The following is a 115,343-nucleotide window of genomic DNA, read 5'->3' on the forward strand; positions in this document are numbered from 1 at the left end:
GCTTTCACCATGGCTGATATCTTCCCAGCGACCGCTGCTGTTCTCATCAAAGCGGATAAGCAGGCAGCTCCCGGTTATTGTTAATCCTTCACGGCCACATTCTCCCTGGCAATAGCCTGCCCGTCGCACGGCTTTTTCCAGTGTAGACAACATCTGCTGCAGCTCCGTTTGCAATTGCACCCGCTGTTGCAGACGGAGATTTTCCCCCAACAGCAGCGGCATAAAGCGCCCTGCGCCCACCATCAGTACCGCACTGATGGCCATCGCAATCAGCATTTCCAGCAGGCTAAATCCGGCCACTTTCATTCGCAGCCTGCTTCCTCTGAGGAGCACAGGCGAATCCGCGCCCGTGACGAGATGATCAGCCGGATTCGTCCCGCTGGATTGACCAGCTCAATGCTGCCCGCTCTGGCCACGTTGCGCCGTCCGTAAAAGCCTGGCTCACCGCGTAGCGGCTGCAAGGTCACGCCCGTGTGCGGCGCAATAAAATGCAGGCGTCGGGCGGGATCACAGCCGTTTACCGGCGCATCGCCAACACCTAAGCACCAGGGCTGCATGGTTCGCGCCCATAACACAAAGTCGCGGTTTTGCCAGTTGGCCTGCGCCCGTACGCTGAGCAAAAAAAATTGCAGCTGGCGAGCGCTGTCACGCAGTTGCTGACGCTGCTGCCAGCGCTGCCAGCCCTGCGTGGCAAACGCGCTGAGAATGCCGACAATCACCATGACAAACAGTAGCTCTGCCAGCGTAAACCCTTTTGATGTTGGTCTTTTCATGGCAACAGCGTGCGATCTGGCGGGCGGGATGGCAATGTGTAAAAGCGGGAACGGGAAGCGGCGCTGCAGACTATTTCAGCTGCATGCCGTGTTTGAAGCATCGTTTGAGATCATCGCCGCAAAGCGCCGGGCGGAAAGATAAAAAAAGCCCCGGTATGCAAAGTCATACCGGGGCTTAGTATCAGGAAACCGTCAGACGGCAACCGGGGCTTTAATCGCCGGATGCGGATCGTAACCTTCAATCTCGAAATCGTCGAAGCGATAATCGAACAACGAAGCAGGTTTGCGCTTGATGACAAGCGTCGGCAGCGGTCGCGGCTCACGTGTCAGCTGCAGACGGGCCTGCTCCAGATGGTTGCTGTAAAGGTGCGTATCGCCCCCGGTCCAGACAAAATCACCCACGTCCAGATCGCACTGCTGTGCCACCATATGCACCAGCAACGCATAGCTGGCGATATTAAACGGCAGCCCCAGGAAGATATCGCAAGAACGCTGATAAAGCTGACAGGAGAGTTTACCGTCCGCAACATAGAACTGGAAAAACGCATGGCACGGTGCCAGCGCCATCTCATCCAGCTCGCCGACGTTCCAGGCTGACACAATAATGCGGCGGGAATCCGGATCGCGTTTCAGTTGTTCAATCACCTTGGTGATTTGATCAATTTCCTGACCGCTTGCCGTGCCCCAGCTGCGCCACTGCTTGCCGTAGACTGGCCCAAGATTACCCTGCTCGTCCGCCCACTCATCCCAGATTGAGACGTTGTTTTCTTTCAGGTAACCGATATTGGTATCGCCTTGCAGAAACCACAGCAGTTCATGAATGATGGAGCGCAGGTGGCACTTTTTTGTGGTGACCAGCGGAAAACCATCCTGCAGATTAAAACGCATCTGGTGACCAAAAATTGAAAGCGTGCCTGTACCGGTACGGTCAGATTTTGGTGTGCCTTCGTTCAGCACGTAGCGCATTAAGTCCAGATACTGTTTCATTTTTCCTCGTGAAGTTGTTGCTGCGGGCGACGGCGATAAGCCCAAATCATCATAATCACACCGGCAATAATCATTGGGATCGACAGGAGTTGCCCCATGCTCAGTCCACCGGTGAGCAAACCAAGCTGTGCGTCTGGCTGACGGAAGAATTCAACAATAATGCGGAATGTGCCGTAGCCAATCAGGAACAGGCCAGAGACGCTGCCCATCGGGCGAGGTTTACGAATAAACAGGTTCAGGATAATGAACAGCACGATGCCTTCAAGAAACAGCTCGTACAGCTGTGAAGGATGACGCGGCAGTACGCCATAGGTGTTCAGTAAGGCCTGATATTGTGGGTTGTTGGCCGCCAGCGCGATATCTTCGCTGCGCGAGCCGGGGAACAGCATGGCGAAACGGAAATTGGGATCGACGCGGCCCCAGAGTTCACCATTGATAAAATTACCCAGGCGACCAGCGCCCAGGCCAAACGGAATAAGCGGCGCAATAAAATCAGAGACCTGAAAGAAATTACGTTTGGTGCGACGCGCAAATATCAGCATCACCAGGATCACGCCAATCAGCCCGCCGTGGAATGACATACCGCCATCCCAGACTTTAAACAGGTAAAGCGGATTATCGAGAAACAGCGGCAGGTTATAAAACAGCACATAACCAATTCGACCACCCAGGAAAACGCCCAGGAAGCCCGCGTAAAGCAGGTTCTCTACTTCCTCTTTTTTCCAGCCGCTGCCTGGCTTGTTGGCCCGACGCACCGCCAGCCACATGGCGAAAACAAACCCCACCAGATACATCAATCCGTACCAGTGAAGCGAAAGCGGTCCGATCGAGAAGATTACCGGATCGAACTGCGGAAATGCGATATAGCCGTTATTCATCATTCACCGTTTATTTTCAGCCCTGAAAAGGGGACGTGATGCACATAAATTAGGGCTGGGCATGATAGCACAGCCAGTTTTCTGAGTAGCCGCAGAAATGTAACCTGGGTTAACGACCGCCGCGAATCAGGCCGCCCAGGCCGCGCTCTTCCATAAACGCCGAGACCAGCTGACGCACATCTGACGCTGAATAGGCTTTGAGCGCCTGGGTGCTGAGTTTCTGGACTTCTTCGTAATCCAGATGACGCAGCAGATATTTCACGCGTGAGACATTCTTGCCGTTCATGCTGAGATGGTGATATCCCATCCCTATCAATAGCGCCACACACATCGGATCGCCCGCCATTTCACCACATAAGCATAATTCCAGATTCGCCAAATGGGCTTCAATGGAAATTGCCTGTAGCGCCCGCAGCATAGCCGGATGCAGCGAATCATACAGGTTCGCCACGCGGGTATTGTTACGATCTACCGCCAGTAAATACTGCGTCAGGTCATTGGTTCCGACAGAGACGAAATCGACGCGCGACGCCAGGTGCGGGATCATAAACAGCATAGAAGGCACTTCAATCATAATCCCGATGCGCGGCGTCGGAATGGTATAGCCGAGCATCTCTTCCACTTCTGTCCCGGCACGCTGAATGAGCCGCCTGGCTTCGTCGATCTCATCGATATGGCTGATCATCGGCAACAAAATGCTCAAATTGCCTGACGCGGCGTTAGCACGCAGCATGGCGCGCACCTGCACCATAAAAATCTCGGGTTGGTCGAGCGTGAGACGAATGCCCCGCCAGCCAAGGCAAGGATTCTCTTCACTGATTGGCATGTAAGGCAGCTGCTTATCTGCCCCGATATCCAGCGTGCGCAGCGTCACCGGCTTTTCGTGGAACAGCTGCAGCATGCCCTGATACTGAGCAACCTGCTCTTCTTCCGATGGAAAACCGCTTTGCAGCATAAAGGGAATTTCAGTGCGGTAAAGGCCAATGCCGTCAACCCAGCTGCCCAGCGTTTGCTCATGCTCCGGGCTCAGCCCCGCGTTCAGCATAACCTGTATACGTTGACCGCTACGCAGCTCGCCCGGCCTGTCCACGCCGCCTTCAGCCATTTTGCTGAGGGCATTTTCTTCACTGATTAGCCGCTGGTACTCCTGCACCAGAACCGGTTCAGGATCGATCAGCAGTTCACCGCGATAGCCATCGACAATCAGCAAACGTTTGTTTAACTGACTGGGTTGAATGTCCGCGCCCATGACGGTCGGAATGCCCATCGCCCGGGTCAAAATGGCCGCATGGGAGTTCGCCGCGCCGTCGCGTACCACAATCCCTGCCAGCCGCTCGTGCGGAATTTCCGCCAGCGTTGTGGCGGTGAGTTCGTCTGCCACCAGCACGAAACGCTCAGGCCAGGCGTTCACGCCCACCAGAGAATCATCGAGATGGAACAGCAAACGTTGACCCAACACCCGCAGATCGCCGGCGCGCTCTTTCAGATAGCTGTCCGTCAGGCTGGCAAACTGGGCGGCAAACTTTTCAATGACGGTTTTGACCGCCCACTCGGCAACGGATCCCCGCTCGATCTCCGCGAAAAGATCCTTTTTCAGGCGTGCGTCCGTTAACAGGTGCGAGTAGAGATCGAAGATCGCCGCGCTCTCTTTTTGCGCGCTGGCGGTAAAGCGTTTACTGAAGCGACGGAATTCACTGGCGGCTTCGGTCATGGCCAGTGACAAACGCTCGCGTTCACGCTGCGGATCCAGCGTTGAGGCGGCAGAAACCTGATCGAGTAAGGGCTGGGTTTCGTCTACCCAGCCCGGCGCGACGGCAACGCCTGGGGCGGCAGCAATGGCCCGAATGCGTGCCAGACGATACTGACCAAACAACTGACTCAGTTGCGATTGTGACAGTAAGGCAGCCAGCTGCGTGGCCAGGGTAACGAGAAACGACTCTTCACTTTCGTCAAACTGCCGATGTTCACGCTGCTGAACCACCAGCACGCCCATAAGCTGGCGGCGGCTGATAATAGGCACGCCAAGGAAAGAGCGATAGCGCTCTTCCTTTACTGAAGGAATGTACTTAAAGCTGGGATGGCTCTGCGCATCGGCAAGGTTAATCGGCTCAGCGAGTCGCCCCACCAGACCGACAATACCTTCATCAAACGCCAGCTTGACCGTTAGCCCACGCGGTTTTTTCAAACCGCGTGTCGCCATCAGGTAATAACAGCGACGTTCGTGATCGGCGAGGTAGACGGAACAGACTTCCGTTTCCATCGCCAGGCAGATCTCATTAACCAGAATGTCGAGTGCTTCATTCAGACGTGGCGCACTCGCCACCTTTTCAACAATTTCTCGCAACTGAGTGAGCATAAAGGGCGTGGCCTATCCTCTTTTACGTCGATGGGCAGGATGATTTCGCTGCACCGCACTCTCCTGCATGGACATCACTACGCCAGCGAATTCTTTCATCACCCGACGATAAACATCGCGCTTAAAAGAGACAACCTGACGGACCGGATACCAAAAGCTTACCCACCGCCAGCCGTCGAATTCCGGCGTGCTGCTGTGCTGCACATTAATGTCTGCGTCATTACACATCAACTGCAGAAGAAACCACTTTTGTTTCTGACCAATACAAACCGGTTTTGTGTCCCAACGCACCAAACGTTTTGGCAACTTGTAGCGCAACCAGTTACGGGTAGATGCAAGTATTCGAACATCTTTGCGGTGTAACCCGACTTCTTCGAACAGTTCGCGATACATCGCCTGTTCCGCGGTTTCACCGGGATTGATGCCTCCCTGAGGAAATTGCCAGGAGTGCTGTCCAAAGCGCCTGGCCCATAACACTTGCCCCTGCCTGTTACAAATTACGATACCAACATTCGGGCGGTAGCCATCATCATCGATCACCGGACTACCTCAAAAGCTAAAATTGAATGGTCTGATTGTTTCACACTCCTTACAGGCGGTAAACCACTGGATTTGCGGGCGCTTAGGGGCGTAATGTCGGGATAACTCACAGACTCATGCGAAGTTATAAACAAAAGTCCGTAAAAAGAGAGATCTTATTCACGTTTTCTGTGGATAGCTTTGTGCAGAACACGGGAGTTAACTGAATAACGTACCAGGATGAATCTGAAGGCACCAAAAACCAGACCACGATTTACTCTTGAAATATAAGCCTATTTTTTTACTCTGCTGCCTTTTACCCTGCCGGAAAGGGGGCGGATAATTCCTTCGTGCTGACAATTGGCTAAAGATCCACCACAATGCTTTTTATCCACAGCGATCGGCTCAAGCTTGCATCAAACGGCTTAATTTTTGTTGAAAAACAGCAAAGTCAAGGCTGTAAATGGAACCAGTAGGCAACCTGAGACGGGGTTATCCCATTTTTCTGTGGATAACTGGGCTTGAGATCCTGTTCATTGTTGATAGCAAGTTGGGATAACCTGCGACATGAGTTGGAGCCTGCCAATTTCGCTGTAAAAAAAAGTACTATGTTTCATGTTATTATGTGAGTTATACCGCGTTCTTTCCTGTGGAAAACCTGAGGCTGCTGCAGGCTGCTTAATTATTAATCATTATGAGTTATTCACATGACATTCCTTCCCGGGCCACCTGAAGATGAGTCAACACTGTTATCGCGCGCCCAGTCACTGGCAGGTTTAACGCTGCAAACCCTGGCCGACCAGGCAGGCATTCCGATACCGGCCAACCTGAAACGGGATAAAGGCTGGGTCGGGATGCTGCTGGAATGGCATCTGGGTGCCAGTGCGGGCAGTAAAGCAGAACAGGATTTCGCACACCTGGGAATTGAACTGAAAACGATCCCTGTCGATCGCTATGGCAAGCCGCTGGAAACAACATTTGTTTGCGTTGCGCCCCTCACCGGAAACAGCGGCGTCACCTGGCAAAACAGCCATGTCCGCCATAAGCTGGCGCGCGTCCTGTGGATGCCGGTAGAGGGCGAGCGTGACATCCCGTTAGGCGAACGTCGGGTTGGCGCGCCGCTGCTGTGGAGCCCCGACGCGCAGGAAGATGAGATGCTGCGCCAAGACTGGGAGGAGTTGATGGATATGATCGTACTGGGTCAGGTAGAACGCATCACCGCCCGTCACGGTGCCTGGCTGCAGATTCGCCCCAAAGCAGCAAACAGCAAAGCCTTAACGGAAGGGATCGGCGATCGCGGACAGCCCATCATGACGCTGCCACGCGGGTTTTATCTCAAGAAAAGTTTTACAGGCCCGCTTCTGGCACGCCATTTTCTGGTCTGACAGCCTTATTCTCGCGTCCCTGGCGGTATTTAAATGTGAGTTAGACAAATTTGGTGCGTATAATCTTTGTTTAATTTTCGTTTAGGATATGAGTGCAGGTATGTTCGAGTGGATTACCGATCCCAACGCCTGGCTGGCGCTGGGCACCCTGACCATTCTGGAAGTGGTTCTGGGCATTGATAACATTATCTTTCTGTCGTTAGTGGTGGCAAAACTCCCCAAACATCAGCAAGCCCGCGCACGCCGCATCGGTTTGATGGGCGCAATGCTGATGCGTCTGGGATTACTGGCCTCTATTGCCTGGGTCGCAAGACTGACTAACCCATTGTTTACCCTCATGGATCATGCTTTTTCAGCACGCGATCTCATTCTGTTGTTTGGTGGATTATTCTTGCTGTGGAAGTCCAGCATGGAGATTCATGAAACGATAGAAGGCGAAGAAGCCGAGCACAAAACCAACGTTCACTCGTTCATGGGTGCCATTGTTCAAATCATGTTGCTCGACATCATTTTTAGTCTCGACTCCGTTATTACGGCCGTGGGCCTCTCCGACCATTTGTTTATTATGATGGCGGCAGTGGTGATTGCGGTATTAATGATGATGGTCGCTGCCCGCAGTATTGGCGAGTTCGTTGATCGTCATCCATCGGTCAAAATGCTGGCTCTCTCGTTCCTGATTTTGGTGGGTTTTACCCTGATCCTGGAAAGTTTCGCGGTGCATGTACCAAAAGGTTACATTTATTTTGCCATGTTCTTCTCGATGGCCGTTGAGTGCCTTAACCTGATGCGCAGTAAGAAAAAAACGCACTAATGTTGTCAAGGGCGGCTCCGCGCCGCCCGGTTATTTTCAGATTGATACGATTAACCCAATCGGTAAAAGGATTTATTACTACACTTTTTGCAGTGGACGATTCGTGAGGATGAGCATAATGAAAGGGCTGAGTAAAATTGTATTATTGGCCGTTGCTGCGGTGACATTGGGTGGATGCAGTTCCAATTATGTTATGGCAACAAAAGATGGCCGGATGATTATGACCGAAGGGAAACCGAGCATTGATAAAGAAACGGGGCTGGTGCAATACACCGATCAGTCAGGCCATACGGTGCAGATCAACAGTGACGACGTTTCTACCATTATTGAACGTTAGATGCGAAAAGTATCGGCCTGTCGCCCCTCCCCCGCGTCGGCAGGCTATTTCTCTCTGTTATCCCCCTTTCTTAGCCGCTACGCCTCGCGCTATAGTCCCTGAAGTCATATTACTTATCCCTACAGAAAAGGAAGCCGGCAATGCACTATCACCGTATCCCCCATAGCTCGCTGGAAGTGAGCCAGCTTGGATTGGGCACCATGACGTTTGGTGAGCAAAACAGCGAAGCCGACGCCCACGCTCAACTGGATTTAGCCCTCAGTTCGGGCATCAACCTGATTGATACTGCCGAGATGTATCCTGTTCCCCCGCGTCCCGAAACTCAGGGGCTGACCGAAAAATATATTGGCAGCTGGTTAAAAAAGACCGGTAGCCGGGACAAAATCGTTCTTGCCAGTAAAGTTGCCGGCCCAACGCGCGGCAACGATGCGTCGATTCGCCCTAATATGGCGCTGGATCGCAAAAATATCCGCGAGGCGCTGGATGCCAGCCTGAAACGTTTAAACACCGACTACATCGATCTGTATCAGCTTCACTGGCCGCAGCGTCAAACCAACTTTTTTGGCAAGCTGGGCTATCAGTACAGTGAGAACAGCGTCCCTGTCACGCTGTTAGAAACGCTGGAGGCTCTGGCTGAGCAGGTGCGGGCAGGTAAGATCCGCTATATCGGCGTGTCGAATGAAACGCCGTGGGGCGTCATGCGTTATCTGCAGCTGGCAGAAAAGCATGAACTGCCGCGTATCGTCTCTATTCAAAACCCCTACAGCCTGCTAAATCGCAGTTTTGAAGTGGGCCTGGCGGAAATCAGCCAGCATGAAGGCGTGGAGCTGCTGGCCTATTCCTGCCTGGCGTTTGGCACGTTGAGCGGTAAATACCTGAATGGCGCGCAGCCCGCGGGTGCACGTAATACCCTGTTTAGCCGCTTTACCCGCTACAGCGGTGAGCAGTCTCAACTGGCGGTGGCGGAATATGTGGCGCTGGCCCAAAAACATCAGCTTGATCCTTCACAAATGGCACTGGCGTTTGTTCGTCAGCAACCTTTTGTGTCCAGCACCCTGCTGGGCGCAACCACGCTGGATCAGTTAAAGATCAATATCGACAGCGCCAACGTGACGCTCAGCAATGAGGTTCTGGAAGAACTCGAAGCGATCCATCGCCGTTACACCTATCCAGCCCCCTGACGGGGACGACCAGCCGTGCGGTGGCACGGCTGGCCTGTCCGTCATCGTCTTTCAACAGGCGCAGTAGACTCATTCCAGCGCCAGCAGATCTTCAATGCGCTGCGCGCGGCGGATTTCTCTCGGCTCGCCGTTTTCAAACAGGATCTCAGGAATCAGTGGGCGGCTGTTGTAGTTTGAGGACATCGATGCGCCGTAAGCGCCGGTGTCGTGAAACACCAGATAATCCCCGACTTTCGCGGCCGGAATAGCCCGGGTTTCCACCTTGCCACCTTCAAGCTGGGTGAAAACATCGCCCGACTCGCACAGAGGGCCAGCAACCACGCTGTCGATCGTTGCCTGTTCATCGATCGCCCGGTTATCGCCCGCCATCACAGAGATATGATGGTAGCTGCCGTACATGGAGGGGCGCATCAGATCACTGAAGCCTGCATCCACCAGCACAAAGTGGCGGCTGCCCATCTCTTTTACTGCCCGAACCTGAGAGACCAGCACGCCTGACTCCGCGACCAGGAAACGGCCGGGTTCGATTTCCAGCTTCACGGCATGGCCCAGATGGTTCGCCACGCGCTGGCGTGCCGCGTCCCACAGGCCAAAATAGTGATCGGTATCGATCGCCTCTTCCCCGTAGTGATAGGGAATGGATAAACCGCCTCCGGCAGAGATAGCCTCAAGATCCTGGCCAAATTCCACGACCAAATCCACCATGGCATCGCAGACCTGCTGCAGGTGCGCATAGTCCACGCCTGAACCGATATGCATATGAATGCCGATCAGGCGCAGTCCATATTGTTCGATAGCCGCCTGAGCAGCGGGCAAATCGCTGGGCCAGATGCCGTGCTTACTGTTTTCGCCACCGGTATTGGTTTTTTGGCTGTGCCCGTGACCAAAGCCGGGGTTAATGCGCAGCCAGACGGCATGTCCTGGCGAAACGACACCCAGTTGATGCAGCATATCCACGGATCCGGCGTTAACCGGCACCTTAAGCTCTGCAATCCTGGCAAGCGTAGGGTTATCCAGGACATCGGCAGTGAATACGATTTCGTCACTGTCAGGCTGAAAGCCGGCCACCAGCGCACGCTCAATTTCGCCCAGGGAAACCGAATCAACCTTAACGCCCGCAGAATGCATCAGGCGCAGAATGTGGGTGTTAGAACAGGCTTTTTGCGCAAAGCGCACCACATCAAATGCGTGGAGTTGAGCAATACGCTGTTGGATAACCTGCGCATCATAAGCCCAGAACGGGCCGCTGTACTGACGTGCCAGCGGCAGTAAATTATCGACGTTCAGGGCGGTTTCGGTGGTATTAAGTGGACGAGGCATGGGTTTCTCCTGTGGCAATAAAACCATTAAGCCAGAATCGTGCCATGCCGAAAAATATCTGTTTTAATAGCATCTATGCAAAAATGATATGGAATGATGCATGGCAAAAATCAACTGGCGGCATATCGAGATTTTTCATGCTGTTATGACCAGCGGAAACCTCACCCAGGCTGCGACCCTGCTGCAGACGTCCCAGCCTACCGTCAGCCGCGAGCTGGCGCGCCTGGAACGGCAGCTGAGTCTGACGCTGTTTGAGCGCGTGCGCGGCCGCTTACAGCCTACCGTACAGGGCTTACGGCTGTTCGAAGAGGTGCAGCGCTCATGGTATGGGCTGGATCGCATCATTGATGCCGCAGAGGGATTACGCCAGTTTCGCCAGGGTGAGCTCTCTATCGCCTGCCTGCCGGTTTTTTCCCAGTCACTGCTGCCGCCCGTCTGCCAGACCTTTTTGCAGCGCTACCCTGATGTCAGTCTGAACATTATTCCGCAGGAATCCCCGTTACTGGAAGAGTGGTTGTCGGCTCAGCGTTACGATCTGGGCATTACGGAAACGCAGCACGCCCCCGCCGGGACCGATCGCCAGGCTCTGCTGACCTGCGATGAAGTGTGCGTGTTACCGCAGCACCATCGCCTGGCGCAACGCGCCTTGCTGACGCCGCAGGACTTCGCCGGTGAGAACTATGTCAGCCTGTCGCGCACGGACAGCTACCGCCAGCTGCTCGACGCACTGTTTCATGAGCAAGATGTGACACGCAGGATGGTGATGGAAACCCACAGCGCGGCGTCCGTGTGCGCGATGGTGCAGGCCGGAGTGGGGATCTCAGTGGTGAATCCGCTGACGGCGCTGGATTACGCCGACAGCGGTGTGGTGATGCGCCCTTTTAGCGTCGCTGTGCCTTTTACCGTTAGCCTCGTCAGGCCGCAGCATCGGCCGGCATCCGCGCTGGTAGAGGCGTTTGTGAACCACCTGCAGCAACAGGTGGCCCGTTTTCCTGAGCAAATTGCGGACAGACTCGCTTAGGCATGCACCCGGGCCGCAGCACCGCCGGATTTGCGGAAAGTGATCAAGCAAACCATCAGTCCAACCGCCGCCAGCGCGGCGGCGGCAACAGGAACCGCGGTCAGTCCATAGCCGCGCGCAATCACCGCGCCGCCCACCCACGCGCCAAGCGCATTGCCAACGTTAAAGGCAGAAATATTCAGGGTGGAAACCAGATTAGGTGCCGCTTTACCGTGACGCACCACATTGATCTGCAGGCCGGGAACCGTGGCAAAGGTTGCCATTGCCCACAGGAACAAGGTGATCTCCGCCAGCCAGAGCGCGTGGCTGGTCCAGCTAAACAGCAGTGAGAACAGCGTAATCAGCGAAAAACTGCCTATCAGGCTCAGGGAGACTTTGCGGTCGGCCATTTTGCCCCCCAGAATATTGCCCACGGTCAGGCCCGCGCCAATCAGAAACAACGTCCAGCTCACGCCACGATCGCTGATGCCGGTAACCTGCAGCAGCAGCGGTGCTATGTAGCTAAACAGGGCAAACATGGCGGCAGCAAAACAGACCGTCATCAGTAATGACAGCCACAGTTTGCCGTTGGCCAGCGCGCTGATTTCGCTCGCCAGATCGACCGGCTTCTCATTCTTATTTCCCGGCAGGCTGGTGATTAAGGCAATGAAGGCCAGTACGCCGATAGCCGAAACGCCCCAGAATGTCGCACGCCAGCCAAACAGCTGACCAAACCAGGTTCCCAACGGCACGCCTAATACATTGGCCAGCGTCAGACCGGTAAACATCAACGCCACGGCAGAAGCCTGACGATCGGCGGAAACCAGACTGGCCGCGACCACCGATCCAATCCCAAAGAAAGCTCCGTGACAGAGGGCGGTAATCACCCGTGCCAGCATCAGCAGGTTATAGCTGTAGGCCAGAGCACACAGCAGATTGCCGATGATAAAAATTACCATCAACAGAATCAGCGTTTTTTTACGGGGCAACTTCGCCGTTAACAGCGCCATGATCGGTGCACCGATTGCTACGCCTAATGCATAGCCGCTAATTAACCAACCTGCGGACGGAATGGACACGCGCAAATCGTTTGCGACCTCCGGCAACAGGCCCATGATCACAAACTCAGTGGTTCCGATAGCGAACGCACTCAGCGCCAGTGCAAGCAATGCAACAGGCATAACACTCTCCCAAAAATGATAATTACAACGAGACGGATGACGCATGCATCCTGATAAACGAGCTATAATTTATGATCTATATCACACTACGTATTACAGCATAGCTACCTGTCATCTGATACTCACATAACAACAACAATCTATTGCGTGTATGGCAATAATTGACACACACATCAACCAGGCTTATTAAACATACAGTTAGCGAGCATGCCGCCGCGTAACGCACCGGACGATGATAAAGGTTGCCAGCGAAGTAGCCGTTTTTTTGCTAATACCGATTTTAGTTATCAATAAAGTATTAGCGTTGCCGATATAGCTCTTATGAATCGCCAGATGAAATGCAGTCCAACTGACGCGGAGAGAGAAAATGCAACGGCTTATCGTTTTGATGGTAATCAGTCTTACAGGCTGCTCAGTCGGCCACTATGAATACAGCAGAGAAGCAGAGAAGCGCGTGGATATGACCGTAACAGGCATTCCCACCGTGCTGGGGCTGGGCACGCTGGGCACGACTATTCCCCTTACCCCTGACTACAGCCTCACGGCCGCCCACGTCGCAAAATATTCGCTTTACCGCGTGAAAGCCTGGCATCCTGAGTGCGATCTCGCGGTCGTCTACCACAAGAACAGCGAAGCCAACCTGCCACCGTCCTTCCGTAACAGCCATATTGGCGACAAAGTGAATCTTTACGGCTACAGCTTCATCTCTGCAATGCCCGTGAGCTCTACCGGGAAAAACCTGGTGAACACCACGCTGGCAAATGACTGGAACAAAGCGAACTGCGTTGTCGTGGCCGCCAATGCGGGCGTGGTTAAGGGCATGTCAGGGGGCGCGGTTTATAATGCATCTGACGACACGCTGGCAGGCGTGATTGTGGGTTACAGCCAGCGCATCAACGACAACCAGAGCGGAAAAACGCTGTATAAAGATGTGGCGCTCTATGTGCCCTACTCACGCTTCCAGACCTGGCTGGATAATGCTGTGAAATCTTAAGGCTTTTCGTCCGGCAGTCCGGGATGTGTGCCCATCTGCTGTTGCGGTGGGTTAAGCCACTTGTCTTCGCGCGTGGCTTCGTAGTCGCGGTTTAGCGGATAGGTAATGCGGTTCTCCGCTTTGCTGACCTCGCCGATCACCAGAAAGCGCGCGTCGGCGTCGCTGTTATTGATAAAGGTGTGACAAATGCCGGTACCGGCCGGAAACGCCACGGCCTCTCCCGGTGACAGCGGATACAATTCGCCATTGATCCACGCGTGTGGATAACCTTCCAGCACGAAGATAAACTCCTCTTCCGCACTTTCCGCATGGGGATAAGACATGCGGCGTCCGGGCGGCAACCTTTCATGATGAATGCCCAGCCGGGTTAATCCAGACAGTTTCGCCAGTGGTGTACCAATGGACATCAGCTCATCGCTATCGGAATAATGTTCGTTGTCTTCGCCTTCCAGCGCTTGCCAGTGAAGAATACAGTCAGGACGTGGCTTCATAATGGTGGCTCCAGGTTGAGATGTTCAGCCTGGCAGAGGGGACGGGATTACTCAAGCGGACATGCCGTGGCGGGTTGCAGAGCAGAAATAAAAAAGGCCGGAATCACCCGGCCTTTAACCAGCATCTGATAATTACTTTGAGCCTGGGCGCAACGCCGGGAACAGAATTACGTCGCGGATGGTGTGGCTGTTGGTAAACAGCATGACCATGCGGTCAATACCAATGCCTAAGCCTGCCGTTGGCGGTAAACCATGTTCCAGGGCGGTGACATAATCCTCGTCATAGAACATCGCTTCATCATCGCCCGCATCTTTCGCATTCACCTGCTGCAGGAAACGCTCAGCCTGATCCTGCGCATCGTTAAGCTCAGAGAAACCGTTGCCGATTTCACGTCCGCCAATAAAGAACTCAAAGCGATCGGTGATCTCAGGATTTTCGTCGTTGCGACGGGCCAGCGGCGACACTTCAGCCGGATACTCGGTAATGAAGGTTGGCTGAATCAGATGTGCTTCAGCGGTTTCTTCAAAAATTTCGGTCACTACGCGCCCTAAGCCCCAGCTTTTCTCGACTTTGATGCCAATGGTCTGAGCAATCGCCACCGCTTTGTCGAAATCGTCAAGATCGGCCAGATCGGTTTCCGGACGGTACTTCTTGATCGCTTCACGCATGGTGAGTTTTTCAAACGGCTTACCAAAATCGAATTCCTGCTCACCGTAAGGCACAACCGTGCTGCCCAGGATATCCTGCGCCAGCGTACGGAACAGGCTTTCGGTCAGTTCAATCAGGTCTTTGTAATCCGCATAAGCCATATAGAGTTCCATCATGGTGAACTCTGGGTTGTGACGAGGCGAAATCCCCTCGTTGCGGAAGTTACGGTTGATCTCGAACACGCGATCGAAACCGCCTACCACCAGGCGTTTCAGATACAGCTCTGGCGCAATACGCAGATACATATCGATATCCAGCGCGTTGTGATGCGTGATAAACGGACGCGCTGAAGCGCCGCCCGGGATCACCTGCATCATTGGCGTTTCCACTTCCATAAAATCGCGTCCAACCATGAACTGACGAATGCCGGCCATGATCTGTGAACGGATTTTGAAGGTGTTGCGTGATTCATCGTTGGCGATCAGATCAAGATAGCGCTGACGATAGCGCGTTTCCTGATCGGCCAGACCGTGAAATTTGTCTGGCAGCGGGCGCAGGGCTTTCGTTAACAAGCGCAGCTCTGAGCAGTGAATCGACAATTCGCCGGTTTTGGTTTTGAACAGCTTACCGCGTGCGCCGAGGATATCGCCCAGGTCCCACTTTTTGAATTGCTCGTTGTAGATACCTTCAGCCAGATCGTCACGTGCCACGTACAGCTGAATGCGGCCGCCCACGTCCTGCAGGGTAATGAAAGACGCCTTGCCCATGATACGGCGCGTCATCATACGGCCAGCCACGCTGACCTCAATGCCTAAGTCTTCCAGCTCTTCGTTACTCTTCTCGTCATAGCTGGCATGCAGCCGATCGGAGGTGGTATCACGACGAAAATCGTTAGGAAACGCCACGCCGTTTTCACGCAGCACGCTCAGCTTCTCGCGACGCGTTTTCAGTTCGTTATTTAACTCAAGTGCGACGTCAGCGCTCTGCGGTTGTTGTTCAGACATGTCGGTTCCTTATAGCCCTGCTTTTAAACTTGCTTCAATGAAACGGTCCAGATCGCCATCCAGCACCGCCTGCGTGTTGCGCGTTTCCACGCCGGTACGCAGATCTTTAATACGTGAGTCGTCCAGAACATAAGAACGGATCTGGCTGCCCCAGCCAATGTCAGACTTGTTGTCTTCCAGCATCTGCTTCTCGGCATTTTTTTTCTGCATTTCAAGCTCGTACAGCTTCGCCTTCATCTGCTTCATCGCCTGATCTTTGTTTTTGTGCTGAGAGCGATCGTTTTGACACTGGGTGACCGTACCGGTTGGAACGTGGGTAATACGCACCGCCGATTCCGTACGGTTAACGTGCTGACCACCTGCACCAGAGGCGCGGTACACATCAATACGCAGGTCGGCCGGGTTGATGTCGATATCAATATCGTCATCCACTTCCGGATAGATAAAGGCTGAACTGAAGGAGGTATGGCGGCGACCACCGGAGTCAAATGGACTCTTACGTACCAGACGATGTACGCCGGTTTCGGTGCGGAGCCAGCCAAACGCGTAATCGCCAGACACGCGAATCGTCACCGACTTAATGCCCGCGACTTCACCTTCTGACTCTTCAATAATTTCTGTTTTGAACCCTTTGGCTTCTGCCCAACGCAGATACATACGCATCAGCATGCTGGCCCAGTCCTGCGCTTCTGTTCCACCCGAACCGGCCTGCAGATCGATGTAACAGTCGGCGCTGTCGTACTCGCCAGAGAACATGCGGCGGAACTCTAGCTCGCCGAGCTTGCCTTCCAGCGCGTCCAGCTCGGCGACCGCTTCGTTGAAGGTTTCTTCGTCATCGGCTTCTACCGCCAGATCAAGCAGCCCCTGCACATCTTCCAGCCCCTGGCTCATCTGATCGAACGTATCCACGATGGCTTCCAGGGAGGAGCGTTCTTTGCCCAGTGCCTGAGCGCGTTCAGGCTCGTTCCAGACGTCGGGCTGTTCCAGCTCGGCGTTTACTTCCTCAAGGCGTTCTTTCTTAGCATCGTAGTCAAAGATACCCCCGAAGAACGTCGCTGCGTTCGCTGAGGTCCTGAATACGGTATTTGACCGGGTTGATTTCAAACATGTGTTTAGCGTCTTTTTTACGTTCGATGGAATAAGAAATTTAACCTGCGAGTTTACCCGAAACCGACGGCGGTTTGTAGCGTTGAGAAAATGCGCAGAGGTTAATCTTTCGTTGAGCCAGCTGGACTGGCTCTGCCGACGCGGGCGTGGCAAGGTTAAACTGGCAACGGCGGGAATGTGAGGCCCCGCCGTCACCGCTGGCTAACTGAGCGGCCAGAGATGTTCAATGATCAGCTGGACAGAGCGATTGCCGCGATACTCATTGATATCAAGCCGATAGGCCAGTTCGACCTGGCGCACGCTGCTGTCAGGCCACAACGTGGTATCCACGTTGAACGCGATACCGTCGATCAGCGGTCCGCCTTCCAGAGGTTCAACCATGACCTTCAGGTGACGTTCACCAACGAGGCGCTGCTGCAGTAGCCTGAACCGGCCGTCGAAAGCGGGCTCAGGGAAAGACTGGCCCCATGGGCCGGCATCACGCAGCACTTCCGCCGTCTGAAGAGAAAATTCAGCGGGCTGCAGGGCACCATCCGACCAGATGACGCCCTGCAACGCTTCGCCGGCCAGCCATTCGCCCACCAGGTCCGCAAAACGCTGACGAAACTCGTCGTAGCGGGCTTCTTCCAGCGACAGTCCGGCGGCCATCGCGTGACCACCAAACTTCTGCATCATGCCAGGATGCAACGTATCAAGACGCTCCAGCGCATCGCGCAGATGCAGACCGGCAATCGATCGTCCCGATCCCTTCAGCATGCCATCACCGGCCGGTGCGAAGGCAATAACCGGGCGATGAAAACGCTCTTTCAGACGGGAAGCCAGAATCCCGACCACGCCCTGATGCCACTCAGGATGATAAAAGGCCAGCCCCAGCGGCAAATCGGTTTGCTCGTTCTCCAGCTTTTGGCATAACGCCAGTGCCTCGCTCTGCATCCCCTGCTCAATCTCTTTGCGCATCTGGTTAAGCGCATCCAGTTCGCTGGCTAACATGCGCGACTGGCTGAGATCGTCGGTCAGTAACAGCGCCACGCCGACAGACATATCGTCCAGCCGACCGGCAGCGTTAAGCCGGGGCCCCAGGGCAAAACCCAGGTCGCTGGCGGCCAGCTGTCGGGCATCGCGGTTGGCGATTTCCAGCAGGGCCTTGATGCCCGGACGGCACTTTCCGGCCCGAATACGACTCAGGCCCTGCCACACTAAAATGCGGTTGTTGGCATCCAGCGGCACCACATCTGCCACCGTGCCCAACGCCACCAGATCGAGCAGGTCGGCCAGATTGGGTTCCGACCGCGTGACGCCAAACCAGCCCTGAGTGCGCAAGTGGGCGCGCAGGGCCATCATCAGATAGAAAGCGACGCCCACGCCCGCCAGCGAACGAGAGGGGAAATGACAGTCAGGCAGGTTGGGATTAACGATAGCATCGGCGTCAGGCAGCGTTTCGCCCGGTAAGTGGTGGTCGGTCACCAACACCGCAATGCCGTGCTGATGCGCAAGCGCCACACCCGCATGGGACGAAATGCCGTTATCGACGGTCAGAATCATCTCTGCACCGCGCGCGCGGGCCTGCTCAACCACTTCCGGACTCAGGCCGTAGCCATCTTCGAAACGATTGGGCACCAGGTACTGCACGTTGCTGCATCCCATGCTGCGCAGCGCCAGCACCGTCAGGGCGGTACTGGTGGCACCGTCAGCGTCGAAATCCCCGACGACCATAATGCAGCGGCCATCCAGCAGCGCCTGATGAAGCAGGTTAACGGCCTTGTCTATGCCGCTCAGTGCACTGAAAGGGAGCAGGTTTTTCGCGCCCCTTTCGAGCTCGGCGGCGTTGGTGACGCCACGTTGCAGATAAAGCCGACGCAGGAGCGGCGGTAAATCTGCCGGTAACCCCGGCAGATCGGCTACCGCTTCACGGCGACGTAACTCGACTTCGTGCTTTACCACGCCTTAACCACCACGCTTTTGATTATCCAGTACCTGCTTGAGCTCCTGTGGACTTTGATAGCCGGGGATCATCATGCCACTATCGGTCAGAATCGCCGGCGTGCCCTGGATACCAAACAGTACGCCAAGCTGGTACTGCTTGCCGATATCAATCGTGCAGGAGGCTGGCGCATCCATCTTCGGCACATCGCCTTTCATCGCCTCATCAAAGGCTTTGTTGCGATCGGCGCTGCACCACACGGCCTTCATGGCGCTGGCAACTTTGCCGTTCATGCCTTCACGTGGGAAAGCCAGATAGCGAACGGTGATGCCCAGCGCGTTGTAGTCAGCCATTTGTTCGTGCAGTTTGTGGCAGTAGCCACAGGTGATATCCGTAAACACTGTCACCACGTGCTGCTCTTTGGGCGCTTTATACACGATCATTTCCGGAACCAGCGCCTCAACTTTTTTATCCAGTAGCGCGTTCGTCACGTTGATCGGCTGAGCACCGCTGACATCGTAAAGCGGCCCCTGGATCATGTGTTTACCATCATCGGTAACGTACAGCACGCCGCTTTCGGTGAGCACGGTTTTAAAACCCGGCAGCGGTGCAGGTTGGATCTCAGCCTGGTGCAAACCCAGTTTCTTCAGGGAAAGCTGAATGGCGCTGTCATCAGCGTGGGTCAAACCGGAAAAAGCGCTGGCCAGCAGCGCCAGCATGGCAACATGTTTGTTCATTGTTTTCCTTACTCTCCGCCAGCTATGCGCGCGGATGATGCTGTTGATGTAACAGTCGCAGACGTTCCGTGGCGACATGCGTATAAATCTGCGTCGTTGAGAGGTCGCTGTGCCCCAGTAACATCTGTACGACACGTAGGTCAGCCCCATGGTTCAGCAAATGCGTGGCGAAAGCATGGCGCAACACGTGGGGAGAAAGCTTTTCGCTATCAATGCCCGCCAGCAGGGCGTAATGCTTGATACGATGCCAGAAGGTTTGCCGCGTCATCTGCTGGGCACGGTTACTGGGAAAAAACACGTCCAGCGTCTGCCCATTGAGCAACCACGGCCGCCCGTGCTCCATATAGTATTCCAGCCAGTGAACCGCCTCTTCACCTAATGGCACCAGCCGCTCTTTATTGCCTTTACCGATCACGCGCACCACGCCCTGGCGCAGGCTGACGTCATTCAGGGTCAGTCCCACCAGTTCCGAAACCCGTAAGCCGGTGGCATATAACAATTCCAGCATGGCTTTATCGCGCAGTTCAAGCGGCACGTTGACATCGGGTGCCTGCAGCAGGCGATCCACCTGCGCCTCGCTCAGATCTTTTGGCAACCGCTGGGGCAGCTTGGGCGCGGCCAGCATCGCGCTGGGATCGTCAGTGCGCATCTTTTCGCGGTACAAATACTGAAACAGACGGCGCATGGCGCTGAGCAGGCGTGCAGAGCTGGAGGCTTTATAGCCGCCTTCCAGTCTCTCCGCGAGAAACTGTTGCAGATCGGGCGCGCTCAGGGTTGTCAGCGTTAAACCGTGATGCGCCAGCCAGCCGGTGAGAGTTTGCAGATCCTGCCGATAGGAGGACAGGGTATTTTGCGCCAGATTGCGCTCGATCCACAGCGCATCAAGAAACTGTTCTGTCAGTTCACTATCTTGCACGTTTTCCCCACCGTTCAGTATGAAATCGTGCTCATTATGCCTGATTCAACCCTGCTTCTGATACAATTACGCCAAAGTCAGGATTAACAGAGCACTATCTGCATGAAAATAGGTCTTTTTTACGGTTCCAGTACCTGTTACACCGAAATCGTAGCGGAGAAAATTCGGGATTTTATTGGCGACGAGCTGGTGACGTTGCACAACGTGAAAGATGACGATCCGCGTCTGATGGAAGACTATGATCTGTTGATTTTGGGGATTCCCACCTGGGACTTTGGCGAGCTGCAGGAGGACTGGGAGGCTATCTGGCCCCAGTTGCCGACGCTCAATTTGCGCAACAAGATCGTGGCGCTGTACGGCATGGGCGACCAGATTGGCTACGGTGAGTGGTTTCTGGATGCTTTAGGCATGCTACATGAACTGCTCCAGCCGATGGGGGTGCAGTTTGTGGGCTACTGGCCGCTGGACGGCTATGACTTTACCAGCCCCAAACCGCTGAGTGCCGACGGCAAGCAATTTGTCGGACTGGCGCTGGATGACGTCAATCAGTTTGAAGCCACGGATGAGCGCGTTGAGCAGTGGTGCGAGCAGATTCTGACGGAAACCGCCGAGCGGCTTTAAGCCGCGCGCTAAAACGCAATCCTGAAATCCTGGCAAAGGACGCGCCGTCGATACGCCTGTATTTGGAAAGCCTGACCTGGAAAAGCGTGTTCTGAAATCGGCACGCTTTCTCGTGATGCGCTGTTCAGGGCACGCTATTTAGCGTCTTGCGGTTTCGCTGAAACAGCATGACCGCAAGGCGCGCCACGCCTCTGGCTGCATGTTGTCCTGCATCAGCCAGAGCCGTAAGATCTTGCCCTTGCGGTTTCGTGCGACCAGCAACACCGCGCCAGGCAACCAGTACAACGGCTGCTGCGTTTGCCAGTCTTCTCCCTGCCAGTGCCACTCACGATTGCTGTCGCGCCGTAACCGTCCATGCCGTTGACGCAAGCGGCGATCCTGTTTCCATCCTTCCCACAGCACCACCACGACCAGCCCGGGCTTTATCATCCACTCTGCCGCAGGCAGTTCCATAATGCCAACGCCTGCTATCGTTACTGACAGCATCAGTGCGAGGATCAGGCGTGCGCGCAAAGAGGGATGAAGTTTACATTGCCACCGGACCGCGTTCACGATTACGCTGCTGAATCAGATTCACCATGCGTTTCAGCTCGGGATCGACAGGCTCACCGTGGTTCATCATCCAGTTGAAAAGATCGGGATCGTCACTTTTCAGCAGTGCGATAAACACCTGCTTATCGGTATCATTTAACGTGTCATATTCGTACTTAAAGAACGGCATAATAGCGACATCCAGTTCCAGCATGCCACGACGGCAGGCCCATTGAACGCGCGATTTATTATGAATATCCATGCATTCGTTTCCACATTTCACATCGTGGCAGCTAGTGTACCCTGGATTACTGCTGGCTGCAGGTTCACAAACCGACCCTGTGCAACGCGCCGCAGACTCAGGCTTTTTTTACACATCGGCACGCGTTTTGTGCGCCCTCTTTAGTAAACAGGTTGCATTGCCAGTGTGCTCTTTTACCATTGAAGACATTGTTTCGGATGAACCTTCAGACTCAGGATTTATCGATGCCAACATTTACGCTTCCCCCACGCCAACCTGCGGCCTCATCACGTCTGCCGCTCACGTTAATGTCTCTGGATGCCTGGGCACTGGTTGCCGTGGTCGGCCCTGACAGCACGTCCTATTTACAAGGCCAGTTGACCCTGGATGTGGCGGCACTGGATGCCTCTCATCACCTGCCTGCCGCCCACTGTGACGCCAAGGGCAAGATGTGGAGCAACCTGCGCCTGTTTCATCGCGCTGAGGGTTATGCCTATTTGGTGCGTCGTGAGTTGCGGGACACTCAGTTGCCGGAGTTAAAAAAATACGCCGTATTTTCTAAAGTTACCCTGACCGCGGATGACGATGTCGCACTGCTGGGCGTGGCGGGTTTCCAGGCCCGCGCGGCGCTGGCCAATGTTTTTGACACGCTGCCTGACAGCACCACCCCGGTGGTACAGCAGGGCGACACCACGCTGCTGTGGTTTGCCCATCCAGCAGAACGCTTTCTGCTGGTCACGTCGCCCGCCCAGGCCGATGCCCTGAAGCAGACGCTGGCAGACGATGCGCAGTTCAATGACAGCACCCAGTGGCTGGCCCTGGACATCGAAGCCGGAATTCCGGTTATTGGCGCAGCCACCAGCGCGCAGTTTATTCCCCAGGCCGCAAACATGCAGGCGCTGGACGCGATTAGCTTTAAAAAGGGCTGCTATACCGGCCAGGAGATGGTGGCCAGAGCCAAATACCGGGGCGCGAATAAACGGGCGCTCTACTGGCTGTCAGGACAAGCCAGCCACCTGCCCGCCGCCAACGATTCCCTGGAGCTGCAGATGGGCGAGCGCTGGCGTCGCACGGGCACCGTTCTTGCTGCGGTGCAACTGGACGACGGCGTCATCTGGGTGCAGGTGGTCATGAACAACGATCTGGAGCCGGACAGCGTATTACGGGTTGAAGGCGATGAAGGCGGTAAGCTGATGATTCAGCCCTTGCCTTACTCGCTGGAAGAAAGCTGAGTTCAGGGGCGGGACCACGTCCCGCCCTGTGACGTTACATAACGTAGAAGTAGATGGCGCAGAAATGGCAAACACAACCGCCTAAAACAAACGCGTGCCATATAGCATGGTTAAACGGCACCCGACGCGCGACGTAAAAAATCACGCCCAGGGAATAGATAATGCCCCCCGACGCCAGCAGCCAGATGCCCCCCGCCGACAGTTTCATCGCCAGCTGATAGACCACAATCAGCGACAACCATCCCATGCAGAGATAGGTCACCAGCGACAGTGCCTTAAAGCGTTCGGCAATCGTCAGCTTAAAAATAATGCCCAACAGTGCCAGGCCCCATATTACCGCCATCAGCCCATAGGCGAGAGGCGACTGCAGACCAACCATCAGAAACGGCGTGTAGGTGCCAGCAATTAACAGGTAGATTGCGCAGTGATCCACTTTTTTCAGTACGCGCTTCGCACGTGGGTGGCTGACGGCGTGGTAAAGCGTTGAGGCCAGAAACAGCAGAATCATACTGCCGCCATAGAGGCTGGAGCTGACAATGGCGGTCAGCCCGGCATTCATGACCGATGCCTTATCGAGCAGCAGCATTAACCCTACAATGCCGAACAGACAACCCAGTCCATGACTAATACTGTTGGCAATTTCCTCTGCCAATGGATAACCCTGCGTCGGCAAACTTTTGTGACTCATAACATTCCTGCCTGAAAGTGATAACAACTGCAGATTTATCGTCCAACAGATTACCCAGAAAAACTTTCAGTGTACAAGTGTAAGCTTAAAATAATTATTGCGGTCACCTCCCCTTCGAATTCTGTTAAAATGCGGGCCAGTTAATTGCCGGGTGAGCTTTTCCATGTTCTCGCATCACGATCTTGCTACCCTGAACGATCTTGAAATGCAGGTTTATCAGTACATTATCAAACATCGTGACAGCGTCAGTTACATGACCATTCGCGAGCTGGCTGAACAGGCTGCGGTATCGACCACGACGGTATTACGCTTCTGTCGCAAGATGCAGTGTGAAGGATGGTCAGAATTCCGTATCCGACTGCGTCTGGCCAGGGAACAAACCGCGCCTGCGCTGCCTGTCTCCGGCATCGCAGATATGCTGAGTTTTTTTAAAAGCATCAATAATGATGAGTTTGAGCAGGTCATCCATCGGGCTGTGGGGATGATTAATCAGGCTGAGCGGGTGTTTTTTATTGGTGTCGGCACATCGGGCAGCCTGGGGAAATACGGGGCACGTTTTTTTTCGAACGTAGGCAAATTCAGCCACGCGATCGACGATCCCTATTATCCGATCAGTCCGAGTTTATATGAAAATGCCCTGGCCATTATTCTTTCTGTCTCCGGTGAAACGGAAGAGGTGCTGCGCATCGCCAGTCAGTTCAACCTGAATCAGTGTAAAATCATCGCCATTACGAATAGTGAAACCTGCTCGCTGGCCAAAATGAGCGACTTTACGGTGTCCTATCATGTACCGGTGATACGCATGCCCGACCAGAGCGATATTACGACCCAGGTGCCTGTCATGTATATTATCGAGTCACTGGGTCGGCAACTGAGTAAATAAAACAAAGCGTTTTTTAGCTGTAACAAATCCCTTTTTCGCGGTGGTGTTATAGCGTGACATTATTAAGTGCTTTGCTACACTCACCCCAATTTAATCTTCAGGGGAGAGTGCATAATGAGCTTACCAAAAACGTTTCTGTGGGGCGGCGCGGTCGCGGCTCATCAGGTAGAGGGCGGCTGGGATCAGGGCGGTAAGGGCATCAGTATTGCTGATGTACTGACCGGCGGCGCTCATGGCGTGGACCGCGTCATCACCGACGGCGTCCAGCCAGGAAAATTCTATCCAAATCATCAGGCTGTTGAATTTTATTCTCATTACAAACAGGATATCGCGCTGTTTGCTGAGATGGGATTTAAATGCTTCCGTACCTCAATTGCCTGGACCCGTATTTTCCCTAACGGCGATGAACCGCAACCCAATGAAGCCGGCCTGCAATTCTATGACGACCTGTTTGATGAATTGCTTAAATACGGTATTGAGCCGGTTATTACTCTCTCCCATTTTGAAATGCCCTATCACCTGGTAAAAGAATACGGTGGCTGGCACAATCGTAAGGTTGTCGATTTCTTTGTGCGCTTTAGTGAAGTTGTGCTGAAGCGTTATAAGAATAAAGTGAAATACTGGATGACCTTTAACGAAATTAACAACCAGCGTAACTGGCAATATCCGCTGTTTGGTTACTGCTGCTCAGGCGTTATTTTCACGGAACATGAAAAACCTGAACAGGCGATGTATCAGGTCATGCATCACCAGTTTGTTGCCAGCGCCAAAGTCGTGAAGCTGGGCCACGAGATCAACCCGGAGTTTAAGATTGGCTGCATGATCGCCATGGTGCCGGTTTACCCCTTCTCCTGCCATCCGGATGACGTCATGCTCGCTCAGGAAGCGATGCATCAACGCTATGTCTTTAGCGACGTGCAGATGCGCGGTTACTACCCGGCTTACGCCCTGAAAGAGTGGGCGCGCAAAGGCTATCATATCGACATGGAGCCTGAAGACGCTGAAACCCTGCGCAATGGATGTGCCGATTATGTGGGCTTCAGTTATTACATGAGTACAGCCGTTCAGACCCGCGCCAGTGGCGTTGATGATCCTATTACCGGCTTCGAAGGCACGGTTAAAAATCCGCACGTTAAAGCCTCAGACTGGGGCTGGCAGATCGATCCTGTTGGTCTGCGGTATGTTCTTAATGATGTGTATGAACGCTATCAGAAACCCCTGTTTATTGTTGAAAACGGTTTTGGCGCCATCGATAAACCGAATGCGCAGGGCGTGATAGAGGATGATTACCGCATTGATTATCTGGCCGCGCATATTGAAGAGATGAAAAAAGCCGTCATTCATGACGGGGTGGATCTCATGGGGTACACGCCCTGGGGCTGTATCGACTGCGTGTCTTTCACTACCGGTCAGTACAACAAGCGTTACGGTTTTATTCACGTGAATAAAAACGATGACGGCAGCGGAGACTTCTCGCGCTCCAGGAAAAAGAGTTTTGCCTGGTATCAACAGGTCATCGCCAGCAATGGTGAAAAGCTGTAAGTCGTTTGCCGCAGCGCCCTGCTGCGGCATCATTCTAGCGCCCGCCGGCAGCATCGATAATGCTGCCCGTAATGTAAGAAGCGGCATCGCTGGCTAACCAGACAACGGCTTCTGCGATTTCTTCGGCATAGCCGCCACGCCCCATTGGTATGCCGCTGGCCAGCCTGTCTACCCTGCCGGGTTCTCCGCCGTCAGCATGCATCTCGGTGTAAATCATCCCCGGACGTACGCCATTGACCCGAATTCCCTGCTGGGCCACTTCCAGCGACAGGCCTTTGGTCATGGTGTCCATTGCGCCTTTCGATGCCGCATAGTCGACATATTCGTTTGGCGACCCCGTGCGGGCAGCTGCAGAGGAGACATTGACGATGCTGCCGCCCTGACCGCCATGATGCGTGCCCATGCGCCGGACGGCTTCACGACAGCAAAGAAATGTGCCAAGCACATTCGTGGCAAAAACCTGCTGAATACGTGAGGCATCCAGCTGCTCAAGGCGACATTGTTGGAACAGAATGCCGGCGTTATTCACCAGCAGCGTGAGCGGCAGATCTTCCTGATCCAGCCGTTGAAACAGCGACATCACCTGTGTTTCATCGCTGATATCGGCCTGAACGCTAAAGGCCTCACCGCCGTTACGTACAATCTCATCTACAACCTGATGGGCTTCACTGGCACGTGAACGGAAATTGACCGCCACCCGGTAGCCTCGGGATGCCAGTAAGAGGGACGTCGCGCGACCAATGCCGCGACTGCCGCCGGTAACGAGTGCGAGCTGCATACAAACCTCCATAAAAAAAGGGCCGAAAATCGGCCCTCATAACTTAACGCGTTAAGCTGACTTACGCATAATCGCTCATCGGGACACACGAACAGAACAGGTTACGATCGCCAAAGACATCGTCCAGGCGCTTCACCGTTGGCCAGTATTTATTGTGGCTGCCTGCAGGGAACACGGCCAGTTCACGGCTGTAGGAATGAGACCATTCTCCGATGACTTCCATTTGTGTATGAGGCGCGTTAACCAGCGGGTTATCCTCAAGTGACCACTCACCCGTTTCCACCCGGCCGATTTCCACGCGAATCGCCAGCATGGCATCAATAAAGCGGTCCAGTTCAATTTTGCCTTCTGATTCTGTCGGTTCGACCATGAGTGTTCCGGCGACCGGGAACGACATGGTGGGCGCATGGAAACCGTAGTCGATGAGGCGTTTCGCGATATCCAGTTCACTGATACCGGTTTGCTCTTTTAACGGACGAATATCAAGAATACATTCATGCGCTACGCGGCCGTCGCGCCCTGCATACAGGATGGGATAGGCCGATTTTAGCCGGCTGGCAATATAGTTAGCGTTAAGGATCGCGACCGAACTGGCCTGCTTCAGCCCTTCTGCCCCCATCATACGGATATACATCCAGCTGATAGGCAAAATAGACGCGCTGCCAAATGGCGCAGCGGAAACTGCGCCCTGCTGCGTCAGCATGCCGTCAATTTGTACAACGCTGTGGCCCGGCACAAACGGCGCCAGATGGGCTTTCACGCCGATCGGTCCCATTCCCGGCCCACCTCCGCCGTGCGGGATGCAGAAGGTTTTATGCAGGTTAAGGTGCGAAACGTCTGCGCCGATGTAGCCCGGCGTGGTAATGCCTACCTGCGCGTTCATGTTGGCGCCATCAAGATAAACCTGGCCGCCGAACTGATGCACAATCTGGCACACCTCGCGAATAGTTTCCTCGTAAACGCCGTGGGTGGACGGATAGGTCACCATAATGCATGACAGCTTATCGCCAGCCTGAGCCGCTTTTTCACGCAGGTCGCCCAGATCGATGTTGCCCTGCTTGTCACAGGAGACCACCACGACATCCATGCCCGCCATCTGAGCCGAAGCCGGATTAGTACCGTGCGCCGAGCTGGGGATCAGGCAGAGATGCCGTTCACCCTCACCGCGGCTTTCGTGATAACGACGAATCGCTAACAGACCGGCATATTCACCCTGCGCACCCGAGTTAGGCTGCATGCAGAGTGCATCGTAACCAGTCAGTTGAACCAGCCACTGTGAAAGCTGCCCAATCATTTGCAGGTAGCCGCCAGCCTGTTCAGCCGGGCAGAACGGGTGCAGTTCGGCAAATTCAGGCCAGGTGATGGGGATCATCTCGGCGGCGGCATTGAGTTTCATGGTGCAGGAACCCAACGGAATCATGGCCTGATTCAGCGCCAGATCTTTTTTCTCCAGGCTGTGCATATAGCGCATCATCTCAGTTTCGCTGTGATGACGGTTAAACACCGGATGCGTCAGAATCTCGCTTTCACGCTGCTGCGCGGCCGGAATGGACGGGTTGTCGGCCGTAACCAGGCTGTCGAGCCGATCGATATCCTGACCGTGCTCATCCCCCAGCAAAATAGCGAACAGCGTAGCAATGTCTTCACGGCGCGTGGTTTCATCCAGCGTGATACCGACGGCATTGAGAATGTCGCTACGCAGGTTCACACCGAAGCTCAGCGCACGGTTGAGTACGCCCGCTTTATCCGCAACCTCTACCGTTAGTGTGTCAAACCAATGGCTATGACGCAGTTTAAGCCCGCCACGCTGCAGTCCGGCAGCCAGAATATCGGTAAAGCGGTGGATACGCGACGCAATACGTTTCAGCCCGACCGGCCCGTGGAACACGGCATACAGCCCGGCGATATTGGCCAGCAGCACCTGAGAAGTACAGATATTGGAGTTCGCTTTTTCGCGACGGATATGCTGCTCACGGGTTTGCATCGCCATGCGCAAGGCGGTGTTGCCTGCGGCATCGCGGGAAACGCCGATAATGCGGCCAGGCATTGAACGCTTATGTTCGTCGCGGCTGGCGAAGAAGGCAGCATGCGGGCCTCCATAACCCATTGGCACACCAAAGCGTTGGGCCGAACCGAACACGATATCCGCGCCTTGTTTGCCCGGAGATGTCAGCAGCACCAGCGCCATAAAGTCGGCAGCGACGCTGACAACCACCTTGCGTGCTTTCAGCTCGCTAATCAGGTGGGTGTAGTCGTGTACTTCTCCCGTGGTGCCCACCTGCTGTAGCAGCACACCAAACAGGTTTTCGTGATCCAGTGCTTTGGCCGGGTTGTCGATAATCAGTTCAAAGCCAAAGGTTTCGGCACGGGTACGCACGACGTCCAGCGTTTGCGGATGAATATCGTCAGCGATAAAGAACCGGGTCGCGTTTTTCAGTTTGCTGATGCGTTTTGACATCGCCATTGCTTCTGCGGCGGCGGTCGCTTCATCCAGCAGAGAAGCGGAGGCAATGTCCATGCCGGTCAAATCGATCGTAACCTGCTGGAAGTTAAGCAGGGCTTCAAGCCGTCCCTGCGACACTTCTGGCTGATACGGCGTATACGCCGTGTACCAGCCGGGGTTCTCCAGCATATTTCGCAAAATCACCGGCGGCGTAATCACCGCGCTGTATCCCATGCCGATCCAGGATTTATAAAGCAGGTTTTGCCCGGCAATGGCCTTCAACTCAGCCAGCGCCTGTTGTTCAGTTGCGGCATCGCCCACCGCTGGCGGGCCTGGCAACTGAATATCGGCGGGAACGATAGAACCAATCAACGACGCCAGAGAGCTGGCACCGATCGCCTCCAGCATGACGGCCTGTTGTTCTGGCGACGGACCAATATGGCGCTCAATGAAGGCACCGTTGTGTTCAAGCTGGCTGAGAGTCTGAGTCATGAGCTGTAAATCCTGAATCGGGCTGGGGAACAGAGAATGCAAGTCAGATATCTGCGGCCTCAGTTTGAGGCCGCACGACGATTACTCGTCAATGGAGGCTTTATAAGCATCCGCATCCAGCAGCGAGTCGATTTCTGACTCATCGCTGGCCTTAATCTGGAATAACCAGCCGCCGTCATAAGGCTCGCTGTTAACCTGTTCAGGGGAATCGTTAAGGGCGTCGTTGACGGCAACGATTTCACCGCTGATGGGCGCGTAAATGTCTGAAGCGGCTTTGACCGATTCCGCAACTGCGCACTCTTCTCCGGCAGAGAAAGTGGCACCGACCTCAGGCAGGTCAACAAACACCATATCGCCCAGCAACTCCTGCGCATGTTCGGTGATACCAACGGTATAGGTACCGTCCGCGTTTTTGCGCAGCCATTCGTGACTGTCGCGGTACTTCAACTCCACTGGCACATTGCTCATCGCCCTTTCTCCTGTAATTATGTTTTACTGCGCAACCGGTTTTCCGGCGCGAACGAAAATTGGTTTAGTGACTTTCACAGGCATTTCACGGTTACGGATCTCAACAATCGCGTTTTCCCCAATCCCTGCCGGCACGCGGGCCAGTGCAATGCTGTAACCCAACGTCGGTGAGAAGGAACCGCTGGTGATCACCCCCTGCTGCAACTGACCCTGCTGATCGGTAAAACGCACCGGCAACCCGTTACGCAGAACGCCTTTTTCCGTGAGGATCAGCCCAACCAGTTTTTCAGTGCCCTTTTCTCGCTGGCTTTCCAGCGCTTCACGTCCGATAAAGTGGCGGTCGCCAGGTTCCCAGCTAATGGTCCAGCCCATATTGGCCGCCAGCGGCGATACGCTCTCGTCCATTTCCTGACCGTAAAGATTCATACCCGCTTCCAGACGCAAGGTGTCGCGTGCGCCCAGCCCGGCGGGTTTCACGCCCGCACTCAACAAACGCTGCCAGAATCCGACGGCATCGGCGGCAGGCAGCGCAATTTCATAGCCCGCTTCGCCGGTATAACCGGTTGTGGCAATGAACAGTTCACCGGCCTGCACGCCGAAGAACGGCTTCATGCCCTCTACAGCCTGACGCTGTGCGTCACTGAATAAGGTTTGGGCTTTTTGCTGCGCCTGCGGGCCCTGTACAGCAATGAGTGCGAGATCGTCGCGTTCTGTTAACGCGACGCCGTAACCCTGTGCATGCTCGCCGATCCAGGCCAGATCCTTTTCACGCGTCGCGGAGTTGACCACCAGACGAAAAAACGTCTCGTCCATAAAATAAACAATTAAATCGTCAATTACGCCAGCGGAAGCATTCAGCATGCCGGTATACAGGGCTTTGCCCGGCTGAGTCAGTTTGGCGACGTCGTTTGCCAGCAGGAAGCGCAAAAACTCGCGCGTGCGCTCACCTTTTAAATCCACAATGGTCATGTGCGAAACATCGAACATGCCCGCGTCGCTGCGCACGGCATGATGCTCATCCATCTGAGAGCCATAGTGCAACGGCATCATCCAACCGTGGAAATCCACCATCCGCGCGCCATTTGCCTGGTGCTGTTCAAACAAAGGTGTGTGCTGAGTCATAACTATCCTGTGCAGAAACGAGTGAGTTTGAAACCACGCGCCATGTAGCCGACGCAAACGTTCTCTTTGCCTTGACGTTACCACCGAATCAGGCGATTAACCATAAGCAAAGCGAGGTCGAAAGACGTGGCACAGCCTAACCAGGCCCCGGGTTAATCAGGATAAAAAACTATAATTTTGTGATTAACCACGCAATAAATACGCCATAGTGATTTATTAACAGCAAATTTATGCGCACAGTCCAGCAGGATGTTAAAAAAATAGCGGGTCGAAAACAGCCATGGATAAAAAAAAGTAATGCGAAACTTCACGCAAAATTAGAATAAATCAAACGATGCGCAGTCAGAGTGCAGCCCTGCATTTTTACGGTGCAGCGGAGGGTGAGCATAAAAAAAGCCAGCAATTATGCTGGCTTTTTGCGGGTGAGCGGCGTTACCGCAGCCATGCTGGCATATCGTTCAGGCCCATGGCCTGACGCAGCATTACCGGCTTCACGCCCGGCAGGTTATCAGCCAGTTTCAGGCCCAGATCGCGAAACAGCTTTTTGGCTGGATGATTGCCTGCAAACAGTTCACGAAAACCCTGCATTCCGGCAAGCATCATGGCAGCGCTGTGTTTGCGACTGCGCTCGTAGCGGCGCAGATAAAGGTGCTCGCCGATATCTTTGCCCTGCTGGTGCAGGCGGCGGATTTCGCCAATCAGCTCAGCAGCATCCATGAAACCCAGGTTGACGCCCTGTCCTGCCAGCGGATGAATGGTATGTGCCGCATCGCCCACCAGCGCCAGCCGGTGAGCGGCAAAGTTACGTGCATAGCGTGCCGTAAGCGGGAAACACTTGCGCTCGCCTTCCAGCTGGCACAGCCCCAGGCGCATATCGAACGCGACCGACAGTTGTTGATTAAACAGCGCCTCCGGCATGGTTTCGAGACGGCTGGCTTCCTGAGGAGAAAGAGACCAGACGATAGAACAGAGATGGGGATCCTGCATCGGCAGGAAAGCCAGAATGCCATCGCCGTGAAAAACCTGGCGCGCTACGCCGTCGTGTGGCAGCGCCGTGCGAATATTCCCGACCAGCGCATGATGATCGTAATCCCAGAACGTCAGGGGAATATCGGCTTTGTTACGCAACCAGGAGTTGGCCCCGTCCGCCGCCACCATTAGCCGTGCACTCATCATGCTGCCATCCTGCAGCGTAATAAAGGCTTCATTATCGCCAAAGGCCACCTGCTGCAGTTGGGAAGCAGGCAGCAGCGTAACATCACTGCACTGGCTGGCGCGCTGCCATAAGGCGCTGTGGATCACAGGGTTTTCGATGATGTGCCCAAGATGCGTCAGGCCCTGCTGCTCACCGTCAAATGCGATCGTACCGAAGCTGTCGCGATCCCAGACCTCCATTGCCTGATAAGGGCTGGCACGGAGCGACAGAATCGTTGACCAGACGTCCAGCTTCTGCAAAAGACGTTCACTGGCCGCGTTAATTGCGGATACGCGTACGGACGGCGATGCGCCTGCATCAAATTGCGGCCCGGCAGACTGCTCCAGCACGGCAATGCGTAATCCGCTCCCTTGCAGACCGCAGGCTACTGCCAGACCCACCATACCGCCACCGGCGACCACTACATCGTAAGTTTGCATCAGTGCCTCTCAGTTAACGCTTAACCCAGCCGAGCGTACGCTCGGCCAGAAGATTTCTCAGCCATGGCAGGTGATCCATTGCCAGCAGACCAAGGTTGCGCCCGACGACCAGCGGCGCATGGCGGTTGGCAAACATACGCACCAGGCCGTCAGTGATGCCCACGGTAATGGCCCGATCCTGCTGGCGACGTTGGCGGTAATGTTGCAGGACCGCATAGCTGCCGGGATCCTGCTGCTGTCGGTGCGCGGTTGCCAGGGTTTCTGCAAGCGACATCACGTCACGCAGGCCAAGATTGAACCCCTGACCGGCAATAGGATGCAGCGTCTGTGCCGCGTTACCAACCGTAACGACGCGATGGGAAACCACCGAATCGGCCTGCTGCAGCGCTAACGGATAAACGTCACGCTTACCGGTATGGATAAATTTGCCCAGTCGCCAGCCAAACGCGCGCTGAAGCTGGCTGAGAAACGCCTCGTCACTCCAGCTTTCGACCTGCGGGCGCTGATCCAGCGGATGGCACCACACCAGCGAGAGGCGATTATCTGACATTGGCAACAGCGCCAACGGGCCAAACTCGGTAAAGCGTTCAAAAGCCCGGCCCTGATGGGGAAGCTCACTGGTGACGTTGGCAATAAGCGCTAACTGCTGATAAGGCTGGGAGTGCCACTGCATGCCGCAGGCGGCCGCAACGGCTGAACGGGTGCCATCAGCGGCTACCAGCACGTCGCCTTCCAGCTGTTCATCATTATCAAGCGTGACCCGAACGCTTTCCTGGGTTCGGGCCACCTGAGTGACGCGCGCGGGACAGCGCAGTGTGACGCCGGGTGCCTGTTTTAACTGTGTGAACAGGCTTTGCCCTACGTCGAATAATTCAACCACCTGCCCCAGCGCGGGAATCGCATAATCGCTGGCGGCGAGTGACACGAAACCGGCATGGCCGCGATCGGATACGTGAATAGTGGTAATCGGTGTGGCACAGGGGGAAATCCGCTGCCAGAGATTGATATCAGCAAGCTGCTGGCAGGTTCCGGCAGACAGCGCAATCGCCCGGCCGTCATAGCCCGGATGCGCACGGCTGCCAGGCTCGCTGCTTTCAATCAGCGTCACGGGCAGTTTACCCTGTGTCAGGTGCGCGATGGCCAGCGCCAGTGTGGCGCCAGTCATTCCTCCACCGGCGATAAGAATGGTCATAACGCGCGTGCCGCCGCCATCAGCGCTTCAATTGCATCAGGATCTTTCACGACGCTGTCGGTGAGGTTCTCAATACCGGTTTCGGTAATCACAATGTCATCCTCGATGCGGATGCCGATACCGCGGTATTCCACAGGGACGTCAGCATCGGGCGCGATATACAACCCCGGTTCGACGGTGATAACCATGCCCGGCTCCAGGATACGATCGCGGCTTGGTGTGCCGTAGTGCCCCACATCGTGGACATCCAGACCCAACCAGTGGCCCAGACCATGCATAAAGAATTTACGATGGGCATCTTCAGAGATCAGCGTATCGACCTCGCCCTGCATTATCCCCAACTCAACCAGTCCAGTGACCATAATGCGCACGACGTCATCATTAACCTCGCGGATGCTAACGCCAGGGCGGAATCGGGACAGTGCCGTTTCCAGTGATTTGAGTACGATGTTGTACACCGCCCGCTGCGGCTGAGTGAATTTACCGTTAACCGGGAACGTCCGGGTAATGTCACCCGCATAGCCCTGCCATTCACATCCGGCATCGATAAGCACCAGATCACCGTCCTGCATCTCACACTCGTTTTCGGTGTAGTGCAGAATGCAGCCGTTTTCGCCGGAACCCACAATCGTGTTGTAAGACGGGAATCGCGCACCGTGGCGGTTAAATTCATGATGAATTTCCCCTTCCAGATGATATTCGTACAGTCCCGGACGGCAGGCCTGCATTGCGCGCGTATGCGCCAGCGCACTGATCTCACCCGCACGGCGCAGAATGGCAATCTCTTCCGGACTTTTGAACAGGCGCATCTCATGCACCCAGGGACGCCAGTCTGTCAGGCTGGCAGGCGCGCTGAGATTCTGGCGAAAACCCTGCCGCAGTTTATCCAGCGCACCGAACACCAGTTTATCGGCTTCAGCATATTGGCCCTGCGCATGGTAAACCTCATCCAGGCCGTTCAGCAGCAGGTGGAGTTGTTCACCAATATCGTTCCAGGGCAGGGCCCGATCCACGCCGAGCTTAGCGGGCGCCGCATCCTGTCCCAGACGGCGGCCAAACCAGATTTCTGCAGTCAGGTCGCGAACACGATTAAACAGCACACTGTGATTGTGGTTCTCATCACTTTTGATCAGCACCAGTAACGCCTGAGGCTCATTGAACCCCGTGAAGTACCAGAAGTCGCTGTTCTGACGAAACGGATATTCGCTATCATTACTGCGCGTTACTTCAGGCGCGGCAAAAATTAACGCTGCGCTGCCCGGAACCATTTTCGCCAGCAGCGCCTGACGGCGCTGCTGAAAATTTTCCAGTGAAATCATGTCTGCACTCCCTGTTAAACTCAGATAGCTGGCTTAGTGTAGCGTTGGCTTTTGTACTTCTGGCGCAGTCGGTTGCGGACGAGTGAAAGTGTCGTGGCAAAGTAGTGCTGCAACACGAACGTACTCAATCACCTCTTCCAGCGACTGCTCTAATTCTTCCTGATCTTCGTCTTCGTCGTAGCCCAACTGAGCAATCGTGCGCAGATCGTCAATGGCCTCGCCCGTTTCACCGGTGACCTTATCCAGTTTAGGCTGGGTTACGCCCAGACCGAGTAAAAAATGGTTTACCCAGCCCGCCAGTGCATCAGCGCGATCAAACACCGTAATGTCATCATCGGCGGGCAGCATCAGTTGAAAAAGGAAGCCATCGTCCTCTAGCGCAGTCGCAATGCTTTCATGCAAAGACTGCAGTGGCAGGGACAGCGTCTGCGAAAAAGCCATGCCTTCGTTCGCAAGATCGTGGACCAGCGTTTTCCAGCTGTTATCCGCGTTACCGCCACATAAGATGCCGCTGAGTAAGCCGTGCATTTCCGCAGGCGTCATGCCCACGCCATGCTGTGAGAGCGCCGCCGCCAGCGCGTTGTAATCGGGGGTTGCGTTCTGTGAAGACATCATTTTTCATCGTCGTTGGCTGTAAGAGTTCGTGGTATGCTACCACTAGCTGCCTCAAGGTTTCCAGAAAAGGGGTTGTATCTTATTTCTCAGGTCTATATAGTTGCCCGCCTCCCAGGCCATTGAAGGCTAAGGGGAATGGCGAGCCAGGTAATCAGTCAGGAAGGTGGCATGTCTGCACAACCGGTAGATTTACAAATTTTTGGTCGTTCTTTGAGAGTGAATTGTCCGCCTGAACAGCAAGATGCGCTGAACGCGGCAGCAGAAGATCTCAATCAACGGTTGCAAGATTTAAAAGTTCGCACTAGAGTCACAAATACAGAGCAACTGGTGTTCATTGCCGCGTTAAACATTTGCCATGAACTGGCACAAGAGAAAGGTAAGACGCGTGACTATGCTGCTAACATGGAACAACGAATCCGTATGTTACAGCAGACCATTGAACAGGCTTTAGTTGAGCAAGGTCGCATAACCGACCGCCAGGATGCGAAGTTCGAATAACACTTCATGGTCAGTGTGCTACACTGACGGTGAAGTCAATTTTCTCTGAGATGTTTGCAAGTGGGCCAGTCCCCTGAGCCGATATTTCATACCAACAGAATGTGACGCTCCGCAACCTGTGAGCATGCTCGGTCCGTCCGAGAAGCCTGATGGTTGCGACGGCATGTTCACCTTGAACCAAGGGTTCAAGGGTTACAGCCTACGGCGGCATCTCGGAGATCTCCTTTTTGGTCGTACTGCATTACCTCCCACCAGGCATGATATAATGCGTCGCTTAAGCGACTTTGTCTGGGGGACACCATGTCAGCACCCTCTTTAGTACTGCGTCAGGACATCCGTCAGCACGTTCGCCACCTACGTCGCGCTCTGAGCGCTGAGCAGCAACATGCGGCAGCCGAACAACTCGCCCAACATGCGATCAACTTTGCACCACTGGCCGATGCCAACAACGTGGCACTGTTTTTGTCTGTTGATGGCGAAATCAATACACGACCGCTTATCGCCAGGCTGTGGCAGCAAAACAAACGGGTTTACCTGCCGGTTCTGCACCCCTTCGCAGCGGGCCATCTGCTTTTTCTGCGCTATACGCCAGAAACACAGTTAATCCAAAATAAACTGCGCATTCCCGAACCCCCACTGGATATCCGCCATCTGATCACGCTGGATGAACTGGACGTAATGATGGTACCGCTGGTGGCGTTTGATCGCGCCGGACAGCGTTTAGGAATGGGGGGCGGCTTCTACGATCGCACCTTACAGAACTGGAAACAGCATGGGTTTTTACCGGTGGGTATCGCTCATGACTGTCAGCGGGTTGACGCGCTGCCTACAGCGGCGTGGGACATTCCTTTGCCGGCCGTGCTGACGCCATCAAAACTGTGGCTATGGGATGAATAAACCCGGGCATGCTTGTGTGCCCGGGTAGGTGACAGCGTGGGATCAATAAAGCAGGCGGGCGCGAATCGTTCCCGGAATCGCCTTCATCAGCTGCAGAGCTTTCTCTGCCAGTTCGTGCTCAGCATCAATGTCGATGACCACATAACCCATCATCGGAGAGGTTTGCAGGTACTGAGCGGCAATGTTGATGCCTTGTTCAGCGAAAATCTGGTTGATCGCGGTGAGAACGCCCGGACGGTTTTCGTGAATATGCAGCAGACGACTGGCGCTAATGCCGTGCATCGGCAATGACACTTCCGGGAAATTGACGGCGGACAGCGTTGAACCGTTATCCGAATATTTCGCCAGCTTGCCCGCGACTTCAATCCCGATATTCTCCTGCGCTTCTTCCGTCGATCCCCCGATGTGCGGCGTCAGGATAACGTTGTCGAATTCGCTCAGTGGGGAAACAAACGGATCGCTGTTGGTCGCCGGCTCTACAGGGAACACATCAATCGCAGCGCCACCAACCTGCTTGCTGGCCAGCGCTTCGCACAGTGCGGGAATATCTACCACGGTGCCGCGTGAGGCGTTTATCAGCAGGCCGCCAGGCTTCATCTGCGCCAGCTCATTGGCAGAAATCATATTTTGCGTAGAGGCGGTTTCCGGGACATGCAGGCTGACAACGTCACTCATATTTAGCAGCTGCGTCAGGCTACGAACCTGTGATGCGTTGCCCAACGGCAGCTTGTTTTCGATGTCATAGAAGTAAACGTGCATGCCCAGACTTTCTGCCAGCACGCCCAGTTGCATACCGATATGGCCATAGCCAATGATACCCAGCTTTTTACCGCGCGCTTCAAAAGAGCCTTTGGCGATTTTATTCCAGATACCACGGTGCGCTTTGGCATTCGCTTCCGGAACACCGCGCAGCATCAGCAGCATCTCGCCAATAACCAGCTCGGCCACAGAGCGCGTATTTGAGAAAGGTGCGTTAAAAACCGGGATACCGCGTTTCGCTGCGGCATTTAAATCAACCTGATTCGTTCCGATACAGAAACAGCCCACCGCTACCAGTTTTTCTGCAGCGGCAAAAATCTCTTCGGTCAGTTGGGAACGGGAACGGATACCGATAAAATGCGCATCGCGAGCGGAAGCTTTTAACGCCTCGGCATCCAGTGCGCCTTTGTGGAATTCAATATTGGTGTAACCTGCAGCACGAAGATTTTCCAGCGCGCTCTGATGGACACCTTCCACCAGCAGGAACTTAATTTTGTCTTTTTCCAGTGATACCTTTGCCATTTCCCAACCCTATTCAGAATTCAACGAGGACTGAACGCAGTCAGCCGTCTGTCAAAATATCAAAAAAATCGCCTGCGGCAATACAAACGATTGCCTGACCGCCAGCATGGCAGGGCTCAGAGGACGTACTTTGCCAGACAAAATCGTGGGTTGGCCGCATCAAGAAGAACGAACCCGCTGCCGATGACGGTTATGTGACATAAGTCACCAAATTTCAGCCTGGTGAGAAAAGTTTTTTTAAATCAAAAAAAGCGGGCGCCCTGTTGTGCGCCCGGTGCTTTATTTTTTGAGGGTTTTGACACCGTCAGGTCCGCCAATCAATGCGACATCTGCGCCACGCGTGGCGAACAGCCCCACGGTGACAACGCCAGGCAGGGCATTAATCGTTTTTTCCAGCTCGATGGGATCGAGAATACGCAGGTTGTGCACATCAAGAATGATATTACCGTTGTCGGTCACCACATTCTGACGATATTCCGGCAAACCGCCCAGCTTCACCAGTTCACGCGCGACATAGCTTCGCGCCATCGGGATAACTTCAACCGGCAACGGGAAGCGTCCAAGCACGTCCACTTCTTTGGATGCGTCGGCGATACAGATAAACTTTTTGGCGACCGCCGCGACGATTTTCTCGCGAGTTAAGGCAGCACCGCCCCCTTTGATCATCTGCATTTGTGGGTTAATTTCATCGGCACCGTCGACATAAATGGCCAGATCATCAATCTCGTTCAAATCAAACACCTGAATGCCCAGGCTTTTTAGCTTTTGCGTCGACGCTTCGGAACTGGATACGGCCCCCTCAATCTGATGTTTAATGCTGCCGAGCGCATCAATAAAGTGAGCGGCCGTAGAACCCGTACCGACGCCAACGACAGTACCGGGCTGCACATAATCCAGTGCGGCCCAACCAACAGCTTTTTTCAGTTCATCCTGGGTCATGATATGTTTAGAACCTGTGCGATAAGGAAATGCGCGTAGTATAAAGCAAGGCTTGCTGAAAATGCTCGGATGCATTGGGCGGATTTAATGCTTTGGAAGCCAGCCCACAAAAATATCGCTGACATTTCCGTTGGAATATTTGTGGCATAGTAACGTCCATCCTGAAGGAGAGAGAAAAATAATGAAACGCCCGGACTACAGAACGCTTCAGGCGCTGGACGCAGTGATACGTGAACGCGGATTTGAACGTGCTGCACAAAAACTTTGCATTACGCAGTCTGCCGTCTCGCAACGCATTAAACAGTTGGAAAATCTGTTTGGTCAGCCGTTATTAGTTCGTACAGTACCGCCTCGTCCCACTGAACAAGGGCAAAAGCTGCTCGCCCTTCTGCACCAGGTTGAGTTACTGGAGGAAGAGTGGCTGGGCGATGAGAACAGCGGCACCACGCCGCTACTGCTGTCGCTGGCGGTCAACGCCGACAGTCTGGCAACGTGGCTGTTACCGGCATTAAAAGACGTACTGGCCGATTCGCCTGTGCGCCTGAACCTTCAGGTTGAGGATGAAACCCGCACTCAAGAGCGTCTGAGACGAGGCGAAGTGGTTGGCGCAGTCAGTATTCAACCGCAGCCGCTACCCAGCTGTCTGGTGGATCAACTGGGTGCGCTGGATTATTTGTTTGTGGCGTCAAAGGATTTTGCAGAGCGCTTTTTCCCCAATGGTGTAACGCGTTCCGCCCTGCTTAAAGCGCCAGCCGTGGCATTTGATCACCTGGATGATATGCATCAGGCCTTTTTGCAGCAGAATTTTGATTTATCACCGGGTAGCGTTCCCTGCCACATCGTCAACTCGTCTGAAGCGTTTGTGCAGATGGCCCGGCAGGGCTCGACCTGCTGTATGATCCCTCATCTGCAGATTGAACGCGAACTGGCGAGTGGCGAGCTAATCGATCTCACGCCGGGGCTGTATCAACGTCGGATGCTGTACTGGCACCGCTTTGCACCTGAAAGCCGCCTGATGCGTCGGGTAACGGATGCGCTGATTGCGCATGGCCATCGGGTGCTACGTCAGGATACGGCGGAATAATCGCCCTTTGCCGCAGCAAAATTTGGGCGTTGCGTTGAGAAGGTGCACTTGTGAAAGCGGCACGGCGTTAATGGCCGTCAGGGGCATTTTTTAGAAGGCAATACGCAGCGCTGAGCAGAGGGAATCAACCAGGATTTACCCGCAAGGATGCGGGTAAAAGGCGCAGCCGGCACAGGGATGTGCCGTCTGCGCCGGTCCGTCAGGTTGATGAGCGATGTGAAGGAACCGCGTCAGCGGCGCGAGGACCGCCTGGCAAAAATTGCCCCTGATGGCTTAACCACAATACCAATAAAGGCTTACTGTGCCGTATTTGGTTTCATCTCAAAAACCACATCCACCTGGTCATCAAAGTTGATGCTTTGCTGATCGTAGGTTTCCTGTGCAGAAGTATCTGCCACAGCCGCGGCTTTAAACATGCGGTTCATTGGCATTGGCTGATAGTTTGCCACCTGATAACGAATGCTGTAGATCGGGCCCAGTTTGGCATTAAAACCTTCAGCCAGTTCAGCCGCCTGTTGGGTCGCATTTTTGATTGCGGCCTGACGTGCCTGCTGCTTGTAGCTTTCAGGATTAGCGACGCCCAGTTCAACGCTACGCACTTCATTCAGACCTGACTTCAGCGCCCCATCAAGCAGATCGTTAAGTTTGTCCAGCTGACGTACGGTGACCTGAACCTGACGCACCGCACGGTAGCCTTTGAGCTGTGACTTACCGTCTTTGGTGTAATCATATTCTGGCTGCGTCGTCAGATTCGCGGCTTCGATATCCTTTTTCTCAATACCGTTTTTTTGCAGGAAATCAAAATATTGCGCTACGCGGCTATCGACCTGCTTTTTTGCCTCTGCGGCATCTTTCGATGAGACATTCACCACAATTGACAGCGTCGCGATATCCGGGCGGGCATCTACAGTTGCCTTACCTGACGTAACAACATGGGGTCCGTTCGGCAGTTCGTCAGCCTGTACGCTCAAAGGCAATGCCCCTGCACTCATCATCGCGGCAAGCGCCAATGCTTTCAGTTTCATGAAAGTCCTCCTTGAAAAGGTCAGTTCGATGGCTCCCAGTACATGAAGCCCACAAGCGCATCATATTACGCGTTGTTTGGAGTGAAGATTATGGCAAAAGTTCGGCAGACTGGCCTCAATAACCCGTTTTCGTATAGCTTTTACTCAAAATCCCGTGATGACCTGCCGGGCAAGCTGAAACGCAATAAACCATATGACCGCACCGACCAGCAGGTTAATGATGCGTTGAGCGCGCGCCGTTTGCAGTAGAGGCGCAAGCCAGGCCGCCAGCAGCGCCAGACCGAAAAACCACAGCACCGAGGCGCTGATGGTCCCCAGCGCAAACCACTGTCGCGCAACCGTTCCGGGTAACTGCCCGCCCAGACTGCCCAGCACAACAAAGGTATCAAGATAAACATGTGGATTCAGCCAGGTCACCGCCAACATCGTCGCGATAATTCGTTTTCTGCTCTGCGTTGCGTGGCTACCCGACGCCAGTTCAATGTTACGGCTAAATGCCGTACGTAAGGCGCCCCACCCGAACCAGAGCAGAAAGGCAACCCCGGCACAAGTAATCAGCATCAGCAGTAAGGGAGACTGGTTCAGGAGCGCACTGCCGCCAAAAATGCCCGCACAGATCAATGCGATATCGCTTAACGCACAAAGCGCCGCAGTCATCAAATGATACTGGCGCTTTACCCCCTGGTTCAGCACGAAGGCGTTTTGTGGGCCTAACGGCAGGATAAGCGCCGCCCCAAGAGCAAGCCCTTGAAAGTAAATGGTTAACACTGGATGACATTCCTTACATCGGTGAGATGCAGGGATTATAAAGAGCGAGTCAGATTAGCGGAAATTGAAAAAATTAATCTGCTATTAACAAAATTAATGGGCGACCGCTGCCGCCCATTAACGTTACTGCGTTGCGGTCGTCTCGCTTTCAGGTTGTTGAACCTGGTGCAGGTGCACATCCATTTGTGGATAAGGGATGCCAATACCTTTGCTGTCCAGCGCACGTTTAAAGTTTTTCAGTAAGTCCCAGTAAACGTCCTGCAGATCGCTGCTGTTACTCCAGCAACGCACCACGAAGTTAAGCGATGACGCCCCTAATTCATTCAGGCCAATCTGGATGCCACGTTCTTTAAGTACGCGCTGATCGGCCTCAACGACGCCGCGCAACAGGGCAATCACCTCATCCACATCGGCTTCGTAGGCAACGCCGATAATGAATTCATTCCGGCGCACTGGCTCGCGCGAGAAGTTGATGATATTGCCACTGATGATTTTACCATTTGGCACCACAACGATTTTGCCATCGGCAGATTTCAGGGTGGTCGAGAAAATTTGCACATTGAGCACGGTGCCCATTACGCCGCCCAAATCGACAAACTCACCGGTGCGGAAAGGACGGAAGGTGACCAGGAGGACGCCAGCCGCCAGATTGGAGAGCGAGCCTTGCAGGGCTAAACCTACTGCCAGACCGGCGGCACCCAGCACGGCGATAACCGATGCCGTCTGCACGCCGACACGACCCAGCGCAGCAATGACCGTGAAGGCGATAACGCCATAGCGCACCAGGGCGGAAAGGAAATCGGCTACGGTGGCGTCAATATGGCGCGCGAGCAGCAGGCGATTAACCGTGTTAGAAATCACCCTGGCGATGATCATGCCGACAATGATAATGGCAATTGCCGCGACGATATTGACGGCATAACTCAGAATCAGCGCCTGGTTGTGTACCAGCCAGCCACCGGCACTGTTAATGCCATTAACAACATTCAAGTCTTCCATTTGTAAGCCCTGTCGATAGTTCCCCTGTGGGGAAAGACAAAAAACTGCCAGATGTAATCCGACACCCAATGGTTAAGGGTAATCAATTATTTAGCCAGACGCCAAACTGAGTGATACGGGAAGGCGGTTTTGCACACTTACGCATCAGCACGCCGGCCTCCGCGCACGATGTTTGTTCAGGGCACATGGCTGAGTATATTAATCAGCCTGCCAAACGGATCACGGACATAAAAACGACGCACGCCCCACGCTTCTTCTGTAAGCGCATAGTCGACCGGCAGCCTCGCAGCGACAACGCGTTGATACACCTCATCAAGATTATCAACCTCAATGGATAAATCCGGAACAGCTGTGCCGGCGCCGCCTTCCCGCGCAATACTGACCTGCGGCACCATCGTGTTATCCGCGGCCCAGGTCATGATCCATCCGTGATCCATCGCCAGTTTCAGATCGAGAATGTCACCGTAGAAGCGTTCTGCTTCTTCCATATTTCCGGCCCGAATATTCGCCACAATGCGTTTGACGGCCATACGATTGCCCTCACCTGTTAAGCCACACACAGGATACAGCGCGCGCTGCAGTGAGGTTGTGACAGCACGTCAGAATGTGTCGCCCGACAAAAAGAAATGAAACTGAGCGTGAGCAGAAAGGATAAAAAAAAGTCCCGATCGGACGATCGGGACTGAGTCGTTCGTCTGCCGTTCTCTCGAACTCAGACGCCAGCAGCGTGATGCTTACAGAACGTCAACGGCGTTGAGTTCTTTGAACGCCTGCTCCAGACGCACCACCATGGATGCCTGGGCAGAGCGCAGCCATACACGTGGGTCATAGTATTTCTTGTTAGGCTTGTCTGCGCCTTCTGGGTTACCCAGCTGCGCCTGAAGATAGCCTTCGTTCTTTTTGTAGTACTGCAGGATGCCGTCCCAGGTTGCCCATTGGGTATCGGTATCGATATTCATCTTGATCACGCCGTAGCTGATAGACTCTTCGATTTCTGCAGCAGATGAACCTGAACCACCGTGGAATACGAAATCCAGCGCGTTGTGCGGCAGACCGTGTTTTTCACAGACATATTTCTGTGAATCACGCAGAATGGTTGGGGTCAGTTTAACGTTGCCTGGCTTGTAAACGCCGTGCACGTTACCGAAAGAGGCCGCAATGGTGAAGCGCGGGCTGATCGCATTCAGTTTTTCGTACGCGTAGTTTACGTCTTCTGGCTGAGTGTAAAGCGCTGAAGCATCCATATGGCTGTTATCTACGCCATCTTCTTCACCACCGGTGCAGCCCAGCTCGATTTCCAGGGTCATGTCGATTTTCGCCATGCGCGCCAGGTATTTGCTGCTGATTTCGATGTTTTCTTCCAGTGACTCTTCGGACAAGTCGATCATGTGAGAAGAGAACAGCGGCTTACCGGTTTTCTTGAAGTGCTCTTCGCCCGCGTCCAGCAGACCGTCGATCCACGGCAGCAGTTTCTTGGCGCAGTGGTCGGTATGCAGGATAACCGGCACGCCGTACTGCTCAGCCATCAGATGCACGTGGTGTGCGCCAGAGATGGCACCGAAAATCGCTGCGCCCTGTGGCTTGTCTGTTTTAAAACCTTTACCGGCGATGAATGCAGCACCACCGTTGGAGAACTGTACGATAACCGGCGCTTTTACTTTCGCCGCGGCTTCCAGTACAGCGTTAATGGAGTCGGTGCCGACGCAGTTGACCGCAGGCAGAGCGAATTTGTTCTCTTTCGCTACTTTGAAGATCTTCTGAACGTCATCACCAGTGACAACGCCGGGTTTTACGAAATCAAAAATTTTAGACATGATTGTGTCCTGTTTCGTGACCGGTTATCCCCGATACGGGGACAGCGATTTAAACGCCCGGTTTCGGGCGAGTTTTTAGGCGATGCCGTAGGGCACCGCCCCCAAAGGATTACTGCTTCGCACGCTCTTCCAGCATGGCTACGGCAGGCAGTTTTTTGCCTTCCACGAACTCCAGGAAGGCACCGCCGCCGGTAGAGATGTAGGAGATTTTGTCTTCGATACCGAACAGGTCGATAGCCGCCAGCGTATCACCGCCGCCCGCCACTGAGAATGCTTCGCTGTCTGCAATGGCGTTAGCCACAATCTCGGTGCCTTTGCGGAAGTTCGGGAATTCAAACACGCCCACCGGGCCGTTCCACAGAATGGTTTTGGCATTCTTCAGGATGGTCGCCATGGCCTGAGCGGTTTCATCACCGAAGTCCATAATCTCTTCGTTATCTGCGACTTCCGAAACCTTTTTCACGGTTGCCGGGGCAGTTTCAGAGAATTCCGTGCCAACACGTGAATCGGTTGGAACAGGAATGCCGTACTGATCGCGCAGGCCTTTGGCCGCGTCAACGAAGTCTGGCTCATACAGCGATTTGCCCACGTTGTTGTCGATAGCGACAAAGGTGTTGGCGATGCCGCCGCCGACAATCACGGTATCGGCAATCTTCACCAGCGACTGCAGCACGTCAAATTTGGTTGAAACCTTAGAACCACCGACCACAGCCACCAGCGGGCGCTCAGGGTTCTTCATCACTTTACCCAGCGCTTCCAGCTCAGCTGACAGCAGCGGGCCAGCACAGGCGACAGGGGCAAATTTGCCCACGCCATGCGTGGATGCCTGGGCGCGGTGCGCGGTACCAAAGGCATCCATAACAAAGACGTCGCACAGCGCAGCGTATTTCTTAGACAGCGCTTCGTCGTCTTTCTTTTCGCCTTTATTGAAGCGAACGTTTTCCAGTACGACCAGTTCGCCCGCGCCGATATCGACGCCGTCGAGGTAGTCTTTCGCCAGGGTAACCTGAGTACCGTTCAGTTTCTCTTTCAGGTAGTTCACTACTGGCAGCAGTGAGAATTCTTCGTTGTATTCACCTTCGGTCGGACGACCCAGGTGAGAGGTAACCATCACTTTGGCGCCCTGTTTCAACGCCGCTTCGATAGTTGGCAGTGAAGCACGAATACGTGCATCTGACGTCACTTTCCCTTCTTTCACTGGTACGTTGAGATCGGCGCGAATTAAAACGCGTTTGCCAGCAAGATCCAGATCGGTCATCTTAATTACGGACATGGTGAACCCTCTCGTTGATTCTCATAAGTTTTGCCAGACGCAAACCGCGTCTTACCTGAAACCGCTTGCGGCCATCGCTAACGTTGTGTCGAGCATTCGGTTAGCAAAGCCCCATTCGTTGTCACACCAGACCAGGGTTTTGATCAGATGCTGACCGCTGACCCGCGTTTGTGTACCGTCCACAATGGCACTGTGCGGATCATGGTTGAAATCTACTGAGACTAACGGCAATTCTGTATAGTCAACTATACCACGAAATGCCCCTTCTGCCGCGCTTTGCAACAAGGCGTTAACCTCACAGGCCCGAACGGGCTGGCGCACGGAAACGCTGAGATCAATGGCCGTCACGTTGATCGTCGGTACGCGAACCGCGATGGCTTCGAAGCGATCGTTAAATTTCGGAAAAATACGCGCAATACCTGCCGCCAACCGGGTATCCACCGGGATGATAGACTGACTGGCCGCACGCGTACGGCGCAGATCGCTATGGTAGGCGTCAATCACCTGCTGATCGTGCATCGCCGAATGGATAGTCGTTACCGTCCCCGACTCGATACCAAAAGCGTCGTCCAGTAGCTTAATCACCGGAATAATGCAGTTAGTGGTACAGGATGCATTAGAGACAATACAGTCCGTTTGTTTCAGTTCCTGCTCGTTAACGCCATACACCACGGTTGCATCAAGATCGTTCCCCCCTGGATGGGAAAACAGCACTTTCTTCGCTCCTGCACGCAGATGGGCTTCGCCGTCATCACGGGAACCGTAAACGCCTGTGCAGTCCAGCACCACGTCAACGTTGAGCTCGCCCCAGGGCAGTTCGTCCAGTCCGGCACGATGCAGAATACGGATAATATCGTCTCCGACCCACAGCTGATCCCGCTCCTGACGCACATCCAGCGCGAAACGCCCATGACTGGTATCGTACTTTAGCAGGTGCGCCATGCCCGCAGCCTCAGCCAGTTCGTTAACTGCCACCACTGTGATCTCCGCGCGGCGCCCCGTTTCATACAGTGCACGCAACACGTTGCGCCCAATGCGACCAAAGCCGTTTATCGCTACCCGAATGGTCATCTTTCTCCTGCCAAACCAGACTGAAAAAAAGGTGCAGATAGCCTGAGCGTTTCACTGCATTTTGTACAGGAGATTCTTAGCCCGACCGCAGGCAAAGCAGCCTAAACTGAAACGGTTCAGCTAGGATAATAGAAGGAAGGAATAACGGGAATGATTGCGATCAAGCGGACTGCGTATTTTTGGATCTACATCACAAAATTACGCAAAAAATCGCTATTACTACAGGAATAATTTTGTCGATAAGGGGGCAAACTGCGCCCCCTTTCATCTGGGTTCAGACGAGCCTTCACTCGCCTGCGCCCTTCTGTCAGGCCAGCAACGCTTTTGCTTTCGCTACCACGTTGTCTACCGTGAAGCCGAATACTTCAAACAGCTTCTCAGCAGGCGCTGACTCACCAAAGGTGGTCATGCCGACGATAGCGCCGTTCAGGCCGGTATATTTGAACCAATAGTCTGCAATACCCGCTTCAATGGCAACGCGAGCGGCAACGGCCTTCGGCAGGACAGATTCACGATATTCAGCAGACTGCTTGTCGAACGCATCCGTTGATGGCATGGAAACCACGCGAACCTTACGGCCTTCATCGGTCAGTTTCTGATACGCAGCCACAGCCAGTTCAACTTCTGAACCGGTGGCGATCAGAATCAGCTCTGGCGTGCCCGCGCTGTCTTTCAGCACATAACCGCCACGGGCCACGTTTGCCAGCTGCTCTGCGGTACGATCCTGCTGCGCCAGATTCTGACGAGAGAAGATCAGTGCGCTTGGACCATCTTTACGCTCAATCGCATATTTCCACGCCACTGCTGATTCCACCTGATCACACGGACGCCACAGGCTCATGTTTGGTGTGGTACGCAGGCTCGCCATCTGCTCTACCGGCTGGTGCGTCGGGCCATCTTCGCCCAGGCCAATAGAGTCGTGGGTATAAACCATAATTTGACGGATTTTCATCAGCGCGGCCATACGGGCGGCGTTACGTGCATACTCAACAAACATCAGGAAGGTCGCGGTATAAGGCAGGAAGCCGCCATGCAGCGCCAGACCGTTGGCAATCGCGGTCATACCGAATTCACGCACGCCGTAGTGAATATAGTTGCCGGCAGCGTCTTCATTGATGGGCTTAGAGCCAGACCAGATGGTGAGGTTACTGGGTGCCAGATCAGCCGAACCGCCCAGATATTCTGGCAGGATTTTACCAAAGGCTTCGATCGCATTTTGTGAGGCTTTACGGCTGGCGATTTTCGCCGGATTAGCCTGTAACTGCTCGATAAACTTCTGCGATTCCTGCTGCCAGTTAGCCGGCAGTTCGTTGCTCATGCGGCGCGTAAATTCTGCAGCCAGCTCTGGGAAGGCACTGGCATAGGCCGCGAATTTCGTGTTCCACGCATCCTCTTTCGCCTTGCCTACTTCCTTAGCATCCCACTCAGCATAAATGTCTGAAGGAATAACGAAAGGCGGATAGTCCCAGCCTAACTGTTTGCGGGTGAGCGCAATCTCGTCATCGCCCAGCGGTGCGCCGTGTGAATCGTGGGTCCCCGCTTTATTCGGTGAACCAAAACCGATCACAGTTTTGCACATCAGCAATGACGGCTTGTCGCTCACCGCTTTCGCTTCTTCAATGGCTTTCGCGATGGCGTCGGCATCGTGACCGTCAACGCCGCGCACCACATGCCAGCCGTACGCTTCGAAGCGCTTCGCGGTGTCATCGGTGAACCAGCCGTCAACATGACCATCGATGGAGATACCATTGTCATCATAGAATGCCACCAGCTTGCCCAGCTTCAGCGTACCCGCCAGCGAGCACACTTCGTGTGAGATGCCTTCCATCATGCAGCCGTCGCCCATAAAGACCCAGGTATTATGATCTACGATCTCATGGCCCGGACGGTTGAACTGTGCTGCCAGCGTGCGCTCCGCAATGGCAAAACCTACGGCGTTAGCGATGCCCTGCCCCAGCGGACCGGTCGTGGTTTCCACGCCCACGGTATAGCCATATTCAGGGTGCCCCGGCGTTTTAGAATGCAACTGACGGAAGTTTTCCAGCTCGCTAATCGGTAAATCGTAGCCGGTAAGGTGCAGCAGGCTGTAAATCAGCATCGAACCGTGACCATTGGACAGAACAAAACGGTCGCGATCGGCCCAGTGTGGGTTGGTTGGGTTATGATTGAGATAGCCGCGCCACAAGACTTCGGCGATATCCGCCATGCCCATCGGGGCACCCGGATGTCCCGATTTAGCTTTTTGCACTGCGTCCATACTTAACGCGCGAATGGCGTTGGCAAGATCTTTACGAGAGGGCATCTTCTACTCCAGTTCGGATTAATGATTTGCGCCTTAACCTGTTGTAATTAATCAGCTATCGGGCAAAGCACGGGGAAAAGTTTCACCACAATGTACATGAAAAACGGGGCAAAAGTAATGTCGTAAAACGCTAAATGTTCCCGCTTCGTCTGGCTTTTCCAGTCATGTCTGCTAGCAAAAAGGTTTATCACCAACTATAACCTGTTGGTTAAACCACCTTGTAGGGATTCAGGTGTTTGTTTTTTATCTTGTTACTTATGGGACGACAGAATGAAAATTCATAAAACGGCACTGGCTCTGGGCCTGGTTGCGCTGCTTAGCGGCTGTGAGGGTGTAAATAGTAATGGTCTGCTGCAATCCGGCGCACAGGCATTTCAGGCTTACACGTTGAGCGATGCTCAGGTCAAGCAGCTTAGCGATCAGTCCTGCGCCCAAATGGACAAAGAAAATCAGGTCGCGCCAGCTGACAGCGAGTACCAGCAACGGCTGAATAAAATCGCTGCGGCACTGGGCGACAACATCAATGGTATCCCGGCTAACTACAAGGTTTACCAGACCAAAGACGTTAACGCCTGGGCAATGGCCAATGGCTGCATCCGCGTTTACAGCGGACTGATGGATATGATGACCGACAATGAAGTCGAGGCGGTACTGGGCCATGAAATGGGCCACGTTGCGCTGGGTCATACGCGCAAAGCGATGCAGGTCGCCTTCACCACAACGGCAGCACGCACCGCGGCGGCATCGGCTGGCGGTATTATTGGTTCGCTGTCACAGTCGCAGTTGGGTGATATGGGTGAAAAATTAGTAAATGCCCAGTTCTCGCAGACGCAGGAGACTCAGGCTGATGACTACTCATACAACCTGCTGAAAAAGCGCGGTATTGATCCGGTCGGGCTGGCAACCAGCTTTGAAAAACTGGCAAAACTGGAACAGGGCCGTCAAAGCTCAATGTTTGACTCGCATCCTGACTCCGAAGCGCGTGCGCAGCATATTCGCGATCGCATCGCCGCAGACGGCAAGTAAGTCAGAATCAGAGGGATAACCCTGAGGTTATCCCTCTGTCGCATCAGCCTTTATTCGCTGCCTGAACGTGCAACATGTCCAGCGCCAGCGTAGCGGCGGCAAGTGCAGTCAGATCGGCGTGATCGTAACCCGGCGCGACTTCCACCAGATCCATCCCCACGATATTCATGCCCTGTAAACCACGAATCAGTTTAGTGGCTTTATCTGTGGTTAAACCGCCAATGACCGGCGTACCGGTGCCCGGCGCATGCGCAGGATCCAGACAGTCGATATCAAATGTCAGATAAACCGGAAGGTCGCCGACGGTGCGCTTAATTTCCGCCAGAAGATCGTCCACACTGCGGTCGTTAACCTGAGCAGCATCCAGCACGTTAAAGCCCAGGCTTTTGTCGAATTCGGTACGAATACCGATTTGCACCGAGTGCTGAGGATCGATGAGCCCCTCTTTCGGTGCGGTAAAGAACATGGTGCCATGGTCAAACGTTGGACCATTGGAGTAGGTATCGGTATGGGCGTCAAAGTGCACCAGCGCCATTTTACCAAAGTGCTTCGCATGCGCGCGCAGCAGGGGAAGCGTGACGTAGTGATCGCCACCAAAGGTCATCATGCGTTTGCCGTTCGCCAGCAGTTTCTCTGCATGGGCCTGCAGCTTGTCAGACAGATCCTGTGAATCACCAAAGGCGTAAACCAGATCGCCGCAGTCCACCACGTTCAGGCGCTGACGCAGGTCAAACTCCCACGGCCAGCGGCAGCCTTCCCAGGCGAGATTGGTCGAAATCTGGCGGATAGCGCCAGGGCCAAGACGGCTGCCTGGACGGCCTGAGGTCGCGGCGTCAAAGGGCACCCCGGTGATCACCCACTCTGCGTCGCTGTCGTAAGGCTGGAAATTAACCGGAAAACGCATAAAACCAAAGGCGTTAGAAACCAGTGAATTGTCGTACTGATTGCCGAGGGTATTGTACATAAGTCGTCCTCTGTCTGTGCATGAGGCGGGCCTGGGGCGCGCACCATGAAGGTTGAGATAAAAAAAATCCCCTCCGCGTCGTTAGGCCCGACGAGGAAGGGATGGGTTGCTGCCGATTATCAACAATGTCCCGACCCGCTGCAAGCGCTTCGCGGGGCTTTATTCGTCTTCTAAATAGGTGTAGCCATACAGACCACTTTCGAACTCCTGCAGGAACTGCTCACGCAGTTCGTCATCCAGTTCAGAGGTCTGAATCTGCTTACGGAACAGCGTCATCAGTTCGTTCGGATCGAGCTGAACATACTGCAGCATGTCGGCCACGGTATCGCCCTCATCCGACAGTTGAACCTCCACCTCGCCATTCTGGAAGGCAAACACGTCAACCGCTTCGGTGTCACCAAACAGGTTATGCATGTTACCCAGGATTTCCTGATAGGCGCCGACCATAAAGAAGCCGAGCATCGGTGGGTTGTCCACGTCGTACTCCGGCATCGGCATGGTTGTGGCAATACCATCACCATCAACATAGTGATCGATGGTACCGTCAGAGTCACAGGTGATGTCCAGCAGCACGGCACGACGTTCCGGCTTTTTATTCAGGCCTTCCAGCGGCAGCACAGGGAACAGCTGATCGATGCCCCATGCATCCGGCATGGACTGGAACAGCGAGAAGTTAACGTAGATCTTGTCCGCCATGCGCTCCTGCAACTCGTCGATGATCGGACGGTGCGCGCGGTTGCTGGGATCAAGATGCTGCTGAATGTAGTGACAGATGCTCAGATAAAGCTGTTCTGCCCAAGCGCGCTGCTTCAGGCTGTAGGTACCGGATGAGTAGCCTGTATGGATATCAAACAGGTCCATCTGGCTGTCGTGCAGCCATTCACGCAGCGAACGACGCGTGTCCGGCTCGTGCATCTCCTGCCAGGTTTCCCACATGCTCAGGATAGGACGCGGGGCATCCTCAATCTCTGGCGCTTCTGGCTTACTGAATTCGTTACGCTCAACGCCGATGATGTTAGATACCAGCACCGTGTGGTGAGCTGTGACTGCGCGGCCGGATTCGGTAATCACCGTTGGGTGCTCAAGTCCATGCTCGTCACAGGCTGCGCCAATTCCCCAGATCACGTTATTGGCATATTCATTCAGTCCGTAATTGACCGAACAGTCGGACTGCGAACGGGTACCTTCATAGTCAACGCCCAGGCCGCCGCCAACGTCAAAGCACTTAATGTTGACGCCGAGTTTTGCCAGTTCCACATAGAAGCGCGCAGACTCACGCACCCCGGTCGCGATATCGCGAATGTTAGACATCTGCGATCCCAAATGGAAATGCAGCAGCTGCAGGCTGTCGATCCGACCCGCTTCACGCATGATTTCAACCAGCTTGAGTACCTGCGTTGCTGACAGGCCAAATTTAGATTTTTCGCCGCCGCTCGACTGCCACTTACCAGAACCCTGTGAAGCGAGACGTGCACGAATGCCCAGACGCGGCACCACATTCAGGCGCTCGGCTTCTTCCAGCACCATGCGCACTTCGGTCATCTTCTCCAGAACCAGATAAACCTTGTGCCCTATCTTCTCGCCAATCAGCGCCAGACGAATATATTCACGATCTTTGTAACCATTACATACAATAACCGAACGAGTCTGACCGGCATGAGCCAGTACCGCCATCAGTTCGGCTTTTGAACCGGCTTCCAGACCCAACGGTTCGCCAGAATTGACCAGGGATTCGATGACGCGCTTATGCTGGTTCACCTTGATGGGATACACCAGGAAGTAATCACCGGTGTAACCGTAAGACTCACGTGCGCGTTTAAAAGCAGCGTTTATTGAGCGCAGGCGATGCTGAAGAATCTGAGGGAAACAGAACAGCGCGGGCAGGCGTTGGCCCTGGGCCTCGCGTTCCTTAACCAGCTTAGCCAGATCGACACGCACATCCGGACGATCCGGATCGGGGCAGACGCTAATATGACCCAGTTCATTGACGTCATAGTAGTTATTGCCCCACCAGGCAATGTTGTAGGTCCGCAGCATCAGGCTGGCGTCCTGATCGTTCATCGCCACCTCCTGCATTGAGCGGAGTGCACCTTGTTCGCCAGCTGACGAACCCTTGATATTCTTCATGCCGTCAGACATCGCGAACCTCAATTTTCCGTTGAAAGATAATAATGTAAACCGACTTGAAGGTCGGGAGTCTGGAAATTCGTTGCCACATATTACGTCATGCTCTGTCTGCGTTGCGAACCTGCACGATGCATCACTGTAGTGTTAAGTGTAAAACACTCAGCCGCGTCAGGTACAAAAGGGCCGCGAATAATTCACGACGCTCACCGCCTGGACGATATAAACCGCTATCGCGTCAGAGGTTAACCAGCGCTTGTGTCGGGATAATTACCGAAACCAATAAAATGTCGGCAGAAGAGAAATAAGGACGGGAAACAGGATAACGCCAGCGCCGTGCCAGCACGCGAAAAGGCCGGGAGAGAGAAGATAAGGCTCATTACTCGTATCACCTCCGCACATGTCCTGGACATGTGGAAAACCACCTGGGTGAAAGCCAGACAGCTGTCTGACGGGCGCGACGCGGTAAGCGCGTCATCCTTTTTGCTGCTGAGAACGCAGCGGCGTTTTATACATTTTGCGCCTAAAAAAAGCAAAGAGATTATTTGCTTAATGCACGCGCTGTCAGCAGGATTTTCCACTGCTGCGCGTAAAGTTAACAGTGCAACATCAAAAAGGGCTGGTAATTCGCTCACCGCGTAACCTAAAATAGACGTCCAGATGGTTTTCCATCTAAACAGGTTAATATCCAGGCGGAGTTGGCCTGCGTGCTGACACTACCTGACTGCTCACGGCTTTGCCTTAAGGGGCGTTAAGTCAGCTAATACTCACTTGCGCTATGCAGTCGAATTCAAACCATTGGTAAGGTAAAGAACATAATGGCTAAACATCTTTTTACATCCGAGTCCGTATCCGAAGGACATCCTGATAAAATCGCCGACCAGATTTCTGATGCTGTGCTTGATGCGATCCTGGAACAGGATCCCAAAGCGCGCGTGGCCTGCGAAACGTACGTTAAAACCGGTATGGTTCTGGTTGGCGGTGAGATCACCACCAGCGCCTGGGTTGATATTGAAGAAATCACTCGTAATACCGTACGTGAAATCGGCTATGTTCATTCCGATATGGGCTTTGATGCCAACTCCTGCGCAGTATTAAGCGCTATTGGCAAACAGTCTCAGGATATCAACCAGGGCGTTGACCGCAGCGATCCGCTGGAACAGGGTGCGGGCGATCAGGGTTTGATGTTTGGCTATGCGACAAACGAAACCGACGTTCTGATGCCAGCCCCGGTGACCTATGCGCACCGTCTGGTTCAGCGTCAGGCCGAAGTGCGTAAGGACGGCACGCTGCCATGGCTGCGTCCGGATGCCAAAAGCCAGGTGACCTTCCAGTACGACGACGGCAAAATCGTCGGTATTGATGCGGTCGTTCTGTCAACTCAGCACAGCGAAGCGATCTCACAAAAAGATCTGCAGGAAGCGGTGATGGAAGAAATCATCAAGCCCGTCCTGCCTGCCGAGTGGCTGAGCGCATCCACCAAATATCACATCAACCCAACGGGCCGTTTTGTTATCGGTGGCCCAATGGGTGACTGTGGCCTGACCGGTCGCAAAATCATTGTTGATACCTACGGCGGTATGGCACGTCACGGCGGTGGCGCCTTCTCAGGCAAAGACCCGTCAAAAGTTGACCGTTCAGCCGCCTATGCCGCCCGCTATGTTGCAAAAAACATCGTGGCAGCGGGTCTGGCCGATCGTTGTGAGATCCAGGTTTCCTACGCCATCGGTGTTGCCGAGCCGACCTCCATCATGGTCGAGACCTTTGGCACTGAGAAAGTGTCTACTGAACAGCTGACCTTACTGGTGCGCGAGTTCTTCGATCTGCGTCCTTACGGCCTGATTCAGATGCTGGATCTGCTGCATCCGATCTATAAAGAAACCGCTGCCTATGGCCACTTTGGTCGCGAACATTTCCCTTGGGAAAAAACTGACAAAGCAGAACAGTTGCGTGAGGCTGCGGGCCTGTAAGCCTGAAAACGTCTCAAAAAGCCCTGCCTCGCGGCGGGGCTTTTTTTTTCTTTTTATTCCTCTCGGGCCTTCAGTTTCCCCCACCTGCACATTTTTTTAACTCAGCTACACTTTCTCTCAGCCTGTGCTCAGCTAATGTGTTAACGATTACAATTTGAAACGCTTTAGATATCGGCTATTTAGGAATTTATCGCCGTAGTTATTCTTCCTAAAATGCGTTATTTTCAGCGTCATCTGATAGGCGTTAAACAGGGCATTGTCAGAAACTTCGAGGGTGCTATACCTCACTGGTTACTTGACCTTTCTGGGTTATAAATGCTGGATTTCAGGGTTTCAGCAAGTGTAAGCGATTACATCAATGTGATCGGGCTCACTTTTTGCCCAGATAAGGTTTTTTAACATCGATAACAACAATGATGGATAATTTTGGAGGCAACCATGCCTGGCAATTCACATAAAAGCAGAACCTCAAATAAGGCAATGACCTTATTTGTCTGCTTTCTGGCAGCCCTTGCAGGCCTGCTGTTTGGGTTGGATATCGGCGTTATCGCCGGTGCACTGCCCTTTATCGCGAAGGACTTTAACGTTACGGCACACCAACAGGAGTGGATTGTCAGCTCAATGATGTTCGGGGCGGCCATCGGTGCTATCGGCAGCGGCTGGATGTCATCGCGTCTGGGGCGTAAAAAAAGCCTGATGGCTGGTGCGATCCTGTTTGTTATTGGCTCACTGTGGTCAGCCATGGCACCTAACCCAGAAATGCTGATCAGCGCACGCGTGCTGTTAGGCCTGGCGGTCGGTATCGCCTCTTACACTGCGCCGCTCTATCTTTCTGAGATTGCGCCTGAAAAAATCCGCGGCAGTATGATCTCGCTTTATCAGTTGATGATTACCATCGGTATTCTGGGTGCGTACCTTTCCGATACCGCGTTCAGCTTCACAGGTAACTGGCGCTGGATGCTGGGCGTGATCACCATTCCTGCCCTGCTGCTGCTGATCGGCGTGTTCTTTCTGCCAAACAGCCCACGCTGGCTGGCGGCGAAAGGAAACTTCCGTGATGCGCAACGCGTACTGGATCGCCTGCGTGATACCAGTGAGCAGGCGAAGCGCGAGCTGGATGAGATCCGTGAAAGCCTGAAGATCAAACAGTCAGGCTGGGGATTATTTACCAGTAGCAGCCACTTCCGTCGTGCGGTGTACCTGGGCATTCTGCTGCAGGTGATGCAACAGTTTACCGGCATGAACGTCATCATGTATTACGCACCGAAAATTTTTGAGATTGCGGGTTTTGCGAATACCACCCAGCAGATGTGGGGAACGGTGATTGTCGGCCTGGTTAACGTACTGGCAACCTTTATTGCTATCGGTCTGGTGGATCGCTGGGGCCGTAAGCCTACCTTGATTCTGGGCTTCCTGGTGATGGCAGCCGGTATGGGCGTTCTTGGCACCATGCTGCACATGGGCATTCATTCACAAGGTGCGCAGTACTTTGCCATTGGCATGCTGCTGATGTTTATCGTGGGCTTTGCCATGTCAGCCGGTCCGCTGATCTGGGTTCTGTGTTCTGAAATTCAGCCTCTGAAAGGACGCGATTTCGGTATCACTGTTTCAACCACGACTAACTGGATCGCCAACATGATTGTCGGCGCAACCTTCCTGACCATGCTGAATACGCTGGGCAATGCGCCGACCTTCTGGGTCTACGGCCTGCTCAACGTCTTCTTCATCGTCCTGACGGTGATGTTGATTCCCGAAACCAAAAACGTTTCGCTGGAGCACATTGAACGTAACCTGATGGCAGGTAAAAAGCTGCGCGATATCGGTCAGTAAGCCCTCCTCAGTATGTCCCCTAGAGCCAGTCAAGGTAAGCTGACTGGCTTTTTTCTTGCCGCTTTCCCCACAACTGACAACGAAAAATATCCTACCGTTTCAACGCCCAGACCTTGCCGTTACTGGCTTACACCTCCCCGCTTCGCTTTTCTTTCATTAAAGTCGAAAAAATATACGCCGATAAATTACCTGACGTTTTCATTATAAAAAGCTTTTTTCAGACTTCGCGTTGACCAGGAAATAGCATGAACAATACCAGCCCTAAAAAGACGATGAGCACCCGTGCTCAGATGCTGCTGGCAGGCGGAATGACGATCGTCGTGGGGTTTACTGCGACCATCGGATTACTCAGTTGGCAGTCCTCGAAAGAACAAAAATCTCTTGCCGCTAACTACCTGCAGCAAATTGCTGCTAGTCACGCCGGGCAAATTCAGCAGGAACTGACGCATGCATTGGATGCCGCTCAAAACCTGGGGCAAAGCCTTGCTGCCCTGCCTGCAGCAGGGATAAATGATCGTAAAGTTGCCGACAAGCTGATGGAATATGCATTGAATAAAAACCCTGACTTTGTGTCGATGACCGTAGTGTTTGAACCCGATGCCTTTGATGGCCGTGACAGTGCCTTTGTCGGGCCGCAGGGAACGCCACCGGGTGGTCGCTATGCCTGGTATGTTGACCGGGACAAAGACGGGCGCTACAAAATGAATCCGGCACTGGACTTTCTGCAGCCGGGGGCCGGTAATTACTATTTACTGCCGAAAGAAACGCAAAAGGACACCCTGATTGAGCCTTACAGCTTCGCTTATGATGGCGCAAAACCAGAGTGGTTAACCTCGGTGGCTACCCCTGTTATGGTCAATGACAAACTGAAGCTGGTTGTCAGTTCCGATATCCTGCTTTCCGCCATCCAGAAAAAAGTAAACCAGATCAAACCCTGGCACGAAACCGGCTACGCGCTGCTGCTTTCGAACAGCGGCAACGTGATTTCCTCCCCCAATGCAGGTGAAGCCGGCAAAAAATGGCAGGGAAACAGCAACAGCTACCGTACGGCAGTGACAGAACAGTACGATCCCGTACTGAAAGAAAATGCCATGTACACCTGGTACCCGATAAGCGTGGGCAACAACACGAAACCCTGGTATGTAGGGATTGTGGCACCCGTCAGCCAGGTAATGGCGGCGGCTGACAAGCAGCTTTACTGGGCTATTGCGCTGATGATTGTCAGTATCCTTTCCGTGGGGGCCGTGCTGGGTCTGTTATTCAACCGTAAAGTGATGCGTCATCTTGGCGGTGAACCCGAAGAGGCGGCGCGCATTGCGCTGGCCGTTGCTGAAGGTCAGTTAAACAATGGCATTCAGGTTGCGCCAGGCGACAGCAGCAGCCTGTTTTATGCCCTCAACACCATGCAGACACAGTTGCAGAGCATTGTGGGACAAATCAAAGACGCCAGCACCTCGGTCCAGCAGGGAGCGGGCGAAATTGCCGGTGCAAACCTCAACCTCGCCTCACGCACCGAGGAACAGGCTGCGGCACTGGAAGAAACTGCCGCGAGCATGGAGCAGATTAGTGCAGCTATCCGCATGAACGCGGATAATGCACAGCAGGCAACGAGCCTGACTGAAAATGCCACGCGCATCGCCAGCCGGGGGGAAACCCTGGTCGATCAGGTGGTCACTACCATGGCGCAGATTGATGAAAGTTCAAAGAAAATCGGTGATATCACCACGCTGATTAACAGCATCGCGTTTCAGACCAACATTCTGGCACTTAATGCTGCTGTTGAAGCTGCACGCGCAGGCGAACAGGGGCGCGGCTTTGCGGTCGTAGCCGCCGAAGTCCGGAATCTCGCGCAGCGGACAACCAGCGCCGTGAAAGATATTTCCGCCCTGATTGAGGAATCAGTTGTTCGGGTTGAAAATGGCGTTGTGCTGGTCAACGATGCAGGCAAAACCATGCATGAGATGACAAATGCCGTTTCATCAGTGCAGCGCATCATTGGTGAAATCGTTGCTGCATCCGATGAGCAAGCCCGCGGTATTGCGCAGGTGACCATCGCGGTCAATGAAATGGATGGCACGACCCAGCAAAACGCTGCGCTGGTTCAGCAGATGTCAGCGGCGTCCAGCTCACTTGAGGATCAGGCGCAGCAACTGGCTCAGACAATAAGGCAGTTCCATTAAAATAATGTCATGTCTGCCCGTCGGGTTCGGCGGGTACGACTTTTTTGCAGGACCGATATTGCTGTTGAGTTGAGTTCCACGCCGCTGCCGCTTATGCTGAGCGCCATGAAAACATCCCGTCTTCCCATTGCCCTACAACAAGCCGTTATGCGCGCCCTGCGTAGTGGGCTCGAACGGGCAAATGAAAAGCTCGAACAACATTATCCCGAACCCAGGCTGGTTTATCAGCAGCGCGGCACGGCTGCCGGAACGGCCTGGCTGGAAAAATGGGAAATCCGCCTGAATCCTGTCCTGCTGATGGAAAATCAGCAGGCCTTTATTGATGAGGTCGTTCCCCATGAGCTGGCCCATTTGCTGGTGTGGAAAACCTTCGGCCGCGTTGCACCGCATGGCAAAGAGTGGAAATGGATGATGGAGACTGTGCTGGGCGTGCCGGCGCGGCGCACCCATCAGTTTGAGGTCGAGTCGGTGCGCAGCCGCACCTTTGCTTATCGCTGCCAGTGTCAACAGCACCAGCTTACCGTGAGGCGCCATAATCGTGTCGTTCGCGGCGAAAGCGAGTACCGCTGCGTTCACTGCGGTAGCTTATTGAAAGCCGAGGTTTTTCCCCTTTCCTGAGCGGATTCTCATTCCGCCTGAGCAGGCATTCTGTTACCCTGCCGCCCTTTTAAGGACCAGGGGTAAAACTGGAACATGTCTCGCAAATTTCTCATCACGACTGCACTGTTACTCGCGTCTTTTAACAGCCAGGCCCTAAACCTCAACAACTATCATCAAAATAATTTTCAACAGGCAAAAGCCTACGCCGCAGAGATTAATGACGATGCGCCCGGCAGCTTTTACTGTGGCTGTAAAATTACCTGGCACGGCAAAAAGGGGGAGCCTGATCTGAACAGCTGTGGCTACCAGCCGCGCAAAAATGCCCACCGCGCCGCACGTATCGAGTGGGAACACGTGATGCCCGCCTGGGAGTTCGGCCATCAACGTCAGTGCTGGCAGAACGGCGGCCGCAAAAATTGCAGCAAAGATGCCGACTATCGCCGTATCGAAACCGACCTGCATAATCTGCAGCCGGCAATCGGTGAAGTGAATGGCGATCGCGGTAACTATGCCTACAGTCAGTGGAACGGTACGGATAAACAGTACGGTCAGTGCAGCATGCAGATTGATTTTAAAAACAAGCAGGCGCAGCCGCCCGAACGGGCCCGTGGCGCGATAGCCCGGACTTACTTCTATATGCGCGACCAGTATCATCTGCGTCTGTCACGTCAGCAAACGCAGTTATTTACAGCCTGGAACAAGCGCTATCCGGTCAGCAAATGGGAATGCGAGCGCGACCAGCGCATCGCTCGCGTACAGGGGAATCATAATCCTTATGTGCTTGAGGCTTGCACGCGTTAAAATCCCTGCCCTAAACTAACTGTTTCACAGCCCCGCCGCGTCAACCTCGCGGCGTTTAGCTCTCAGGGACATTATGCGCATACCTCGCATTTATCACTCACAGCCTGTTCATGTTGGCAGTGAAATCACGCTTGATGAAGACGCGTCCGGTCATGTTGGTCGCGTGCTGCGTATGACCAGCGGACAGCATGTAGAACTCTTTGATGGCAGTAATCTGACTTTCGCTGCAGAAATCACGCATGTTGATAAAAAACGTGTAAAAGTATCCATCACGGCAAGTCAGGAAGACGATCGCGAGTCGCCCCTCCATCTGCATCTCGGTCAGGTCATGTCTCGCGGCGAAAAAATGGAATTTACCATCCAGAAATCAATCGAACTGGGCGTTAATGTTATTACGCCGCTGTTTTCTGAACGCTGTGGTGTCAAACTGGATGCAGAACGCCTGGCAAAAAAAATTCAGCAGTGGCAAAAGATTGCTGTTGCCGCCTGCGAGCAGTGTGGTCGTAACCGGGTACCCGAAATCCGTCCGGCCATGGCACTCGAAGCCTGGTGCAGTGAAGCGGAAAGTGGGTTAAAACTGAACCTGCACCCGCGCGCCAGCCACAGCATCAACACTTTGCCTCAGCCGGTTGAGCGCGTTCGCCTGCTGATTGGTCCGGAAGGCGGGCTTTCAGCTGACGAAATTACCATGACGGCGCAGCACGGTTTTACCGATATTCTGCTTGGCCCACGGGTTTTACGTACCGAAACAACGGCCCTGACTGCCATTACGGCACTTCAGGTGAGGTTTGGTGACCTGGGTTAAGCGATACTTTTAGCTCCACTGGGACGCCTGTAATCAACATCGCGTTCTGACTGCTCAGCCCCTTTTTGCCCGAACGAAACGAGACGGTAACCGCCGCCTCCTTCAGGAGATAATAATGATCAAGCTTGGCATCGTGATGGACCCAATCTCATCCATCAACATTAAAAAAGACTCCAGCTTTGCAATGCTGCTGGAAGCACAGCGCCGGGGTTACGAAATCCACTACATGGAGATGAACGATCTCTCCCTGCGCGGTGGTGTGGCTTACGCCCGCACTCGCCTGCTTAGCGTGGAACAGAATGCCGAAAGTTGGTATCAGTTTGGCAGTGAGCAGCAGATTAAACTGGCCGATCTCAATGTCGTATTGATGCGTAAAGACCCGCCGTTTGACACCGAGTTTATCTACTGTACCTACATCCTGGAACGGGCTGAAGAGCAGGGCACGCTGATCGTCAACAAGCCGCAAAGCCTGCGCGACTGTAACGAAAAACTGTATACCGCCTGGTTTGCTGAATTCACGCCGGACACCCTGGTCACGCGTTCTAAGCAACAGCTGCGGGCGTTCTGGCAAGAGCATGGCGACGTCATCATGAAACCGCTGGACGGCATGGGCGGCGCCTCTATTTTCCGTGTGAAGCAGGACGATCCGAATTTCGGCGTTATCGCTGAAACCCTGACTGAACATGAAAGCCGTTACTGCATGGCGCAAAACTACCTGCCGGCTATCAAAGACGGTGATAAGCGCGTGCTGGTGGTGGATGGCGAACCGGTTCCTTATTGTCTGGCGCGTATTCCCCAGGGGGGAGAAACCCGTGGAAACCTGGCGGCTGGCGGACGCGGTGAAGCGCGCCCGCTGAGCGAAAGTGACTGGGAAATCGCCCGCCGCGTCGGTCCAACACTGAAGGCCAAAGGCCTGATTTTTGTGGGCCTCGACATTATTGGTGATAGACTGACTGAAGTTAACGTGACCAGCCCAACATGCATTCGTGAAATTGAGGCCGCCTTCCCTGTCTCCATCACCGGTATGCTGATGGACGCCATTGAGAAGCGCCTGAGCTGAGCATAACGCTGGGGCCATGCTCCGTGATCAACCCAACACCGGTGCAGCAATCACGCACCGGTTATCTTTGGTAAAGCATGTGAGAATGAATTTACAGCATCACTTTTTAATTGCCATGCCATCGTTGCAAGATCCCTTTTTTAAACGTTCTGTCGTCTACGTTTGTGAGCATAACGAAGAAGGGGCAATGGGGCTGATTATCAATAAGCCGATGGAAAACCTGACGGTTGAAGGCATTCTGAAAAAGCTCAAGATCGCCGAAGATAACCGCGATCCGGCTATCAATCTTGATAAGCCGGTGTTCAGCGGTGGTCCGCTGGCGGAAGATCGGGGCTTTATCCTGCACTCGGCACAGCGCACCTTTACTTCCAGCATTCGGGTGTCAGACAACACCGTGATTACCACCTCACGTGACGTGCTGGAAGCGATCGGTACAGCCTCACAGCCCGATCATGTGCTGGTCGCGCTGGGTTATTGTGCCTGGGAAAAAGACCAGCTTGAAAATGAGCTGATGGAGAACGCCTGGCTGACCACACCGGCTAACAGTAATATTTTGTTCCAGACGCCCATCGCCGAGCGCTGGCGTGAAGCCGCGCGCAGTATGGGCATTGATATTCACAACATGGCCAGCGATGCAGGTCACGCCTGATGAATACACAAACGTTGTTAGGTTTTGACTTCGGCACCAAAAGCATCGGCGTTGCGGTTGGTCAGCAGCTGACGGGCAGCGCCCGTCCGTTAAGCGCGATTAAGGCGCAGGACGGGACGCCAGACTGGCTGCAAATTGAAAAGCTGCTTAAAGAGTGGCAGCCCGACTTTGTTGTGGTGGGTTTGCCACTGAACATGGACGGCACCGAGCAACCTTTAACAGCCCGCGCCCGTAAGTTTGCGAATCGCCTGCATGGCCGTTTTGGTATTCGCGTTGAGCTACAGGATGAGCGCCTCAGCACCGTTGAAGCGCGCGCCGGTTTGTTTGAACGGGGTGGCTATCGTGCCCTGAATAAAGGTTCAGTCGATTCCCAGTCAGCGGCGATTATCCTGCAGGACTGGTTTGAAACCCATTAATGAATCACCCCTTCGGCCTGACGGGCTAACCGACTCTGCTCAAAGGTTTGCATTCCGGCCTGCGCGCCGGTTTGCAAAATAGCGGGAATCTGATGCATTTTGCCTTCCCGAATCAGATTGACCACCGCGCTGGTGGCAATCAGCACCTCAAACAGCCCCACGCGTGTCTCATCTGTGGCTGAAACCAGCTGCTGCGCAATAACGGCTTTCAGACTGCCCGCCAGCTGGGTGCGTATCAGCGCCTTTTCATCTGCAGGAAACACATCCACCAGCCGATCCACCGCCTGGACTGCGCCGCGCGTATGCAACGTCGCCAGCACCAGATGTCCGGTTTCTGCCGCGGTTAATGCCTGGCGAATGGTATCGCTGTCGCGTAATTCTCCCAGCATAATCACATCGGGATCTTCGCGTAAGGCCGCTTTCAGGCCCAGACTAAACGAGCGGCAATGCAGCCCCACTTCGCGCTGTTGAATCAGGGACTGCTGGCTGTGATGAATAAACTCAATGGGATCTTCCAGCGTGAGAATATGACGGGCCTGCTGCCGGTTGATGGCATCGACCATGGCGGCGAGCGTGGTGGATTTACCGCTACCGGTCGCGCCGGTAATCAAAATCAGCCCGTCCTGTTTGTTCAGCAAGGTGGGCACGACCTGCGGAAGGCGTAAATCCGCAAGCGAAGGACAGCGGCTGGCAATAATACGCAGCGCCAGAGACAGCCCGTTGCGCTGCATAAACAGGTTCGCGCGCAGGCGCTGCCCGTTAACCAGTGTTAAGGCGAAATCCAGCTGCCCTTCTCGCTTTAGCACCTGCTGCTGTTCGCTGTCCAGCCATGACGAGGTAAATCGCGCCATCCAGTCGGATGGCAGGATGGGCTGGCCGGGCAGCGTTTCAAGCCCGCCCTGATGGCGCCAGTACGGCGAATGTCCGTTACAAAGGTGCAGATCGGCGGCGTTATGCTTTACACTAAGCTCCACTAATTCATCCAAATCCATTTTGATCTCCAGACTATGACTTCAATCCAGCACAACTTACAGCAAGTCCGTCAGCGAATCGCTGCTGCTGCAACCCGTTGCGGCCGGTCGCCAGAAGAAATTACGCTACTTGCAGTGAGCAAAACAAAGCCTGCGAGCGCGGTCGAAGAAGCCGCAGCGGCGGGACAGATCGATTTTGGTGAGAATTACGTTCAGGAAGGGGTTGAAAAGATTCTGTCACTGACCTCACATCCTGCCTTGACCTGGCACTTCATTGGCCCGCTGCAGTCCAATAAAAGCCGCCTGGTCGCTGAACACTTTGCCTGGTGTCATACGGTCGATCGTCAGAAGATCGCACAGCGTCTTAACGATCAGCGGCCTGAACATCTGCCGCCGCTCAATGTCTTAATCCAGGTAAATATCAGTGATGAAAACAGCAAATCTGGCATCATGCTGGAGGCGGTTGCCGGACTGGCTCAGGATATCCTGACGATGCCGCGTTTGCGTTTGCGCGGGCTGATGGCGATTCCGGCACCCGAAGAAGATTATCAGCGACAGCTGGCGGTATGCCAGCAAATGGCGGATGCTTTTGACCAGCTCAAACAGCAGTATAGCGACGTTGATACGCTTTCCCTTGGGATGAGCGATGACATGGAGGCGGCAATTGCCGCTGGCAGTACGATGGTGCGCATTGGCACCGCCATTTTTGGCGCGCGAGATTACACACAACCTTCACAACAATAATTGAGGAACTTCATGTTAACAATGACGTTTTTAGTAAAAACGCTAATCGATCTCTACGTCATGGTGCTGCTGCTGCGCATCTGGATGCAGTGGTCACGTTGTGATTTTTATAACCCGCTTGCGCAGTTTGTCGTGAAGATTACCCAGCCGATTGTAAAACCCCTGCGTCGTATCCTTCCGGCTCTGGGTCCGATAGATACGGCCTCCCTGCTGTTGGCCTTTGTGCTGACAACGCTTAAATATCCCCTTCTGCTGCTGATTCAGGTCGGCGTGTTCTCTGTCGATCCCACGAATTTGCTGGTTGGCCTGCTGTCGCTGTTGAAATCTGCAGGTTATCTGGTGTTCTGGGTCATTATCATTCGCTCCCTGATGAGCTGGATCAGTCAGGGCCGCGGCCCGATGGACTATGTGCTGATTCAGTTGACCGAGCCGTTAATGGCGCCGATTCGTCGTATTCTTCCTGCCATGGGCGGCATCGACTTCTCAGCCATGATCGTGATTCTGGTGCTGTATGCCCTGAATTTCCTTGGCATGGATCTGTTCCCGGGTCTCTGGTATTTGCTGTAAATGAATCAAACTGGAACTGTTATGCAAAAAGTTGTTCTTGCCACCGGCAATCCCGGCAAAGTACGTGAGCTGGCGGATCTGCTCGCTGACTTTGGTCTGGATGTCGTGGCGCAAACCGAACTTGGCGTGGAATCCGCCGAGGAAACCGGCCTGACCTTTATTGAAAATGCCATCCTGAAAGCGCGCCATGCCGCGCAGGTGACCGGCCTGCCGGCTATCGCAGATGACTCTGGCCTGGCCGTGAATGCGCTGGGTGGCGCGCCCGGGATTTACTCAGCCCGCTATGCTGGTGAAGACGCCAGCGACCAGCAGAATCTGGAAAAGCTGCTTCAGGCTCTGGAAAACACGCCTGACGGACAACGTCAGGCGCAGTTTCACTGCGTGCTGGTTTATCTACGTCATGCTGCCGACCCAACGCCGCTGGTCTTCCACGGTGCCTGGGAAGGGGAAATTACCCGAACGGCAGCCGGTGAAGGTGGCTTTGGTTACGATCCGGTGTTCTGGGTTCCGGCACTGGGTAAAACTGCAGCCGAACTGACTAAGGCAGAGAAAGGAAAAGTCTCTCATCGTGGTAAAGCATTGACGCTGTTACTGGAAGCGATGCGTAATGCCTGATTTACCGCCTCTGAGTTTGTACATCCACATTCCCTGGTGTGTACAGAAATGCCCCTACTGCGATTTTAATTCTCACGCATTAAAGGATGAGGTGCCGCACGTTGAGTATGTGCAGCACCTGCTGCGCGATCTTGAACACGACCTGCCGCTGATTCAGGGTCGTGAGGTTCGCACGATCTTTATTGGCGGCGGGACGCCAAGCCTGTTAAGCAGCAGCGCCATGCAGATGTTGATGGATGGCGTACGCGAGCGGCTGACGCTAACAGCCGATGCTGAAGTCACGATGGAAGCCAATCCGGGCACGGTGGAAGCGGATCGCTTCAGCGCCTATCAACGCGCCGGTATTAACCGAATCTCGATTGGTGTCCAGAGCTTCAGCCCGCAGAAACTGGAACGTCTGGGCCGTATCCACGGACCGGAAGAAGCGAAGCGTGCCGCAGCACTGGCACAGGGTTTAGGGCTGCGCAGCTTCAACCTTGACCTGATGCACGGCCTGCCCGATCAGTCGCTGGCCGAGGCGCTGGATGATTTGCGCCAGGCGATTGCGCTCAACCCGCCGCATCTCTCCTGGTATCAGCTGACGATTGAGCCCAATACGCTGTTTGGCTCTCGCCCGCCAACCCTGCCAGATGATGATGCGCTATGGGATATTTTTGAGCAGGGCCACCAGTTGCTGACTGCGGCAGGTTATGAGCAATACGAAACCTCGGCCTATGCTAAACCGGGCTACCGCTGTGAGCACAACCTGAACTACTGGCGCTTTGGCGATTATCTGGGCATTGGTTGTGGTGCGCATGGCAAACTGACTCAGCCAGATGGCCGTATTGTCCGTACCGTAAAAGTGCGCCATCCGCGTGGCTTTATGAAGGGCAATTATCTTGATAAGCAGTACGACGTTGCAGACGAGGATAAGCCTTTTGAGTTCTTCATGAACCGTTTTCGTCTGCTGGAGGCCGCGCCGCGTGCAGACTTTAGCCGCTATACCGGGCTGCATGAAACGCTGATTCGCCCACAGCTCGACGAGGCCATTGCCGCAGGTTACATCACTGAATCGCCGGAACACTGGCAGATTACAGAGAAAGGGAAACTGTTTCTGAACTCGTTGCTGGAGCTGTTTTTAGCGGAAGCCTAGTGCATTCTGGCCCGGAAGCATCACTAAAGCGACCGGGCCGTTTGCGCGAACATCAACCGCGTTCGGTATTCTGTCTCAGTTGTAACAGCTTCGTATTAATAATGGCGATGTTGACCTCACAGGGCATGCCATCATCCAGATAGACGGTTTCGTTGATCTCCAGCGCCGCCTCATTCGCATTAAAATTCAATAGTCTGAGCTGCTCACCATCGGTAACATTGATGGCATTCAGTTGCTGATCGCGACGCTGAATTTTCTTGCCGGTGATCTGTTCAATGTACGAATATTTTGAGATCTCCAGTCGTCCAAACTCCATGCTGCTAAACAGGCTGACAGGCAGGTGGATATATTCCAGCGCAACGGGGATGTCATCAAAACACATCAGACGAACAATTTTGTAAATCTGGTCACTGTTCTTGATGCGTAAAGCCTGCGCCATATCCGGCCCGGGCACTTTAATGATGCTGGCAGTCAGCACCTTTCTGACCGCATTATGCCCTTTTTTGTGTGCCTGATAATCAAACGGGGAAAGCGCATGAAACCGGCCTGAGTGATTACTCTTGCCGATGGACCCCACGAACAGCCCGGAGCCTTTCACCCGATAAATACGCTGTTGCTCAATAAGAATGCGGGTGGCTTCCCGCACCGTCGCCCGGGTAATACCAATGTTCTTAGCAATCGCGATTTCCGTGTCCAGCTTATCGCCCGGCAGCAGTCCATCCTGCATGATCTTTGTCAGGATATAGTCGACTACCTCTTTTTGCTTCTCTGTAATGCCATCGAACATCAGCATATTCCCGAATAGTGTGCCCGTGCCTGCGGTGCCCTACAGCAAACCCTGCAGGCCCGGTTTTCGTCACGACGTGCCCGTGAGCAAAGATCCAGATGTGATCCAGCTAACGATTTTGCACTCAAACCCCACGCGCCCCGCCAGAAATGATTCTTGCATATTGTATCTGTACAGGTCGAGGTGCATCATCAAGATGACTAGACAGCTTAAACATGTCTATACGTACAAGCCGGTTTTTGCAACAGCAATTTGTCAGAACTGACGAGTGCAACTTAAATTAATATCTTGTTTTAGAGTAAGTTAATGTCATTTTCGTTTATTCCTCTGTCGTGAGTGGTTTTGTCAGATGAAATAAAAAAGACAAGGCCGCAGGGATAAACAGAGAAAGATGACTGTACAGCTTGATGAATTCTGGAAGCCAGCTGGCTGACTTTTTTGCCTAACCTTTTATCCAGGACATTGTATGCCGAATCTGACCCAATGGCTGAATGCTGAAAAAATTCAATATATTGAGCGCGTATCCGACTGGAAAGCCGCGATTCAGGTCGCGGGCGATCCTCTTCTTAATGAGGGGGAGATTTCACAGGATTACATTGACACCATCATCCGCCTCAAACAGGAAACCGGTCCCTATTTCGTTATTGCGCCGCGCATTGCCATGCCGCATGCCCGCCCTGAGCAGGGTGCCAAAAAGTTGGGATTATCCGTAGTCAAGCTGGCTAACCCGGTCACCTTTGATGCAGGAGAGAATGATCCTGTCGATATCCTTTTTATGTTCTCCGCCCCTGACAGCAACAGCCACATTGAGATGATCTCCCAGCTGGCTGAGGTGCTTACCGATGACGACGTGATGGAACGCGTTTATCAGGCACAAAGCCAACACGCACTCTGTGCCCTGTTGTTAGCAGACAGCATATCCCGTTAACTCGTTAAAATTAAAAGAGGTTTTTATGAAAATTATGGCAGTTTGTGGTTCAGGCCTGGGAAGCAGCTTCATGATGGAAATGAACATCAAAAAAGTGCTTAAAGCGATGGATATGACAGCAGACGTTGAACACGCCGATCTCGGTTCGGTCACGCCAGACGTGGCAGATGTGTTCGTGATGGCAAAAGACATCGCCTACAGCGCTAACCTGCCACCGGAAAAAGTCATCATTATCAATAACATTATCGACCTGAAGGAAGTTGAGCAGAAAATTCGCGACTACTTCAATAAATAACCCTGTCACCCACTTAAAAAAGAACACTTACCGCTGAGGTTATTATGTTTATACAAAACCTTTTACTGGTAGTTGTCGACGTGCTGAAAGTCCCCTCTATTCTGGTCGGGCTGGTCGCCATGTTCGGTCTGATAGCGCAACGTAAACCGCTGCCGGATGTGATAAAGGGTACGGTAAAAACCATACTGGGTTTTTTAGTACTGGCAGGCGGTGCCACGGTGTTAGTGGGATCGCTGACGCCGCTGGGGGATATTTTCAAACACGCGTTCAACGTCCAGGGCATTATTCCCAATAACGAGGCGATGGTTTCTATCGCCCTGGCGAAGTATGGTGCGCCCACGACGCTGATTATGGCCTTCGGCATGGTGGCCAATATTACCGTCGCCCGCTTTACGCGTCTGAAATATATCTACCTCTCTGGTCATGTCACTTTTTATATGGCCTGCATGATCGCGATTATTCTTTCGGTGGCGGGTTTCGAGGGCGTGCAGCTTATTTATACCGGCTCGCTGACGCTGGGCATGTTAATGGCCTTTTTCCCGGCACTGGCGCAGCCCTACATGCGTAAAATCATTGGGCACGATCAGGTCGCGCTGGCGCACACCGGTACGGTTGGCTATGTCCTGTCGGGCTGGATAGGTTCTTTGGTGGGCAAAGGTTCTAAATCCACCGAAGAGATGAACATGCCAAAAAACCTGAGTTTTTTGCGTGACAGCACCATCTCTATTTCCCTGACGATGATGGTCATCTATTTTATTTTGTCCATTTCGGCAGGCAGAGAATACGTGGAGAGTCAGTTCAGCCACGGGCAAAACTATCTGGTGTACTCCTTTGTGCAGGCCATTACCTTCGCTGCCGGTGTTTTTATTATCCTCCAGGGCGTGCGTTTGATTCTGGCCGAAATTGTGCCGGCGTTTACCGGGTTTTCAGAGAAGTTGGTGCCAAGCGCGCGTCCGGCACTCGACTGCCCGATTGTGTTCCCCTATGCGCCTAACGCCGTTCTGGTCGGTTTTATTTCCAGCTTTATCGGCGGCCTGGTCGGGCTGTTTATTCTGGGACAGCTGCACTGGATATTAATTCTGCCTGGCGTGGTACCGCACTTTTTCTGCGGCGCAACCGCAGGCGTTTTTGGTAATGCTACCGGCGGGAAACGCGGGGCCATGTTAGGTGCCTTTGCCCACGGTATTCTGATTACCTTCCTCCCGGTCGCCTTATTGCCTGTCCTGGGCGCCATCGGTCTGACGAATACCACCTTCTCAGACACCGACTTCGGCGTCACGGGGATTCTGTTGGGGAATATGGCCAGATTCCTTGATAAAGGGACCATTACCATGGTGATCACTGGAATTTTTGCCCTGCTGGTTATCTATAACTATGTCGCCCGTAGCAAAACGGTCGTCAAAGAGGCCAACAACGATTGACAGGCATCAGGGGCTGACTCCAGCCCCTTTTTTCAACAACGTGCTAAAGCAGAAAAACGCCAGCCCGTGGCGGCGTGACGTTCAGGATGAAAGGCAGACGACCAGGCGGCGCAGGCCGTCTGAAAAGCACTATTTCAGCGAACCGACCAGGGCTTTACGGTCATTCTCAAGCGAAATCACCCGGTTACAAACCGCTTTGCCAAACTGCTGGAAATCGGCTTCCTGATTGTTCCACTCGCTCTGAATGGCGTTTTGCAGGCCGCCAAGATTGCCCATCAAGCCCTGCAAACCGCTACCGCCACCGTTGGACATCGCCTTGCTGCCCATCTCATTGATGCTGTCCTGCAGAATACCGCCCATCGCCTGATTAACCAGCTGTTGACCATCGGCACGCACCTGATCGATCGCCTGATGATGGAAGGTTAAACCATCGCTGCGATGCTCAATAATACGGTTCATCTGGGTTTTTAACTGCGTATTCAGCGTAGCCAGTCGGCTATGTAACCGGCTGGATTCGCCAACCTGCTGAGTAATGATGTTATCCAGCGCGGCACGCCCTTTCTCCAGACGGGATGTTGCTCCGTTATCGATCCAGGGAAGATCGCGGCGTAAGGCATTTTGATAATCAATCGCCTTCTGACGATTAGCGGCGTTCAGGGCCATCTTCTGACCGTTGAACTGCACATCCCCCAGCGTCGATATCTGCAGATTGCCATTTGCGCCCACCACCTGCACGCTTTGTGGCGTAATCACAACATCATCCTGCGGTTTGACACTGCACTCCCAGGCGGCCTGGGCCTGCGTTGCCGCCAGTAAAAGGCCGACGACCAGCGCGTTACGAATCATACAATCTCCCTGTCTGGGTGTGAAAGCGACACTGCTGGTAACTTAGTCCCACCAGACGTCAAAGAGTTCGGTAACTTTCACATCCTGCAGCTTGCGGTCTTCCAGCCACTTGCGCACGAGCTCACGATGCTCATCGGTGCATTTACCGGTTTGCTGCAGGCAAATCAGCCCTTCCCACGCCAGGTAACCGCTGCCATCGTAAGCCAGACCATTAGGATCGATCGCTTCGTTGATGAACTGGTTCAGGGTTTCGTCGATGTCACTTTCAGACGTGCCTTCAGGAAAACGCCAGGCCACGGAAAAGCCCAGTTCCTGGAATTCATCGATATGTAATTTTTTACGTAAACGGCGGCTGCGTTGTGTGGCCATTATTTCACCCTCTCAAACATTAAATCCCATACGCCATGGCCTAAACGCTGCCCGCGCTGCTCAAATTTTGTCAATGGACGCGTTTCAGGACGCGGCACATAGGTGCTGTCTTCAGACAGGTTACGATAACCTGCGATGCTGCTCATGACCTCAAGCATATGTTCTGCATAAGCTTCCCAGTCGGTTGCCATATGGAATACGCCACCCAGCTTGAGCTTACGCATCACCAACTCGGCGAAAGGCACCTGCACGATACGGCGTTTATTGTGACGGGCTTTGTGCCACGGATCGGGAAAGAACAGCTGAACCATGCGCAGTGAGTTATCAGGGATCATCTTTTCCAGCACTTCAACCGCATCATGGCACATCACGCGCAGATTGCTGACGTCGGCTTCTTTCGCCGAGGCCAGGCAGGCACCTACGCCTGGCGCGTGCACTTCAATTCCCAGGAAGTTTTGGTGGGGAGTGTTTTTCGCCATGGTCACCAGCGAGGCCCCCATGCCAAAGCCGATCTCCAGCGTTACCGGGGCTTCGCGGCCAAACAGCGCGGGCAAATCTACGGGATCAGGCTGATATTCAACACCCATCTCTGGCCAGTAGTTATCCAGCGCCAACTGCTGGCCTTTGGTTAAGCGGCCCTGGCGGCGCACAAAACTGCGAATCCGACGCAACGGGCGTCCATTCTCATCAAATTCCGGGGTGATGACATCATTAATCATGTTGAAGCCTGCTGGTTTGCCTGTTCTGGGAAACGGGCATTATGCAAAGTTCAAAAGCAGAAGCAAGCCTTTGCCACGTTCTGCTTTATTCCTGCGTGCCCTGAAGCGCAATTTCCTGCCTGAGTGTAGAGTAAACCGCAAAAATTTCCTTGTTATGATGCCAGCCTGCAGGCAAAGACGGCCAACGCTATCGGAAACTTATAAAGACATTGTCTGCCGCCGCTGCTGGCTCAGCTTGCGGTACTGCTGAGGAGACATGCCAACATACCTGGCAAACGTGCTGTAAAAACGGCTGCTGGAGCGGAAACCGGCCGTCAGCGCCACATCCAGAACGGTGATATCGGTATCGCTCAGAAGCGCCCTGACATGATTGATCCGCATGGCCGTGATGTACTGTTTTAGCGTCAGCTGCATCACGCGCTGAAAAATGCCCATCGCATAATTCGCATTAAGTTTAACGTGTTCGGCCACGTCATTGATGGTTAAAGCCTGATCGTAGTTATCTGCGATAAACTCCAGCATCTGGCTGACATAAAACTGAGCATGACGCGAAACGCTGTTCTTGTGCGTACGCGACGTTTTGTTCACCAGCACCGGCTGCCATCCCGACAAACTAAAGCGCTTAAGCATCAGACCAATTTCATCAACGGCAAGCTGGCGAATCTGTTCGTCGGGACTGTTCAGCTCCTGCTGCCAGCGCTGCACTTCAAACGCGCTGAGCTGCTGCTTCGCCACAGATTTAATCACCATGCCGTGGGTAACATGATTGATTAACTCCCTGTCGAGCGGCCAGGACAAAAACAGATGCATCGGCAGGTTCAGAATAGCCATGTTCTGGCAGCGTCCGGGACGGGTGAGTTGATGTGGCGTACAGGCCCAAAACAGGGTGATGTAACCCTGCTTGATCTGAACGACCTCGTTATTAATGAGGTACTCCACGTCACCGTCAAAGGGCACATTCACCTCAACCTGACCGTGCCAGTGGCTGGTGGTCATGGCCAGCGGCGGACGCAGTTCGATATCCATGCGCTGATATTCAGAATAGAGCGACAGCGGGCTGCGGGTCTGCTTTTCATCGCTGCTGCACATATGCGGGTCGGGCGGAAGTGGTACGACAGGCTGCATAATCATCATTCCCTCTCCTGAATTATCAGAACCCTGCCATATCTGAACGGCTCAGGCCAGTCTCAGAGGCGAGAAATGCGCGGTCAGCATGACGTTTTCGCCTGTTAGCACACCAGATACTCTTCTTTCCGTGCAAATTTGTCCCGAAAACTCAGATCTGCTCGCCGCCAGCATCAGATCTGAGTTTGTGGGAATGCTCGTTCCGTAAGGCGGAAGTTTCTCGATGAATGGCGTGACATTCTGGCGTTATCCAACCTTGCAATGGAGCGTCCTGATGTCTGCACCCAAAATTACCTTTATTGGCGCGGGTTCCACTATTTTCGTCAAAAATATCCTTGGCGATGTCTTTCACCGCGATGCGCTGAAATCCGCCCATATCGCGTTGATGGATATTGATGCGACCCGGCTTGAAGAGTCCTTTACCGTGGTCAGTAAGCTGATGAGTTCGGCTGGTGCGGCCGGAAGAATCACCTGCCACACCGACCAGAAAGCGGCATTAGCGGATGCCGACTTTGTTGTGGTCGCGTTTCAGATAGGCGGCTATGAACCCTGTACCCTCACTGATTTTGCGGTGTGTAAGCGTTACGGTCTTGAGCAGACCATCGCCGACACGCTTGGCCCGGGCGGCATCATGCGTGCGCTGCGCACCATCCCGCACCTCTGGCAGATTTGTGACGACATGACGGCAGTATGTCCTGATGCCACCATGCTTAATTACGTTAACCCCATGGCGATGAACACCTGGGCGATGTACGCGCGTTATCCGCATATCAAACAGGTTGGCCTGTGCCATTCCGTTCAGGGAACGGCGGAAGAGCTGGCTTACGATCTCAATCTTAACCCGGCCGATTTACGTTACCGCTCTGCCGGCATCAACCACATGGCCTTTTACCTGGAGCTGGAGCGTAAAACTGCAGACGGGGCTTACGTGAATCTCTACCCGGAACTGCTTGCCGCTTTTGACGCCGGGCAGGTACCGAAACCCAACATGCATGGCAATACGCGCTGTCCCAACATTGTGCGCTATGAGATGTTCAAAAAACTGGGCTATTTCGTCACCGAGTCTTCAGAACATTTTGCAGAATATACGCCCTGGTTTATCAAGCCGGGACGAGAGGATCTGATTGCGCGCTACCAGATCCCGCTGGATGAGTATCCCAAACGCTGCGTCGAGCAGTTGGATAACTGGCGTACCGAGCTTGAACATTACAAGCGCGCTGAGCGTATTGAAAGCAAACCCTCGCGCGAATATGCCAGCGCCATTATGAATGCCATCTGGACAGGTGAACCGGCCGTGATTTACGGCAACGTGCGTAACGATGCATTAATCGACAACCTGCCGCAGGGATGCTGTGTTGAGGTCGCCTGCCTGGTGGACGCCAACGGGATTCAGCCTACGAAGGTGGGAACCCTGCCCTCACATCTGGCAGCCATGATGCAAACCAATATCAACGTGCAGACGCTGCTGACCGAAGCCATCCTGACCGAAAACCCTGACCGGGTTTACCACGCGGCCATGCTGGATCCCCATACGGCGGCGGTGCTGGGCATCGAGGAGATTTATGCGCTGGTGGATGAGCTGATCGCCGAACACGGGGACTGGCTGCCCGCCTGGCTGCACAAATAATGCCTGTGTCTCCGGGCGTGCTGTCCGGCTGCGGCTCTATTCCTTAACAGAAGGCGGGCGCTGGCAACAGCGTCCCGGTACCCGATGAGCATTTCAATAACGACAAAACTCAGCTATGGATTCGGCGCATTTGGGAAAGATTTTGCTATTGGCATTGTTTATATGTACCTGATGTATTACTACACCGACGTGGTAGGTTTATCGGTTAGCCTCGTCGGTACGCTGTTTTTAGTGGCCAGGATCTGGGACGCAATAAACGATCCGATCATGGGCTGGATCGTAAATGCCACGCGATCGCGCTGGGGGAAATTCAAACCCTGGATTTTTGCAGGCACGCTGGCAAACTCGCTGGTGCTGTTCCTGTTGTTTAGCGCCCATCTGTTTGAAGGCACCACGCAGGTTATTTATGTCTGTGTGACGTATATCTTGTGGGGCATGACCTACACCATTATGGATATTCCGTTCTGGTCGCTGGTGCCTACCATCACGCTGGACAAGCGCGAACGTGAACAGCTGGTTCCCTGGCCACGCTTTTTCGCCAGCCTTGCCGGGTTTGTTACCGCAGGCCTGGCCCTGCCCTTTGTCAGTTATGTTGGCGGCGACAATCGTGGCTTAGGCTTCCAGATGTTTACCCTGGTGTTAATCGCCTTTTTTATCGTCTCCATGTTAGTCACGCTGCGAAACGTGCATGAAGTCTATTCGTCCACCCGCGACGAAACCTCAGGCAGTGACCGCCTGGGGCTAAAAGCCATTGTTGCCCTCATTTACCGTAACGATCAGCTTTCCTGCCTGCTGGGAATGGCGCTGGCTTACAACATCGCGGCTAACATCATTACCGGCTTTGCCATTTACTATTTCACCTACGTCATCGGCGATGCCGGGCTGTTTCCCTACTACCTCTCTTATGCAGGCGCGGCAAACCTCGTCACGTTAATCCTGTTCCCGAAACTGGTAAACATCCTGTCGCGCCGCATTCTGTGGGCGGGCGCGTCCGCGCTGCCGATACTGAGCTGTGGCGTGCTGTTCGCTATGGCACTGGCAGGCTATCACTCAACGCTGCTGATTGTGGTGGCCGGCATCCTGTTAAACACCGGTACCGCGCTTTTCTGGGTGCTCCAGGTCATTATGGTGGCGGACACCGTTGATTACGGCGAATACAAGCTGCACGTGCGCTGCGAGAGCATCGCCTATTCAGTGCAGACGATGGTGGTGAAAGGCGGCTCCGCCTTTGCCGCTTTCTTTATCGCCGTGGTGCTGGGCATGATTGGCTATATGCCCAATATCGTACAGTCGCAGGAAACCCTTGTAGGCATGCAATTTATTATGATTGCGCTGCCGGCTGTGTTTTTTATGCTGACGCTACTGCTCTATTTCCGCTTCTATAAGCTGAACGGCGATATGCTGCGGAAAATCCAGATCCATCTGCTCGATAAATACCGTAAACCGCAGGAGCCAGAAACCCTCCCGCTCAGGATGCAAGACAAGATCAACGTCTGACCAGTAAAAGCCCTTTGCAGGCTTCTGTGAAAGATGTCGCGGGCCGGATTCACATCGTCTGGCCTGCTACTGTCTCCCGGCGGCTCCTGATATTGTCAGGCCCGGCACGACGCTGCCGCACGGGACAGACAGGCCGGTATGAAACAGGCCTTTTCAATCTTCCGGTTTACTCTCACTGGCGCTTATGCTGGAATTCCTGCCCGAATATCGCGTAATCACGGAAATATCCTTTTTATGATGCAAGCCCCGCAGTTCGCGCAACAGGTGCTGGACTGGTATCAGCGCTTTGGCCGCAAAACCCTGCCGTGGCAGCTGGAAAAAACACCCTACAAGGTGTGGCTGTCCGAAGTCATGTTGCAGCAAACTCAGGTTGCCACGGTTATCCCCTATTTTGAGCGCTTCATGGCGCGGTTTCCTGACGTCAGCGATCTGGCCGCCGCGCCCCTGGATGAGGTGCTACATCTCTGGACCGGTCTGGGCTATTACGCCCGTGCGCGCAACCTGCATAAAGCGGCAAAACAGGTGGTGGACCTTCATGGCGGTGAGTTTCCCCGCCACTATGATGAGGTCGCCGCTTTACCCGGCGTTGGCCGATCCACCGCTGGCGCGATTTTATCTCTGTCGCTGGGTCTGCATTTCCCTATTCTCGATGGCAACGTTAAACGGGTTTTAGCGCGTTGCTACGCGGTAGGCGGCTGGCCGGGTAAGAAGGATGTGGAAAAGCGGCTCTGGCAAATCAGCGAAGAGGTCACGCCTGCTCAAGGCGTCAGCCAGTTTAACCAGGCGATGATGGATCTGGGTGCCATGGTGTGCACGCGATCCAGACCAAAATGCGACATCTGCCCGCTCAACAGCGGATGCGAAGCAAGGGCTAACAACAGCTGGGCCAGCTATCCGGGTAAAAAGCCGAAGCAGACGTTGCCGGAACGCAGCGGTTGGTTTTTGATGATGCAACATGGCGACAAGGTCTGGCTGGAGCAGCGCCCGCCGGTGGGCCTGTGGGGCGGTTTATTTTGCTTCCCGCAATTCACCAGTGAAGAGGCGATGACCGACTGGCTGCATGCGCGCGGCATTCACGCCAAACCCCAGCAGCTTACGGCATTTCGTCATACCTTTAGCCATTTCCATCTGGATATTGTCCCAATGTGGCTGTCATGGCCTTCTGCCGGGGCATTAATGGATGAAGCTGGCGGTCTCTGGTATAACTTAACGCTGCCGCCGCCTGTGGGATTAGCCGCACCTGTAGAGCGTCTTTTGCACGAACTGCGCCATCCCCAGCAGTTGCCTTTAGGCAGCTGTGAGATTAACGAGGAAGAATAATGAGCCGCACTATTTTTTGTACTTTTTTACAACGTGATGCTGAAGGGCAAGATTTCCAACTCTACCCTGGCGATCTGGGAAAACGCATTTACAATGAAATCTCGAAAGAAGCCTGGCAGCAATGGATGGCTAAGCAGACGATGCTGATCAACGAGAAAAAACTCAACATGATGAACCCCGAAGATCGCAAAGTGCTGGAAAAGGAAATGATTAACTTCCTGTTCGAAGGCAAAGACGTTCATATTGAAGGCTATACGCCACCCGAAGCATAACTTTTTTTGGCCTCAGTACTGGGGCCGTTTTCCAGGTCAGGCATGTATTTTAGATGAATAAAAAGCTGATAGCCCTGCTGGTGATTGCACCCCTTTTAGTTTCCTGTTCCGGCAAAAAGAACCCGACCTATTCAGAAGAGTGGGTGAAGGACACCAACGGATTTGACATCCTGATGGGGCAGTTCGCCCATAACATTGAGAACATCTGGGGTATCAATGAGGTTCTGATTGCCGGACCGAAAGACTACGTCAAATACACCGACAACTATTACACCCGCAGCCATATCAACTTTGAAAGCGGTAACATCACGATTGAGACCATTTCCGGTACCGATCCCGCTGCCAGCCTGCGTCAGGCGATCGTGACCACCTTGCTGATCGGCGACGATCCGGGCAATGTCGATCTTTATTCTGATGTCAACGATATCCAAATCAGTAAAGAACCGCTGCTGTATGGTCAGGTACTGGATAACACCGGGCAGGCCATCCGCTGGCAGGGTCGCGCTCAGGCGTTTGCGGACTATTTAATTGCGAATAAATTGCAGCGTCGCAATTCTGGTCTGCATGTAATCTACTCGGTTACCATCCCGATGGTGCCTAACCATCTTGATAAGCGTGCGCATAAATATCTGCCGATGGTGCGCAAGGCTGCTGAGCAATATGGTGTTGATGCGTCTCTGATCCTCGCGATTATGCAGACCGAATCCAGTTTTAACCCCTACGCCGTCAGCCATTCTGACGCACTGGGTTTAATGCAGGTGGTACAGCATACCGCGGGCGTCGATGTATTCCGTATGAAGGGTAAATGGGGCAAACCAAGCCGCAGCTACCTGCTGGATCCCGAGAACAACATTGATGCCGGTACGGCTTACCTGTCATTGCTGCAGCGCAGCTATCTGGCAGGCATTCAGGATCCGCTGTCGCGTCGCTACGCGGTCATTACCGCCTATAACGGCGGTGCAGGCAGCGTGCTGCGCGTGTTCTCCAGCGATAAGGATCGTGCGGTCAATATCATTAACGGCATGTCACCCAGTCAGGTTTATCAGACGCTGTCTAAGCAGCATCCGTCTGCGGAATCGCGGCGTTATTTGTATAAGGTGAGCTCGGCGCAGCGGAGCTACCATCGGTATTGATGGCGAAGGGTTTCCCCTGGCGGGGGATTGCTGGCGCAGAGAGGTTTTTGCGCGCAAGGCGCTGGGGTTCTGCCCTCTGGCTCTGAGAGGGTTCCGCCCGCCAGGCGATGGGGTTCTGTCCTCTGCCTCTGATAAGGTTCCGCCCGCCAGGAGATGGGCAGTTTCAGCCTGCCCATGCAGGCGGACGTGTTAAGGGGCTTACGCCAGCCCCTTAACAATCCCGGCGTCCGGCAGCCGCCGCTGTACCTTCGTCACTCACTGCGGCCTGACGGGCCGGCCGGATGCGCCTTCCCTGGCGCAGCCGTCCTCTGCGCGGCATCCCTGCCGCTCCGCCCTGGCCTCCATTCTTTCCTCAGCGCTCCGGATGCCTCCTGAAAACCCACGCCTGTAAGATCGAATGTTTTCCCGGAAGACTGGCTTCGCCTGTTGTTAACATGTGCGATCAGAACTGAAGACTGGAAAGCCTGAAGAAACAGAAACAGATGAACCGTAATGAGCCAGAAGGCTTTTCCTGCATCTGAAGCGGCAACGCGGTTTGTTTTACTACAGATATCGAAGCGGGGGTTTTGGGCGGCCTTCCCGACCGCTGAGCGGATGAGGGATTTCCGGATGAGCCGACAGGACGTCGGCGAGAGCCGGGCCGCGCCAGGGATGGCGCGTCCTGGCGGTCCGGCAGAAATCCTGAAGCAGCGAAGGGACCGCGCAGCGGCGGGTGGGCAGGACGGGAGCCCGGGGTCAAGGGGCCGCGGCGGCTGGCGGCCCCTTGTCGGTCGCCCGCAGGGGCAAACTGAAACTCCCTGCCGCCTGGCGAGCGAAACTTTCTCAGCGCCTGATGACAGGCCATCCGCCGAAATTCTGGTGATAAGCCGCCGCCCAGGCATAACTCAAACTCATTGCACCATCATATTCGCCACCAGATACTTACGTCCGTCAGCGCCTTCCTCGGTGTAAACCCCTTGCAGCTCCGGCGAAAAACCGGGCAGTTGATTGATGCCCGCTTCCAGCGCCAGAAAATAGCGCTGTACCGCCCCGCCCCATGTTTCGCCCGGAACCACACAAAGGACGCCCGGTGGATAAGGCAGAGCGCCTTCCGCCGCGATGCGACCTTCTGCCGTTGCAATAGGTACCAGTTCGACTTCGCCACGAATGTAAGCCTGATGCGCATCCTGTGGGTTCACCTTAACCTGCGGCAGCCCCTGCTCGCGGAACATCATGCGCTGCAGGTCTTTTACGTTATAGCTTACGTACAGGTCGTGCATCTCCTGACACAGACGGCGCAAGGTATAACCCGCATAGCGTTTAGCGTTTTTGCGGTACAGCGTCGGCAACACTTCGGCCAGCAGCGTATCGTCTTTTACATGCTGCTCGAACTGCGCCAGCATCGCCACCAGCATCGCCATTTTTTCCGGACTTTCGGCTGGAGTCAGCAGGAACAGAATAGAATTGAGATCGCATTTTTCCGGCACGATGCCGTTTTCACGCAGGTAATTCGCCAGAATGGTCGCCGGGATGCCAAACTCAGCATATTCACCGCTGGCTGCGTCAATGCCTGGGGTGGTCAGCAACAACTTGCAGGGATCGACACGGTACTGATCGCGATCGTATCCGGCAAAACCGTGCCATTTAGCGTTGGGTTCAAAGCTGAAATACTGCAGATCGCGAGCGATCGATTCCGTTGGTGCATCCTGCCAGCGTTGCCCGTTTACCCTTTCCGGCACGAAAGGCAGGATCATGTCACAACGATCAAAGATCGCTTTACGTGCCTCGATCCCCAGCATCACGCACTCATCCCACATGCGGCGTCCCGCCTCGCCCTGATGCATTTTGGCGTTAATATCCAGCGCGGCAAACAGCGGATAGAACGGGCTGGTTGAAGCGTGCAGCATGAACGCGTTATTCAGGCGCTTATGCGGGCAGAAACGCTTTTGCCCACGAATATGGTTATCTTTCTTGTGGATCTGCGAGGTCTGCGAAAAGCCCGCCAGCTGCTTGTGCACTGACTGGGTAACAAAAATGCCGGGATCGTTTTCGTTCAACTCCAGCGTCAGTGGAGAACAGCCTTCCATCAGCGGAATAAACTGCTCATAGCCCAGCCAGGCCGAGTCAAACAGAATATAGTCACACAGATGCCCAATGCGATCCACCACCTGCCGCGCGTTGTATACCGTGCCGTCGTAGGTGCCCAACTGGATAATCGCCAGCCGGAAGGGACGCGCCTCGTTAGCCCTTTCAGGCGCCACTTTCTTGATCTGTTCGCGCAGGTAGCCATCATCGAAACAGTGCGCATCAATGCCGCCGATGAAGCCAAACGGATTACGGGCCGCTTCAAGGTAAACCGGCGTCGCGCCCGCCTGAATCAGCGCACCATGATGGTTGGACTTGTGATTATTGCGGTCAAAAAGCACTAAATCACCGCGCGTCAGCAACGCATTGGTGACCACTTTGTTCGCGCTTGACGTGCCATTTAACACAAAGTAGGTTTTATCCGCGTTAAACACTTTGGCGGCAAACTTTTGCGCATGCTTAGCCGACCCCTCGTGAATCAGCAGGTCGCCCAGCTTGACGTCAGCGTTACACATGTCCGAACGAAAAACGTTCTCGCCATAGAAATCAAAAAATTGCTTACCCGCTGGGTGCTTTTTGAAAAATGCGCCGCCCTGATGGCCCGGACAGGCAAAGGTACTGTTCTGCATATCAACATAGCGGGTCAGCGTTTCAAAAAACGGGGGCAGCAGCGCGGCTTCATAAGCCTGAGCCGCCGCTTCCAGCGCTACCCAGTCCTGCGGCTCGCCATTCAGTTCGCCGGTCACGCCGGGCAGGTGCATCACCTCTTCTTCAAAGGCATTAGCAACGAACACCGGTAAATTAAAACCCGTGTGGCGTAACAACGCCAGCACGCCACTGCGCGTATCAGCCAGCGAGACGACAACAGCCGCCACATCGGTAAAATCAGTATTATCCAGCGTGACCACGTCGCGCGCAGTATTCAAGGTCAGGTTAGGCGCAACAGCAGCGCTGGCAGCAATTTTCAGTGGTGTCATAACACAAATCCCTAACAGTCAGGGAGTGGGTGCCTGAGGCACGGCAATGGGGAAATTTCCCCGGCGAATAATGTCTGACGCGATAAACCGATAGACATCAGTAAAGAGTAGTCCTTACTCATGTCCAACAGCAGCGGCCCGGTTGGCCTCACCGCATAGTGAACGATGTGTGTGTAACTGACATGACGAAGAACAGATCGCGCGCGAATTCAGGCGAGTGGGGACACGTGCAGTTGCACATTGAACCGGACATGGCAGCGTCCTCTGTTATCGGGCGGTGGCGAGAAAAAAGTGGCCGTCATAATGTCATTTTTTATCCGCAGGAACAACCCGACAACTTTAAATATCAGGTCAATAAATGCAAAATATAAAAACATTAAATATCAAAGCCTTATAATGATACACCAGTGAATAACCGCTTAAGTTTCTGTTATTTATGCGCAATTATGCATTTTTCAGCACGCTGGCAGTCGCTCCCTCATTGCCACTGAAATCGCCACGGAAATGCCTCAGGTTTGCGGCAAGCCTCGCACTTGTCGGGCCAGTGCCCTACCCTAATCGACGCATCGGGCGTAAACTTGCCTGATTATTCTTACGCCTGACGGAGGATACATGTTTAAGGCAATGGTCATTGATAAGGACGAACAAGGTTACCGCTCTCAGCTAAAAGAACTCTCCGAAACACAATTACCCGATGAAGACGTCACCCTCGACGTCAGCTATTCCACCCTCAACTATAAAGACGCGCTGGCCATCTGCAATAAAGGGCCGATTGTGCGCCAGTTTCCAATGGTGCCGGGCATTGACTTCGTGGGACGGGTCACAGCAAGTCGCCATCCCGACTGGAAACAAGGCGATGCGGCGCTGCTCACCGGCTGGGGCGTCGGGGAAAAACACTGGGGCGGGCTGGCTCAGAAAGCCTGCGTGTCTGGCGACTGGCTGGTAGCCGTGCCTGAAACGCTAACCCCGTTGAATACCATGGCCATCGGAACGGCGGGCTTTACCGCCATGCTGTGCGTGCTGGCACTCGAAAAACAAGGCATTACGCCTGCCAGCGGCCCGGTTTTGGTGACCGGGGCCAGCGGAGGCGTTGGCAGCTTCAGCGTCTCTCTGCTGGCAAAACTGGGCTATAACGTCATCGCCTCCAGCGGGCGAGCCAGCGATGAAGACTATTTAAAAACCACCCTGGGCGCAGCCGAAGTGATAGATCGCGACGAGCTGGCTCAACCGGGTAAACCCCTCGGGAAAGAGCGCTGGGCCGCCGCCATCGACAGCGTCGGTAGCCATACGCTGAGCAACGTGCTGGCCGGCACCCAGTGTGACGGCGTGGTCGCGGCCTGTGGTATGGCACAAGGCCTGGATCTGCCCGGTAGTGTCGCGCCCTTCATTCTGCGCGGTGTGACACTGGCTGGCGTAGACAGCGTGATGTGCCCTAAACCGCTGCGCCAGAAGGCCTGGCAGCGGCTGGGACAGCTTCTGGATGACGCGTTACTGAACCAGATCACAACGGTTATTCCATTGCGTGACGTGCACCAGGGCGCACAGGATCTGCTGGATGGCAAAGTTCGGGGCCGTCTGGTGGTTGACTGCGCTTAACGTTCGCCTTCCGCTTGGGGCGACGAAGGCGGGCGCATCAGTCATTCGCTTAGTTCCTGAATTGCCCCGCTCGCCCCTTCCCTTACCACTTCTGGCTTGCCGGGAAAGTGCTGCCAGCGGGCGATAACTTCACCTGCTGGCAATGCCCGGCTCGTCCAGAATGAGCCTGCGGGCGGGCTATCTTGCCCGCCCGCAGGCCCGCATTATTGCTGACAAGCCTGGCTCACGGGCTTACCTGAGCGTCCTGAGCATCCTTAGCATCCCGAGCGTCCTGAGCGTCCTGAGCGTCCCGAGGCATCTTACAGAGGGCCTCCTGACTTACCGCCATCTTTTTTTTCAGGGCTTCCCACTCACGTCAGGCAGCCTTACCCCGGCACCTTCGCTGTCGGTTCCGGCGCCGCTAATTTGATGTTTTATCAGAATAAACGCAGGGGCACACCGGTACCGTTTCGGCCAGCGATGCGGTAAGGTTTGCGCTGCTGTCTGCCACGGGTGAGGATTCGCGTCAGGGTTAGCAACGTATAAAGAAAACAGAAAACCCATGCGAAAAGCCCGGCCGGCATGCTTGCGGCCCCTGCTGGCCTGAGCGTTAATTAATGATAAAGAGAGGGAAAGATGCAAAAACCCGTGGTCGTCATTCACTATTGTACCCAATGTAACTGGCTGCTGCGCTCCGCGTGGATGGCACAGGAACTGTTACAGACCTTCGCACAGGATCTCGCCAGCGTGACGTTGCGTCCCGGCACCGGCGGCGTATTTGAAATCACCCTGGATGAACATCTGCTGTGGGAGCGCAAGCGCGATGGCGGATTCCCGGATGCTCAGGCACTCAAGCAGCGGGTAAGGGATATTTGTTTTCCGGAGCGTTCGCTAGGGCATATCGATAAAAACCGATCGGACGACAGCTGATCGTCCACGTCAGATTAACTGCGGCTGATATCCTCTGCCGCAGTCATCAGAGCAGCGACGATTGTTTGCCGGGTTTCATCGGTAATGTCCTGCTGCGCCAGACGCGTGTTCAGGGCAGTTTTAAAATGATCGATCGCCTGCTCAATTTCAGGAATGCTGCGGTTGTTGACCAGCACTGCCAAAGACGATAACCGGTCGATGAGACCTGACAGCGGCTGTGCATCGTGCTTTAGCATGGCCTGCCCCGTTTCGGTGAGCACGTAAGCCTTACGTGCAGCCTGAGGGTCACTGATGTGAATAGCCCCCATCTCCTCCAGCCATGTCAGATTCGGGTAAATGATGCCTGGACTGGGCGAATACTCGCCCTTTGACAGGTCTTCAATGCATTTAATCAGCTCATAGCCATGTGTCGCGCGCTGCGAGATAAAATGCAGCATCAGCAGACGGATCTCGCTGGCATCCAGCATTTTCTCACGGCGCTTGCGCCGTCCACTGCAGGGCGCATCGCGGTTATCTTGCCCTGAACGTGCCGAATCCATTTTCATTATCTGCCTGAGTCAGTGGAAAGAGCCTGATGGTAGTGGGCCATCAGGCGAAATTCAATCAACGGCAGGTCACTTAAATTCAGTTAACGAACGACAGCGGGTTTTTGATGCCAGTAGGCTACGGCGCGCACCAGGTCAGCGTCAACCCCGCGCTGTGTGGTGAAATAGTCACACAGCTGTTTTACGAACTGCCCTTCTCCGGTCAGCCAGATAAAAGCGTCGTGCTGCGGAATCGCGATCCTGTCCAGCGCGGCCGTCAAATGTGGTAAATCCGCCAGCGTCATCTTGCCGCTGCCAAGCCAGTTAACAGAGGCATTACCGGTATCTCCCAGGTAGGCTTGTCCGGTCACCTCATCAGCACAGGCAAACAGATGCAGCGCCTGAGCCTCCACACTACTGCTACGCCGCCTGAAAGCAGGCAACCCGGTTTCGTCACAGACGTAAAGCTGAAAAGCATAATCCGTTGGCACCAGCAGAGAGCCACGCGGCCCACCAATGATCAATCTGTCACCCGGCTGTGCCTGGGATGCCCAGTCGCTGGCAACACCGCTGTCGTGGATATAAAAATCCAGCGTCAGCGATGACGCACCATCAAACGCCAGCGGCGTATAGTCGCGCGCGACAGGGCGCAATCCGCCTTGCCACTGAATACCGTCATCGTTGATCGTCGGCAGTGCCAGCGGCGCGCCGTCAGCAGGGGGAAAGAAGACCTTAATGTGATCGTCAAAACCGGGAGAATGAAACCCCTTCAGATCGTCGCCCGTGAAGACAATGCGCCAAAACGTCCCGGCAATTCGGGTTTTCTCGGCGACGTGGATAGCGCGGAAGCGCAGTTCGTTACGCACGCGTTCAGGTAAGCGGCGGGAATAAGATGTAGGCACGAGGACTCTCCGTAAACGCGGCTGCATGCAAAGAAGCTGTTTTCGCGCCGCTTAAGTAAATAGAAATCATTCTCATATAAACCCGCTAAGAATAGCCATGATATATCTTAAGAACAATGACTAAAAATGCGATACGTTGTGAAAAAACACGGACAAAAAGGAAGGAAGCACAGAAAACGAAAAAGGCGCTCAGGCGCCTTTTAAGGGGATAGCGGTAATAACGTGGTTACCGCGCCGGGTTTTGTCCACTGCCTTGCGGCAGGGAGCTGTCACCGAGTATCTCGCTATGCGTCCCCTGCGATCCAGGATGTAACCCTGTGGGCACATTGGCAGGATCGGTCAGTTGTGCGGCAGCCAACGTTGGGGCCGCACACAGCGCGATAGCCAGCAGCATCGCTGATATCTGAGAGATTTTAATCATGTGTTTTAGCCTGATAAGGCGTAGAAAGCAGGTGAATATTCCAGCCCAGAGAAATAAAAGCCGTGGTAATGGCGCCTCTGTGAGCTTCAGGAAGAATTTTACGCCTGCACAGCTAATTCGCTTATAAAATCGTGCGCTTTATCACATTATGGCGCACGTTATGTGCATTCAGCCCTGGGTCACCGGGATGAAAAATACGCCTTCGATTCTGTCCTGCGTGCTTCGGGCCAAGTCCAGACACAGTAAATCCATCCCCGGCCGACAGGCTACGCCCAGCTTGGGCAAATGCAGATAATAAATGTCTGCGATGAAGCGCGTGAGCTGGTCCGGCGACCCGCTCCACGCGAGGCTGGCGTAGAGGCCTGGCGCAATGGTGCGAACCGGCAGGGCGGAATGTGCATCAGCCGTTTGCTGTGCTTCCAGGCCACGAAACAGGCTAATATGCTGCTGCTCGACAGAGCCGTTTCCCGGCCCGTACTGGAACCCCAGCCAGCCCTGCGCAGCCCCGTGACGGGCGCGAACAACCTGGCGCACCTGCTCAGCAACGCGATGATGGCGGTCGCTTATATAGTCGCCATAGCGGCACTCCCACTCCACTGTCTCACCCTGTAGCTGAAGGGCTTCTTCACGTATAACCAGCACCGCCTGCTTGACTGGTGCGCGCTGCGCAATGCGGCCGTGAAAATGGCGCACAGGTAAGACTCTGTGGCGACGGAAGGCGCCTGGCGTCATCATAAAGTGGTTTTTAAAGACCCGGTTAAAATTCTGCTGATTTTCGAAGCCGAAGCGCACCGCAATATCAATCAACGGCATCCGGGTCAGCCGCAGCGCCATGGCGGCGAGAGTCAGGCGTCGTTTTCGGGTATAGGCCGCCAGGGTTTGCCCGGTCATCTCTTTAAACAGACGCTGCATATGCCATTTGGAGTAGCCAGACTTGAGGGTAATCTGGTCGATATTGATGTCGTTGGTGAGATTGGCCTCAATCCAGTCGACTAAATCATTAATATGCTGTTTTTTTATGGTTTGACTTAGCATTGATGTATGAACAGAAAACAGAAGGGAAATTCGTCATAAAAGAGTAACAAAAAGCCTTAGGGATTGTAATGAAGCACCGGGTAAACGAGAGGGTGGAAAGGCAAAAAGCGCATTAATTGCCTGGGTTACTATTTAAAAAGCCAGCCCGAAGGCTGGCTGAGTAGACAGGCAGAGTGCAGCCTGGCGTAAAGCGCGCGTACTGCGGTTAAGAAACGTACGGAGAAGAAATTCTCAGTGGCTTCGCATACCGGCGGCGGTCATCATCATTCTGAACAGCGTGGCCACCACACCGAGCGCCAGCACACTTGCCCCATAGATGACCACCAGCCACAGCACACGTTTCCACCACGGCGACCGGGTTTCATTCTGACGTTCTTTGCTGTCGACCTGGGTTTGCATATCAATGGTATCCTTCGTCTGCTTTAATTTTTCCGCGGAACACGTAGTAGCTCCAGAAGGTGTAGCCCAGGATCATCGGGATAATCAGCAGGCTACCCACCAGCATAAAGGCCTGGCTCTGAGGCGGTGACGCCGCCTGCCAGATCGATACCGATGGCGGAATAATATTCGGCCAGATACTGATACCCAGACCTGAGAAGCCCAGGAAAATCAGCGCTAAGGTGAGAAGGAAAGGCGAATAGTGCGCCTCACGCTTGATCGCCCTTCTCAGCCCCCAGGCACTCAGCACGACCAGGACTGGCACCGGCAGGAACCAGAACAGATTCGGCATGCTGAACCAGCGGTGCGAAATATTCTCATGCGTAAACGGCGTCCAGATGCTGATCACGCCGATAATCACCAGCAGCGCGATAAGCAACGGCGTTGCCAGAGCGGACATCTTGCGATGCAGCTCATGCTCGGTTTTCATAATGAGCCAGGTACAGCCCAGAAGTGCATAGGCCACCACCAGTCCTACGCCGCAGAACAGCGGGAACGGCGCCAGCCAGTCCAGTGTGGACCCGGCGAAGCTACGACCTGATACCGGAATGCCATCCAGCATGGCACCCACCGCAACGCCCTGGCTGAAGGTTGCCAGCAGCGAACCGGCGATAAACGACTTGTCCCAGAAAACCCGGTGATGCTCCACGGCCTTGAAGCGGAACTCAAATGCCACGCCGCGAAATATCAGCCCAATCAGCATCGCGGTCAGCGGAATGGAAAGCGCATCCGCAATCACCGCATAGGCCAGTGGGAAAGCGCCATACAGGCCCGCACCGCCGAGCACCAGCCAGGTTTCATTACCATCCCAGACCGGCGCAACGGTATTCACCATCATGTCGCGCTCACCTGCATCCTTATTAAAGGGAAACAGCAGGCCAATGCCCAGGTCGAAACCGTCCATCACGATATACATCAGAACAGCAAAGACAATAATCGCGAACCAGATAACAGAGTAATCAACCATCTCAACGCTCCTCATTCTTGTGAGTGGCAGCAGAGAGCGGACGTGCTGGCGTTTTAATCTGGCCGGGACCACCCGTTTCAACAATATCGCCTTCGCCCGTGACCGGACCTTGCTTAATCAACCGCATCATATAGTGATAACCCACACCGAATACGGAGGAGTAAACCAGGATAAAGGCGAGCAGGCTGATACTCATGTGCATTTCACCATGCGGTGACACCGCATCAATAGTGCGCTGCACGCCATAAACCACCCAGGGCTGACGGCCAATCTCGGTGGTGAACCACCCCGCTAAAATGGCAATCAGGCCGGAAGGGCCCATCAGCAAGGCAAACCACAGGAAGGGACGTGACTGATACAGGCGACCTTTATAGCGCAACCACAAGCTGACCACGCCCAGCGTAATCATCAGCAGCCCCAGCGCCACCATCACGCGGAATGACCAGAAGATGATGGTTGAGTTTGGACGATCTTCCTTCGGGAAGGATTTTAGCGCCGGCACCTGCTTATCCAGGCTGTGCGTCAGGATGAGGCTGCCCAGGTAAGGAATCTCCAGCGCGTATTTGGTGCGCTCCTCCTCCATATCCGGCAGCCCAAACAGAATGAGCGGTGTTGCCTCACCCGGCGGATTTTCCCAGTGGCCTTCAATCGCCGCAATTTTTGCCGGCTGGTGCTCCAGGGTATTAAGCCCGTGCGCATCCCCAATCATTGCCTGAACGGGTGCGACAATCAGGGCCATCCACAGCGCCATCGAAAACATCTTACGAATGGCGGGATTGTCGTTGCCTTTAAGTAAATGCCAGGCGGCGGAGGAGCCGACAAAGAAGGCGCTGGCCAGGAAGGCCGCTACAGACATATGCAGCAGGCGATAAGGGAAAGAGGGGTTAAAGACAATTTTAAACCAGTCTTCCGGCACGACAACGCCGTTCTGAATAAGGTAGCCCTGCGGGGTTTGCATCCAGCTGTTTGACGAGAGGATCCAGAACGTCGAAATCAACGTGCCGAGCGCCACCATGCAGGTCGCAAAGTAGTGCAGGCCCGGACCGACGCGGTTCCAGCCAAATAACATGACGCCCAGAAAACCGGCTTCCAGGAAGAACGCCGTTAAGACTTCATAGGTCAGCAAGGGGCCGGTAATACTGCCCGCGAACTGGGAAAAGCCACTCCAGTTGGTGCCAAACTGATACGCCATCACCAGCCCGGACACCACGCCCATGCCGAAGTTGACAGCAAATATTTTTGACCAGAAATGATAGAGATCGCGATAGGTTTGATTACGCGTTTTGAGCCACATTCCCTCCAGCACAGCCAGAAAACTGGCCAGGCCGATCGTGATGGCTGGAAAGATAATATGGAAGGAAACAGTAAATGCGAACTGGATCCTGGCGAGATGAAAGGCATCTAATCCAAACATTGCTTACCTCTTTGCCACATAGAACACCGTATAGTTACTTATAATTAACAACTTATGTACAAAGAACGTCATTCCATTGCACAGAAAAATTCCATGGCGAATGTAAAACGCTTCGCCTTGGTGAAACAGAGACAATTGGATAAGTAAAAACTATAACAGTATTTTTTGATTTAGATCATTTTTTTGTTGAAAGATCTTTTATTTAAAAAACAACGAGGAAAGGTTAATTACAGCGTAGCTTTGTGACATTATTGTTATTAAATTAGGGGATAAAAAAGTGAGTTCCTGTCCAGACAGGCTTAGCACAAAAAAACGCGCAACCCGCTGTTTTTAGCTGTTATTCAGCGCAACTCCGCGCACCTGTCTCGGGCTAAAATGCACATCCCACACTGAAATTATGTGTTTTTTTATATCGTTAGCAGGGTATTTATCTTATCTATCCCTTCTGAGGTTATTTTTCAAATTGGGACATATTTAATGAACTGTAAAAAAGCGTTTATCCGCCGCAGGCGGCCTGGATTAGTTTGCTATTTATGTTAAAAAAATATCGAACATGTAAATGACCCGGTGTTCATTAACTGGCAGTGCCATTATTTACGGGGGCAGCCTTGTCAAAATAACCGCAGTAGTAAAAATGATGTTAAAAGCTACGGGATATCACCGCCAGGTTGCAGATAAGGCCGACGGTTTATCTCCGCTAAGCGTTGCGCATTCGTTAGCGGGCATCGTCTGGTCAGGGAACGTCGCTTCGTCCCGGCAGGCGCTCGCCCGTCAGGATCAACAGGCTATTCAGCGGCAGTGTCCTTTTCGCGGTGAGACAGGATGCGCTCAAGATTCTCTTCTAACCAGTCTGCCAGCCCTACGACCTGCTCCCCGACTTCACGCCCCAGCGGCGTCAGGCGGTATTCCACATGCGGCGGCACGACATCATGGGCTATACGTTGCACAAAGCCGTCCTCTTCCAGATAGCGCAGGCTCTGGGCCAGCATACGTTCACTGACGCCCCCCACCGCACGACGGAGTTCGCTAAATCGCAGCGTTTTATCTTTAAGCGCGAGCAGGATCAGCACGCTCCAGCGACTGGTGATACGCTTTAACAGGTCGCGTGACGGACAGTTAACATTGAGCAACTCGCCCCGGCTAAATTTTTCGCTCAGTTTTTCAGACATTTAACGCTTTCACCCCATGCTAACAATTCTGTAAGTACTTACTAAAAGTTAGTTTATCGCTTAGGCTGCCTTTTACCAACTGTCATCTTAAGGAGTAACCTCATGATCGCTGTTACGGGTGCCACTGGCCAACTGGGCCGTTTAGTCATTGATGCATTGAGCAAAAAAGTTGCGGCAGACAAGATTGTTGCCACCGTACGCACGCCTGCTAAAGCGGCGGATATTGCCGCATTGGGCGTTAACGTGCGTGAGGCGGATTACAATAAACCTGAGACGTTAGCGGACGCCTTTGCAGGGGTCGAAAAATTGCTGCTCATTTCGGGAAGCGAAGTCGGCCAGCGTGAACCTCAACACAGAGCCGTTATTGAGGCCGCCAGGTCCGCAGGTGTGAAATTTATTGCCTATACCAGCCTGCTGCATGCGGATACCTCTCCGCTTTCGCTCGGGATCGAGCACCGCGCAACCGAAGCCATGCTGGCGGCGTCAGGTGTGCCTTATGCCTTGTTGCGCAACGGCTGGTACACGGAAAACTATGCAGCGAGCATCGCACCTGCTCTGGCACATCATGCGTTCATTGGTGCGGCGGGCGAAGGACGGATTTCGTCTGCTGCGCGTCAGGACTATGCCGATGCGGCGGCTGAAGTGATGGTTCGTGACGATCAGGCAGGGAAGGTCTACGAACTGGCAGGCGATCACAGCTACACCCTGGCTGAATTTGCCGCTGAGATTGCCGCGCAAAGCGGTGAGCAGGTTGATTACGTTAACCTGCCGCAGGCAGACTTTGCGGCGGCGCTGAAAGGCGCAGGCTTACCGGCGCCGTTGGCGGACTTACTGGCGGACTCTGATGTCGGCGCGTCTCAGGGCGGTCTGTTCGATGATTCCCGCGCGCTGAGCCAGCTTATTGGTCGTCCAACCACGCCTTACCAGGACGTGATTCGCACCACGCTGGTACAAGGATAAGATCAGCCGAATCGCAGGCGTTTTGCCCTGCGATCGCGCCGTTGTTTACCGGAGCAGAGTCGCCGGCAGGCAACGGCGGATTTCTCCCCTGTCGGGTTTTACTCTGCCAGGCGCACGTCCCTTCTCTCTTCTCGCCCTGCCCTTCTCCACATGGAGCACGCCATTGTTCGGTACACGCCGAAGCATCGCATTCTGCCGCGCGTAAACTGCCCGCATGCTTACTCATGGAGATCTAAAATGATTGCTGTTCTTTTTGAAGCAGAAGCCTTACCCGCAGCGCAACAACGCTATCTTGCGCTGGCGGCTGAGTTGTCGCCCGGGCTGGCTGAATTACCGGGGTTTATCCAGATTGAAAGGTTCCAGAGCCTGAGCACGCCCGGAAAGATCTTATCGCTCTCCTGGTGGGAAGATGAGAGTGCGGTAAAAAACTGGCGAGAAAACAGAGAACATCAGTCAGCGCAGGAAGAAGGTAAAAGCCATATTTTTTCACATTACCGGATACGCGTTGCTCAGGTGATGCGCGACTATTCAGGGCCAGAGGGACGTCATCATGTTTGATATTCATGTCGTATTCAGCAACACGCCAGGCGCGCTTGCCGCCTTTGGCACGCTTCTCGGCCAGCATGGCATTGGTCTGGAAGGGGGCGGTGTGTTTTCTACGCCCCAGGAGAGCCATGCCCACTTCCTTGTTGAAGATGGCCCCAAAGCCCAACAGGTGTTGTCGCAGGCCGGTTTTGACGTCAGGGACGTTAAAAAGCCACTCATCAGAAAGCTGGCACAGGCGCGGCCGGGGGAGCTGGGCGAAATTGCGCGGATTATTGCGCAAAACGGCATTAATATATGCGTTCAGTACAGCGATCACAGTAACCGCCTCATCCTGCTCACAGATGACGATTTGCGGGCTGGCAACCTGACCCGTCAATGGACATGCGCGACAGAATGAAACTGATCCCTTCCCGCCATCATCAGGATAATCAGCCCTCGCTGGAGATCAGCATGTCTGTGGTCGCCTCGGCGATGGCAGATGCCTCCAGAATGCACATGCTTTGTGCATTGATGGATGGCCGGGCCTGGACCGCCACCGAGTTGAGCGTGGTGGCCGATATCGCCCCGTCAACCGCCAGTGGCCATTTGAATAAGCTGCTTGAGACGGGCCTGCTCGTCTGTGTGGTGCAGGGAAGGTATCGTTATTACAGCCTGGCCGGTCGCGAGGTTGCCAGCCTGCTGGAAAATCTGATGGGCGTTTCAGTAGCGCCCGGCACCCCGCTTAAAACCACGACGCCAAACCGTCTGAGGCGAGCCCGAACCTGCTACGATCATCTGGCCGGCGAAATTGCCGTAGCCATCTATGATTTTCTGCAACTGGAAGGCTGGATATGTGAGGACGGCACTGGGCTCACGCCACGTGGCACAGCTAACTTCGCAAATGCAGGGATTGCGCTTGCGCCCCGCTCCCGGCGAAAAGCCTGCTGTCCCTGCCTGGACTGGAGTGAAAGACGCTTCCATGCGGGAGGCGAAGTGGGTGCCGCCTTGTTACGCTTTCTGTTGCAAAAGCACTGGCTGGTTCAGGCGCCGGGATACCGGGAACTGGTTGTGACAGACAGCGGCAAACTCGCCCTTCAGCGCCTGTTCAACATCAGCCTGAGCTGACGCACACTTCACGTCGCCCGTTAGTTCTACGGGTGACGAAGCACGTAAGGCTTATTGCTCAGCGTTCGGGTTCTTTGTCCAGCCGCATCAGCAAGGTATCGTGATAAACGCCGTTGACATAAAGCGCGGCCACATCCGTGCCATAGGTCTGAAACCCTGCCGAGCGGTAAAGCCGGACGGCCGCCGTATTGGTGGTGCTCACGGCGAGCTTCAGGCAGCAGCATTCACCGGCTTCGGCTATCGCGGCCGTGAGTAACGCCTTTGCCAGCCCGCTTCCACGCCATTCCGGGCACAGATACATTCCCCAGATAGTGGCGTAATGGCGCTGTTTCTGCGCGGCATTAAAGCGCACACCGACGATGCCACCCAACCGGCCCCGATCGTCTGCTCCTGCCAGCACGCAGTTTTCACGTAGCCTTGCCGCAAAAAACGCGTCAGGCTGATGACGCTCAGTGTCATAATCTGCGCCAAAGGCAGCGGGATGACGCTTGAGCCCGTCAAGCCTGATAGTCCGAAATGCCGCCATATCCCGGTCAGTGAGACGCTGTAAGGTATAAGGTTTCACGCTAAATTGTCCTTCGCGGTCTTGTTCACGCCATTGTGCTCCATCGTGACATTTTTGTGTATTATCACCTTCACCTGCGTCATAAACATTACCCTCCGGGTAGATTAAAATTTATTTCGTTGTTACCTAAGAGATTCATCTGAAATGCATTTACGGCTAAACCCGCCATATTTAGTTGAATTGACTGTGTTTTATTCAATGCATACGATTAATAGACAATTTTTATTACGTTCATAGACAATCTGCATTGTTGTTCCTGCCTGCGAGAGGTCTATAATTCCTTCTTTGTGCAACCCCGTTCGCTCAGGAGGCCGTTATTAATACTTATCGCCAGCAACTCAATGCATTCGAAGAGAATCGTGCCGGGGCGGAAGTTGAGTATCAATACGATCCCCATGAACTAAAGCTGGACCGCATGCAAGATTCTGAACCCGAGCCGGAGCTGATTGAAGGCTTACCGGCTCCGGATGCGCTGACGCCTGCCGATCGCTACCTTGAGCTGTTCGAAGCCGTCCAGATGTCAGGCATTTTCGAGGACAGTAAAACTTTCCCCGACTGCTCGCCTAAGTACGATCCTCTGGATGTGCTGATGCGCTATCGTCGTCAAAAGCGCAGCAAGGAGTTCGACCTGTCGCGTTTTGTTGCTGAGCATTTTTATATGCCGGGCATTAATGAAAGCTTTTACGTCTCGAATCCCGACAAGACGCTCAACGAGCATATTGACGATCTGTGGCCGGTGCTGACCAAAATGCCGCAGCAGCATATGCCGCACTCATCGCTGCTGCCGTTGCCCAAACCCTATGTCGTACCGGGCGGTCGCTTCGGTGAAACCTACTACTGGGACTCTTACTTCACCATGCTTGGTTTGGCGGAGTCGGGCCGCGACGACCTGCTGCGCCACATGGCGGACAACTTCGCGTGGCTGATCGATAACTACGGCCATGTCCCAAACGGCAACCGTACCTATTACCTCAGCCGCTCACAGCCGCCGGTGTTCGCCCTGATGGTTGAGCTGTTCGAAGAAGATGGTGTGCAGGGCTCTCAGCGCTATCTGGAGCAACTGATGAAAGAGTATCAGTTCTGGATGGATGGCGCGGGCTCGCTGATGCCAAACCAGGCTTACCGCCATGTGGTCAGAATGCCTGACGGCTCGCTGCTGAACCGCTACTGGGACGACCGCGATACGCCGCGCGACGAATCCTGGATTGAAGATGTGGAAACGGCGCGTCATTCAAAACGTCCGGCAAGCGAAGTTTACCGCGATCTGCGCGCAGGGGCGGCATCGGGATGGGATTACTCGTCACGCTGGCTGCGTAACCCAAAACGCCTGGCCAGTATTCGCACGACACAATTTATCCCTATCGATCTCAATGCGCTGTTGTACAAGCTTGAGTTGATGATAGCCACGCTCTCGCATGCTAAAGGTGAAGAGCTGACTGCGCTGGCCTGGCAGAAAAAGGCCGAGGCGCGTAAGCGGGCGATTACCCGTTACCTGTGGGACAGCACGGCAGGAGTCTTTCGCGATTATGACTGGCGCCGTGCGCGCTTCGGTGCCTTTACCGCCGCCGCCGTCGTGCCGCTGTTTGTCGGGCTGGCAACGCCCTATCAGGCCCACCTGCAAGCTATCGCCCTGCGCCACCTGCTGCTCAGCAACGGCGGCCTGCTGACCTCAATGGTGGAAAGCGGTGAACAGTGGGATAAACCGAACGGTTGGGCGCCCATGCAGTGGATGGCCGTTGTGGGCTTAAACAACTACGGGGAAGAGTCGCTGGCGAACGAGATTGCCGTTAACTGGCTGACCACGGTGAACAATTTCTACCAGCTGCACCATAAGCTGGTAGAAAAGTACGATATCAGCGGCGATCGTGCCCGCCCGGGCGGCGGTGGCGAATATCCGTTACAGGACGGCTTCGGCTGGACAAACGGCGTAACGCGTCGCCTGATGGCGATGTACGGTCATTTAATGGCTGACTAACCGCCGCAGAAGCACGTAAAAAAGCCGGGAACATTTCCCGGCTTTTTACCGCCTGCGGCACCGCAAACGCATTATTTCTTCGCTTCAACGCCCGGCTGCGCGGAGCGCTGCAGGAACTGTTGCGTCACCTCAGGCAGATGCTGGAACAGCCATTCAGCCATCGCAATCTCCTGATTGCGAATTTCGCTCAGCACTCTGACACCTTCACTGTCACCGACCTGTTCTGCTGCCGCAATCAGGCTGGTATAGCTGGCGATCTCTGCGTTCTCGAACACATAGCCGCTCATCGCCCCTTTCACGACTTCATCAGAGGTGAACATACCGCCGATCGCCTGCCCCATTGCCGCCATTTTTCCCATCACGTCTTTCATGATGGAGTGGTCAATGCCGTGACGATCCAGCAGCTGCTCGAGCAGCTGAAGCTGATGTTTGGTTTCTTCCAGATGCTGTGCCAGGCGTTGTTCCAGTGCCGGGTAGTGCTCAAGGCGGCCCGACATTTTGCTCAGCATGCTCTCGGCCTGCTTCTCCATGGCATGCGCATCGCGTAGCCAGTCATGATAGTTTTCAATCGCCGTGGTCATTTTGCTGCTCCTTCAACCGTGCTGATCGCCTGAGCAAGAGTGGTGAGTTTTACATCGGTTTGTTTTTCTTCCTCAAGCGTCAGTGCCAGCAGCTTCGCCGCTTTGGTGTAGCCTAGCTTGAGTGCCAGCGCCTGCAGGGTACCGTAGGTCGCGATTTCATAATGCTCAACTTTTTGCGCCGCTCCGATCAATCCCTGATCGCGTACCTCTCCCTTTTCTACCGACTCGATAATTTCCTGTGCTTCTTCCGCCAGCCCTTCCAGCGCATGACATTTCATACGTTTAATTTTTACCTCGGGCGTGGCCTCAACTAATTCATCCAGACGCTCAATTTGCCCGCGTGTCTCTTCAAGGTGCTGATTAAACGCAGCAACCAGGTTTTCATCACTGGCAGCGCGCGCCATTTTTGGCAGAGCCCGGGCAATCTGTTTTTCTGCACTGTAAACATCTGACAGGTCGTGGATGAAAAGATCATTTAACGTTTTAACAGTCATGAAAAGAGCCTCATTAATTAAACAGCAGCACCGAGGTTTCAGCGCCGCTTCAGTCAATCGCACTTTATATAACCTTAGTGGAGTTGGCGGGAATAGTGTTTAACTTTGCAAAACCTGACAACATAAGTGGCATTAAAAATGCATTTTTTTCTTTCATTACCAGTGATTTATCTTTTTTAATTTAAATTTATTAAAAATGAGGATCTGTTTAAATTCATCCAAATCTGTACGAATATTCCCATTCGCGTACAACTTAGCACCCAAGGAAAATAATGCCCATTCCGCCCATTGGATTGAGGTTCCATTTTTTATATTTATTTTTTGATGTCAGCGGAGCGCTGAAAAAGACACCGGAAAGGGGGCGTTCTTTCCGGTAAGATTCTTGCGACCTCACACCAGAGCGTGTTTTCACAACAGGTCAGACGGGAAGACAGAAGCGTACTGAACGTATTTCCCTTTTTTAAACCGCCAAAGATAATAGCAAGTCATTGTAAGTAAATGATTAACTACGACGGCTTACTTTACCTCCTTTGCGGCCTGCTTCGATCGCTCGCTGCGGGTCATTCTTAAAGTTCCCACCGCTGTTCTGCCCGCCTTTACGCCCGGCCTCTGCCGCGCGCTCTTTATCTGCGGCGAAATTACCCGCGCCACCACGATATTGCGTCATTCTGTATTCTCCTCAAATTTCATTATTCAACTGGCACAGTTAAAGCTGCATTACCTTAAAGGCTACAGAATTAAATGTAGCCATAAAAATCACCTTATCAAGCATAAACGCTGAGCGCTGGCGTGGGTTGCCAGACAAAACCATTTTGCGGCTCATCCCTTTAATTCTTTAGTAACGAAACTATCTAAACAAGAAACTTAACGAGAATGGCGATCATGTCAGCCCTGTGACAGCCACTCTTCCCGCCCCCTATTAATCGATCGATTCATTAAAAAGTCCACCCCGTTTTTCTTTATAAGCGAAGCGGTAAATCGGATCAGCATCACGGAACGTCGTCAATATGATCAATAAATGTTCTTTTTAACCACGCCTGATAAAGCAAATTCAACAACATCACACTTCCATCATCTGAAAATAAGCGAAGCGGTAAATTCGTTAATTATCGATGTTTCTGTTAAAAGCAGATCATTAAATAATCAAAAAAGCATCAATTAGTAAAACGGTCATGAAAAATAAAAGAGAAGAAGGTAAAAAAGGTTTTTTAAATAAGCGAAGCGTTGAGGAATAAAAAAAACGCCCTGACGGGCGTTGCTTTCAGATTATTCTGTTCCGTTACTGTTGTAAAAACGTCAGTAAATCCTGATTGAGTTGGTCCTGATGCGTGACGGCAAAACCATGTGGGCCATTGTCATAGATCTTAAGTTCCGAACCCGGTATCAGCGCATGTGCCAGCTTGCCCGTGGCTTCAAAAGGCACTATCTGGTCATGACTGCCGTGAATAATTAAGGCTGGCACATCCACTTTCCCCAGATCTGCGCGGAAATCTGTTTCGGCAAACGCGGTAACACAGTCCAGCGTTGCTTTAAGCGATGCCAGTAAAGCGATGTTTAAGGTCTGCGTGAGCACGCCTTCTGAAACCTGCTGACCGGCATTGGTGCCATAAAACGGCGCAGCAAACTCGTTGATAAACTGCGCGCGATCTTTCAACAATCCCTGTTTAATGCCGTCAAAGACCGATTTCTCGACACCTTCGGGATGATCGTCAGTCTGGCCGAAAATCGGCGTTACCGCCCCCAGCAGCACCAGCTTTTTAACCTTATCTGTCCCGTATTTTCCGATGTAGCGTGACACATCCCCGCCGCCCATTGAGAAGCCAATCAGGGTCACGTCTCTGAGTTGCAGATGTTCAATCAGGCAATGAATGTCGTCAGCAAAGGTGTCGTAATCGTAACCGTCCCAGGGCTGATCGGAACGCCCAAAGCCACGTCGGTCAAAGGCGATGGCGCGGTAGCCGCGTTCTGCAAGAAAATTGAGCTGACTGTCCCACATGTCCGCATCCAACGGCCAGCCATGACTAAACAATACTGGCTGACCTTTACCCCAGTCTTTGTAATAGAGATTATATCCATCTTTGCTTTTAAACAGACTCATGCGTGCCTCGCTCCAGGTGGAAGTCATTACGCCTCAGGCCTCCGCCGCTCATGTTGCCGCGACAGCGCTGGCAGAATGGTGATACCACATAAGCCTGGCAGAGGGCGAAAAATGTTCCAGTCGCGGGAAGCGTCCTTATAAGCCTTCCCCGTGTGACAGGGCGACGCCACATTTGCCATTTTTTTTGATGCTGTACATGGCCTCATCGGCCCGGGCGAGCGCGCTGTCAAAGTTCTCGGGGCTGTTAACCTGAACCACACCAATCGAAGCGCCAATAGACGCTGTACCGTTAGCCAGTTCGAAGGGCTGGAGGGCAGCTTCAAGACAGGCTTGTGTGAGTTTATCTGTGAGCGGATGGGACAAGGCGAAAGGGATCAACAAAACAAATTCATCTCCGCCCAGTCGGCCAATAATGACATTAGACGGACAGGCGGCGATAAAGCGCTGGCTGAGCTGAATCAGAACGTCGTCGCCGCTGCGATGCCCCAGCGTATCGTTGACGTGTTTGAAATTATCTAAATCAATAAAGGCAATGCAAAACACGGCTTCCGTTTTCATATCGCGAAAATGGGTGAGTAATGCATGGCGGTTAGTTAACTGCGTAAGAGGATCATGCATCGCCAGTGTCGCCAGCTGCTCTTCGTACTGTTTCTCTTTGGTCATATCAATATGGGTGCCCGTTACTTTGGAGGGCCTTCCCTGCTCGTCCCATTCGCTGACCCGACCGCGATCCAGTACCCAGGTGATCTTGCCCGTTTTGCCCACCATGCGGTGCAACGCCTCATAGAAAGGCGCCTTTCCGTTAATATGATCGTAGAAAGCCTTCAATACGTCGCTGGCATCGTCCGGATGCAGGCAGGATTTCCATACGTCGAAATGCGCACCGACTTCTTTGGGCTGAAAACCCAGCATCGATCCCCAGCGTCGGTTAAAAATGACCAGTTTGCCGCTGGGAATATCCAGCTGCCACAAGCACAGTCCTGTTCCGTCCAGTGCGGCGCTTAATTTATTACGGGCATCGTGCGCAATACGCTTTAATCGCGCATTGTGCTTTTTTAAATTCGCGATTTGCTGCCGCAGAGCTTCTTCAGACATAGCGATTACTGGAAAGGGAAATGACTATTTTGCCAGTGCCAGACGTTGTGTAAAGCAGCCTACTCAAAAGAAGACGAGACGCGGATAAAATCCACACACACAGGATTTCCCACGCTTAACGGCCACCGGGCCAGCACACGACAAAATCTTAAGAGGAAAAAGACAGTGTGTTTCCTCTGTCGTTACCCGCCTTATTTTCCCGTTAACAGGATGATGAAAATTCAACCTGATGTCAGCCTGTACGTTTTCTTCTATAGAAAACTCAGGTTTCTTAAAGAACGGAGGACCTGTTACAAACTCATTCATCTAACTCAATGACTTTTAATGAAAAATAAAGATGAAAAATGTAACGATGACATTTTTCTGCAAACTCATAATCACACTTAAATATCTTTCGGGTGTTAATTAAAGACGTCAGCACGACATCAAGGAGATAAATTATGGCCCGGTTAATGACCCTTTCTTTTCACGGCAGCCAGTGTGAAAACCCGTCACAGCAGGATGTACACCTTACCGAAGCATGCTTTTCAGGCGATATGTTTTTTACCCAACTGCGCGGCAGCAACTGCCCTGTAAAAGATTACGCCTCAGACAGCGCCGCTCCCGATCGTTTCTGTGTCAGTAATGCTGTTCTGGATAATCATTTCCACAATAGCAAAACCCAGACGGCGATATTCATCTGACAATCACTGTCTATGATTTTCCCGGAAAGATTTATTACCCGTAATAAGGCACGCTTTATGTAATTAATGACGTTAGCACCTTTCGGATGCATACATACAGAGGATTAATATCATGAAAAAGATGATTGTTAGCTCAATGATTGTAGCCGTATTAGTGTTTACTGGCGGAGCCGCTGCCGCTGAATCTTTTAAAGACAGCCACACGTTAAATAACGAAGTCGTATCCGCGCAGGCGGCCCAGGCGATGAATGATATTCAGCTTTCTCGCAACGCGTTATTTAACGGTCAGACGCAACAGGCAAAAGCGCTGGCCACCCAGGCAGAAACCTACCTGAAAGATAATAGCGTGGACTGGACCAAATATATTCGCTACGACAAGAAAGCTCCTATGAATGGCGATAACTATATTCGTATCGGTTCTGACGTCTCCGTTTCAGAAGATTATCAGTTTTCGAAACAGAAAAATGATGCTATCGATCAGGCCAACCAGCATATCAAAGCGGGTGATAAACAGGGCGCGCTTGATGCGCTGAAACTGGCAGGCGTTGCCGTTACCGAAACGCAGGAACTGATGCCGTTGCAGCAGACTGAAAACGATGTTTCCAGCGCACTCGCCATGATGAAACAGGACAAATACTATCAGGCAGGTATGTTGCTGAAATCCGCTGAAGAAGGGGTAATTTATGATACTCAAACCTATTCTGAGCTTCCTGTGAGCCCAACGATGCACCACACCCAAACGGGCGCTCATGCGCAGACAGGGAATAAAGGCTAATCATCGCAGTTAATAAAAACGACGTTATTTAACTGCTCTGTCGCTTTCATTATTTCGAATGAAAGCGACATTTTTTATACATATCCATTAGCAACTTTCTCCATGTTTTTTTCTGCATTAGCGTTTTGAATCCCTTCACCTCCGCAAAGCGAAATTGCTTTCTCTTTATTAAGCTGTTTTGTCACGTGCTTATGGAACGGCTAAAAGTCACGTGACTGCTCGTAACATACGGTTATGTTATCCCCACGGCATCGTATCCTTTCTATAGATAACCCAGGTAATTATCTGCGGCTAACCTTAAGGACAGGTTTTATAAAAAAAGGAGGTGCGGTTATAAACTGCCACTCTTCTTTGCCGATAAACGAAATGTAATGGCTTTTATCACAAAAATAATAAGATCACTTATCGGGGAAAAACATGAAAATCACAACCGGCCGTAAAATCGCCTTCGCGTTCGGCATCATCGTTATTGTTTCGCTGATTGGCAGCAGCTTGTCGATCGCCAATTTTCTTAAACTGCGTCAGGCCAACACCTGGAACATCCACAGTTATCAGGTCATGAGCGTCAGCGACAGTATGCTGACCGATATGGTGAATATGGAGACGGGCGTGCGTGGGTTTGTTGTTTCAGGCAATGACAATTTCCTGGCACCGTTTAACGCTGGTAAAACCGCTTTCGATCAGAAGTACAATCAGCTTCGCAGCATGACGGCGGATAATGCCGAGCAGCAGCAAAGGCTGACCTCGCTGCTTGAACTGCATAACAGTGTTCAGGCTGTGGACGATCAACTGATCGCCTTGCGCCGGGATGTAAACAGCGGCAAACAACCGCTGGAAACGCTGACGCATTTCTTTCAGGAGGGCCGCGATAAGGCATTTATGGATCGCTATCGCGCCCTTGCCGCTGAATTCAACAACGCTGAAGCTACGCTGTTAGCTAAACGCTCTGAAGAGGTGAACAGCCTGGCCTTTGCCACCAAAATGACGCTGAGCCTGGCCGGTATTATTACGATTCTGCTTTCGATTATTCTGGGTACGTTTATTACGCGCAGCATTATCCGCGCACTGGGCGGCGAGCCAAAAGCGGCGGCCGATATTGCCGGAATGATTGCGCAGGGTAACCTGACCGTGGACATTGCTGTTCCGCTTAAAGGCCAGGGCAGCCTGATGGCGTCGCTTGAAGCCATGCGTCAGCAGTTGGTCACCATCGTCAGCGGCATTCAGTCGTCTGCGGAGCTGATCAACAATTCAGCCAACGAAATCGCGCAGGGCAATATCGATCTGGCTCAGCGCACAGAAGAGCAGGCTGCCGCGCTTGAACAAACGGCTGCCAGCATGGAAGAACTTACCGCCACCGTTCGTCAGAATACTGACAACGCACGTCACGCCAATAATCAGGCCGACACTACATCACATGTGGCGATCCAGGGCGGGGATGTCGTGAAGCAGGTGGTGGAAACCATGCGCTCTATTTCAGAAAGCTCGGGCAAAGTTGCCGAAATCATTTCAGTCATTGAAGGCATTGCATTCCAGACCAATATCCTGGCACTTAACGCCGCCGTTGAAGCCGCAAGAGCGGGCGAAGGTGGACGCGGATTTGCGGTCGTCGCCGGTGAGGTGCGTTCGTTGGCCTTACGCAGTTCAACCGCGGCCAAAGAGATCAAAGATTTGATCACACAGTCGGTCGAGCATGTGGCGAAAGGCTCAGGCCTGGCAAGAGAAGCCGGTAATACGATGGAGGAGATCGTGAAATCGGTGCAGGGCGTAACGACCATTATGGGCGAAATAACCATCGCATCGGATGAGCAGAGCAATGGTATCGGTCAGGTCAGCATTGCCGTTAGCCAGATGGATCAGGTTACCCAGCAGAACGCCGCGCTCGTTCAGCAGGTTTCCTCCGCCGCGCAGGGCATGCTGGAACAAACCGTGATGCTGCGCAACGCAGTGTCTATTTTCCGCACCGAAAGAAGCGGCACTCTCGCGGCGCCGGCTTTCCGATAACTGACGCGCTTTTCTTCCGATAACCGCGTTTTATCGCCTCACCCGGGCCAGCGCCTCGCTGGCCCGGCCATGTTACAGCATGATATATCACCGTACGCGGTCCCCGCGCATCCCCAATAAAAAGCATTTCACAAAGCGCCAATGATCACTAAAGTGAGCATAACCTCACTCACTACTGGCGCTATTATGTTTACGAAAACGTATCAGGTTGACGAAAAGCACATCGATTTTCAGGGCGTGGTGGACGGACTCTACTATCCGTTTTATATGGAATGGACACGTCACGCTTTTATGAAAGAGCACATTGGTGTCGATCTCGAAGAAGAGTTTACCGCGGGTCGTATTCATATGCTGCTGGAGTACACCCTGCGCTTCAAAAAGAGCCTGAAGAAAGGTGATGAGATGCAGGTGACCTGTACACTGGCGGCCAATGAAAAACGCAACCGCGTTAACTTCATCCAACAAATTCTGGTGAATAATGTCGTTTATGCCGAGGCGGTTTTCACCGGCACCTGTCTGGAAAACGGTCGCCCTGCCATCCCTGAATTTTTGCGCAGTGCAATACCGGATAACCCGTCATAACGCGGCTTCAGGCCGCTTCATTGCAGCACCATCCGCTCCCCGACACTGACAGTGTTGAGAGCGAAACCTACGCTGAGGGGCATGCGCATTGTTGACGTCACCGCATGCCCTTTGTGAATAGCGTGATGCACCTCACCAGACTTTAATTGTGTCCGTAATGTGACCTAAATATGACACGCGCGATGCCGATAACGTTAGTGGACCCGAGCCGATCGACCTCCCTGTAAACAGGTCGCTGTCTCTCCACTACGTGGTCAACTCTTTGACCTTTTTACGGCTATAAATGGAGAGTGCTATGTTTTCCTTTACGCGTTTTAAACCGGGCAAAACCCCGCTGAATGTCTCCGACGATCGGAGTAACGTACAGGCGATCAAAGCCTGTAGCGGCTGGATTGAATTTACGCCCGAGGGCATCATTCTTACGGCCAACCCGGTCTTCCTGGCGGTCACGGGCTACCAGCTCAGTGAAATTACCGGCCAGCATCATCGTATGTTCTGTAAGCCAGACTTTGTGCGCTCTCGTGAATATGCCGAATTCTGGGCAACCCTGGCATCAGGTCAGTCTTTCAGCGGCATCTTTGAACGCTACAGAAAAAATAAAAGTCTGCTCTACTTAAGCGCCAACTATTTCCCCGTGAAAGACAAACACGGCACCGTGAAGAAAATCATCAAAATCGCCAATGACATCACTGACCGGCACGAAGAGCTGACGCATAAAGAAGCGATTATTACTGCGTTGAACAACTCCATGGCGATGATCGAATTTACCCCGCAGGGCGAGATCCTCAACGCCAATAAAAATTTTCTGACGCTGATGGAATACGATCTTGCGGCGATTCAGGGTAAACACCACCGTATATTCTGTTTTGATACCTTTTACAAAGAAAACCCTGATTTTTGGCAGAAAATTCAACATGGACGCGCGTTCACCGGGCGTTTTGAAAGGGTAACGGCATCAGGAAAACGTGTCTGGCTTGAGGCCAACTACAACCCGGTGAAAGATGCTGCGGGGCACATTTATAAAGTGATTAAGCTGGCTTCGGATATCACCCAACGTGTCGTCACGGCGCAGGAGGTTGCGGATATTGCCATGAATACCTCTGAAAAAACGTCGCATCTCACCGCGAATACCCATGAGGTTCTGAGCCAAACGGTGCGAAATGCAGAATCCATGGCCTCTCAGGTAACAGCCGCTGCGGAGATCAGTGACAAACTGAATTATTCGGCCAAAGACATCAAAGAGATTGTCTCCACGATTCACAACATTGCCGGACAAACCAATATTCTGGCGCTGAACGCCGCCATTGAGGCCGCACGCGCGGGCGAAGCGGGACGTGGGTTTGCGGTAGTCGCGGAAGAAGTCAGACGTCTTGCCGCCTCCACCTCTCAGGCAACGCAGAAAATCAGTAAGGTGGTTGAAGAAAATGCCAGTCTTATCGGCGACATGCATCAGCAGCTTGATGGCATCAACAGTTTTCTCACGACGGAAAACGACAAGATGATTCATCTCTCAGACAGTATTCAGGAAATTTTCAGCGGTGTGAACGAATGCGTTACGGTGATCCATCGACTGAATGTGTGACGGCACAGGCGATGTTGCAGGCAGACATTGGCGACACCGCCTGAGATGTCATCGCCACGCCAGCGCCCCACCCGCAGGCGCGTGATTGTTTGGCTCGTCAGTCCCTGCCACTATCCGCCCTCTACGCGCCTGTATTTTATTCTCGTCGCCTGCATGTCAGCCCGGCAGAGGCCGGTACTGGGGATTGCGCTATCGCCGGTATCTTTTGCTGTCCATCTGAGAAAGGGGAGCGGACGCCATTACCTTGCGCTGCGCTCCTCAGGTATTTCGTTGTCTTACGCAGAGCGCCTTCGCTTAAGCCGATGATAAAAATGCAGCTGGGTTGCCCGAAGTGAAATCAGTCCAGCTGAACGAACGCCTGTCAATCGAATCATCCCCCGATTCATTTGGATAACAAAAACGTCCCCAATGTTTTTTGTCATCATTCAACAAGTTATGATTAACAATTCCGCCGGTGGGCTGGCAATTTCTAATGGCTTCCGTCCTGAGACAGGCCGTCCGCTGCCCCTGCCGTTTTTTCAGTCGGAACAGCAAACATGGCGAGAGAACCCGCTAAGTTACTGCTGCTCGCGTATTTTACGCCACCTTCTCATCTTCGGGCTGCACGCCAGGCAAGAAAGTCCGCGTGCTTATACCGCACTGGATCGCTTTGCCTGCCACTGTGATAAACATCACTTTTTTTAATCTATTTCTAAATATGAATCCATCAGTGCCGATAATCTAAGACGACCCGCGCCGGACGCTTTACTTTTCACAGGCAGCAAACGCCCCGACACAGGCCCAAATCGTTTGTCCCTTTTATCTGAAAAAGATGGAGAGCGTTATGTTTGCCCTGACACGTTTTATGCCCGGTAGCGCTTCATGGGGGTCCGCAGATGACCAGACCAACACGCAGGCGATCAAAGCCAACATTGGCTGGATTGAATTTACGCCTGACGGCAGCATCATTACGGCAAACGAGCTTTTTCTTGAACTGACGGGTTACACGCTCAACGAGATTGCGGGTCAGCACCATCGCCTGTTCTGCGATGATAACGTCGTGCGCTCCAGCGACTACGCGCATTTCTGGCAAACCCTGGGCGCCGGTCACTCCTTTAGCGGCATTTTTGAGCGCTTTCGCAAAAATCACAGCCGGCTGTATTTAAGCGCGACGTATTTTCCTGTGAAGGATCGTCACGGCGCGGTAAAAAAAGTCATCAAAATCGCCAACGACATTACTAACAAACATGAAGCGTTGAAGCATAAAGAAGCCATTATCACCGCTCTAAATAACTCTATGGCTATGATCGAGTTCACCCCGCAGGGTGAGGTTGTTGATGCCAATAACAATTTTCTGAAATTAATGGGCTACCCGCTTGATGGCCTCAAGGGCAAACATCATCGTATGTTTTGCTATGATGAATTTTATAAAGAGCACCCTGATTTTTGGCAAAAGATCCAGCAAGGCCGGGCTTTTACTGGACGTTTTGAGCGGGTCACCGCCTCAGGCAAACGCGTCTGGCTGGAAGCCAGCTACAACCCTATAAAAGATGATGCTGAGCACGTTTATAAGGTCATCAAACTGGCATCTGATATTACCGAACGTGTTGAGAATGCTAAACGGGTTGCTGACATTGCCGTCACAACGTCGGAAGAGACGTCTCAGATCACCTTTAATGCGAATGATGTACTGGGTGAAACCATCCGCAATGCGGAATCGATGTCGTCACAGGTCAGTGCGGCAGCAGAAATTGGCGATAAGCTCAATCATTCTTCGATGGATATTAAAGAAATCGTCTCGACGATCAACGCCATCGCCGGGCAAACCAATATTCTGGCGTTAAACGCCGCGATTGAGGCGGCACGTGCAGGCGAAGCGGGGCGTGGATTTGCCGTAGTGGCCGAGGAGGTCCGGCGACTGGCGGCCTCAACATCGCAGGCGACGCTTAAAATCACCAGAGTGGTGGAAGAAAATACCACCCTTATTGAAAACATGACCCAGCAACTTGAAGAAATTAAACGCTTTCTTACCGCCGAGAATGACAAAATCAGCAACCTCTCGCGCAGTTTTCAGGAGATTAATCGCGGGGTGAATGAATTCGTGACGGTTATTCATCGGCTCAATGTATAGACGTGGGAAAGTCATGCCAGCGCTGAATACGCTGGCTTCTTCTTGCCCTGGCTAACAGGACAAATACGATCCACTGCGCCCCGCCGATTAGGTTGCGTCCCGCAGGCTGAATGCACCCAACCCGGCCGAGAACGCCAGCGCGCGGTTCCTCTTCTGGACATCACACTCTCCCTTCATCTTTTAGTCACAGACATTCGCCAGGATGGCCGATTGAGATGCGCGTCCCCTTGATTAACCAGCACGATGATGCCGGGATCTGTGCTCCCGCGCAGGTGTGTTATCGCCCCCTCATCATTGCATCAGGCTTCTGCTGTCCTGTGACATCCCGGCCAGACAGAGAAGACGTCCTCTCTACATGCCCGTGCAAGATCGCACAGGCGAGGAACCCATTAATGATTTTGCCGGAATCTGCTCAATACTGAGGTAGGACGATGACAACACGGAGAATGCTGTTGAAAGGTACGATTGCCACTCTGGGCGGTATGGCCGCCGCCCGCGCTATTGGTGCGGAACACCGCCCTAACGACGTGGGCCGTAAGTTTGCCGCGGACGGCCGGGTTGTGCCGTTTAGGGGAAACACGATTATTTGCCATCTGCCGCAGCAAGGTGAAGGCTCGGAACCCTTCGATGCCCTGCTTGATGTCTATCGTGAGTTACCCGGTGAAAGCTGGTCACGAAAGGTCACCGCGCTGCCTCCCTCCAGTTATCATATGACCGTTTTCGGCGGTGCCAACGACAAGGAAAGACGCTATCCCCTGTGGCCTGCTGGGTTGGCTCTTGATATGCCTATGGAAGAGTGCGATCGGATCCTGGCTGAGCGCCTGCGGTCGTTTAAGCTGGGTGAAGATGCCGCGCCATACCGCATGCGCGTTAATCCGGAGGCGCCCTCTGCGCATGAAACCCCGTTAACGCTGCGCCTGTTAACGGCCGATGCAGATACAGAGAAGCGCTTGCGCCAGTTGCGCGATCGCCTGTCTGAAGTCACCGGCATTCACGAGCCGGGCCACGATCGTTACCAGTTTCATATTACGCTGGGATATCAGGTTGCGCCGTTAACCGACGACGAAGATGCCGCCTGGCGACATTCACTGGCAAACTGGAAAACCATGATTGCCCAACGCGCGCCGGTTATCACGCTCGGCAATCCCGAGTACTGCCTGCTGAATGATATGTTTGCTTTTAAGCGCCAGTTTTATCTGTCGTGAATCTGCCCTGCGGGAAATGCGCGAGGCCCTTTCTTCGCGCTTCCCTTATACATCCTGGTTTTACGAAAAAAGCCTTACCGATCCATCGTGGCTGAATCGTTTACAGATTTTTGACTACTGCCGATAAAAAGATGACTTAACACCATTAAAAAGCATTTTAAATGTGAGCAACATCCCACTAACAAGCTTAATCCTTCCTCATTTTCCAGCAGGTGAGGAAAATCACGTTTCCGTTACGTTCGAATCAGTAAATTCCTCTGATGATTGAAAAAACGATTCAGCTAAAGGGGTAAATGATGAAGACAAAACTCGCACTGACGGTATTAGCCGTGATGATTTCTGGTTCTGCGTCTGCCAAAACCTGGGTGCTGACGAGTGCTGAACAAGGCACAGACAAAGGAAACTGGCAGGTTAACAGCAGCGAGCTGAAATTCCAGGGCAAGCCGTTCAGCATTGAGCAGAAAGTGTTGCACGGCGGTAAGCAGGAAGGCAGTAAGATCCTGGAGATTCGAAGTCAGGATGGCCTGACCATCACGATCGTTCCCACCCGGGGAATGAACCTGCTCCGCGTGGAAGGCTTTGGCACCCGACTGGGCTGGGATTCACCGGTTAAAGAGGTGGTGAATCCCGCTTTTATCAACCTTGAAAGTCGCAATGGCCTGGGCTGGCTGGAAGGGTTCAACGAGATGATGGTGCGCTGCGGCTATGAATGGACCGGCCATCCTGTTAACGACAAAGGCCGCATCTATACGCTGCACGGCAAAGCTGGAAACACGCCGGTCTCACAGCTTGAAGTCGAGGTGGCGGATGCGGCCCCGCACGAAATCCGCATCCGCGGTTTGATCAAAGAGAGCACCTTCAAGAAAGCCGATCTCCAGACGTGGACGGAATTGCGCTATGTACCGGGCAGCAATCAGTTCAGCCTGCATGACGTGCTGACTAACCATTCCGATTACCCACACGATTACGAGATTATCTATCACAGCAACTTCAGCACGCCAATTCTGGAAGAAGGCGCACGGTTTCTCGCCCCGATGTCGCAAATCAGTCCGTTTAATGACTATGCCAAAGCCGGTTTGAAAAACTGGCAAACTTATCAGGGCCCGACAAAAGACTTCGATGAAATGGTGTTTAACATCAAGCCGCTGTCTGACAAGGATCATCAGACCCTCGCCGCCGTAGTGAATAAAGCCGGAAACAAAGGTGCCTCTATCCAGTTTGATACCCAACAGCTGCCGCTGCTGACCCTGTGGAAAAATACCGATACGCTGAAACAAGGCTATGTCACCGGGATTGAGCCCGGCACCAACTATGCCTATCCGGTGACCATTGAACGAGAACAGAAGCGCGTGAAACAGCTGGCACCGGGCGCGAGTGCAACCTTCGATCTGACCTATACCTTGCTGCATAACAGCGAGCAGGTGAATGCGGTGGAAAAACGCATCCAGGCGATTCAGGGCGATACGAAGATTGATGAGAATGCTACGCCGATAGCGACAGAGTAAAACATCCTGCCTCTCTGCCGGGAAATTTGTCGTCTCTCAGAGCGGACAGATGATGAATCACACTTACGGGCATAATTGCCCGTAAGTGCATCAACGAAGCCTGGGCGCGTTTACTTCGACTCACTGTTGGCTGTTCCTCATAATGCTGTTTCTGCGAACCGAAGATGCATGAGATATCATCGATAGATGAGCAGGTTAAACCTCACAGGCGAGGCGCTTTACTTCAAGGAATGTTGAATCAGTTGGATGCTGTTTTTAATTTCATGCTGAATCTTGTTCTCATCCCAGTCCGCCAGTTCTGGCGCAAAAGGTTCAAAGGCATAAATGCCTTTATAGCCTCGTTCTTCAAGCTGTTTAACCTGGCGACAGGTGAACAGGCGATCTTCCGGCGTCAACATTATGCGCTCGGCATCTGTCAGGCTTTCACGCGGACGTTTGTCCTCCACGCCCGACAGGTGAACCAGACCAATTTGGGCGATATCCACCTGACTGAATTCGGCGTCTGCATCGGGATAGAGATGATGATGGAAGGTGTCGATTAATAATTTAAAGGGAACATGGGCATCGCGAATAAGCTTCTGCGCCTGCGCTGCCGAACGCAGCGAGCTTTGTGGGAAGCCGAGTGGCTCAACCAGTCCGGTTATTCCGTAGGTCGCGAACAGCGGTGCCAAATCGCGCAGTGCGTTTAATGTTACCTCTGGCGCAACCGACGAGCCGTCGTTGAGGGTACAAAGCACCAGCGAACGCGCCCCTACCGCTTTCGCATCGGCCAGCAAGGATTCGGTCAGTTGGCGAACCTGTTCCGTACGCTGATTGAAGGGATAAACGGCATTTATGGTAATAATGTCAATGCCATAGCGTTCAGCCAGTGCGCAAACCTGGGCAGCACTCAGGTTGTCCATCACGTTACCGCTGGGCAAGTCGTTACGAAGTTCCACCTTATTCAACCCTAAACCGTTCACCAACCTGAAGAAGGCTTCAATGCTCAGCGAGGGGGCGATCTTTCTGTTAATACAAAAACGTTCTGCGGCGATGGTCATGCGACTCTCCTGAACCCGGTAACATCAAGCGAACCCAATGGGATAATAAAAATATTTATTTCATTTTATATTAAAAGGAAAATAAAGTTCTTTGATGACACTCGCAAATACGTTAACGCCCGGTTAAATAACTCAGAAAATAAAGAATAAAACCCACCATTTTTCTTAATTAACAATTAACTATTCATTATTCTTTTCCTGACAAGAATCGGCAGGTTCACGTGAAAAAATGTATCCCTGATGAAATGGAAATTTCATTTAAATGCCCTTAAGCACCCTGCGAGGACAGCGACAGTCAGGTGTGAATCTTTTGCCGGTGTCAGGTCAGTACCTGACTATCGCGGGTTAGGTTATTAGTGGAGAGCAGCCATCCAGCAGCTAACCGGCGTTAACACCATTATGTATTATGCCCCCACCGTGCTGAAGTCAGTCGGTATGTCGGATAACGCCGCGCTTTTTGCCACCATCGCCAATGGCGTGGTGTCCGTCCTGATGACGTTCGTTGGGATCTGGATGCTGGGTAAAGTGGGTTGCCGAACCATGGTGATGACGGGACAGTTTGGTTGCACCGCCTGCCTAATCTTTATCGGTACGGTGAGCTATCTGCTGCCTGAAAAGGTTAATGGTCAGCCATATGCGCTACGGGCTTATAGGGTACTGGCGGGCATGCTGATGTTTCTCAGTTTCCAGCAGCGTGCCTTATCAGCCATGACATGGTTGTTAATGTCAGAGATATTTCCGACGCGACTGCGTGGCATCTTCATGGGCGGTGCCGTATTCGCCATGTGGATAGCGAACTTCCTGATCTCTCTTTTCTTCCCTCTTCTTCTTGCCTGGGTTGGTCTGGCGAGTACGTTCTTTATTTTCGCCGCCATTGGACTCTTTGGTGCCATTTTTGTCATCAAATGCGTGCCGGAAACCCGTAACAGAAGC

The 115,343-nt window shown here is 53.5% G+C and carries 110 protein-coding genes, 1 other RNA gene and 1 pseudogene (2 of these 112 cut by a window edge); 52 read left to right on the top strand and 60 right to left on the bottom strand.

Translation table 11 applies throughout. The features are described from left to right. From EL29_RS14025 to rppH, 6 genes are all read right to left on the bottom strand, one after another. Positions 1–306: the 5' portion of a prepilin peptidase-dependent protein gene (locus tag EL29_RS14025; protein ID WP_028715745.1), read on the bottom strand. It extends 222 nt beyond the left edge of the window; only the first 306 of its 528 coding nucleotides appear in the window; it begins with the start codon at positions 304–306; the stop codon falls past the left edge of the window. Next, entirely contained in the window at positions 303–773 is a 471-nt protein-coding gene (locus EL29_RS14030; RefSeq protein WP_013026984.1) for a prepilin peptidase-dependent protein, read from the bottom strand. The genes EL29_RS14025 and EL29_RS14030 overlap by 4 nt, the downstream gene beginning before the upstream one ends. Positions 774–965: 192 nt before the next feature. Further along, on the bottom strand, positions 966–1,760 hold the full coding sequence (gene thyA, locus EL29_RS14035; protein ID WP_014594480.1) for a thymidylate synthase: 795 nt from the start codon (positions 1,758–1,760) through the stop codon (positions 966–968). Further along, positions 1,757–2,638 (bottom strand): prolipoprotein diacylglyceryl transferase, encoded by an 882-nt coding sequence (lgt, locus tag EL29_RS14040; RefSeq protein ID WP_024471441.1) that lies wholly within the window; start codon positions 2,636–2,638, stop codon positions 1,757–1,759. The genes thyA and lgt overlap by 4 nt, the downstream gene beginning before the upstream one ends. 109 nt (positions 2,639–2,747) lie before the next feature. After that, positions 2,748–4,994 carry a phosphoenolpyruvate--protein phosphotransferase gene (gene ptsP / locus EL29_RS14045; RefSeq protein WP_028715746.1) on the bottom strand — a complete coding sequence of 749 codons (2,247 nt, stop codon included), beginning with the start codon at positions 4,992–4,994 and terminating at the stop codon, positions 2,748–2,750. Positions 4,995–5,006: 12 nt separating this feature from the next. After that, entirely contained in the window at positions 5,007–5,534 is a 528-nt protein-coding gene (rppH, locus tag EL29_RS14050; RefSeq protein ID WP_013026988.1) for an RNA pyrophosphohydrolase, read from the bottom strand. 686 nt (positions 5,535–6,220) lie between these two features. Here rppH and mutH point away from each other — a divergent pair. From mutH to EL29_RS14070, 4 genes are all read left to right on the top strand, one after another. After that, positions 6,221–6,898, top strand: a complete 678-nt coding sequence (mutH, locus tag EL29_RS14055) for a DNA mismatch repair endonuclease MutH (RefSeq protein ID WP_013026989.1) — start codon at positions 6,221–6,223, stop codon at positions 6,896–6,898. A gap of 100 nt (positions 6,899–6,998) precedes the next feature. Beyond that, on the top strand, positions 6,999–7,709 hold the full coding sequence (locus EL29_RS14060; protein ID WP_014605139.1) for a TerC family protein: 711 nt from the start codon (positions 6,999–7,001) through the stop codon (positions 7,707–7,709). 118 nt (positions 7,710–7,827) lie between these two features. After that, the gene (locus EL29_RS14065; RefSeq protein WP_014594481.1) at positions 7,828–8,046 is read left to right on the top strand and encodes a YgdI/YgdR family lipoprotein; all 219 of its coding nucleotides are present in this window, start codon (positions 7,828–7,830) and stop codon (positions 8,044–8,046) included. Between the two features lie 140 nt (positions 8,047–8,186). Further along, complete coding sequence (locus tag EL29_RS14070) at positions 8,187–9,227, top strand: NADP(H)-dependent aldo-keto reductase (protein WP_013026992.1); 1,041 nt, start codon at positions 8,187–8,189, stop codon at positions 9,225–9,227. 69 nt (positions 9,228–9,296) lie between these two features. Here EL29_RS14070 and lysA read toward each other — a convergent pair whose 3' ends face one another. After that, entirely contained in the window at positions 9,297–10,547 is a 1,251-nt protein-coding gene (lysA, locus tag EL29_RS14075; protein WP_028715747.1) for a diaminopimelate decarboxylase, read from the bottom strand. A gap of 100 nt (positions 10,548–10,647) precedes the next feature. On the opposite strand from lysA, the gene EL29_RS14080 reads away from it, so the two are divergent. Further along, positions 10,648–11,568, top strand: coding sequence for a LysR family transcriptional regulator (locus EL29_RS14080; protein ID WP_028715748.1), 921 nt, complete (start codon positions 10,648–10,650; stop codon positions 11,566–11,568). Here EL29_RS14080 and EL29_RS14085 read toward each other — a convergent pair. Continuing rightward, a complete protein-coding gene (locus EL29_RS14085) occupies positions 11,565–12,728 on the bottom strand; it encodes an MFS transporter (protein ID WP_028715749.1) in 1,164 nt (387 codons plus the stop codon). The genes EL29_RS14080 and EL29_RS14085 overlap by 4 nt on opposite strands. A 367-nt stretch (positions 12,729–13,095) precedes the next feature. Here EL29_RS14085 and EL29_RS14090 point away from each other — a divergent pair, with 367 nt between their 5' ends. Then, on the top strand, positions 13,096–13,722 hold the full coding sequence (locus EL29_RS14090; protein WP_028715750.1) for a hypothetical protein: 627 nt from the start codon (positions 13,096–13,098) through the stop codon (positions 13,720–13,722). Here EL29_RS14090 and EL29_RS14095 read toward each other — a convergent pair. From EL29_RS14095 to xerD, 6 genes are all read right to left on the bottom strand, one after another. Then, positions 13,719–14,213 carry a cupin domain-containing protein gene (locus EL29_RS14095; protein WP_014594486.1) on the bottom strand — a complete coding sequence of 165 codons (495 nt, stop codon included), beginning with the start codon at positions 14,211–14,213 and terminating at the stop codon, positions 13,719–13,721. The genes EL29_RS14090 and EL29_RS14095 overlap by 4 nt on opposite strands. Positions 14,214–14,345: 132 nt before the next feature. Next, the gene (gene lysS, locus EL29_RS14100; protein ID WP_013026998.1) at positions 14,346–15,866 is read right to left on the bottom strand and encodes a lysine--tRNA ligase; all 1,521 of its coding nucleotides are present in this window, start codon (positions 15,864–15,866) and stop codon (positions 14,346–14,348) included. 9 nt (positions 15,867–15,875) lie between these two features. Next, positions 15,876–16,974 (bottom strand): peptide chain release factor 2 gene (prfB, locus tag EL29_RS14105; RefSeq protein ID WP_104933680.1). Its coding sequence is split into 2 segments (ribosomal slippage): positions 15,876–16,898 and positions 16,900–16,974, totalling 1,098 coding nucleotides; the frame shifts between segments, so codons are not numbered across the junction. A 200-nt stretch (positions 16,975–17,174) separates the two neighbouring features. Beyond that, the gene (gene recJ / locus EL29_RS14110; protein WP_028715751.1) at positions 17,175–18,914 is read right to left on the bottom strand and encodes a single-stranded-DNA-specific exonuclease RecJ; all 1,740 of its coding nucleotides are present in this window, start codon (positions 18,912–18,914) and stop codon (positions 17,175–17,177) included. A 3-nt stretch (positions 18,915–18,917) separates the two neighbouring features. Further along, entirely contained in the window at positions 18,918–19,631 is a 714-nt protein-coding gene (gene dsbC, locus EL29_RS14115; RefSeq protein WP_028715752.1) for a bifunctional protein-disulfide isomerase/oxidoreductase DsbC, read from the bottom strand. 22 nt (positions 19,632–19,653) lie between these two features. After that, a complete protein-coding gene (gene xerD, locus EL29_RS14120) occupies positions 19,654–20,547 on the bottom strand; it encodes a site-specific tyrosine recombinase XerD (protein WP_015699600.1) in 894 nt (297 codons plus the stop codon). A 102-nt stretch (positions 20,548–20,649) separates the two neighbouring features. Here xerD and fldB point away from each other — a divergent pair, with 102 nt between their 5' ends. Then, positions 20,650–21,168: a flavodoxin FldB gene (fldB, locus tag EL29_RS14125; RefSeq protein WP_013027050.1), complete on the top strand. Its 519-nt coding sequence runs from the start codon at positions 20,650–20,652 to the stop codon at positions 21,166–21,168. Between the two features lie 138 nt (positions 21,169–21,306). On the opposite strand, the gene EL29_RS14130 is transcribed toward fldB, so the two are convergent. Continuing rightward, positions 21,307–21,720 carry a protein YgfX gene (locus tag EL29_RS14130; RefSeq protein ID WP_013027051.1) on the bottom strand — a complete coding sequence of 138 codons (414 nt, stop codon included), beginning with the start codon at positions 21,718–21,720 and terminating at the stop codon, positions 21,307–21,309. Further along, positions 21,695–21,961 (bottom strand): FAD assembly factor SdhE, encoded by a 267-nt coding sequence (gene sdhE / locus EL29_RS14135; RefSeq protein WP_028715753.1) that lies wholly within the window; start codon positions 21,959–21,961, stop codon positions 21,695–21,697. Before sdhE ends, EL29_RS14130 begins: the two co-directional genes overlap by 26 nt. 224 nt (positions 21,962–22,185) lie before the next feature. Here sdhE and ygfZ point away from each other — a divergent pair, with 224 nt between their 5' ends. After that, on the top strand, positions 22,186–23,172 hold the full coding sequence (ygfZ, locus tag EL29_RS14140) for a tRNA-modifying protein YgfZ (protein WP_028715754.1): 987 nt from the start codon (positions 22,186–22,188) through the stop codon (positions 23,170–23,172). 34 nt (positions 23,173–23,206) lie between these two features. Here the strand turns inward: ygfZ and trhA are convergent, their stop codons facing one another. Further along, the gene (gene trhA, locus EL29_RS14145) at positions 23,207–23,860 is read right to left on the bottom strand and encodes a PAQR family membrane homeostasis protein TrhA (protein WP_028715755.1); all 654 of its coding nucleotides are present in this window, start codon (positions 23,858–23,860) and stop codon (positions 23,207–23,209) included. Positions 23,861–24,023: 163 nt separating this feature from the next. Between trhA and EL29_RS14150 the strand changes: the two genes are divergently transcribed. Together EL29_RS14150 and EL29_RS14155 are read left to right on the top strand one after the other, a co-directional pair. Beyond that, complete coding sequence (locus EL29_RS14150) at positions 24,024–24,743, top strand: MurR/RpiR family transcriptional regulator (protein WP_028715756.1); 720 nt, start codon at positions 24,024–24,026, stop codon at positions 24,741–24,743. A gap of 114 nt (positions 24,744–24,857) precedes the next feature. Next, positions 24,858–26,285, top strand: coding sequence for a 6-phospho-beta-glucosidase (locus EL29_RS14155; RefSeq protein ID WP_014594496.1), 1,428 nt, complete (start codon positions 24,858–24,860; stop codon positions 26,283–26,285). A gap of 34 nt (positions 26,286–26,319) precedes the next feature. Here EL29_RS14155 and EL29_RS14160 read toward each other — a convergent pair whose 3' ends face one another. The 8 genes from EL29_RS14160 to EL29_RS14195 form a co-directional block, all read right to left on the bottom strand. Beyond that, positions 26,320–27,063 (bottom strand): SDR family oxidoreductase, encoded by a 744-nt coding sequence (locus EL29_RS14160; protein WP_028715757.1) that lies wholly within the window; start codon positions 27,061–27,063, stop codon positions 26,320–26,322. A 61-nt stretch (positions 27,064–27,124) separates the two neighbouring features. Continuing rightward, positions 27,125–29,998 (bottom strand): aminomethyl-transferring glycine dehydrogenase, encoded by a 2,874-nt coding sequence (gene gcvP, locus EL29_RS14165; protein ID WP_028715758.1) that lies wholly within the window; start codon positions 29,996–29,998, stop codon positions 27,125–27,127. An 81-nt stretch (positions 29,999–30,079) separates the two neighbouring features. Continuing rightward, positions 30,080–30,466 (bottom strand): glycine cleavage system protein GcvH, encoded by a 387-nt coding sequence (gcvH, locus tag EL29_RS14170; RefSeq protein ID WP_014594498.1) that lies wholly within the window; start codon positions 30,464–30,466, stop codon positions 30,080–30,082. A gap of 24 nt (positions 30,467–30,490) precedes the next feature. Beyond that, the gene (gene gcvT / locus EL29_RS14175; protein WP_022623121.1) at positions 30,491–31,588 is read right to left on the bottom strand and encodes a glycine cleavage system aminomethyltransferase GcvT; all 1,098 of its coding nucleotides are present in this window, start codon (positions 31,586–31,588) and stop codon (positions 30,491–30,493) included. A gap of 432 nt (positions 31,589–32,020) precedes the next feature. Beyond that, positions 32,021–33,223, bottom strand: a complete 1,203-nt coding sequence (gene ubiI, locus EL29_RS14180) for an FAD-dependent 2-octaprenylphenol hydroxylase (protein ID WP_014594500.1) — start codon at positions 33,221–33,223, stop codon at positions 32,021–32,023. Between the two features lie 13 nt (positions 33,224–33,236). Next, positions 33,237–34,415: a 2-octaprenyl-6-methoxyphenyl hydroxylase gene (gene ubiH / locus EL29_RS14185; RefSeq protein WP_022623123.1), complete on the bottom strand. Its 1,179-nt coding sequence runs from the start codon at positions 34,413–34,415 to the stop codon at positions 33,237–33,239. Continuing rightward, the gene (gene pepP / locus EL29_RS14190; protein WP_028715759.1) at positions 34,412–35,734 is read right to left on the bottom strand and encodes a Xaa-Pro aminopeptidase; all 1,323 of its coding nucleotides are present in this window, start codon (positions 35,732–35,734) and stop codon (positions 34,412–34,414) included. Before pepP ends, ubiH begins: the two co-directional genes overlap by 4 nt. Before the next feature lie 33 nt (positions 35,735–35,767). Then, positions 35,768–36,346, bottom strand: coding sequence for a YecA/YgfB family protein (locus EL29_RS14195; RefSeq protein WP_024471434.1), 579 nt, complete (start codon positions 36,344–36,346; stop codon positions 35,768–35,770). A 171-nt stretch (positions 36,347–36,517) separates the two neighbouring features. Here EL29_RS14195 and zapA point away from each other — a divergent pair, with 171 nt between their 5' ends. The 3 genes from zapA (at position 36,518) to EL29_RS14210 (ending at position 37,744) form a co-directional block, all read left to right on the top strand. Beyond that, positions 36,518–36,847 carry a cell division protein ZapA gene (gene zapA, locus EL29_RS14200; protein WP_015699590.1) on the top strand — a complete coding sequence of 110 codons (330 nt, stop codon included), beginning with the start codon at positions 36,518–36,520 and terminating at the stop codon, positions 36,845–36,847. A 39-nt stretch (positions 36,848–36,886) separates the two neighbouring features. Then, positions 36,887–37,070: non-coding RNA, 6S RNA (ssrS, locus tag EL29_RS14205), on the top strand. Between the two features lie 77 nt (positions 37,071–37,147). Continuing rightward, positions 37,148–37,744, top strand: a complete 597-nt coding sequence (locus tag EL29_RS14210) for a 5-formyltetrahydrofolate cyclo-ligase (protein ID WP_013027066.1) — start codon at positions 37,148–37,150, stop codon at positions 37,742–37,744. 42 nt (positions 37,745–37,786) lie between these two features. Here EL29_RS14210 and serA read toward each other — a convergent pair whose 3' ends face one another. After that, positions 37,787–39,025: a phosphoglycerate dehydrogenase gene (serA, locus tag EL29_RS14215; protein ID WP_013027067.1), complete on the bottom strand. Its 1,239-nt coding sequence runs from the start codon at positions 39,023–39,025 to the stop codon at positions 37,787–37,789. A gap of 279 nt (positions 39,026–39,304) precedes the next feature. Beyond that, the gene (gene rpiA, locus EL29_RS14220) at positions 39,305–39,964 is read right to left on the bottom strand and encodes a ribose-5-phosphate isomerase RpiA (protein ID WP_014605122.1); all 660 of its coding nucleotides are present in this window, start codon (positions 39,962–39,964) and stop codon (positions 39,305–39,307) included. Between the two features lie 181 nt (positions 39,965–40,145). Here rpiA and EL29_RS14225 point away from each other — a divergent pair, with 181 nt between their 5' ends. Further along, positions 40,146–41,048 (top strand): LysR family transcriptional regulator ArgP, encoded by a 903-nt coding sequence (locus EL29_RS14225; protein ID WP_014594503.1) that lies wholly within the window; start codon positions 40,146–40,148, stop codon positions 41,046–41,048. Positions 41,049–41,344: 296 nt separating this feature from the next. On the opposite strand, the gene EL29_RS14230 is transcribed toward EL29_RS14225, so the two are convergent. The 8 genes from EL29_RS14230 to tkt all read right to left on the bottom strand — a co-directional run bounded on the left by EL29_RS14230 (position 41,345) and on the right by tkt (position 50,300). Next, entirely contained in the window at positions 41,345–42,073 is a 729-nt protein-coding gene (locus EL29_RS14230) for an oxidative stress defense protein (RefSeq protein WP_013027070.1), read from the bottom strand. A gap of 144 nt (positions 42,074–42,217) precedes the next feature. Then, complete coding sequence (argO, locus tag EL29_RS14235; RefSeq protein ID WP_028715760.1) at positions 42,218–42,841, bottom strand: arginine exporter ArgO; 624 nt, start codon at positions 42,839–42,841, stop codon at positions 42,218–42,220. A gap of 123 nt (positions 42,842–42,964) precedes the next feature. Continuing rightward, positions 42,965–43,840 (bottom strand): small-conductance mechanosensitive channel MscS, encoded by an 876-nt coding sequence (locus EL29_RS14240; RefSeq protein WP_014594505.1) that lies wholly within the window; start codon positions 43,838–43,840, stop codon positions 42,965–42,967. Between the two features lie 176 nt (positions 43,841–44,016). Beyond that, positions 44,017–44,370, bottom strand: coding sequence for a VOC family protein (locus EL29_RS14245; protein ID WP_015699585.1), 354 nt, complete (start codon positions 44,368–44,370; stop codon positions 44,017–44,019). A gap of 204 nt (positions 44,371–44,574) precedes the next feature. Further along, the gene (gene fbaA / locus EL29_RS14250; RefSeq protein WP_013027074.1) at positions 44,575–45,654 is read right to left on the bottom strand and encodes a class II fructose-bisphosphate aldolase; all 1,080 of its coding nucleotides are present in this window, start codon (positions 45,652–45,654) and stop codon (positions 44,575–44,577) included. Positions 45,655–45,763: 109 nt separating this feature from the next. After that, positions 45,764–46,927 carry a phosphoglycerate kinase gene (gene pgk / locus EL29_RS14255; RefSeq protein WP_013027075.1) on the bottom strand — a complete coding sequence of 388 codons (1,164 nt, stop codon included), beginning with the start codon at positions 46,925–46,927 and terminating at the stop codon, positions 45,764–45,766. Positions 46,928–46,978: 51 nt separating this feature from the next. Next, on the bottom strand, positions 46,979–47,998 hold the full coding sequence (gene epd, locus EL29_RS14260; protein WP_013027076.1) for an erythrose-4-phosphate dehydrogenase: 1,020 nt from the start codon (positions 47,996–47,998) through the stop codon (positions 46,979–46,981). 307 nt (positions 47,999–48,305) lie between these two features. Further along, entirely contained in the window at positions 48,306–50,300 is a 1,995-nt protein-coding gene (gene tkt, locus EL29_RS14265; RefSeq protein WP_013027077.1) for a transketolase, read from the bottom strand. Between the two features lie 270 nt (positions 50,301–50,570). On the opposite strand from tkt, the gene loiP reads away from it, so the two are divergent. Further along, complete coding sequence (gene loiP, locus EL29_RS14270; RefSeq protein ID WP_014594506.1) at positions 50,571–51,326, top strand: metalloprotease LoiP; 756 nt, start codon at positions 50,571–50,573, stop codon at positions 51,324–51,326. A 43-nt stretch (positions 51,327–51,369) separates the two neighbouring features. Here the strand turns inward: loiP and speB are convergent, their stop codons facing one another. Both speB and speA read right to left on the bottom strand, forming a co-directional pair. Then, a complete protein-coding gene (speB, locus tag EL29_RS14275; protein ID WP_013027079.1) occupies positions 51,370–52,290 on the bottom strand; it encodes an agmatinase in 921 nt (306 codons plus the stop codon). A gap of 159 nt (positions 52,291–52,449) precedes the next feature. Continuing rightward, positions 52,450–54,429: a biosynthetic arginine decarboxylase gene (gene speA, locus EL29_RS14280; RefSeq protein ID WP_014594507.1), complete on the bottom strand. Its 1,980-nt coding sequence runs from the start codon at positions 54,427–54,429 to the stop codon at positions 52,450–52,452. An 803-nt stretch (positions 54,430–55,232) separates the two neighbouring features. On the opposite strand from speA, the gene metK reads away from it, so the two are divergent. From metK to ruvX, 9 genes are all read left to right on the top strand, one after another. Beyond that, a complete protein-coding gene (gene metK / locus EL29_RS14285; protein ID WP_015699581.1) occupies positions 55,233–56,384 on the top strand; it encodes a methionine adenosyltransferase in 1,152 nt (383 codons plus the stop codon). Positions 56,385–56,822: 438 nt separating this feature from the next. Beyond that, positions 56,823–58,214, top strand: coding sequence for a sugar porter family MFS transporter (locus EL29_RS14290; protein ID WP_014594508.1), 1,392 nt, complete (start codon positions 56,823–56,825; stop codon positions 58,212–58,214). Positions 58,215–58,459: 245 nt separating this feature from the next. Continuing rightward, positions 58,460–60,394, top strand: a complete 1,935-nt coding sequence (locus EL29_RS14295) for a methyl-accepting chemotaxis protein (RefSeq protein ID WP_013027083.1) — start codon at positions 58,460–58,462, stop codon at positions 60,392–60,394. Between the two features lie 105 nt (positions 60,395–60,499). Beyond that, positions 60,500–61,012 carry a SprT family zinc-dependent metalloprotease gene (locus EL29_RS14300; protein WP_042677525.1) on the top strand — a complete coding sequence of 171 codons (513 nt, stop codon included), beginning with the start codon at positions 60,500–60,502 and terminating at the stop codon, positions 61,010–61,012. Positions 61,013–61,087: 75 nt separating this feature from the next. Next, entirely contained in the window at positions 61,088–61,795 is a 708-nt protein-coding gene (endA, locus tag EL29_RS14305) for a deoxyribonuclease I (protein WP_028715761.1), read from the top strand. A 73-nt stretch (positions 61,796–61,868) separates the two neighbouring features. Further along, positions 61,869–62,600 (top strand): 16S rRNA (uracil(1498)-N(3))-methyltransferase, encoded by a 732-nt coding sequence (gene rsmE / locus EL29_RS14310; protein WP_028715762.1) that lies wholly within the window; start codon positions 61,869–61,871, stop codon positions 62,598–62,600. A gap of 115 nt (positions 62,601–62,715) precedes the next feature. Beyond that, positions 62,716–63,660 (top strand): glutathione synthase, encoded by a 945-nt coding sequence (gshB, locus tag EL29_RS14315; protein WP_013027087.1) that lies wholly within the window; start codon positions 62,716–62,718, stop codon positions 63,658–63,660. 85 nt (positions 63,661–63,745) lie between these two features. Next, complete coding sequence (locus EL29_RS14320; protein WP_019104764.1) at positions 63,746–64,309, top strand: YqgE/AlgH family protein; 564 nt, start codon at positions 63,746–63,748, stop codon at positions 64,307–64,309. Then, the gene (gene ruvX, locus EL29_RS14325) at positions 64,309–64,725 is read left to right on the top strand and encodes a Holliday junction resolvase RuvX (RefSeq protein WP_013027089.1); all 417 of its coding nucleotides are present in this window, start codon (positions 64,309–64,311) and stop codon (positions 64,723–64,725) included. Before EL29_RS14320 ends, ruvX begins: the two co-directional genes overlap by 1 nt. Here the strand turns inward: ruvX and EL29_RS14330 are convergent. Beyond that, positions 64,722–65,717, bottom strand: a complete 996-nt coding sequence (locus tag EL29_RS14330) for a type IV pilus twitching motility protein PilT (RefSeq protein ID WP_028715763.1) — start codon at positions 65,715–65,717, stop codon at positions 64,722–64,724. The two genes, ruvX and EL29_RS14330, sit on opposite strands and share 4 nt — an antisense overlap. Positions 65,718–65,732: 15 nt before the next feature. On the opposite strand from EL29_RS14330, the gene EL29_RS14335 reads away from it, so the two are divergent. Genes EL29_RS14335 through hemW form a run of 4 tightly spaced genes read left to right on the top strand, consistent with a single transcriptional unit; the run spans position 65,733 to position 68,754 of the window. Then, positions 65,733–66,440 carry a YggS family pyridoxal phosphate-dependent enzyme gene (locus tag EL29_RS14335; RefSeq protein WP_028715764.1) on the top strand — a complete coding sequence of 236 codons (708 nt, stop codon included), beginning with the start codon at positions 65,733–65,735 and terminating at the stop codon, positions 66,438–66,440. Positions 66,441–66,452: 12 nt separating this feature from the next. After that, the gene (locus EL29_RS14340) at positions 66,453–67,007 is read left to right on the top strand and encodes a YggT family protein (RefSeq protein ID WP_014594515.1); all 555 of its coding nucleotides are present in this window, start codon (positions 66,453–66,455) and stop codon (positions 67,005–67,007) included. Positions 67,008–67,028: 21 nt separating this feature from the next. Further along, entirely contained in the window at positions 67,029–67,622 is a 594-nt protein-coding gene (locus EL29_RS14345) for an XTP/dITP diphosphatase (protein WP_019104766.1), read from the top strand. After that, positions 67,615–68,754, top strand: coding sequence for a radical SAM family heme chaperone HemW (hemW, locus tag EL29_RS14350; protein ID WP_014594517.1), 1,140 nt, complete (start codon positions 67,615–67,617; stop codon positions 68,752–68,754). The genes EL29_RS14345 and hemW overlap by 8 nt, the downstream gene beginning before the upstream one ends. Before the next feature lie 52 nt (positions 68,755–68,806). Here the strand turns inward: hemW and EL29_RS14355 are convergent, their stop codons facing one another. Then, positions 68,807–69,541 carry a GntR family transcriptional regulator gene (locus tag EL29_RS14355; RefSeq protein ID WP_028715765.1) on the bottom strand — a complete coding sequence of 245 codons (735 nt, stop codon included), beginning with the start codon at positions 69,539–69,541 and terminating at the stop codon, positions 68,807–68,809. A 466-nt stretch (positions 69,542–70,007) separates the two neighbouring features. Here EL29_RS14355 and EL29_RS14360 point away from each other — a divergent pair, with 466 nt between their 5' ends. Genes EL29_RS14360 through ulaA form a run of 3 tightly spaced genes read left to right on the top strand, consistent with a single transcriptional unit; the run spans position 70,008 to position 72,185 of the window. Beyond that, on the top strand, positions 70,008–70,469 hold the full coding sequence (locus EL29_RS14360) for a PTS sugar transporter subunit IIA (RefSeq protein WP_028715766.1): 462 nt from the start codon (positions 70,008–70,010) through the stop codon (positions 70,467–70,469). A 25-nt stretch (positions 70,470–70,494) separates the two neighbouring features. Continuing rightward, on the top strand, positions 70,495–70,764 hold the full coding sequence (locus EL29_RS14365) for a PTS sugar transporter subunit IIB (protein WP_013027097.1): 270 nt from the start codon (positions 70,495–70,497) through the stop codon (positions 70,762–70,764). A 44-nt stretch (positions 70,765–70,808) separates the two neighbouring features. Beyond that, positions 70,809–72,185, top strand: coding sequence for a PTS ascorbate transporter subunit IIC (ulaA, locus tag EL29_RS14370; protein WP_013027099.1), 1,377 nt, complete (start codon positions 70,809–70,811; stop codon positions 72,183–72,185). A 129-nt stretch (positions 72,186–72,314) separates the two neighbouring features. Here the strand turns inward: ulaA and EL29_RS14375 are convergent, their stop codons facing one another. The 4 genes from EL29_RS14375 to melR form a co-directional block, all read right to left on the bottom strand. After that, a complete protein-coding gene (locus tag EL29_RS14375; protein ID WP_028715767.1) occupies positions 72,315–73,031 on the bottom strand; it encodes a YggN family protein in 717 nt (238 codons plus the stop codon). Positions 73,032–73,073: 42 nt separating this feature from the next. Then, positions 73,074–73,400: a YggL family protein gene (locus EL29_RS14380; RefSeq protein ID WP_013027101.1), complete on the bottom strand. Its 327-nt coding sequence runs from the start codon at positions 73,398–73,400 to the stop codon at positions 73,074–73,076. After that, positions 73,400–74,119, bottom strand: a complete 720-nt coding sequence (gene trmB / locus EL29_RS14385; RefSeq protein WP_028715768.1) for a tRNA (guanosine(46)-N7)-methyltransferase TrmB — start codon at positions 74,117–74,119, stop codon at positions 73,400–73,402. The genes EL29_RS14380 and trmB overlap by 1 nt, the downstream gene beginning before the upstream one ends. A gap of 198 nt (positions 74,120–74,317) precedes the next feature. After that, complete coding sequence (gene melR / locus EL29_RS14390; RefSeq protein ID WP_029569116.1) at positions 74,318–75,250, bottom strand: transcriptional regulator MelR; 933 nt, start codon at positions 75,248–75,250, stop codon at positions 74,318–74,320. A gap of 265 nt (positions 75,251–75,515) precedes the next feature. Here melR and EL29_RS14395 point away from each other — a divergent pair, with 265 nt between their 5' ends. The 5 genes from EL29_RS14395 (at position 75,516) to mltC (ending at position 81,093) form a co-directional block, all read left to right on the top strand. Further along, a complete protein-coding gene (locus tag EL29_RS14395) occupies positions 75,516–76,871 on the top strand; it encodes an alpha-glucosidase/alpha-galactosidase (protein WP_028715769.1) in 1,356 nt (451 codons plus the stop codon). Between the two features lie 84 nt (positions 76,872–76,955). Then, the gene (melB, locus tag EL29_RS14400) at positions 76,956–78,368 is read left to right on the top strand and encodes a melibiose:sodium transporter MelB (protein WP_028715770.1); all 1,413 of its coding nucleotides are present in this window, start codon (positions 76,956–76,958) and stop codon (positions 78,366–78,368) included. A 234-nt stretch (positions 78,369–78,602) separates the two neighbouring features. Then, entirely contained in the window at positions 78,603–79,688 is a 1,086-nt protein-coding gene (gene mutY / locus EL29_RS14405; RefSeq protein WP_014605105.1) for an A/G-specific adenine glycosylase, read from the top strand. Then, positions 79,688–79,960, top strand: a complete 273-nt coding sequence (locus EL29_RS14410; RefSeq protein ID WP_013027107.1) for an oxidative damage protection protein — start codon at positions 79,688–79,690, stop codon at positions 79,958–79,960. The genes mutY and EL29_RS14410 overlap by 1 nt, the downstream gene beginning before the upstream one ends. Before the next feature lie 53 nt (positions 79,961–80,013). Further along, on the top strand, positions 80,014–81,093 hold the full coding sequence (gene mltC / locus EL29_RS14415) for a membrane-bound lytic murein transglycosylase MltC (RefSeq protein WP_028715771.1): 1,080 nt from the start codon (positions 80,014–80,016) through the stop codon (positions 81,091–81,093). 890 nt (positions 81,094–81,983) lie between these two features. Here mltC and speC read toward each other — a convergent pair. Beyond that, positions 81,984–84,134: an ornithine decarboxylase gene (gene speC / locus EL29_RS14420; RefSeq protein WP_028715773.1), complete on the bottom strand. Its 2,151-nt coding sequence runs from the start codon at positions 84,132–84,134 to the stop codon at positions 81,984–81,986. A gap of 612 nt (positions 84,135–84,746) precedes the next feature. Here speC and acuI point away from each other — a divergent pair. After that, positions 84,747–85,730: an acrylyl-CoA reductase (NADPH) gene (gene acuI / locus EL29_RS14425; RefSeq protein ID WP_028715774.1), complete on the top strand. Its 984-nt coding sequence runs from the start codon at positions 84,747–84,749 to the stop codon at positions 85,728–85,730. Between the two features lie 615 nt (positions 85,731–86,345). Next, positions 86,346–86,639 (top strand): Rdx family protein, encoded by a 294-nt coding sequence (locus tag EL29_RS14430; RefSeq protein WP_013027111.1) that lies wholly within the window; start codon positions 86,346–86,348, stop codon positions 86,637–86,639. 14 nt (positions 86,640–86,653) lie between these two features. Here EL29_RS14430 and EL29_RS14435 read toward each other — a convergent pair whose 3' ends face one another. The 8 genes from EL29_RS14435 to EL29_RS14470 form a co-directional block, all read right to left on the bottom strand. Next, on the bottom strand, positions 86,654–87,184 hold the full coding sequence (locus tag EL29_RS14435; protein WP_013027112.1) for a PadR family transcriptional regulator: 531 nt from the start codon (positions 87,182–87,184) through the stop codon (positions 86,654–86,656). Positions 87,185–87,267: 83 nt separating this feature from the next. Then, positions 87,268–88,092 (bottom strand): siderophore-interacting protein, encoded by an 825-nt coding sequence (locus tag EL29_RS14440; protein ID WP_014605103.1) that lies wholly within the window; start codon positions 88,090–88,092, stop codon positions 87,268–87,270. Positions 88,093–88,291: 199 nt separating this feature from the next. After that, positions 88,292–88,486, bottom strand: coding sequence for a hypothetical protein (locus EL29_RS14445; protein ID WP_015699569.1), 195 nt, complete (start codon positions 88,484–88,486; stop codon positions 88,292–88,294). A 168-nt stretch (positions 88,487–88,654) separates the two neighbouring features. Then, on the bottom strand, positions 88,655–89,521 hold the full coding sequence (locus tag EL29_RS14450) for a helix-turn-helix domain-containing protein (protein WP_028715776.1): 867 nt from the start codon (positions 89,519–89,521) through the stop codon (positions 88,655–88,657). A gap of 231 nt (positions 89,522–89,752) precedes the next feature. Continuing rightward, a complete protein-coding gene (locus tag EL29_RS14455; RefSeq protein WP_013027115.1) occupies positions 89,753–89,920 on the bottom strand; it encodes a DUF2474 domain-containing protein in 168 nt (55 codons plus the stop codon). Between the two features lies 1 nt (position 89,921). After that, the gene (gene cydB / locus EL29_RS14460; protein ID WP_028715777.1) at positions 89,922–90,926 is read right to left on the bottom strand and encodes a cytochrome d ubiquinol oxidase subunit II; all 1,005 of its coding nucleotides are present in this window, start codon (positions 90,924–90,926) and stop codon (positions 89,922–89,924) included. A 1-nt stretch (position 90,927) separates the two neighbouring features. Further along, positions 90,928–92,340 carry a cytochrome ubiquinol oxidase subunit I gene (locus EL29_RS14465; RefSeq protein ID WP_014594530.1) on the bottom strand — a complete coding sequence of 471 codons (1,413 nt, stop codon included), beginning with the start codon at positions 92,338–92,340 and terminating at the stop codon, positions 90,928–90,930. A 785-nt stretch (positions 92,341–93,125) separates the two neighbouring features. Further along, complete coding sequence (locus EL29_RS14470) at positions 93,126–93,509, bottom strand: winged helix-turn-helix transcriptional regulator (protein ID WP_022623138.1); 384 nt, start codon at positions 93,507–93,509, stop codon at positions 93,126–93,128. Between the two features lie 102 nt (positions 93,510–93,611). Here EL29_RS14470 and EL29_RS14475 point away from each other — a divergent pair, with 102 nt between their 5' ends. From EL29_RS14475 to EL29_RS14490, 4 genes are all read left to right on the top strand, one after another. Further along, on the top strand, positions 93,612–94,469 hold the full coding sequence (locus tag EL29_RS14475; RefSeq protein WP_014605100.1) for an SDR family oxidoreductase: 858 nt from the start codon (positions 93,612–93,614) through the stop codon (positions 94,467–94,469). A gap of 237 nt (positions 94,470–94,706) precedes the next feature. Then, positions 94,707–95,027, top strand: coding sequence for an antibiotic biosynthesis monooxygenase family protein (locus tag EL29_RS14480; protein ID WP_015699568.1), 321 nt, complete (start codon positions 94,707–94,709; stop codon positions 95,025–95,027). Next, entirely contained in the window at positions 95,020–95,412 is a 393-nt protein-coding gene (locus EL29_RS14485) for an amino acid-binding protein (RefSeq protein ID WP_015699567.1), read from the top strand. The genes EL29_RS14480 and EL29_RS14485 overlap by 8 nt, the downstream gene beginning before the upstream one ends. Further along, positions 95,391–96,119: an ArsR/SmtB family transcription factor gene (locus tag EL29_RS14490; RefSeq protein ID WP_013027122.1), complete on the top strand. Its 729-nt coding sequence runs from the start codon at positions 95,391–95,393 to the stop codon at positions 96,117–96,119. Before EL29_RS14485 ends, EL29_RS14490 begins: the two co-directional genes overlap by 22 nt. Positions 96,120–96,177: 58 nt before the next feature. On the opposite strand, the gene EL29_RS14495 is transcribed toward EL29_RS14490, so the two are convergent. Beyond that, positions 96,178–96,684, bottom strand: coding sequence for a GNAT family N-acetyltransferase (locus EL29_RS14495; protein ID WP_014605096.1), 507 nt, complete (start codon positions 96,682–96,684; stop codon positions 96,178–96,180). Positions 96,685–97,000: 316 nt separating this feature from the next. Between EL29_RS14495 and treF the strand changes: the two genes are divergently transcribed. After that, on the top strand, positions 97,001–98,659 hold the full coding sequence (treF, locus tag EL29_RS14500; protein WP_071785178.1) for an alpha,alpha-trehalase: 1,659 nt from the start codon (positions 97,001–97,003) through the stop codon (positions 98,657–98,659). A 71-nt stretch (positions 98,660–98,730) separates the two neighbouring features. Here the strand turns inward: treF and EL29_RS14505 are convergent, their stop codons facing one another. The 5 genes from EL29_RS14505 to EL29_RS14525 all read right to left on the bottom strand — a co-directional run bounded on the left by EL29_RS14505 (position 98,731) and on the right by EL29_RS14525 (position 102,927). Beyond that, positions 98,731–99,240, bottom strand: coding sequence for a ferritin-like domain-containing protein (locus EL29_RS14505; RefSeq protein ID WP_013027125.1), 510 nt, complete (start codon positions 99,238–99,240; stop codon positions 98,731–98,733). Beyond that, positions 99,237–99,734: a YciE/YciF ferroxidase family protein gene (locus EL29_RS14510; RefSeq protein WP_014594535.1), complete on the bottom strand. Its 498-nt coding sequence runs from the start codon at positions 99,732–99,734 to the stop codon at positions 99,237–99,239. The genes EL29_RS14505 and EL29_RS14510 overlap by 4 nt, the downstream gene beginning before the upstream one ends. 502 nt (positions 99,735–100,236) lie before the next feature. Continuing rightward, positions 100,237–100,401, bottom strand: a complete 165-nt coding sequence (locus EL29_RS14515; protein ID WP_006118264.1) for a con-10 family general stress protein — start codon at positions 100,399–100,401, stop codon at positions 100,237–100,239. Positions 100,402–101,013: 612 nt separating this feature from the next. Continuing rightward, the gene (locus EL29_RS14520; protein ID WP_014605095.1) at positions 101,014–101,832 is read right to left on the bottom strand and encodes an alpha/beta fold hydrolase; all 819 of its coding nucleotides are present in this window, start codon (positions 101,830–101,832) and stop codon (positions 101,014–101,016) included. Between the two features lie 135 nt (positions 101,833–101,967). Beyond that, positions 101,968–102,927, bottom strand: a complete 960-nt coding sequence (locus EL29_RS14525; protein WP_013027128.1) for a sensor domain-containing diguanylate cyclase — start codon at positions 102,925–102,927, stop codon at positions 101,968–101,970. 440 nt (positions 102,928–103,367) lie between these two features. On the opposite strand from EL29_RS14525, the gene EL29_RS14530 reads away from it, so the two are divergent. From EL29_RS14530 to EL29_RS14540, 3 genes are all read left to right on the top strand, one after another. Continuing rightward, a complete protein-coding gene (locus EL29_RS14530; protein ID WP_028715778.1) occupies positions 103,368–103,610 on the top strand; it encodes a hypothetical protein in 243 nt (80 codons plus the stop codon). Positions 103,611–103,722: 112 nt separating this feature from the next. Continuing rightward, positions 103,723–104,385, top strand: coding sequence for a YfdX family protein (locus tag EL29_RS14535; protein WP_015699559.1), 663 nt, complete (start codon positions 103,723–103,725; stop codon positions 104,383–104,385). Between the two features lie 417 nt (positions 104,386–104,802). Beyond that, positions 104,803–106,386, top strand: a complete 1,584-nt coding sequence (locus tag EL29_RS14540) for a methyl-accepting chemotaxis protein (protein WP_028715779.1) — start codon at positions 104,803–104,805, stop codon at positions 106,384–106,386. A gap of 128 nt (positions 106,387–106,514) precedes the next feature. Here EL29_RS14540 and EL29_RS23450 read toward each other — a convergent pair whose 3' ends face one another. Further along, on the bottom strand, positions 106,515–106,574 hold the full coding sequence (locus tag EL29_RS23450) for a hypothetical protein (protein ID WP_367302974.1): 60 nt from the start codon (positions 106,572–106,574) through the stop codon (positions 106,515–106,517). Here EL29_RS23450 and EL29_RS14545 point away from each other — a divergent pair. From EL29_RS14545 to EL29_RS14565, 5 genes are all read left to right on the top strand, one after another. Then, positions 106,570–106,968: an acyl-CoA thioesterase gene (locus EL29_RS14545; protein ID WP_501039633.1), complete on the top strand. Its 399-nt coding sequence runs from the start codon at positions 106,570–106,572 to the stop codon at positions 106,966–106,968. The genes EL29_RS23450 and EL29_RS14545 overlap by 5 nt on opposite strands. Before the next feature lie 295 nt (positions 106,969–107,263). Next, a complete protein-coding gene (locus EL29_RS14550) occupies positions 107,264–108,550 on the top strand; it encodes a methyl-accepting chemotaxis protein (RefSeq protein ID WP_028715780.1) in 1,287 nt (428 codons plus the stop codon). An 823-nt stretch (positions 108,551–109,373) separates the two neighbouring features. After that, positions 109,374–110,660, top strand: coding sequence for a methyl-accepting chemotaxis protein (locus EL29_RS14555; protein WP_028715781.1), 1,287 nt, complete (start codon positions 109,374–109,376; stop codon positions 110,658–110,660). A 431-nt stretch (positions 110,661–111,091) separates the two neighbouring features. Next, positions 111,092–111,865, top strand: coding sequence for a DUF1868 domain-containing protein (locus tag EL29_RS14560; protein ID WP_028715782.1), 774 nt, complete (start codon positions 111,092–111,094; stop codon positions 111,863–111,865). 296 nt (positions 111,866–112,161) lie between these two features. Next, complete coding sequence (locus tag EL29_RS14565) at positions 112,162–113,370, top strand: aldose 1-epimerase family protein (RefSeq protein ID WP_024471009.1); 1,209 nt, start codon at positions 112,162–112,164, stop codon at positions 113,368–113,370. 218 nt (positions 113,371–113,588) lie between these two features. Here the strand turns inward: EL29_RS14565 and EL29_RS14570 are convergent, their stop codons facing one another. Beyond that, positions 113,589–114,410: a TIM barrel protein gene (locus EL29_RS14570; RefSeq protein ID WP_028715783.1), complete on the bottom strand. Its 822-nt coding sequence runs from the start codon at positions 114,408–114,410 to the stop codon at positions 113,589–113,591. Between the two features lie 363 nt (positions 114,411–114,773). Between EL29_RS14570 and EL29_RS14575 the strand changes: the two are divergent. Next, a pseudogene (locus EL29_RS14575) lies at positions 114,774–115,343 on the top strand (MFS transporter); its annotated part runs 93 nt beyond the window's last position; the annotation flags it as partial.

Source organism: Pantoea ananatis LMG 2665 (assembly GCF_000710035.2).
GTDB lineage: Bacteria > Pseudomonadota > Gammaproteobacteria > Enterobacterales > Enterobacteriaceae > Pantoea > Pantoea ananatis.

Bases quoted from the DNA above. Each gene is read 5' to 3' on its own strand.
- EL29_RS14340 (WP_014594515.1), top strand. From the start codon at position 66,453: ATGTTAACAATGACGTTTTTAGTAAAAACGCTAATCGATCTCTACGTC.
- EL29_RS14210 (WP_013027066.1), top strand. From the start codon at position 37,148: ATGTCAGCACCCTCTTTAGTACTGCGTCAGGACATCCGTCAGCACGTT.
- EL29_RS14510 (WP_014594535.1), bottom strand. From the start codon at position 99,734: ATGACTGTTAAAACGTTAAATGATCTTTTCATCCACGACCTGTCAGAT.
- EL29_RS14070 (WP_013026992.1), top strand. From the start codon at position 8,187: ATGCACTATCACCGTATCCCCCATAGCTCGCTGGAAGTGAGCCAGCTT.
- EL29_RS14295 (WP_013027083.1), top strand. From the start codon at position 58,460: ATGAACAATACCAGCCCTAAAAAGACGATGAGCACCCGTGCTCAGATG.
- ptsP (WP_028715746.1), bottom strand. From the start codon at position 4,994: ATGCTCACTCAGTTGCGAGAAATTGTTGAAAAGGTGGCGAGTGCGCCA.
- pgk (WP_013027075.1), bottom strand. From the start codon at position 46,927: ATGTCCGTAATTAAGATGACCGATCTGGATCTTGCTGGCAAACGCGTT.
- speC (WP_028715773.1), bottom strand. From the start codon at position 84,134: ATGACACCACTGAAAATTGCTGCCAGCGCTGCTGTTGCGCCTAACCTG.
- loiP (WP_014594506.1), top strand. From the start codon at position 50,571: ATGAAAATTCATAAAACGGCACTGGCTCTGGGCCTGGTTGCGCTGCTT.
- EL29_RS14520 (WP_014605095.1), bottom strand. From the start codon at position 101,832: ATGAGTCTGTTTAAAAGCAAAGATGGATATAATCTCTATTACAAAGAC.
- EL29_RS14550 (WP_028715780.1), top strand. From the start codon at position 107,264: ATGTTTTCCTTTACGCGTTTTAAACCGGGCAAAACCCCGCTGAATGTC.
- EL29_RS14380 (WP_013027101.1), bottom strand. From the start codon at position 73,400: ATGGCCACACAACGCAGCCGCCGTTTACGTAAAAAATTACATATCGAT.
- EL29_RS14225 (WP_014594503.1), top strand. From the start codon at position 40,146: ATGAAACGCCCGGACTACAGAACGCTTCAGGCGCTGGACGCAGTGATA.
- ubiI (WP_014594500.1), bottom strand. From the start codon at position 33,223: ATGCAAACTTACGATGTAGTGGTCGCCGGTGGCGGTATGGTGGGTCTG.
- hemW (WP_014594517.1), top strand. From the start codon at position 67,615: ATGCCTGATTTACCGCCTCTGAGTTTGTACATCCACATTCCCTGGTGT.
- EL29_RS14435 (WP_013027112.1), bottom strand. From the start codon at position 87,184: ATGAAAATGGATTCGGCACGTTCAGGGCAAGATAACCGCGATGCGCCC.
- EL29_RS14445 (WP_015699569.1), bottom strand. From the start codon at position 88,486: ATGATTAAAATCTCTCAGATATCAGCGATGCTGCTGGCTATCGCGCTG.
- EL29_RS14355 (WP_028715765.1), bottom strand. From the start codon at position 69,541: ATGTTCGATGGCATTACAGAGAAGCAAAAAGAGGTAGTCGACTATATC.
- EL29_RS14150 (WP_028715756.1), top strand. From the start codon at position 24,024: ATGTTCTCGCATCACGATCTTGCTACCCTGAACGATCTTGAAATGCAG.
- mltC (WP_028715771.1), top strand. From the start codon at position 80,014: ATGAATAAAAAGCTGATAGCCCTGCTGGTGATTGCACCCCTTTTAGTT.
- EL29_RS14300 (WP_042677525.1), top strand. From the start codon at position 60,500: ATGAAAACATCCCGTCTTCCCATTGCCCTACAACAAGCCGTTATGCGC.
- mutH (WP_013026989.1), top strand. From the start codon at position 6,221: ATGACATTCCTTCCCGGGCCACCTGAAGATGAGTCAACACTGTTATCG.
- EL29_RS14375 (WP_028715767.1), bottom strand. From the start codon at position 73,031: ATGATTCGTAACGCGCTGGTCGTCGGCCTTTTACTGGCGGCAACGCAG.
- EL29_RS14530 (WP_028715778.1), top strand. From the start codon at position 103,368: ATGGCCCGGTTAATGACCCTTTCTTTTCACGGCAGCCAGTGTGAAAAC.
- EL29_RS14540 (WP_028715779.1), top strand. From the start codon at position 104,803: ATGAAAATCACAACCGGCCGTAAAATCGCCTTCGCGTTCGGCATCATC.
- EL29_RS14245 (WP_015699585.1), bottom strand. From the start codon at position 44,370: ATGGCCGTCAAACGCATTGTGGCGAATATTCGGGCCGGAAATATGGAA.
- EL29_RS14090 (WP_028715750.1), top strand. From the start codon at position 13,096: ATGCAACGGCTTATCGTTTTGATGGTAATCAGTCTTACAGGCTGCTCA.
- EL29_RS14410 (WP_013027107.1), top strand. From the start codon at position 79,688: ATGAGCCGCACTATTTTTTGTACTTTTTTACAACGTGATGCTGAAGGG.
- EL29_RS14470 (WP_022623138.1), bottom strand. From the start codon at position 93,509: ATGTCTGAAAAACTGAGCGAAAAATTTAGCCGGGGCGAGTTGCTCAAT.
- EL29_RS14465 (WP_014594530.1), bottom strand. From the start codon at position 92,340: ATGTTTGGATTAGATGCCTTTCATCTCGCCAGGATCCAGTTCGCATTT.
- gcvT (WP_022623121.1), bottom strand. From the start codon at position 31,588: ATGACTCAGCACACACCTTTGTTTGAACAGCACCAGGCAAATGGCGCG.
- EL29_RS14485 (WP_015699567.1), top strand. From the start codon at position 95,020: ATGTTTGATATTCATGTCGTATTCAGCAACACGCCAGGCGCGCTTGCC.
- pepP (WP_028715759.1), bottom strand. From the start codon at position 35,734: ATGATTTCACTGGAAAATTTTCAGCAGCGCCGTCAGGCGCTGCTGGCG.
- EL29_RS14570 (WP_028715783.1), bottom strand. From the start codon at position 114,410: ATGACCATCGCCGCAGAACGTTTTTGTATTAACAGAAAGATCGCCCCC.
- speB (WP_013027079.1), bottom strand. From the start codon at position 52,290: ATGTACAATACCCTCGGCAATCAGTACGACAATTCACTGGTTTCTAAC.
- ubiH (WP_022623123.1), bottom strand. From the start codon at position 34,415: ATGACCATTCTTATCGCCGGTGGAGGAATGACTGGCGCCACACTGGCG.
- lysA (WP_028715747.1), bottom strand. From the start codon at position 10,547: ATGCCTCGTCCACTTAATACCACCGAAACCGCCCTGAACGTCGATAAT.
- ulaA (WP_013027099.1), top strand. From the start codon at position 70,809: ATGTTTATACAAAACCTTTTACTGGTAGTTGTCGACGTGCTGAAAGTC.
- EL29_RS14565 (WP_024471009.1), top strand. From the start codon at position 112,162: ATGAAGACAAAACTCGCACTGACGGTATTAGCCGTGATGATTTCTGGT.
- lysS (WP_013026998.1), bottom strand. From the start codon at position 15,866: ATGTCTGAACAACAACCGCAGAGCGCTGACGTCGCACTTGAGTTAAAT.
- gcvP (WP_028715758.1), bottom strand. From the start codon at position 29,998: ATGACTCAGACTCTCAGCCAGCTTGAACACAACGGTGCCTTCATTGAG.
- speA (WP_014594507.1), bottom strand. From the start codon at position 54,429: ATGTCTGACGGCATGAAGAATATCAAGGGTTCGTCAGCTGGCGAACAA.
- EL29_RS14335 (WP_028715764.1), top strand. From the start codon at position 65,733: ATGACTTCAATCCAGCACAACTTACAGCAAGTCCGTCAGCGAATCGCT.
- EL29_RS14320 (WP_019104764.1), top strand. From the start codon at position 63,746: ATGAATTTACAGCATCACTTTTTAATTGCCATGCCATCGTTGCAAGAT.
- EL29_RS14480 (WP_015699568.1), top strand. From the start codon at position 94,707: ATGATTGCTGTTCTTTTTGAAGCAGAAGCCTTACCCGCAGCGCAACAA.
- ygfZ (WP_028715754.1), top strand. From the start codon at position 22,186: ATGCCAACATTTACGCTTCCCCCACGCCAACCTGCGGCCTCATCACGT.
- EL29_RS14515 (WP_006118264.1), bottom strand. From the start codon at position 100,401: ATGACGCAATATCGTGGTGGCGCGGGTAATTTCGCCGCAGATAAAGAG.
- EL29_RS14160 (WP_028715757.1), bottom strand. From the start codon at position 27,063: ATGCAGCTCGCACTCGTTACCGGCGGCAGTCGCGGCATTGGTCGCGCG.
- EL29_RS14555 (WP_028715781.1), top strand. From the start codon at position 109,374: ATGTTTGCCCTGACACGTTTTATGCCCGGTAGCGCTTCATGGGGGTCC.
- EL29_RS14450 (WP_028715776.1), bottom strand. From the start codon at position 89,521: ATGCTAAGTCAAACCATAAAAAAACAGCATATTAATGATTTAGTCGAC.
- epd (WP_013027076.1), bottom strand. From the start codon at position 47,998: ATGACCATTCGGGTAGCGATAAACGGCTTTGGTCGCATTGGGCGCAAC.
- EL29_RS14230 (WP_013027070.1), bottom strand. From the start codon at position 42,073: ATGAAACTGAAAGCATTGGCGCTTGCCGCGATGATGAGTGCAGGGGCA.
- EL29_RS14195 (WP_024471434.1), bottom strand. From the start codon at position 36,346: ATGTCTTCACAGAACGCAACCCCCGATTACAACGCGCTGGCGGCGGCG.
- EL29_RS14455 (WP_013027115.1), bottom strand. From the start codon at position 89,920: ATGCAAACCCAGGTCGACAGCAAAGAACGTCAGAATGAAACCCGGTCG.
- gcvH (WP_014594498.1), bottom strand. From the start codon at position 30,466: ATGAGCAATGTGCCAGTGGAGTTGAAGTACCGCGACAGTCACGAATGG.
- thyA (WP_014594480.1), bottom strand. From the start codon at position 1,760: ATGAAACAGTATCTGGACTTAATGCGCTACGTGCTGAACGAAGGCACA.
- melR (WP_029569116.1), bottom strand. From the start codon at position 75,250: ATGATTATGCAGCCTGTCGTACCACTTCCGCCCGACCCGCATATGTGC.
- EL29_RS14475 (WP_014605100.1), top strand. From the start codon at position 93,612: ATGATCGCTGTTACGGGTGCCACTGGCCAACTGGGCCGTTTAGTCATT.
- EL29_RS14030 (WP_013026984.1), bottom strand. From the start codon at position 773: ATGAAAAGACCAACATCAAAAGGGTTTACGCTGGCAGAGCTACTGTTT.
- fbaA (WP_013027074.1), bottom strand. From the start codon at position 45,654: ATGTCTAAAATTTTTGATTTCGTAAAACCCGGCGTTGTCACTGGTGAT.
- EL29_RS14080 (WP_028715748.1), top strand. From the start codon at position 10,648: ATGGCAAAAATCAACTGGCGGCATATCGAGATTTTTCATGCTGTTATG.
- rpiA (WP_014605122.1), bottom strand. From the start codon at position 39,964: ATGACCCAGGATGAACTGAAAAAAGCTGTTGGTTGGGCCGCACTGGAT.
- EL29_RS14560 (WP_028715782.1), top strand. From the start codon at position 111,092: ATGACAACACGGAGAATGCTGTTGAAAGGTACGATTGCCACTCTGGGC.
- EL29_RS14505 (WP_013027125.1), bottom strand. From the start codon at position 99,240: ATGACCACGGCGATTGAAAACTATCATGACTGGCTACGCGATGCGCAT.
- EL29_RS14290 (WP_014594508.1), top strand. From the start codon at position 56,823: ATGCCTGGCAATTCACATAAAAGCAGAACCTCAAATAAGGCAATGACC.
- acuI (WP_028715774.1), top strand. From the start codon at position 84,747: ATGTTTAAGGCAATGGTCATTGATAAGGACGAACAAGGTTACCGCTCT.
- cydB (WP_028715777.1), bottom strand. From the start codon at position 90,926: ATGGTTGATTACTCTGTTATCTGGTTCGCGATTATTGTCTTTGCTGTT.
- rsmE (WP_028715762.1), top strand. From the start codon at position 61,869: ATGCGCATACCTCGCATTTATCACTCACAGCCTGTTCATGTTGGCAGT.
- EL29_RS14095 (WP_014594486.1), bottom strand. From the start codon at position 14,213: ATGAAGCCACGTCCTGACTGTATTCTTCACTGGCAAGCGCTGGAAGGC.
- gshB (WP_013027087.1), top strand. From the start codon at position 62,716: ATGATCAAGCTTGGCATCGTGATGGACCCAATCTCATCCATCAACATT.
- EL29_RS14365 (WP_013027097.1), top strand. From the start codon at position 70,495: ATGAAAATTATGGCAGTTTGTGGTTCAGGCCTGGGAAGCAGCTTCATG.
- lgt (WP_024471441.1), bottom strand. From the start codon at position 2,638: ATGAATAACGGCTATATCGCATTTCCGCAGTTCGATCCGGTAATCTTC.
- zapA (WP_015699590.1), top strand. From the start codon at position 36,518: ATGTCTGCACAACCGGTAGATTTACAAATTTTTGGTCGTTCTTTGAGA.
- tkt (WP_013027077.1), bottom strand. From the start codon at position 50,300: ATGCCCTCTCGTAAAGATCTTGCCAACGCCATTCGCGCGTTAAGTATG.
- EL29_RS14360 (WP_028715766.1), top strand. From the start codon at position 70,008: ATGCCGAATCTGACCCAATGGCTGAATGCTGAAAAAATTCAATATATT.
- EL29_RS14525 (WP_013027128.1), bottom strand. From the start codon at position 102,927: ATGTCTGAAGAAGCTCTGCGGCAGCAAATCGCGAATTTAAAAAAGCAC.
- EL29_RS14155 (WP_014594496.1), top strand. From the start codon at position 24,858: ATGAGCTTACCAAAAACGTTTCTGTGGGGCGGCGCGGTCGCGGCTCAT.
- fldB (WP_013027050.1), top strand. From the start codon at position 20,650: ATGAAAATAGGTCTTTTTTACGGTTCCAGTACCTGTTACACCGAAATC.
- EL29_RS14535 (WP_015699559.1), top strand. From the start codon at position 103,723: ATGAAAAAGATGATTGTTAGCTCAATGATTGTAGCCGTATTAGTGTTT.
- ruvX (WP_013027089.1), top strand. From the start codon at position 64,309: ATGAATACACAAACGTTGTTAGGTTTTGACTTCGGCACCAAAAGCATC.
- mutY (WP_014605105.1), top strand. From the start codon at position 78,603: ATGATGCAAGCCCCGCAGTTCGCGCAACAGGTGCTGGACTGGTATCAG.
- trmB (WP_028715768.1), bottom strand. From the start codon at position 74,119: ATGATTAATGATGTCATCACCCCGGAATTTGATGAGAATGGACGCCCG.
- EL29_RS14065 (WP_014594481.1), top strand. From the start codon at position 7,828: ATGAAAGGGCTGAGTAAAATTGTATTATTGGCCGTTGCTGCGGTGACA.
- trhA (WP_028715755.1), bottom strand. From the start codon at position 23,860: ATGAGTCACAAAAGTTTGCCGACGCAGGGTTATCCATTGGCAGAGGAA.
- melB (WP_028715770.1), top strand. From the start codon at position 76,956: ATGAGCATTTCAATAACGACAAAACTCAGCTATGGATTCGGCGCATTT.
- metK (WP_015699581.1), top strand. From the start codon at position 55,233: ATGGCTAAACATCTTTTTACATCCGAGTCCGTATCCGAAGGACATCCT.
- endA (WP_028715761.1), top strand. From the start codon at position 61,088: ATGTCTCGCAAATTTCTCATCACGACTGCACTGTTACTCGCGTCTTTT.
- serA (WP_013027067.1), bottom strand. From the start codon at position 39,025: ATGGCAAAGGTATCACTGGAAAAAGACAAAATTAAGTTCCTGCTGGTG.
- dsbC (WP_028715752.1), bottom strand. From the start codon at position 19,631: ATGAACAAACATGTTGCCATGCTGGCGCTGCTGGCCAGCGCTTTTTCC.
- EL29_RS14060 (WP_014605139.1), top strand. From the start codon at position 6,999: ATGTTCGAGTGGATTACCGATCCCAACGCCTGGCTGGCGCTGGGCACC.
- EL29_RS14430 (WP_013027111.1), top strand. From the start codon at position 86,346: ATGCAAAAACCCGTGGTCGTCATTCACTATTGTACCCAATGTAACTGG.
- EL29_RS14085 (WP_028715749.1), bottom strand. From the start codon at position 12,728: ATGCCTGTTGCATTGCTTGCACTGGCGCTGAGTGCGTTCGCTATCGGA.
- EL29_RS14490 (WP_013027122.1), top strand. From the start codon at position 95,391: ATGGACATGCGCGACAGAATGAAACTGATCCCTTCCCGCCATCATCAG.
- sdhE (WP_028715753.1), bottom strand. From the start codon at position 21,961: ATGGATATTCATAATAAATCGCGCGTTCAATGGGCCTGCCGTCGTGGC.
- EL29_RS14345 (WP_019104766.1), top strand. From the start codon at position 67,029: ATGCAAAAAGTTGTTCTTGCCACCGGCAATCCCGGCAAAGTACGTGAG.
- EL29_RS14240 (WP_014594505.1), bottom strand. From the start codon at position 43,840: ATGGAAGACTTGAATGTTGTTAATGGCATTAACAGTGCCGGTGGCTGG.
- EL29_RS14440 (WP_014605103.1), bottom strand. From the start codon at position 88,092: ATGCAGCCGCGTTTACGGAGAGTCCTCGTGCCTACATCTTATTCCCGC.
- EL29_RS14330 (WP_028715763.1), bottom strand. From the start codon at position 65,717: ATGGATTTGGATGAATTAGTGGAGCTTAGTGTAAAGCATAACGCCGCC.